Raw genomic sequence first — 113,255 nt, 5'->3', positions numbered from 1 at the left:
GAAGGCGTACGAAGATAGCTGCAACGAGGCGAATGTAGAGCTGCAATCGATCCTGTTCGTCGAATCCACGGAGAGCTGGCGCAAAGGGGGCGTTCAAGGAGACAGACTTAATGTGCTCTACGGGTGTTGATGTGCCGGACAACTTCCGCTACGCATCATGACTGCCGAGCTCGCGAGGGGATACACTGCAACTTGCGATGGATACAGGAGGCGGAGATGATCAATTCTGACCCCCAAAGCACTTTCCGAGGACTACCGCTTACACCAGAGCAGGACGCGGAAGTGCGGCACTATATCAAGGTCCGAACGCAGCACGGGTTGCCCTGGGATACGGCGGAACTGCGCGCGATGCTCAGAGATATGCTGCAGCCCCCAATTGACGACAACGGTGATGTTGATCCGGCTGAGGCTGAAATGAAAGGAGCCGCTGAACGTGCGACGGGATTGGTCGATGAGGAGATAGACCCCATCGAGGCGAATGAGGAGCAAAACGCGGCGATGGAGACGGAGTGGATGAAAGGACCCAGACGTTAGGACTCCGAGTACTCATGTTTGTCGATCGGGTCTCGTACGACGGCTCCATGTGCGCTGCGCTGCATATCTAAAGGATCCCTGATTATATTGACGGAATGAAGCAGATAAGGACGGATGCCGTGTACGCGCTACGTGGCTTACATTAGTGACAAGCAGACAGGCGAGGCAGTTCGACAGGGTTCTTGTTCCGCCAGGAAAATATCACTTGAAACCGTAGTTTGGTTGTCCGTCCCAGTTCGACCCTAAGCGGTCTGTCGTGATTCCGTTGGCTCGACGGCCGTTTCCTGGGTCAACCGGTCGTTCGTGTCTGGGTGCGCCAGCGCACCTCGACCAGGTCGGACTCTTGCCGCAAGGGCATTTCGGGTCGACGTTGTCGAATCTCGACGTATCTTGGTCTTTTGCGGCAACGTGAGCAGCGGCCGTTCGCGTTGACGCCGTACTCTATATTTGGATTGGCGATCCACCGCTTTCGGCGCCGGTGGTGGAACCGCGATCGCGCCGGCGAGTCGAGATAGGTCGAGTGATGAATTCAACCGAATCCTTAGTGATTTCGCTCAGTTCGCGGGCGAATTCGGGGTAGTGAGATTCGATATAGCCGGCCACGGATTTGTTGCCTACCCTCCAGCCGGCGGCTTGAGCGCGAATGCCAACGCAACGTTGAACTGATGTGGCTGACAGGACGTCTGTCGCCAGACTTCAAGACAATCGCCGACTTTCACCGTGACAATGGACCGGCCATTCGAAACGTATGCCGTCGCTTCGTAGAACTGTGCCGGGGACTGAAGCTGCTATACAGCGACATGGTCGCCATCGACTGCAGCAAGTTCAAGGCTGTGAACCGAAACCGGAAGTAGGAGGTCGACGATCTCGGCTTCGGAGGCGCCGCGATCTCGTGCTTCGGTAGTCGACCCCGAGCCACCGCGACGGCCGGTCCTGTAGTCAACCAAGCAATTGAATGACAATTCCGCGAAGCCCCCAGCAGTCTACCGGCGTCACGTCTTTCGTCGCCTTATCCGCCATCCGGGACTCTAACCCTTTTATCGAGGGTTTTTCTTGCAGCAATGGCAATCCGTGTCAGCAACAAATTTTAGCGTTTTATTAGCGCGCGCTTCGGCTGCGATCTACCATTGCAATGCTGGTAGACCCAACGTTTGGCTGATGGGGGATAGCATGAGTGAAGCCGACAACCACTCCATCGCCAAAGCGTTCTTCGCCTAGCGGACTCGAGGTTGTCATGGCTTACGCTCCAACCCTCACCGAATCTCAGCTCGAACGCGTGCGCGTGTTTACGAAGCCACGGCAGGTGGCTGCAGGCGACGTGCTCTATAACCCTAACGATGACACGCCTCCCGTATATGTAGTGCTTGAGGGCAAGATCAGGATCGTCTCGATGGCTGGCGGCGTCGAAGATACTGTTGCGCTTTATGAGCCCGGTCAGTTCTCGGGCGAGTTGCTGATGATCGCAGGCAGGCGTTCCATCTACCGGTGTCAGGCCGTCGAGGCATCACGCCTGCTGGAGTTGAGCGCGGAAAACCTGCGAACGCTGATCAGCAAGGACGCGGAGTTGAGCGAAATCTTCATGAGGACGTTCCTGGCCCGGCGTCTTTCCATGTCCAGCCACGGTCGTACCAATGTGCTCATGCTCGGCTCGCGCTATTCGGCGCAGACGCTTGCACTACGAGAATTTCTGACCCGTGACGGACACCCGTTCGCTTATGTGGACCTCGACACCGACCATGGTTCGCAGGAACTGCTCGACCGTTTCCATGTATCCAGCGATGACGTCCCTATCGTCATTTGCAACGGGGAACAGATACTCAGAAGCCCATCAACACGGGAACTTGCACACGCGCTGGGGTTCAACTCGAATATCGACACGTCGCAGGTGCGTGACATCGTGGTTGTCGGCGCGGGTCCAGCTGGGCTGGCCGCGGCGGTGTATGCGGCATCAGAAGGCCTCGACGTGCTCGTTATCGAACGCACAGCACCCGGCGGACAGGCCGGTTCCAGCTCTCGCATCGAAAACTACCTCGGTTTTCCGACTGGCCTTTCTGGTCAGGAGCTTGCGAACAGCGCGATCGCGCAATCGGAGAAGTTTGGCGCAAAGATCATGGTGGCGCGTACGGTCCAAAGCCTGAACTGCGACGAGCGGCCTTACCGGATTACACTTGATGATGGCCAACAGATAGCGGCGCGTTCGATCGTGCTTGCGACGGGCGCCACCTATAACCAGCCTGCGCTGCCCAACATCGATCGGTTTGCCGGTTGCGGCATTTACTACAATGCTACGTTCATGGAAGGCCAGCTGTGCCGCGGCGAAGCGGTGATCGTTATCGGGGGCGGGAACTCTGCCGGACAGGCGGCCGTGTTTCTCGCCCAGAACACGAAGGGCGTGCGGATGTTGGTCAGGTCAGCAGGGCTCGCGGCAACGATGTCGCGCTATCTGATCCGGCGCATCGAAGAAAATCCGCTCATTCAGATTCACTTTGACAGTGAGCTCGTCAACCTGGTCGGCGGCGACCATCTTGAGGAGGTGTCGTGGCGCGACAAGACCACGGGCGAGGTGACGACACAGGCCGTGCGACATGTCTTCGTCATGGCGGGTGCCTCACCGAAAACGGGGTGGCTTGCCGGTTGCCTGTCTCTCGATTCGCGTGGCTTCGTGTTGACAGGAACGGATCTGGACGATGTTCTGCCACCACGACCATGGCCACTTGCGAGGCGGCCTTACATGCTTGAAACCAGCCTTCCCGGTGTATTCGCGGTAGGCGATGCGCGATCAGGAAATGTCAAACGAGTCGCAGCCGCCGTTGGAGAGGGTTCGATCGTCGTCCACATGGTGCATCAGGTGCTAACCGACATGTAGGTTAACTGACGACCTTCCGTTTCGCCCAGGCTAAGGATCTCAAACACCTCGCTCCAGTGGATGTTCGCCTCGCTGACGATTTTGCGGGAACAGGGGGGCGCGTCCTGAACCCCTTGAATAATGGAAAATGCCTTCTGTGAGGATCAACCCGACAGAAGCGCGTTCGGCTAGTACCTTGCCATCAGCGCATTGGGCATGCGTTTTCACGGAAGTGACTATTCATGAGAAGAATTTATTTATCCGTCGGCGGAACCTGGAAGGTTACGGGCCGCATTGACGTCAAGGTCTAGTCCCGACGGGTCTACCCGTGGCACGGGGGCGCGCCACGGGCCCGCTTCGGTACGACTAGCGTTGCGCCGCGTCCTTCAGATAGATGCCCGTCGACAGCGCAGCCTTCACATTCCGAGTGACTTCGTCGGTGGACACTTCCTCAGCGCCTGCCTCGATAGCTTCGTACGCCTGACGCACAACGTCCGCAGGCGTGGCCTTCGGAACTTCGAACCCGCGCACCAGTTCCGTATCAATAAAACCGGCATGCAGGCCGACGACCTGCGTGTGCTGTTCGCGCAGCGATTGGCGCAGGCCGTTAGTTAACGCCCACGCGGCCGACTTCGACACGCCATAGGCGGACAGAATTGGCCTGTTTACCCAGCTCCCGACGGACAGCACGTTCAGGATTGCACCGCCGCCGTTGGAGGCAAGGCTCCCCGCGAGCGCTTGTGACATCGCCAGCATACCGACTACATTGGTTTCGAAGTGGTCGCGCAATGCGTCGAGTGCGCCATCGTCCGTCAAGCTACCGACGCGCGCGATGCCCGCATTGTTGATCAGCAGCGTGACGTCGCGTGCCGCGTCGGCGACCGCGGCCACGGACGCTGGATCGGTCACGTCAAGCTTCACCGGCACGACTCCCGGCAGCGTCACGCTGGCCGGGTCGCGTGCGCCTGCATACACCTTCCACGCCCCTCTTTCGAGGGCCTGTTTCGCGAACTCGAGGCCAAGCCCACGGTTTGCGCCTGTCACGAAAACGACGGCATCTTTGATCTTCATAGTCCTTCCTTTCATACGATGATTTGCATGCGCGTCGGCTCGCCGTGCGCGTGAGCTCTGGTGGAAACGAAGCTGCATCTGCGGGGCTCTGCCGTGCCTTCGCACGCAATAGCTAGTCACGTCATGCAGCCTGCGCATGATCGCTTTTGTCAGACGATCCGTGACTCTCACGACTCATCTACGACAATGGGCGCATGATATGACTATGAAAATCATATCGTCAACTACAAGCGAAAAATTCTCGATCGTTTCCTGAGAGTTGGCAGTTCGGGAGCGGTCCAGCTAGCAGACCTTCAAGGGAGTGCCGGGGCAAGGAGCGACAGCCTTCCGGCGCGCCGACAGCACCAGCGCGTCCGCGTTGACGCGCCGCTAACGACACCGGCTGCCACCGAGAGATAACTCGCCGGTGAGTGGATGGGCCCCTGTCCACCTGCAAAGCCCATCATCGGCCGACAACCGAGTCGGTGACACGATGACTTGTTGGTCTGTGCCTGCCAATGTTTAGTCGGGCGAAATCGTGCTGTCAGCTACCCGATTCTCGTTTGCCTATCGGTGACGCGCATGCGATTAAATCTTTTGCGATTGACATCACGGACATCTTTCTCCATTATGCGACGCAAGCGATTACATCGCATGCGATCTAAGACGCTTAACCCCCATTCACACAGGAACCATCATGACCAAGATCGATCAAGTCCTCTTCGCGGGCAACAGTCACGCCACGGTTAATCACGATCCTGACGTCCAGCGCGGCGAGCACGGCGTGCTCGACCTCAAGCTGTCGGCGCTCAACGGTGAAAACCGCGATTTCCTCGCCACCGAGCTGCATCCGCGAGCCGAACAGTTGTTCTCGGGCGCATGGTCGGCCTGCTACATCAGCGCGTTCAAGATCGCGGCGGGGATCAAGAAAGTCAAGTTGCCCAGCAACTACTCCCTGGATATCAAGGTCAGCATCGGGACGGTTGGCAGCGGCTTTTGCCTCGGTGCCCAGTTCACGATCCGCGCTCCGGGTCTGGCAACGGAAGATGTCGAGGCAGTCGCGAATCTCGCCCACCAGATCTGCCCATACTCGAAGGCCGTGCACGGCAACATCGAGGTCGGCCTGAACGTCGTTACGGCTTGATAAATAACGCGCATACGATTAAATCGCGAAAGATTTAAATGCGGTTGATACCCTCATACACACAGGAATCCATCATGGAAAAGATCGAAAAAGTCCTCGCCTCAGGCAACACTCACTCGACGGTCAACAGCGACCCCAATGTCCAGCCCGGCGAGTTCGGCGCCTATGACCTTACGCTGACCGCGCCCGGCCTTGAACCCGTCGAGCTCATCGGCATCGACCCCCACCCGCAAGCCGAGCAGCTGTTCGCCGGCGCCTGGTCGGCCTGCTACACCACGGTGTTCGGGATGGTGGCCCAGATGAAAAAGGTTACGTTGCCGCGCGACTACTCCGTGGACATCAAGGTGAACGTCGGCCAGACCGGTAGTGCATGGTTCCTCGGCGCCGAGTTCACCGTCCGCGTGCCGGGTCTGGCAACCGCAGTCGTCGAAGAGCTCGCGCACCTGGCCCATCAGATCTGCCCGTACTCGAAGTCGGTACGCGGCAACATTGAAATCGCCACGAACATCGTCACGCAGTAACCCGGCAGGGCACGTGTTTCCCGCTGAGACACGTGCCTGTCACTGAACATCTTTTAGGAATTCATTTCATGAAGACCAAGCTCATCGTTGCACTGCTCGTCGCCGTTTCGGCGTCCATCACCGCACCGGCGTTCGCCAGTGGCTATGGCCCGGCCCCGTTCTACCAGCCGTCAGTTGGCGCACCGGCTTCGCAAAGCGGTCAGAGCTTGCGAACCGTGGCCGCCGAACGCGAGAACACAACCAGTCCGGAAAGGGCGTATGGCGGTGCAATCTCCGGACAGTCGCAAGCGGGAAGCCGTGTCGCCGTGACGCCGCGCGATAGCTTGCTCGCACACCACTAGGTCGTGCAACTCTTCGCCGCTGGGCCGTCGCGCATTTTCGTTGCTTTTCCGCGCCGGCCGCAGCATTGGGCGGTTCATCGTTTATTCACTCAGGAAAACAGGCAATGTTCAGTCATGTAGCTGTCGGCACCAACGACCTTGAAAAGGCAAAGCGGTTCTACGATGCCGTGCTCGGCGCGCTCCGTTTTGGCGAAGGTCTTAACGATGATAACGCGCTGCGTCGGCGCTATGTTTACCGTACCGACACGGGGCTTTTCATTGTCACCCAGCCACTCAATGGTCAACCGGCAACTACTGCCAATGGTGGGACGATCGGCTTTACCTGCCGGTCGACAGAGGAGGTCGACCGGTGGCATGCCGCCGGGGTCGCCAATGGCGGAAAATCGGACGAGGCGCCGCCCGGGGTCCGTGAGTCAGGGGGCAGCAGCCTCTACCTCGCATATTTGCGCGATCCGGACGGCAACAAGCTCTGTGCTCTGCATCGTATGCCGGCCTGATACGTCTGTCAGCAATCACAATAGCGGCAATACAGGGCGATGTCGCGCGATCTCAACGATGCAGAATGGCAGGGCCCGGCAAAATGCCCAGAACACCGTGCTTCGCACGGCACCACTGTGATGTACACTATAGTACGATACAATCGCGTGCGATATATATCTGTGTGACATCAGCCTCCAGCCAAAGGGGATACACGTGAAATCCAGGGATCAACTGGCAGTCGAAGATCTAATGCTCTCCGACTACCTATGCTTCGCGGTTTACTCCGCGAACCTCGCTTTCGGCAAGGCATACAAACCGATACTCGAGGAACTCGGGCTTACCTACCCGCAATACATCACGATCATTGCGTTGTGGGAGGAAGACAACCAGACCGTCAGTGGTCTCGGTGCCAAGCTGTTTCTTGAATCCAACACGCTTACGCCGATGCTAAAGAAGCTCGAGGCGATGGGGTATCTGGAAAGGCAACGTGATCCCGGTGATGAGCGCCAGGTGCGAATCAGTCTCACGAAGAGCGGCCGACGCTTACGCGATAAAGCGATGAAGATGGACCCCGTGCAAACCGGGCTCGAGCCCGACGAGTTCGCAAAAATTCAGACGGCGGTCGTGACGCTGCGGAACAATCTTATCCGGTCAGTCCAGAGCGCCGAGTGAGCGCTTGACGGTCGCAATAGACGGGCCTCCATTTGCATTCAGCGGACTCGTTGGCGCCTCAAGCGGGAACATTTTGTCGGGTACGATATGGTTTGATGAAGCGCTCGAACTTGTCGACCTCTGCGGAATCGCGCCGTGACGCAACGAAGAACACGGGCGGGGTGCAGATTTCGACGCTGCTGTGGCGGAATCGAACGTGAATCCACCAGTCGGCCGGCCGAACTCGCGACTGCCCACCACAGTTATCAAGCGAACGCGCAGACTGCCCAGAAATGCATACGCCTTGGGTCAAGCGCTGATCAATGGCGGGAAATCACTCATCAGATAAAAGTGTGCCTCCGGCGGTAAACGTCAATGTTCAACTCAAACGCCCCATCAGGTGCACCTTCTACGTCGGCGACCACCGGCCACGCGATACTCGCGCTCAGCTAAGGGGAGGAAATACCAGGCAGCCGTGATGCCTCCACAAGGCTGCCGGTCAGCGCCATGTTGACAAAGCGCGCTACGCCGTAGAAATTTCGCGAAATGCCAGGGTGATGTGGCACAGTCGACTCGCTGCATCGACTGCGCTACCGGTCCGCGGGGCTGTAGAACGCGCCACGTTTAGATGTTTGAATTACCGGATTTCGGATGGGCGGAATCGATCGCATCACTCAAAGCGTAGCGCCGGCGCTCCGCGATCTTGCCAACCGGCTGCGATGCTGCATCGCCGTGCTCAAGCAGACGTTTGAACGAAAGTACCGCTGAACTCCAATGACTGAACCCGCGGGCTGGACGCGTCTGGCGCAGAATCCACGGGATTTGTGTCAGGCGAGCGTGTGGAATCAGTCGCGTACTGAGTCCGATTCATGCGGACTTGGCGGCCTTCACTACGCCCTCTCGTGCAGCGCGCTCCTGCGCGTAAGAAGGGCTCAATTCAGCCTTTAGGTCTTCGCGCCGCAACGGTTCACCGCACGCGTGGCAAACGGTGCCAATGCCGGCATCGTGGCCACAGGTGAGATGCGTATAGCGCACCGCGACGTCCTCGTCCGGCGACTTGTGCCACGTTTCGCCCCATTCGCGGAGCGCCAGGATGACTGGGTAGAACGCTCGCCCCATCTCCGTGAGTTCGTATTCGAAACGAGGGGGCTTTTTCATGTAGCGTTTCCGCTCGATCACGCCGTCTGCTTCGAGCCGTTTGAGCCGGGTCGAAAGCATCTGCGGTGTCGCCTGCGACTGCGCCAGCAGGCTGTCGAATCTTCGGTTGCCCATAAACAGCTCGCGCACGATCAGGACAGCCCAGCGGTCGCCGATAACGGCCTGAGAGCGCGCGACCGGACACAGCGTTTCGCACTTCTCGGACAATGCAGTCATTCAAGACCCCAAACGATCATAGATATGATATTCATATCTATGATAGCACGAGATCGTTCCGCAGCGCACGTGGCAGGAACTTATGTCTTCGCGACATTCGCGGATCACGGGTTCCTGTCACGGGATATGCAGGCTGGCCGTGCCGATCAGGCTTTGGAAAACTCGCCATCGGTGAGACGCCAGATCCCGCGCGGATTGTCATGCCGCAAGGCCTCCGGCAGCAGGTCGTCCGGGAATCCCTGGTAGCAGACCGGTCGCAGAAAGCGTTCAATCGCACTCATGCCAACCGAAGTAAAGCGGCTGTCCGACGTAGCGGGGAACGGACCACCGTGAATCGATGCATATGACGCCTCTTGCGGATGCGCAAATGCGTTGATGACGATGCGCCCCGTGCGGCGTTCGAGAAGGGGTAGCAGGTCGGCAGCAAGTGCATGATCAGTGGAATCGATATGCATCGTCGCCGAGAGCTGGCCGCGAAACTGCCTAGCGATGGCGGTCAGTTGCTCGACATCCTTCACTCGGACAAGTAGTGCAGCAGGACCGAAAACCTCTTCCGACAAAGACGGATTCTCCAACATGCGAATACCGTCGACCTCGAAGAGAACCGATTGACCGTCCCACGCACCCTCTGGTTCACCGCCCGCTGCGATGCGCTTCGCGCCTGCGTTGCTCTGACGCTCCACATTCTTCCGATATGCGGTGAAGATGCCCGGCGTCAGCATCGTGCGCGCTTGCATCGCCTCGACGCGGGAGATCATCGCCTCTTTCAGTTCGAGATAGCCGGGTCCATCGATCGCGAGCAGAATAGCGGGTTTCAGGCACGCCTGACCGACGGTAACGAGCATGCGTTCGGCGAAACCGTCGCCTATGGCGCCACCCCGGGCCGCGAGTGCCGCCGGCAGTACGAAAGTCGGATTGACGCTCGTCATTTCGGTGAAGACGGGTATTGGGTCCGGACGCTGTTGTGCCCGCCGAAATAATGCCATGCCGCCGCCTTCCGATCCTGTGAAGGTCACGCCCTTGATGAGCGGATGATCGACCAGCGCTTCACCGATTTCGTTCCCGCTTCCGCGGATCAGAGAAAACACGCCCTCGTGTAAGCCCGAATCTTTCACTGCCTGCTGGATAACCCGTCCCATGATTTCTGACGCGCCGGGATGCCCGTTGTGTGCTTTTAGAATCACGGTACAGCCCGCGGCCAGCGCAGACGCAGTGTCGCCGCCCGCCACAGAATAGGAAATCGGGAAATTGCTCGCTCCAAAGATTGCGACCGGCCCGACTCCGATTTTCTGCATCCGATGGTCCATCCGTGGACGCGGTTGACGTTCCGGCTGTGCCCGATCAATCGTTGCCTGACGGAAGCGGCCTTGCCGCACGACGGTCGCGAACTGGCGAAACTGGAGCGCAGACTTCGCTGCTTCCCCTTCGAGTTGAGCGAGCGGCAAGCCGGTTTCGAGTGACGCGCGTCGGGCGAGTTCTGGCGTGACGATGTCGACGCCATCGGCGATACGCTCAAGGAACTCGGCACGTTCGGGAAGGCTCGTGCGGCTGTAGCTATTGAATGCATCGTCGGCGAGTTGTGCAGCGCGATCAACGTCATCGATTCCGCCACATGCAAAGAGCGGTTCGATCTCGACATTCATCACTGGATTTAGCGCCTTCATGCTGCCGGCCGTGGCGGCGACTTCCTGCGCGCCAATTAGCAGCTTACCGGTGAGTTTCATGGTGTTCATCTCGATCATGCGGGAAGTGCGGCAACCAACTGGGCCGTCGTCAGGATTTCATGGGCAAAGGTCGGCCCGTTCAGCTCGTGTGCGGCGCGCATCATTTCCTTGGTGAAAGCGGCCGTTGCGTCTCGCACGAGCGTGACGTGATAGCCAAGCTCCATGGCGAAGCGGCTCGTGGACTCAATACACGTGTTTGCCAGCAGGCCAACCACGATCACGTGCGTGATGCCTTGCTGTTTGAGCTGAAAGTCGAGGTCCGTATTAGCAAAGCCACTTTGTCCCCAGTGCTCCTTGACGATGTTGTCGCCTTCCTGCGGCACGAAGTCGGGATGCCATTCGCCACCCCACGTACCCTCGGCGAAGGTGTGGCGCTGTTGCACGAGGCGTTGGGTCGGATTCGGATGATCCCAGTTTTCGTAATCGCCGGGTTGCCACCGGCGATGCGGGACGTAGACAACCTGAATATCAGCTTTCCGTGCGGCATCGACAGCGGCGCGCAGATTGTCGAGCAGCCGCACTTCTGTGGCAATGTCGCGAAGCATCGGAAAGAGCTTGCCGCCGTCCGAGAGAAAGTCGTTGTACGGGTCGACCAGCAACAAGCCGGTGCGTGCAGCAACATATGCATGGTTGGACATTTCAGGACTCCTTCAGAATTCAGAAAGATGTTCGAATACCCGGATTCACGTTCCTTAGTCCGAGCAAGGTTGCTTTTATCGGACGATTCGTGACCTTCACGTTTCCATGTGGGAACGCGAAGAATATAACTATGATAATCATATCGTCAAGTGCGGAGCGAGCTTCTTGACGATTCGTTGACGGCTGAGAGCTATGACGGCGCGGCTCTGCGAATTGGGGAAGACGGGCGGTAGAAGGGGGGAACATACCGCGATGAGCCCTCGTTCCTAGCCTAGACTCTAACAATGTAGACGAGACGGCGCGGGGCCCGAACAAAAGCCTCGAGTCAAGCGAACAGCTGACAGATGGGATGCCTATCAATGACACGCATGCGATGTAATCTTTTGCGATTGACATCGCAGGCATCTTTCGTCACCATGCGACGCAAGCGAATAAATCGCATGCGATCTACATAGATTAACCCCTCATTGACACAGGAACCATCATGACCGCGATCGATCAAGTCCTCTTCTCGGGTAACTCCAAGGCCACGGTCAATCACGACCCCGACGTCCAGCGCGGCGAGCACGGCGTGCTCGACCTCAAGCTGTCGGCGCTCAACGGTGAGAACCGCGATTTCCTCGCCACCGAGCTCCACCCGCGAGCCGAGCAGTTGTTCGCGGGCGCGTGGTCGGCCTGTTACATCAGCGCGTTCGAGCTTGCGGCCTCGATGAGGAAGGTCACGCTGCCCAACGACTATTCCGTGGACATCCAGGTCAGTGTCGGGACGGTCGGTAACGGTTTCTGCCTCGGTGCCCAGTTCACGATCCGCGCTCCGGGCCTGGCAACGGAAGTGGTCGAGGCGCTCGCGAACCGCGCCCATCAGATCTGCCCATACTCGAAGGCCGTGCACGGCAACATCGAGGTCGGCCTGAACGTCGTCACCGCGTGACCAAGACAGCGCATACGATTACATCGCGCAAGATTTAAATTTGCCTGAACCCCTTATATACACATCAATCCATCATGGAAAAGATTGAAAACGTCGTCGCAGCGGGCAACTCCCACGCCACTGTCAACCGCGACCCCAATGTCCAGCCTGGCGAGTTTGGCGCCTACGACCTCAAGCTGACAGCACCTGGCCTTGAAAACGTCGAGTTAATCGGCATCGACCCCCACCCGCAAGCCGAGCAGCTGTTTGCCGGCGCCTGGTCGGCCTGTTACACCACGGTGTTCGGCATTGCCGCGCAGTTGAAGAAGGTCACGCTGCCGCCCGACTATTCCGTGGACATCAAGGTGAACATTGGCCAGACCGGTAGCGCATGGTTCCTCGGCGCCGATTTCGACATCCGCGTTCCGGGTTTGGAGAAAGAGGTCGTTGAGAAAATCGCGCACCTGGCCCATCAGATCTGCCCGTACTCAAAGTCGGTACGCGGCAACATTGAAATCGCCACGAACATCGTCACGCATTAACCCGGCAGGGCACGTGTTTCCCGCGGAGACACGTGCCTGTCACTGAACATCGTTTAGGGAATTCCCATCGTGAAGACCAAGCTTGTCGCTGCTTGGCTTGCGTGTCGGAAGCGTCTGCGGACGTGAAAGCTGGCAGGGCACGAGATCACCCTGATCCCAAAAATGGTCTCTGAATCCACCTTTGGAGAAGCACCATGTCAGACGCTTCGCAGTTCGACATCGACCGCACCAATCCGGGCCGATGGACGGTCACCTTCAGCAATCCACCGATCAACATGTTTGTTCCTGACACGATCGTCGAATTCGGAGCGTTGTTGGCCGATCTCGAGGCCGATGCGTCCGTGAAGGTCGTCGTGTTCGAGTCAGCGAATCCCGATTTTTTCGTCGCCCATCTCGACGTAGCCAAGGCAGCAGAACGGCCAGAGGTGCTGGGCTTCTGGCGCGATTCCGTGCTGCGCCTGGCGTCGATGCCAGTGGTGAGCGTTGCCAAGATTCGAGGCCGCACGCGCGGCATTGGGAACGAGTTCGTGCTTGCGTGCGACATGCGTTTCGCCAGCCGGCAGAACGCGATCTTCGGCAATCCAGAGGTCGGCGTCGGCCTGGTCCCGGCCGGCGGCGCGATGGAATGGCTGCCGCGCCTGATGGGCCGCTCGCGGGCGCTCGAGTTTGTCCTCAGCGCCGATGACTTCGACGCCGACGTTGCCGAACGGTATGGCTGGATAAACCGTGCGCTGGACGATGCCGACCTCGACGCTTTTGTCGAAACGCTTGTCCTGCGTCTGGCCTCGTTCGACCGAGAGACGCTCGGCGCAGCGAAAACTCAGATCAATCGTTTTGGAATGCCGACTGCCGCCGAACTCCAGTCGAGCATCGACCTGTTCTTCCCTTCGCTGGCCTCGCCAGCTGGGCAGGCTCGTCGTGCCAAGCTTCGTGGCCTGGCATACGGAGTGCCGAGTGACTTTGAGATGAACTTCGGCAGGTACCTGCCTCAGCTAGGGCAGTCGGGAAACGGATAACTCGAAGGCGCCGCTCGGTGTGGCACCGAAGGGCTGAGTCTTCGCGTGCAGTTCGTGCGGCGCCCGCCGAAGCGGCGCGCCGTAGCGTGTTTGCACTCAGCGCTCTCCAAGCGCAGGCGGAGTCAAGAATCTTTTTCCCCGCATGGTCCAATAAACATCCGGAGAAGTGAATGGCTTTCAAGGAGTATTCCGAGCAACGACGACAGAAAGTCGCGGCTCAGGAGCAAGACGCAATACGGATCAACGAACTAGCCTACCGATACATCGACGAGATCTTCTCGTGTGAGGCGTTGGCATACGCAAGTTTCCGGAACTTTCGGCTTGAGCGCGACAAGGAATTTAATTTCCGGCTGAGCGCGCACGCGGCGATAGTAGCGGGGCTCTTCGAGCACGTACGGGTCGATGACCAGTTTGGAGGTCGGTGGACATTCTGGTTAGACCGCCGCACCACGAGTGGACTTGTGTTTCAAACAGCTAGATTCGCAATAGAGTTCGATCAAGAAGGCCGAATCCGGTATGGGACGCGAGAATACAGCGCAATCCAGGGGATCCATGGAAATCTCGTGACAGGTTGATCTCGAATGTAGTTGCCGCAATTCAAGACAGACTGGCGCATTCGACGGTGGTAAAAGGTCCGGGAGCCATCGCATTGCCACCGCAGATTGTTTGGTAAATAATCGTCGACGCGGACAGAGAGTATTCAGCTTTGAGTCGACTCTCGACAGTCAAATTTGGCGTTTCGTCACCGCCAAATTCACGCTGAGGAGCCTCGCAATGATTAAGCAGAAGATTTCCTTCGAGAACGACCAGGGTGAATCACTAGCCGGACTCCTTGAGCTTCCTGACGAGCCTGTGGCATACGCACTGTTCGCGCATTGCTTTACCTGCGGCAAGGACTTGAAGTCTGCGTCGAGGATTGCTAGAGCGCTGACTGAACAGTCGATTGCCGTACTTCGCTTCGACTTTACCGGGCTTGGTAACAGCGATGGCGATTTCTCCAACAGTAACTTTTCCTCCAATATTAGCGATTTGTTGGCGGCCGCGGCTTTCCTCAGGAGGGAGCATCAGGCCCCAAGCACACTGATCGGACATAGTCTGGGTGGTGCGGCAGTTTTGGCCTCTGCTTCCGAAATACCCGAATCAAAAGCGGTCGTTACGATCGGATCACCTGGTGACGCGGGGCATATCAAGCACTTGTTCAAAGACAGCATCGAATCGATCGAGAAACTCGGCACACTAACTGTTCAGCTTGCCGGCAGGGACTTTACAATCAAGCGGCAATTCCTCAAGGACATCGATGAACACCGGTTAGAAGAGAAGGTCGCGAAGTTGAAGAGAGCATTACTTGTCCTTCATTCTCCTCTGGACGACACCGTCACCATTGACCAGGCGCAAAAGATTTTCCTTGCGGCGAAGCATCCAAAGAGTTTCGTATCGTTGGATCGAGCTGACCATCTGCTAAGCGACAGCAAAGACGCAGAGTATGTAGCACGTTGTATTGCCACATGGGTGTCGCCATATCTCGAAAGCGGACCGGAATCAGCGATTTGAGGATTAGGCCAGACTGCTTGCCGAATGCGATTTTCGAATAGGGTTCGCGGATGCAAAGCGACGGAATGGGGTCGAGTTTTGACGAACTCGACGCAGCCCAGCAGCCCAGCCTTAAGCTTGCTTCGTAGCCGTTTAACTTCCCTCTTGAGCTTGGCGCCGACTATTTCGTCGGGAGCATCGAGCTACAGTTCTATTCCTTCCGCACGCATGTTGGCACATGCAGCGCTGTCAATTACGCCTTGTTAATGCTCAGATATTGAGGGCTGTGTTGGTCTCGGCTTCGAGACGGCTTTGGGCATAACCGGCTCCGGCAATACGTCGAATCTGCTTTAAGCGGTTGATGCTATCGGGCTGTTGCTGGAAAGTGGGGGGCCGCGGACTTACTTCAGCAGTACCGAGACGGCACTCCCCATCCAATTGCACGGAGTTACCGTCTATCGCCGTCTGTGCGAACGGCGGAAGGCGAAGCAAAGCCGACACCCGAATGTCCAGCCGAGGATGCCGGACATTGTCTCAAATTTGCCGAGACCGGAAGTAGCTGAGCGGCGGGCAGCTTCGACCTGCCACTCCGCTTCAGCGCCACGCCGTCGCCGGCCAGCACTGGTCGCCGCTCTTGTCCGCGCGTCCGCGAACGTGACAATCGCGCGGTGGGGGATGTAACGCCTAGGCTGTACCATGTTAGCGTATCGTTACGCCTGCAATTCGAGAGCAAGCAATTCATCAATTGTCTGGCGACGCCGGATGAGCCGAGGCACACCCCGGTCCACGAGCACTTCGGCCGCGAGTGGCCGGCTATTGTAGTTCGACGACATCGACGCACCATACGCGCCGGTGCTACCGAAGAACAGCAGGTCGCCGATCTGGGGTCGCGGCAACTGCCGGTGCGTAACGACTCCAGTGGTGTCCTGCGTGAACACGTCACCCGATTCGCAGAGCGGGCCCGCAATCGCGACGCTTGCAAGCGATCGGCTTTCGGGAGGCGTGCGGTCGCAAGCGTGAACAGTCACGACGTGATGGCTGCCATACATTGCCGGGCGCATAAGGTCGTTGAAACCTGCGTCAATCAGAACAAAGTCGTGGTCGGGCCGATGATTTATAGATTGTACCTGTGTCACGAGCGTGCCAGCCTCGGCGACCAGAAAACGACCGGGTTCGATCTCGATTCGCACCGGGTGTGCAAGATGCCGCTCGATCCGTTTGCGCGCCGCGTCCCACCGGCGGAAATAGTGATCAACATCAACGCTCGGCTCACTCTCGCGGGACGGTACTGAAAGACCACCACCTGCCGAGATCGCCTCGATGTCATGATCGAGCAATTCGACGATGTCGACCATCGCGTCGCATACCTTCGACAGATGTTCATAGTCCACGCCCGAGCCGATGTGCATATGGATGCCGACCAGCTTCAACCGATACTGACGCACCATTTCGATGGCGCGCGTGACGTCTTCAAACCAGATCCCATGCTTGCTCTGCGGTCCCCCGGTGTTGGTCTTGCGACTGTGCCCGTGCCCGAAGCCTGGGTTGACGCGCAGCCAGACACGGTGGCCGGCCGAATGTTGACCGATGCGTGCGAGCATGTCGAGAGAGCCTGCGTTGACCGTAATACCGGAAGCGAGCACCTTCTCAAGCGTTGGCATGTCGATCAGATCAGCCGTGAAAACAACGCCTTCGGGGTCGCCATTCGGCCGGAATCCTGCAGCGAGACTACGCTCTATCTCACCCAGTGACACTGCGTCGACGAGTACTCCCTCGTCACGCATGAGTTTCAGGATGTGAATGTTCGAGCATGCCTTTTGCGCATACCGGATCACGTCGAATTGCCGCAGGCGAGCGATGCGGTCGCGAATCGTATCGGCGTCGTATACCCAAAGTGGGGTGCGGTGGCGTTCGGCGAGCGCAGCAAGCTGGAGTGGGTCGAAAGACATGGCAGTCGAATAAGGCAAATGAATGAGTGGGCAACATGATGACGACGGTTAGGAGTCGGCTTGATCCTGAATGTTATTTATCTCGAAGCCATATTGAGGTGAGGATTCCATCGAAAGAATGAGCGGTGGGTTGTGTTCGCAGTCTTACTGCGCGTGCAGAAAGCGCAGCGCATTCTCCAGGTCGGCGATCAGATCCTCCTTTGCTTCGAGGCCGATATGCAGGCGGAACGCAAATCCATCGTACGGCCAGTTGCCGTCTGGTCGCTCATGGCGGGGATCGAACGGCATCACGAGGCTCTCGAATCCGCCCCAGGAGAAGCCCAGCCCGAACAGGTGAAGATTGTCGATAAACGAGCGGAATGTGTCGCGGGAAAACGTCGGCTTTAGCACTACACTGAACAGCCCCGAAGCGCCCTTGTAGTCACGCGCCCAGATCAGGTGTCCCGGCGTATCTGGCAGCGCGGGGTGCAGTACGCGCTCGACTTCCGGCCGGTTGGCCAGCCAGTTAGCGATATCCACGCCATGACGAAAATGCCGCTCCAGGCGAATTGCCATCGTGCGTAGACCCCGCAGGGCGAGGTAGGCGTCATCGGGTCCGGCGTGAAGTCCCGCGGCATACACATACTCGCGTATGGTCGCCCACGCCTCAGCGTTGGCAGTAATTACGCCCATTGTCGCGTCCGAGTGGCCCACTATGTACTTCGTTGCCGCGTGCACAGATACGTCGACGCCGTGCTCGAAAGGTTTGAAGAACAGTGGCGTCGCCCACGTGTTGTCCATCACAACCTTTGCGCCTCTCTTACGAGCCTGAGCGCAGATCGCCGGGACGTCCTGCACCTCAAAGGTCTGCGAGCCCGGTGACTCGAGAAAAACGAGAGTCGTATTGGGTCTGAACAGCGCGCCAATGCCGGATCCTGCCGTCGAGTCATAGTAGGTCACCGTGACGCCACAGCGTCGCAGGACAGTATCGGCAAAATGCCGTGTCGGCCCATACACGCTGTTGCAGATCAGTACGTGATCACCGGACTTGACGAATGCCATGATCGCGCTAGTACAGGCAGCGAGGCCCGATGAGACGAGCAATGAACGATATCCGCCTTCCAGTTGCGCCAGCATTTCCTGGAGTGCGAACGTCGTCGGCGTGCCTTTGCGCCCGTACCACAGCTCCTGACCTTCCGGGCTGGACATGGCTCTGGCTCTCGCCTCCATGTCTTTCATGTCGCGGAAAACGATAGTCGATGCACGGAAGACAGGCGGATTCACCACACCGCCGAACGTCTCCGGATCGTAGGCGCCGTGAAGTAAAACGGTTTCAGGATGCATGTTTATTCCTTGTCGAACCATTCTGGTGGCCGACTGTTATTCGTTAGATTTGCGAAAGCTTGAAATTCGCGGGGCAGCCCAGCGAAGGCTCGCACGCAGTCACGCCTTGTCGTAACCGTGTTGAGCACGTGCGGCGAGAGCGGCAGGTATCGCTCAGTCTGTTGCGCCACGTCTTTTCCTTGACGCCACCATGCGGTCATGCAGCGAGGTCACCACCTTGCTGCCTGTACGCACGAAAAGGAACGGAAACAGTGCGTGGACGAGCAGGGCAAGCGATGCGAGCAACATGGGAATGCTGAATGAGAACGACATTCTCATGTGCTGGAAGTACGTCTCGTCGACCGAGTTGGGATGCTCGCGAAAAAGTCGGAGCAGGGTGATCATGGATGAGGCCTCTTCGCTTGTCGTCCGGGAGGGGTGGCGGATGCGATTCCTGCTTCGGTGCGTCGCATCCAGCCTTCGAAGTCCGTTATCGTACGAAGGCGGAAGGAGAATATTTTTTTATTCTCCCTACCGTCTTCCCCTTAAATTGAAGGAAATAGTTCTCTATTGGATCAGGGTCGTGCGCGCTGGACCCGTTGAATGGTGAAGTTGCCACCGAAAACTGGATGTCTCGCTTCAATCCACGCCCGGACATCACGTGACGATGCATGTGCTCGAGCACCTGCCTGGCTGAAATCGCCCCCTCCGTGCGTCGTTCCCGCTGCGGTTGCCATCGCGGTTCTGGAGATCCTCCCATCCGCCATAGGGAGAATTTCGTTCTTCCTCTTAGGGGATAAACAGGACGGCATTTAAAAAAAAATTCTCTCGTGGCGCCCTTAGGATTGCTTCCACACAAGGCTAGCGCGGGGGAAGAGTTGATGCCCTGATTGCTACCCAGATCGCTGTACAAGTGTGAGCGCCACTGACCGAGGGTTTAACCTGAATTGGCAGATAGTTGACAAATCCGCTAAATTCGGCGCGCCTCAGTCATTGAACTTGCTCCGGTGCAGCATTGAGCGTATCTCGAGTGCCCGCACGGCCGTCGTGTCAATTGCCTGGCATCCCGGTCTGTCGTTGAATCTAAACAGGAGGGCGGTTTTGTAAATGAGCTGGAGAGGGTATTCCGCATTCGGCATACCAGGTATAACGAGTAACGTACATTCAATGAGGGGACTATGAACTTCAAAAGCCTTATCAGCCAGCTTTTGCGCGGTGCGGTCGTCGCGACTGCGTTCAGCTTCGCAGGTGCAAGCGCCCACGCCCAGGACCTGCTCGAAACAGTCAAATCGAACGGCGTGCTCCGCGTCGGCCTGGAGGGTACCTATCCGCCGTTCGATTACCGGAACGCGACCGGCGAACTCGAAGGCTTCGATGTGGATGTCGCAAAGGCGCTCGCAAGCAGACTAGGTGTCAAGGCGCAATTCATACCCACCGAGTGGAGCGGCATCCTCGCGGGCCTGCAAGCAGGAAAGTTTGACGTGATCGTCAACCAGGTCACCATTACCCCGCAGCGCAAACAGGCGCTCGATTTCAGCCAGCCGTACACGTTCTCTGCCGCCCAGTTGATCCAGCGGGCCAATGACAAACGCGATTTCACGTCCCTTGATGAATTCAAGGGGGACAAGAAGCTGGGAGTGACCCTTGGCACGAACTATGACCAGATGGCGAGGGCCGTGACAGGTATTAATGCGCAGACGTACCCCGGCGCGGCGGAAAAGCTGAGTGATCTCGCGTCGAATCGAATCGATGCGACGCTCGATGACCGGTTGATGCTGCCATACATCATCAAGACGTCGCATCTGCCGCTGCGTGCTGGCGCAGTGCTCAAGGGAGCCGACCAGGAAATGGGCATTCCGTTCCGAAAGGGTAATCCGGAATTCGAAAAGGCAATCAACGGTGCACTCAGCGCGATGAAGGATGATGGCACGCTGAAGAAGATCTCCATGCACTGGTTCGGCACTGATGTAACGCAACCGGTCTCGCAGTAGGCTCCTCTCCCATATGCCGCGCCGCTCCGCTTCCGAACTGGGTGGCGCGCACATTAGGCTATTCATCGCATGACACCAATTGATCTTGTCATTCACGCTCTGCCCGTCCTCTTGATGGGCGCGATGGTTACCTTGAAGTTCGCGCTGGCCGCTGCCGTCCTTGGCCTGTGCGTCGGTGTCATCGTCGCAATCATGGGTATCAGTGGACAACCGCTGGTTGCCGGCGTCGCCCGTGGATATGTCAGCCTCATGCGCGGCACGCCGCTACTCGTGCAGATTTTCCTCGTGTACTACGGGTTGCCCGGGCTGGGCATCTCTCTCGACCCGACAAGCGCCGGCATTCTTGCGTTGACGGCCAACGCTGGCGCCTACCTCTCCGAAAGTATGCGCGGTGCGATTCTCGGTATCGGGCGGGGACAGTGGAGTGCGGCACACAGCCTTGGCCTGAGTCACCTGCAGACACTGCGGTACGTCATTTGTCCTCAGGCCTTGAGGATCGCTGTGCCGAGCCTGGGCAACACGCTGATCAGCCTGATCAAGGACACGTCGCTGGTTTCAGTGATCACCGTGACTGAGATGCTGCGTGCCGCACAGGAAGTCATTGCGTCCACGTTTCAGCCATTACCGCTTTATTTGGCGGCGGCGGCTATTTACTGGCTGCTCAGTACGGCAATGTCGTGGGGGCAGCGTCACGTAGAAGCGCGGCTTGCGCAGGCGCACGTTCGCTGAGGAAGTCAGGCTGCCCGTGGATCATAAGGATATTTTGATGATTGCACTGAAAGATGTGTCGAAGTGGTACGGATCGTTTCAGGTTCTGACTGGCTGCACGACCGAAGTCAACAAGGGCGAAGTGGTTGTCGTATGCGGTCCGTCTGGCTCCGGCAAGTCGACGCTGATCAAGACAGTGAACGGCCTCGAGCCGTTCCAGCAAGGGGAGATCGTCGTTGGCGGTCAGTCAGTTGGGGACAAGCGTGCAAACCTGTCGAAGCTGCGCGCGAAGGTCGGCATGGTGTTCCAGCATTTCGAGCTGTTTCCACACCTGTCTATCACGCAAAACCTGACGCTCGCGCAGATCAAGGTTCTCGGCCGGGATCGCGAGACCGCGACCGCGAAGGGCCTGGCGCTCCTTGACCGGGTTGGGCTTCGGGCACACGCCGACAAGTATCCTGGGCAGTTGTCCGGTGGCCAGCAACAACGTGTTGCGATTGCTCGGGCACTGTCGATGGATCCGATTGCGATGCTGTTTGACGAGCCGACGTCCGCGCTGGACCCCGAGATGATCAACGAGGTGCTCGACGTGATGATCGAACTTGCGCGCGAAGGCATGACGATGATGTGCGTCACGCACGAAATGGGTTTCGCGAAGAAGGTGGCGCACCGTGTCCTGTTCATGGACAAGGGAATTATCGTCGAGGACGCTCACAAGGACGCCTTTTTCGAAGATCCGCAATCGGAGCGTGCGAAGGAATTTCTCAAACGCGTGCTACCCCACTGATCGCGTTCCTGCGGCCTCCGTTCGTGCACAAAGCGCCGCGAGTCTCGCGATGAGATCGACTGAACCGGGAGCGAGCCGATGACCCGGGCAGGAGCCAGTGCAATACCGAGGCCAAAAGGTGAGGGAGATCTCACCGATGAGCCTGTCCCCGAATTCGGAACCTAATCAGCGATTCTCGATTCGCTCTATTCCAGCCGGTCGAATCGTCTAGCTCGATCGCGCCGAATTCGGGAACAGGTTTGCGGCTCGCGACATCTATTTCCGCGAGTGCACGGTGACCAAGCGCTCAGCACGGCCGGCGCACCATCCGCTCGCGCATGGCATCGGTGAGCACGGCTTGTACAGGCGGTACCGGATGATCCGGCGCGGGCGGTGCATCGAGTGCCCGCAAGCCTTCGGTGACAAGCTCGCTTGCCAGCGCTTCGGCGGGCATGCGGGGTTCTCTCGCGAAGCTTTCGAGTTGCCGGTGAGCGCCGTTTGTGAGCCATGCGATCGTCGGGCACGCGGTCATTATCCGTTCTCTTGCGCAAAGGGGTGCGCGGGCCTTGCCGATGCCGCGCCATCGGCCCGCATCACGCCGGCCGGGAGCGTGCATCGAAGCCGGCCAGCAAGACCAGGGCACCGGCCGGACACGTGGCGAAAACCGGCCGTGCAAATCAATACGATCATCATCGAGACCACGGCCGGCGCGCGTTCACCGGTGCGCTTGCCTTGGTGCTCGCGGTGTCGCGCGTCGTGCGCGCACTCAGTGCGAGCCGCAACTTGGTAGAGAGCGACGCAAGCGAAGTGCACGTCGTGCGAAACACCAAGAGCGCCGGGTGCGTCGTGCGCTTGCCGTCGATTTCGATCACCACGCCTTCACGCGCCATTGTCGACGCGGCACCCTGATTCAGTGCGCTCGCTTCGCAAAACGCGCACAAGAGCGGCCGGTCGGCTTGCGTTAAGTAGCCAGGCGGCAAGCTCGAGAGCGTGTCACGCCATATCCTGCGCGCGTGACTCGCGCGCAGTGTCCCGCTCGTATCTTTTTCTCACGGTCGACTGCCCGACATGAACGGCCAGGAGGTGCAGCGTCGCCTGGGCATGACCGCCTCTATTGTGTTTGTTTCCGCTCACGGCAACATGCAGTCGGCGATTGCGGCAATGAAGGCGGGTGCAGTTGATTTTCTGGAGAAGCCGGTTGAGGTGACGTTCTGCCCGGTTCTATGGCGCGCGCACTTCGGGAGGCCGGAGAAGTGTTTGATCAGCGCAGGCGATGGGCAGAAATTCAGTTACGAATCGACCACCTTACTAGACGCGAACGGGAAGTCATGATGCTCGTCGCAACTGGACACTCCAATAAGGTCATTGCAGCGAGGCTTGGCGCGGCGGAAAAGGCAATCAAGATCCACCGGGCTAGAGTGATGGAGAAAATGCAGATGCGTACTGTGCCGGATCTCGTCTGTTGTCTGATTGAATTCGATTTGCTTGCTCCCAACGCAGACTTGCGAGGTACAACCGCCCCTCAATCAGTCTAGTTTGCCGTCGAGTCGACGCATATCGCCAGCGGTCACATCGACTCGACAAAGCTTCCTAACTTCCTAGGATTTGCCGTCGGTATAACTCTCTCGCGGCGGGTAAACGCCGCGAGGCGGCCGATCAGGATCGCGACGAACAAGCTGCCGGTGATCTGTTCAACCATGCACATGCCGCGCGCCGGGCGCGCGAGTGGCGTGATGGCGCCGAAGCCTGTGCTCGTGAGAACGGTTATGCTGAAGTAAAGCGCATCGGCATAAAGGAGCCGCCCCGACTGCCCGACGATCATGTACGGCCGTGGATAGAAGTATCCGATGCTTGCGTAGATGTACGCCCAGAGGACACCGATCAACAGATACGCCGCTGCGGCGCCAAACAACTTATCGGGCGTCATGATCCTCGGCTGGAATACGTAGCGGAGGAGATACGCAACGGTGATGAAATAGAGTACGGCACTGAATAGCCGGGATACCGCGAGGCTACGATCGTCGCCCACGCTGGCACAAGTCAACTGCGGATTCAACCGGTCGATGCAACACAATCGAAGCTGCGTGAGCCTCGATGTGTCGGGTACGGCCCCGCTTGGTGTTGCGGCGCCCGACGTGTGCCTGCTTTCACGGCTACTCCTTCTGCAGCCGGGCATGATGGTACTTAATCACATCCATGACCGCAGCCGTCATCACCGAAGTTGAGACTCCGAACATCAGGATGCCGTTGGCAGCTTCGATTGGCCCAAGCATGCGCCAGTGCTTGGACATGACAATGTCGCCGTAGCCCAGCATGATGAAATCGACCGCGGAATGGTACAGAGCAGTGGCGAAATCGGAAAACTCTCCTAAGAACATGAACAGCGCAGCCCAGATTGCCATTTGGGCGAAATTGCACAGCAAGGTCAGCATCATCACAGTTACCAATAGCAGGACGTCCACCCATAGCAAGTCCCGACTCCTAACGTTACCTCGGAAGCGCGCGTACCGGCGCAGGCAGACGGCGACCACAACGCCTTACAGGAGCAGGCACAGGACCATAGCCGGAGCGGCGGCCAGAATATTGTGTAGCATGATTGACTCCGTCTTCAGGGGGAGCGTCTGGTACATAAGGCGCCGCATCCGGAACGCGGAGATCGCAAGTTCAAAACTTGCTACCCCGACCAATCATAGGACACATTGCTTCAGCCGCACCAAGTCATGTGCCGCTCCAAATATCGGGCCTGTCGATCGGGCGCTTACCTGTGCGAAGCAGCCGCCTGAATGTCTGAGTGCCGGTACAGACGAACGACGGCTCATTGCCCGACTACCGCCTGACGCGGTCGGCCGTAGTCGACCCCTGAACTGCCCTTCGGCTGGGCGAAGATCCACCAACCGGTTCCAGGTACAACGGCCATTTGCTCCACCCCACCAGCCGGTTGATGCTCGGCCGAACCGGGCAATCGTGTAGGACTGCATGGCGCCTCCGCCGATGGTCACGACTACCCATCGAGCACACATGAGACGGCCGGGCAGTGTGCTGCACCGCGAAAACGAACAGGCTGAGCCTGTTTGGAGGGGCGTGTCATGCCAAAGCGCTTCACAGACCGCCCTGAGTGTGATCGAAACACTCGGGATCCGCGCCATCAGGCGCCGCTGCTTGAGGCAACGTACCCGCACCGGTCGCGTGTGCGGGGCAACACGTCCGCCTTAGACTTTCCCATTGTGTCGAGTCCGAAAATATCCTACGCTGACCGGACAGGTTGGCATCATCCATCCGTTCGACTTGAAGACAACGCAGACAATAAATGATCCTTGGTACACGTTTTCCCGTGATCGCGTTGCTTGCCGTCGCCGGCCTCACGTTGACGCCAGCCCTCGCACAAAGCGAGGATGGCGCCCGCATTGCCATGCAGATTTGTTCCGGTTGCCACGGTGTAGGCGGGCGTAGCGAATCGCCGATGTTTCCTAAGCTCAATGCACAGACACCCCAATACATTGAAGCCCAGTTGAAGGGATTCCGCGAGCACGCGCGTGGCGAAAACACCGCCCGCGATTACATGTGGGGCATGGCTGCGCTGTTGGATGACGCCGCGGTCAAATCGCTGGCCGACTATTTCTCGCACCAGCCGGCAACGCGAGGCGCGACTGGAGATACCGCCTTGACGGCCAAGGGGCAGGAGATCTTCGAGCACGGCGTGCCGGATAAGGGCGTGCCGGCTTGCGCGACATGCCATGGCGCCGAGGCTCAGGGATCTGGCACATTCCCGCGGCTGGCCGGGCAGCACAAGGAATATCTGTTGCATCAGATCGAAGTTTTCAAAAATGGCACGCGTGGCAATGCGCCCGTGATGAGCGCAGTGGCGCACACCTTGAATGACGAACAGGCCAAGGCCGTGGCCGTCTATCTGCAATCCAAATGAGGTTTCCCCGCTTTGCGGTTCGGTAGACTCCGAACAAGTTGCTCCGTCCGTCAGATGGTCTCAGTTAACGCGTCACTGGCAAGGCGCAGCAAGATTCATTCGCGGTCAAATGACTCACCTTCGCTGCCTATAGGTCATAAGGTTTCCTAGGCATGGGCGGGTATCAGGATCATCCACTGACGTCCCGATCATGAGCGTCCTTCCAGCGTTGAATATTGGCTGGGATAGGCCGCCCCATTAGCAAGCGTCTCGCGGCGAGATTATCGAACATGGACCACTTCGGATCGGGCATGTTCGTTATCCCAAGGTAGGCGGTATATAGATAAGGCCACGCCCCAATCTGGTATCGAAGGTCGCCTGTAATCGGAGATTGGTCCAGCAGATAGATGTACAGTTCGTCCACATCGTGTAGTTGCGCTGTCATATGGGCCAGCGACTTTGCTTCCGAGTCCGGATGCCGTCCGTCATAGCTTGACTGCAGAAGCTCGATGGTCTTCTCATAGGGCGCAAGCGAGACGTGCGGATAATGGGAGCACATGACCGTTATAAGACTCGGAAGGTCGTGTCCTTTTCCCTTCTTTGGCTTAAAGCTTGGGTCCATGAACAGGATGAACCCTTTGATTAGCTTCTCGACCGCTTGCTCTGCCATCACGAAGCCTGGGAAGAGACCATTCAGCAAGCAACACCTTGCCGCTGCATAGTCTTCGGCAGATTGCTTGAAGAAGTACCCCGTATTGCGGTCCCGGCCATGTGGATCAAAATTGCTTGCGGCCAATATCGTCACATAGCTGGGAGGGGTCGCCTCGCTCATGGTGCAGCCGGTGGTTGTGATCGGTGCGGACATTGTAGAGGAAGGGAAGGGAAGGGAAGGGAAAGGCAAGGCAAGGCAAGGCAAGGCAAGGCAAGGCAAGGCAAGGCAAGGCAGCGGGAATGCCCCGGCAGGGGGCTCTGCACACGGTTGAAACCTGCTCGCGGGGTCCGGTGATAACTCAGGTCATCCGAAGACGGCAGCCGTTGCTGCCGGAAACGGGGTTCCTGCGTCGCGCCAGCGAAGAGTTCATCGCGATCACGCCGGTTCCGACTCGGATTACCTTAAGATTTGCACATCTCGGGCACCGGTTCGAGACCGGCATGCTGCATCGCGGTCAGGGCTTCCCATTCGACGATCGCGCCAGCGAGCGAAAGTTCGGGCCAGCGACCGATGCGTATCTGTCGCACCCGGCCATCAACGGGTGACTTGTAGCGGTAAACCCAGGTACGTTGCCTTGCCGTCGCCCGGAGACGCAATCCCGGGCACGCCGACACGTGCAGGTACTGGCCCGATTCCATCAGCTCGATGTTGTTCGCGTCGAATCGCATGATGACTCCCCCTACAAACAACGCCCTGTCGTCGGATCGGTGAGCCGGCGGCGGACACCTCGCCGGAGACACCTTTATTGCGCGATTGGAAGGGCAGCGTCGAGCGTAATTCCCCCGGGACTGTAGTAGTAGAATTCCCCAATCTGAGGCGGCAGCGAACGTAAGCTCAGGATTGAGTACACGCCCAGCTTCGAGCCGGTCACGAGAGATGCCGACAGGCGACCGGTGGGGAGCGGGTGGGCCCGCCTATGCCCGGGGTGCACGAGCGCCTTGCAGCCGGGCCTACGGATGCCGGGCAAGTTCACGCATGCGAGCCAATGCTTTGGGGGTGCCGGGCAGCGGATCAGTCAGGCGCACGATGCGTGCCCTCGGCAAGTGCGCGAGCCGTTGCTCGGCATCGAAGGTCATTGTCCGTTCTCCTGCCGGCGACGCACGCGTGGACATGGATTGAAGAGTCTCCCGTGGCTGATTCCTCCATCAAATGGTGGAGGCCGGAGGATGAGGATTCCTGATCCTTTCGCCCTGGAGAATCACTCGCTGAACGGCTTTGCCGACGGGCGCCCGGCCCCCAGGGAGGCGAGCGACGTCGATCGACATGATTGCAAGCGTAGGTCCATTGATTGTGAAGGAGCGGACGTTCGAACGTCCGCGTGAAAGTCTGGACTAGTGGCCGAAGTTGGCCGATGATCGCGCGACGCAGTCGACGCACATCGAACCGTAAGCGCCACTCAATTCTCGTTCGCAAGAGTCCGTGGGGCGCAAAGCAGCTGCCCAGGTCCTGGAAAGTTGTCGTCCTGGCCATGCTGACAACGCAACATCGGCCAAACACTTGAATGCCCGACCGCTGCATAAAAGCGAGCGAGTGCCGCAGTGTCGGTCCGGGTTGCTAGTTCCCCCTCGGCGATCATCGCACGTATGGGACAGCCGCGTGAGGTCCATGACCTGCCGGATGGCGGCCGCTCGCTCATGTGGCCGATGCAGCCGATGGGCGCGACAAATGTGGTCGCGGTCGTCGATGCATCGGGCAAGATTGTGAGTGTCCGCCAGGTGCTGCACCTCAGCGAATCCGAACTGGCGCAGATCGGCAAATGGACGAGTGATGTAGCTTCATCCTTATTTCGGCATCCTACTCATAGCTTTTTGCGCTGGCCTCCACTTCGCCCGGTGGAGCGATCGGCCCAAACCATCGAGCGCTGGTGAATTTGTGATCAAACACGGGCGCGGTGTGCTGACGTCCAACCTGCGCGACTTCTAACTCTGCAGTCACTCGGGGCTCGACCTGATATTCGTATAGCTTTACAATTTCGAGTTCGCCGCTCATTTCCATCCAGTACCATCCAGGCGCTGTGGGCCGCGTCAGGCGCCATCGCATAGTAGCCCCCTTCTTTAACCAATTTTTTGAGTATTATGCCGCAGGTTGGAGGGTCTGTTCGGATAGCACAGCAACCCAGGGGACTCCGTGGAGCACGCGCGATTGGTCAACGCAAAGGTAACGCAACGATCGCGAGCAGCCGCTCGCGACGATTGCGTTCAGGCCATCCCGAGCAGCGTCGCGATATGGGCGCAGGCCGTCAAGCAAGCGAGCGCATCAATAGCCGCCGCCACTTCCGTTCGTGCTGCTGCTGCTCGCCCCCGACGAACTCGTGTCGTTATTGGACTGATCCGCGCTAAACGACAACGACGCAAAACCTAGCGCAACTATCGCGAATACCACCGATATCAGCCTGGGTGTTTTCATGATGTTCCCTCCTGCGCAGACCACGCCACGAGCGGTGCAGCCATTCATTGAATGAAGAATCGCACGGTCCGAGTGGTGGATGCCACTGCGGCCTTGCACGCTATGCCTGACCAATAAACGCTCACGATGTCTGCTTTATTCCAGCGCATTGAGCGTGTAAAACCCTCGTGCCCGCTGGCCCAATCGAATTCGCGTCTGGCGCAAGCTGTTTCTGGAAGGCTCGACGACAATGGCAAGCACCTGCGCCCGCACGGCGACTCGTGCAGCCGCAATCGGCGTGTCGCCATGCTTTGGGTGTTGGACGAAGTCAAGTGAGGATCCCGTCGCGCCGTTGGCGCCAACGCGCAAAGGTCGTCCAGGCGAGCAGAGGGCGCGCAAAGTGGCAAAGCACATGGACTGGCACCAAAGGCTTGATCGAAAACTCATCTTAACGGAGATATTCTTCCGGTCAACTTCCGCGAAAACTGGAGCGGGTGGATCGACCTGGAAACCCTCCACGGGCACCCGAAGGACTTGCCGTATTCTGCAAAGGTCTGGATCGGACCGCTGTGTGCCGCGGTCAACTTTGCAGCTGCATGAGTGCACCGTCCAGGTTCTGGCTGCAGATGTGAATCACATCTGCGCACAACACGGCACACCGCTTCGAACTTTCAGGCCTCAGGCGCCACCGGATCAGCCCTTGCTGCACCCTTTCCAGAGTCAGTCGAGGTATCGTCCACTAAAGGCCCAGGTGAGCATCACAACCAGCGCACTGAAGCTGCATATCCATTGCGTCACAACGGAACCGGTCCCCAGATCGGGACTGGAAATCAGCGTACTCTGGATCGCCTGGCCAAGAAGCGCACCTGGCTCCAGATGGCGCGTGCGTTCGATGCGCAGCCAGTTCATCGAGAGCAGAATGGCCGACCAGCCGGAAGTGACCAGGAGCCAGTCGAGCACTTTAAAATCGAACGGCCTGGCGGGATTCCTTGCGACATTCATGGCGACGTGCGAAATCGAGGCCGTCACAACAAGAACGGACAGGGCAACAAACCACGTCGGGTAGCGAAGCAGAACGGCATACAGAAAGCTGAACATCGTGACGAGCTGGAGCCATGCCAGGCGCAAGAGCGCGAGAGTCGCGCGCAGTTCGTCATAATCGTCATCACGCATTGACCACGTCCCGCTGAGTGGAGGCATGGCGCCGGGCGTACGCGCCTGGACGCCGCTGCTTCACTGAAATCCATTCCATGCTAACGCGCCCGGCAGGCCGCCAGGATGCCTCGCAGCAGATCGATGGGGGGCGGCGGACATCCGGGAATCGCTACATCGACCGGCAGGACCGACGAAACGGGCCCACACACGGCATAGCCACCAGCGAAAATGCCGCCTGTGCAGGCGCATTCACCCGCCGCAACAACGAGCTTGGGGGCTGGCGTCGCGTCGTATGCGGCGAGCACGGCGGCCTTCATGTTCAGCGTTACAGGCCCGGTCACGAGCAGCAGGTCAGCATGCCGCGGGCTCGCGACGAACCTGATACCCAGACCTTCGATGTTGTAGTAAGGATTGTTCAGCGCGTGGATCTCCAGTTCGCAGCCGTTACAGGAGCCCGCATCAATCTGCCGGATGCACAGCGCGCGCCCGAGGAGATCGAGTATTTCGCGACGAATCTGTCTCTCCTCGTGTCGCCATGCATCTTCTGCTGTCGGCGCGGGTTCGTCTGGAAAACCGGAGCGCGCGAATTGCCGGATAAGCTGCCACATCAGAGATCGTGCCCCGCGTAGTTCAGGTTGAACGACTTGTTGATCAGCGGGAAATCAGCAACGATGTTGCCGATGATCGCGTGCTCGAGTGCTGGCCAGGTCTGCCACGACGGATCGTGGCAGTGGCAGCGCGAAACGACATCGCCCGCGTCCACCTCGAGCGCGACGAACACGTCACCGCGCCATCCTTCCACCCAGCCTGTCCCGCGGGAAGGCACGGTTGACGGTTTCACGTCGATGGCAGTCGGTCCGGCCGGAAAGCTGGCGAGCAGCGCACGGATCAGACGCAGGGACTCGCCGATTTCGGTGAAACGCATAGCAACGCGTGCGGCGACGTCACCCCTGGGGTCGCTTGCCGCCTTGACTGCCACATTGTCATACGGAGCGGGTTGCAAGGCCGCGCGCACATCAAATGTGTGGCCGCTGGCGCGAGCCGCCATGCCGCGCACGCCGAAATGCCCGGCAACATCGGCAGTCAAGCGGCCCGCGCCGGCAAACCGGTCCTGCACTCCCGACTGGTCCTCGTAGATCTTGCGCATGACGTCGACTTCACGCTCGATGGCGTCGCACTGCCTGACCAACGCCGTTGCAGTCTCGGGGCGAATGTCAACTGCCGTGCCCCCCGGCACGATGCGGTCCATCAGATAGCGATGTCCGAAGGCGTGAGCGTTCATCCGTATCCAGTCCTCCTTGAGTCGTGACAACTGGGCGAGCCCGAAGGCAAACCCGGCGTCGTTGCCGAGCGCGCCGAGGTCGCCCAGATGATTGGCAACACGTTCCCTTTCCAGCAGGAGGGCGCGCAGGTACAGCGCCCGGTTCGACACTGCGACACCGCATGCCTGCTCAAACGCCATGCAGTACGCCCACGAAAACGCAACAGTCGAGTCGCCCGCAATCCTTGCCGCGACCCGGTGGCCACCTGAGGCCGGGGTTCGTTCGAACAGCCGCTCGACACCCCGATGCGCGTAGCCGAGGCGCTCTTCAAGGCGCAGCACCTTTTCCCCAACGACCGAGAACCGGAAATGCCCCGGCTCGATGATGCCAGCGTGGATCGGTCCGACCGCGATTTCGTGAACGCCGTCGCCCGCGACCTGCACGAACGGGTAGTCAGCCTCGCTCGACTCGAATCTTTCGACGCCCGATGCCTGTCTTTGCAACGGGAAATAGTCACTGGGCCAGTTCCCATGATTGAGCCACGGGCGGGTGTCCTGCGCACCGCGAGCCTGCAAGCCGGTGAGATCGAAAATCGCCCGCTGCATGCGTGTCGCGTACGGAAAAATGGCGGCAAGATCGGGGAAGTCGCCTCCGGGATGTGGACCACGCTCGACCGCCAGACGCACCCACAGTATCCCGTCCTCGCATTCGTACGCGGCGTTCGCCGAGAAAATCCCGTCGGGTGCTTCGCTGCCCCACATGGCAATGAGCCGGCTTCGCTGCGAGCGCGCCAGATGTGCGATTTCGAGCCACCGCGCTTCGTTGACGTCGATGATGACCGCTGGAATCTGTCCTGCAGCGTGCGACAGCCGGATAGCGCCTTCGATCTGTGCCATGTCAAGTCGCATGCTTCAGCCCCCCAGCATCGTTGCGGCCTGGCGATACCACGTTGCCAGGTACGGTGGCACATAGAGACCGAGCATCAGGCCGATGCCCAGATGCACGAATACCGGCAGCAGCGCGGGGCGATGCTCGAGCGGCTTTGCTATCGTCGCTCCACCGAACGCCATCCGCTGCACGCGCGCGAAGATTGCCGCAAATGCGACGGCAAGGCCGAGCAGCAGCAAGGGCGCCGTCCACGGTATCGTATTCATCGCGGTCGTCAGGATCAGGAACTCGCTCGCAAACACGCCGAACGGAGGCAGGCCGAGAATCGCGAGTGCGCCGAGCATCATTCCCCAGCCGACTATCGGGCTGACCTGCAGCAGCCCGCGAATACCCTCGATCGCCTGCGTGCCCGCCTTCTGTGCCGCATGGCCAACCGTGAAGAAGATCGCCGACTTGACCAGGGAATGGACTGTCATATGGAGCAGCCCGGCGAACGTCGCGATCGGGCCGCCCAGTCCGAACGCGAAGGTCATCAGTCCCATGTGCTCGATCGAGGACCAGGAGAACAGCCGCTTGACGTCTTTCTGGCGGAACAGCGAGAACGAGGCAACCAGCACCGACACGAGCCCGAATCCGACCAGCAACTGCCCCGGCAGGCCATTGCCCAGTGCGCCATCGGCAAGTACCTTGCAACGGAGCACCGCGTACAGCGCGACGTTCAGCAGTAGCCCTGAAAGCACTGCCGAAATCGGCGTCGGGCCTTCGGCATGGGCATCCGGCAACCAGCTATGCATCGGCACAAGTCCGACCTTGGTGCCGTAGCCGACGAGCAGGAACACGAAGGCGATCGATACGATGTTCGGCTCAAGGTGTGTCTTCGCGGCGGCCAGGCTCGTCCAGAGCAGCGCATCATCGCCGGTCAACTGCCGGCTCGCAGCGAGGTAAAGCAGGATCGTGCCGAATAATGCCTGCGCGATGCCGACGCCGCACAGGATGAAGTACTTCCATGCGGCCTCGAGGCTCGCGGCTGTCCGGTAAACGCTGACGAGCAGCACGGTTGCGAGCGTGGCGGCTTCCATCGCGACCCACAGCACGCCGAGATTGTTGGTCAGCAGCGCAAGCAGCATCGCGAACATGAAGATCTGGTACATGCTGTGATAGAGCCGCATGCGCTTTGGCGTCATCCGGCCGCGCGCCTCTTCGACCTGCATGTACGGCCGTGAAAACAGTGACGTCGTCCAGCCGACGAACGCGGTCAGCGCGACGAGGTACACGTTGAGCGGATCGACAAAAAATACCCGTCCGAACGCAAACGACGGCCCCTGTTCGACGGTGCGCGTGGCGAGCACGAGCGTCGCCGTGAACGTCGCGAAGCTGAATGCAACGTTCAGGTTGCGCGCGACATGGCTGGGCCGGGTGAGCGCCAGACATGCGGCGGCCACGAGCGGAAGCCCGAGCACGGCGAGTACGACGTGGGCGTCACTCATCCTTGAGTTTCTCGATGTGGTGGATGTCCAGGCTGTCGAACTGCTCCCGGATCTGGAACATGAATACGCCCAGAATCAGGAGACCAACCAGCACGTCCAGCCCGATGCCGAGCTCCACGATCATCGGCATACCATTGGTCGCGGCTGTTGCCGCAAAGAACAGCCCGTTCTCCATCGACAGGAAGCCGATCACCTGGGGAATCGCCTTCGCGCGCGTGATCATCATCATGAACGACAGCAGGACGCACGCGAGCGCGATCCCGAGTGTGCCGTGCGCAACCGAGGTCGCGAGCTGGCTGATTGGCGAGGCGACATTAAACGCGATGATCACCAGCACGATGCCAATCAGCATTGTCGTCGGAATATTGATGAGCGGTTCGACATCGGCCTGGACATCGAGCCTGCGCACAAGCCGGTACAGGATCCACGGAATCACGCCGACCTTTAGCGCGAGCGTCAGGCCGGCGGACACATACAGGTGCGCATCACCGGTCACAAATCCGAGGATCAGGTTTGCGAGCACGAGCGCGACACCCTGCAACGCATAAAGGTGGATCAGTGAGAGGATGCGGCGCTGGCTCAGCATTGCGAACGACAACGCAAGCAGGACAGCCGCGAGGAAGTTGATGAGTTGCGTCGCGTAGCCGTGCATTCATGCCCCCAACAAAATGTGCACGAGCATGCCGATTACCGCGAGCAGGAAGGCGGTGGCGAGAAATTCTGGAATCCTGAAGATCCGCATTTTCGCGTTGGCAGTTTCGACCACGGCAAGCGCCGCACCGCCCACCATCAGCTTGACGAAGAGCGCGGGCAGCGCGAGCAGCAGGGCAAACGGGTTGCCTGCCCCAGCGATGCCCCACGGTACGAACAGAGCCAGGCCGATGCACGAATACGCGAACAGCTTGAGGCTCGCTGCCCATTCCATCAGTGCGAGGTGCCGCCCGGAATATTCGAGGATCAGCGCCTCGTGGATCATCGTCAGCTCGAGGTGGGTGGCTGGGTTATCGACGGGCAGCCGCGCGTTCTCGGCCAGTGACACCAGCGTGAACGCAATGCCCGCGAAGGCCAGGCTCGGATAGATCGTGAGCTCACCCCGACCGAGTGTCGCGACGATGCTCGTGAGCAGTGTCGACTGGGTGATCAGCGAGGCCGAGAACAGCACCATCAGCAGCGCGGGTTCCGCGAGGAAGCCGATCAGCATCTCGCGGCGCGCGCCGAGCGTGCCGAACGCGGTGCCGATGTCCATCGCGGCGAGCGACAATGCAACTCGCGCGAGCGCAAACAGGCCGACGAGTGCGATCGCGTCTGCGGCGGGCGACAACGGCAGTTCAGTCGAGAGCGTGGGCACGATTGCACACGCAAGCGTCATCGCGGCCCAGACGACGTAGGGTGCGCCACGGAACACCGGGCTTGCGCTGTGCGCGACGACCGATTCCTTGTTGAACAGCTTGTGGAGCATCCGGTACGGCTGCCAGATGGATGGCGCACGCCGGTTCTGCAGCCATGCGCGGCACTGGTTGATCCAGCCCGTGAGCAGGGGTGCCCCGGCAAGCGCCACAACAATCTCGAGGGCCTGCGAGATCACGCCGGACAGGCTCACCATCGTCTCACCAGCATCAGGAGCAGGATCAGTACGGCGAAGCTGTAGGTCAGATACACGGCAATCTTGCCCGTCTGCAGCCGGCCGGCCCATTGCGCCGCGCGTTGCGTGAGTGCTGCGATACGGTCGTAGAAAACGGACCACGTGCGGTCGGTGACCGACACGCTGTAGAGCGGTTGCGCGTCGAACGGCGACGGCAATTGCCGCTCGACGCGCAGCAGCGGCGCGAAGATCTCCCGGATCGGTTGCCCGAACCCTTCGGCCGTGTCCTGCATTCGTGCTGTCGTGAACGGAAAGCCGCAGCTCCAGGGCGCGGCGCGACGCAGCCTGCCGTGGTAGAAGCGCCGCACCAGGACCCAGGCGAGGGCGCAGCAGGCAAGGAAGAAAAGCATGAACACGGCGGGCATGTAACTCGCCCTGGCAGCCGACACCGGCGCGAACAGCAGCCAGCCGTGATTGTTCGCGGCGATGCCGCTCCCGACAAGCGCATGCGTGACCGCGTCCAGTAGCTTGACGAACTGCACGGGCATCAGCCCGAGCAGCACACCGGCCATTGCGAACCAGCAGAACGCGAGTCGCTCCCATGCATTCGCATCGCGTGCGCGGGCCAGTTTCACTTCCCTCGGCTGCCCGAGGAACACGATGCCAAAGAACTTGACCATCGTGTAGCCGGCCAGAGCCGCCGACATCGCAACCAGCGCGGCCACGATCGGTACCGTCATGGCCAGCACGGAATTGGGCAAGCCTGGCGCGAACAGGAAACTTTGCAGCAGGAGCCACTCCGCGACGAAACCGCTCAGTGGCGGCAAGCCTGCACTGGCCGCGACGCCTACAAGCACGGCCCACGCGGTCCATGGCATGAAACGGATCAGGCCGCCCAGCCTGCCAAGATTGCGTTCCCCGGTGGCATGCAGCACAGCGCCCGTACCAAGGAACAGCAGACTCTTGAACGACGCGTGTGCTGCAATCTGGTAGAGCATCGCAGTCAGCGCCAGGGCCGACAGGCGCGGCATGCCGCATGCACGAAACAGCACCGCGAGTCCGAGCGCGGCGATCATCAGGCCAACGTTGTCGATCGACGAATACGCGAGCAGGCGCTTCATGTCGACCTGGATCGTGCTGAACACCACGCCGAGCAGCGTGGTGCCGACGCCGAGCACAAGCAGCAGCGCACCCCACCAGGCGATCTGCACGTGCAACAGGTCGAACACGGTGCGCAGCAAGCCGTACAGGCCGACTTTCAGCACGAATCCGCTCAGGAGGGCTGACACGGGCGAGGGCGCCGCTGGATGGGCATCGGGCAGCCAGACATGCAGCGGGAACACGCCCGCCTTGGCGCCGAATCCGGTCAGCGCAAACAGGAACGCGAGCGAAGCCCAGAATGCGTCGGGCGACTGCGCGCGCATGTTGGCGAATGTGTAGTCACCAGTGCGAGCCTGCAGAATCCCGAAGCATAGGAGCAGCGCGAGCGCACCGACGTGCGAAATCAGGAAATACAGATAGGCGGCGCGACGGATCTCGCCGATCCGGTGGTTGGTCATCACGAGAAACGTGGCGGACAGCGTCAGCGTTTCCCAGGCAACCATGAAGGCGTAGGCGTCATCCGCAACGAGCACAAGCGCGATACTCGCAAGGCACACGTGGTATTCAAAACAGATGAGCCCAGGCGCGGTTCCTTCGCCCTTGCGGAAATAGCCGGCGGAAAAGGCGCCGATCCCCGCGCTGACGACGCCGAGCACGAACAGGAAATAGCCGGAGAGCCGGTCAAGGCGCAGATGGAATGGAAGGCCGGGCAGGCCGATCGGCAGTACGAGCGTGGAAGGTTCGGCGAAGACGCCGGCAAGACCTGCCGCGCCCAGCAGCAAACCGGCCAGCGCGCCAAGCGGAAACAGACCGTGCGCGACAAGCCGCGTGCGATGCAGAACCCCAAGGCCCAGCGCGCCGACCGCGAGCCAGATAGCCACGACCAGCAGGACGAAATGCACGCCAGGCACAGGTGCCATCCGGAATGTCTCCAGTGTGCTCGGATTGGACGAGGGGCATGGACTGTGCCGGGCGTACCGGATCAGTCCTGTGCATGATATTACATCGAAAGTTTAATGTGGCTAGCAGGATATGATAATGCCGTTATCATATGAACCGCATGAATCCAGGAAATCGGGCATTCCTGACGAAGCGCAGCAGGATAACGGTCACAGGCGCGAAGAACGCCTCCTAGAGCGCGGGGTGGCAATCGGGCAGGCCGAACAGGAGGAGCCGCGCGACCTCTGCGAGTGACGGCAAGACGTACCGGCTTTGCAGGCTGCGCGTTGTCCCCGGTTGACGGGCACGGCCGAACACCGCCGCTCCGACAGGAAACGATGCAGGTCAGCCCATACCGGTAAGCAGAAGACGGGTGTGCCCGCTTCGTTGGCGGTCTGGCAGGCGCCGTCGGGTTCGGGAACGCGGGTTACGTGTCGATGATCCTGCCTGGTGCAGCGCTCGTCGCACAGGAGGTTGTACGTGTCGCCGGTGATGTGCTCACGGACTGCTGCAGGCAGGGAGCGCAGGCGTTAACCGGGAATGCGCTGGGGCGCACCCTCGCCACCTTGAGCAAGACAGGCAAGCGATTCTTCACGCAATGCCCTGTACACCTCAGAGGACACATTCCCTGCGGGTGTTGCCGGATCGTGCGGTGCCCAATGAAAATCAGGCAACCTGGATTGGAGTCTGTTTGCTCCCGGTCACCGTTGCTGCGTAAGTCGCTGGCGCGGCCATTGGATTTGAGGGCGAGTGTATTATAATCTGATTATCATACTTGCCTTTCCTGCTCCCGATGGAAACCAAAACTGCGCGCCTGACTATCCTGATTGATCCCGCCAAGAAGGAGGCATTGGAGAAGCTCTGTGCCGCGCAGGATCTGACGCCATCGCAGGTTGTCCGGCAATTGATCCGTGAATATCTCGATCGTCATGGTGTGACCTACAAGACGAAGAGCGCGCTCGGAAAGCGGGTCGGGCGCAATACTGACTGAAGCTGCGGGCAAGATCAGGTGCCATGCTCCCAGTGCGCGTGGCCGTTTTCGCGCCAGATCAGGCGCTTCGGGTCGAGGCTCATACCGCCCTTCAGGCGCCTGGCAGTGGAGGGCAGCCGCAGGTCGTCCGCCCACGCATGCGAGAAGGCGCGATCCAGCAGGACGCGCGAAGACGGCAGGCGGCCTCTGCCTTTCCAGGCGAAAGCGACGAAATTGCTGTCGTCCGCGCATCGGACCACCGTGTACGAGGAACCGAACACGGAGTTCAGCCGTTCGACGTACAGGTCCAGTGCCGGCTCGTCGTCGGTGAAATTGATCGCGAGAACGCCCGTCTTCGTCAACCGATCGCGGCACGCAGAAAAAAATGCAATATCCGTGCACTGGCTTGCGATCCCGCCCGACGCGTAGGCGTCAACCAGCATGACATCTGCGACAACGCTCTCGTTCCGGATGTAGTCCGCACCATCGGCGCACAGCACCCTGAAGCGTGCGTCGTCTGCTGGAATCCTGAACACGTCACGCAGCGCGATGACTTCAGGGTCGATCTCGACCGCGGTGATCTCCACTTCAGGCAGATGCCGGTAGCAGTACTTTGCCAGTGAGCCACCGCCTAGCCCGATCATGCAGATGTGCCGGGGAACCGGCTGCAGCAGCAGGAATCCCATCATCGTGCGCGTATAGCCGAGCGCGAGCCTGTCCGGCGCACGAAGCGACATGCAGCTCTGGGTGGCAAAGTGATCGAAGTGCAGGGACACTGCGTGCTGCGTTTCCAGCACGAATGGTCGTCTGTCATTCATCGGCGTAGCGGGTAACTCGACGAATGCGTCGCAGGATGTCTCGTCGCCGTCCATTCTCGATATATGCAGGTAGTCAAACGAGTGCGTGAAACGCTGTGGCGTTTCGCGCGGGTGCAGTGCCAGGTATCACGCCTTCTTCAGAAAGCAGGCTTTGAGCATGAAGCTGCCGGCATCGGTCCTGCAGTCGATCTCGTGATCGCCACCGACGATCCGGATATTTTTCACCCTGGTGCCCATCTTCAGCGTGATCGAAGAGCCCTTCACACGCAGATCCCGGGCGAGCACGACCGAATCACCGTCTGAGAGCACGTTGCCGTTTGCATCCCGAACAACGCTCGCTTCCGGTTCGCCGTCGGTATCGCTACGCACGGTCGCTGACCATTCGTGGCCACAGTCCGCGCACACATACAGTGCTCCGTCCGGGTACGTGTTCTCCATAGCGCATTGCGGGCATGCAGGGGCGGTGTTCATTGCAGCTTCCATTGAAACAGTTTCGGGGCAATCAGAAAGATTGGGGCGTACCTCGCCGGGGCGATCATCCGATTACGCACACGGCATTATAATGTAAGGCACATGAAATTGTTGTTGTATTATAATGCCTTTCGCCGCCCTTCAGCGAACTTGCGGGCGGATTCGCTGAGGATGCCGTCATGTTCGATCTGGAAGGGGCACTGCTGTTGCCTGACCGGCGCCTTATGCGCCTGCGGGAAATAGCGGGAAGCCGGGGGCTGGTTGCGGTGGGCGTCGGGCGCGGCGGCGAACGCGGGTTCCAGATGGTCCACCGGTTCCATGACGTCGGCGAGCAGCTCGCGGCGGCCGGTATTCACCTGGCCTTCATTTATCCGCGGGAATCGGCCCGGCACGTGCTGGATGCGATTTCGGTGGCCAGTGCGCGTTTCCGGTGTCATCCGCGCCTGCTCCTCGACATGGACGGCCGGTGTTTTGCGCAGGGCGTGTGGCCTCGATCGCTTGAAGCGGTGCACCTGAACCCTGAAATGAAGCGGCTCGCGGGCATCCGCATCGGCCTGCAGGACACCACGTGGGAAGGCGAACTGAGGGCATTTCTCACGGACTGCGAGATTGATACCTCGTGCTGAATCCAGGGATCGGTCCAGAGGGTTGGGGAAAATACATGGCAATGGTTGTCGATTTTCAAGCCGGTTCCGGGTGGAACCGCAATGGAGCGTCCGCTTTCCGGGATGTGCTCGTCAGCGTGGCGTGCCGATTCGAAAGCGATATCCTGGTGGTCGCGAATGGGCGCCGTGGCAACGCGAAGGATGGTATGGCAATCGACGCGTTGCGGGTGCGCGGCGGGACCGCCGCTCAGGTGCTGGTTGCGGGCCCTGATGAAGAAGCCGCACTTCACGCGCTCTTGCCGCTGCTACAGAAGGGATGAGCCGAATGCCTCGCTTCAGGTGGCCCCTCCCGCGATTTCGTGCCTTTCGCTCACGCGCTGCCGTGGATAGACCGGTCGTTGTGGAATCTGAGCAGTTCGTCTCGCTGTACTTTGACGGCCGCGAAATACAAAGCAGCATGCTGCGTGCGGCGCCATATGCGCTCGCGCTCGGCTATACGCGCACGATGATGGGATTTCTGCTACTGCAGCCGGCTCCCCGGCACATCTGCATGATCGGGCTAGGCGGTGGCTCACTGGCAAAGTACTGCTACCGTCATCTGCCCGATGCAAACATCACGGTAATCGAGATCAATCCGGAGGTGATTGCGCTACGCGACCGCTTTTGCATCCCACCCGACGACGAGCGGCTCTCGGTCGTTTGCGCGGACGCTGCGCTGTACCTGTCTGCAACTGCGCAAACCTTCGACGTGGTGCTGCTCGACGGTTTCAAGGAGGGCGGTGTGCCTGCGGAACTCTCCGACGCGGCCTTCTACGAAGCCTGCCATTCACGGTTGAACAGCGATGGCGTGATGGCTGCCAATCTGCCAGGGGAGGATCCGCGGCATAGGGAAAATCTCGCCAGAATTCGCGAGACGTTCGGGTCATCGGTCGCGCTCGCCCCTGCGGAAGACGGCGCCGGAAATGGCATTGTTTTCGCCTGGAAGAATGCTGCTCCGCTACCGCCGCTCGAGGCGCTGATGAAGCGGGCGGACCAGTATGCCGGGCAACACAGTGTTGATCTCGTGGAAGCAGCCGTACGCATCGTGATCGGTGCGAGGTACGACTGGACACGACAGGGTCCGTTGAACTCCGCCTGATTGTGCGGCGTCGTGCAATCCACAACGAGTACGAGTCAAATCTTTGGAGGTGCGATGATCGACAACGATACGCCAAATGAGCAAACCATTTCCAGGTCTGCAATCTGGGCGCTGGAACGGCTCGCAGAGGTTCGCTACGGGAGAGACGCGCCAGCGCTCGGCTGGTCGGTCACCCGGGAACTGATCAGTGCTGGCTACGTTGGCTACCCATCCGGTGCGCGCACCAGTATTTCGATTACGTCCGCCGGTCGGGCATTCCTGAAAAGCCGGAAATAGGGGCAAACATGACACAGCTTGACGCCGAAGATATCGTGAAGGAAATCGCCGCCGAGACGAATGCTCCCGTTGATGTTGTTTTGAAGATGTATGCGCAGACATGGGACGCATACAGTGATGGGGCGCGCGTCATGGATTACCTGGCTGTCCTGGTTGCACGTCGTGTCCGTGAAGATCTCCGATCTAACCGGAAACGTCAGCAGTGAAACCGCGGTGCGGGGTTCTGCATGATGGTAGGCGATTGAGGCTTTGCCGATCTCGACATGGACAACGCGGCCGCATGGTCCTCAATAATGTACGCAGGCATCGCCAGGAGGTGTTGCGAACTCCTGTTCGAGCCTGGCACCCCGGCGGGATGACAGAAGGCAAGCCCTATCCGACGGATGTATCAGATGGGGCATGGAGCTTCGCCGCTCCGTACCTGACCTTGATGAGTGAAGACGTACCGCAGCGCCGATGCGGACTGCGCGAAATGTTCAACGCGCTGTGCTGGATGGCGCGAACTCTCTTGGGTCACGCGCATATCGATCATGTCGTATCGCGTGCGATCACCGTCAGCTGCGTGGGCAATTACGAAAAGCGGGTCATCGTAGCCGCCGATGTGGTTGATGGCGACGAGCTAAAGCAGGTCTGGATGCAGCAGTTCAGATGCGGCGATAGTGAATGGCGGGTGAGTACCGCCAATGCGACCAGATTGCCATCGACCGACCACTGATGGAAGACGGGTGCCAGCCAGAAGTGCGGTGGAATCGAACGATTCGCTCGGGCAGATGATGAGCCTTCGCTAACCACTTCCTGACGGTCTCCGCGCTTTGAAGCCATAGCAAATGAGCGCCGCAAGCCACACGGCTGTCAGCGCTAATAGGGTGAACTTGAAGTGGGAATTGATGAGCAGATTCGCGACGGACATCAATCCGGTCGTGAAGCCGCCGCTCAGGCTGGCCACCAAAAAAGCGTAGGGTTCGCGTTCGGCAAATGCGCCTAGGGCCAGATGTACGAGTAGCAAGCCAGACCCCACGATGTAGCCACCGAGAACAGTGAAGACTAATCTCAACCAGGACATGAGCTTGGGCGTTGTTGCCAGCAAGCGCTCACTCGTCAACCCCATGTACTGAAGGTCTTCCGGCAGCAAGGGCGGCCGTATGAATATGAAATAGATACCCACGAAGATTGTTGCAGCGCCGACGGCCGCGAGAAGCCACGCGCAAAGAGGCAGATGCAATGCCCGGCGCTTTCTCGTCGCTGTATGCAACACTGGCCACCTCCCTCGCGCAGAATGGCATCAAGCGTTTGAGGCCGACAGCAGTGAGTATTCGCGAACCTCACTAGCTATCAACACGGGCGTTTGGCAAGCGGTACGCCACGGGCACCGCGCAGGTTGTGAGTACGGCAAGGCGAGCGAGAACCGCTCGAACCTGCCTGGCGCGACGGTCGCGCATTACGTCCGAGCGGTCCGTAGCCGCAACGCGTTACCGATGACAGAAACCGAACTCAACGCCATTGCGGCACTGGCAATAATCGGGCTGAGCACAATGCCAGTCCACGGATAGAGCACACCAGCCGCCACCGGAATCCCCACCGCGTTGTAAGCAAATGCGAAGAACAGGTTCTGGCGGATGTTTTTCATCGTAGCAACGCTTAATGTGCGGGCGCGCGCAATACCGCGCAGGTCGCCCTTCACGAGCACTACGCGTGCGCTGTTCATGGCGACATCCGTTCCGGTGCCCATTGCGATGCCGACATTGGCCTGCGCGAGTGCCGGTGCATCATTGACCCCATCTCCAGCCATAGCGACGATGTGGCCTTGAGCCTGAAGCTCCTGAACGTGCCTGTATTTGTCTTCAGGCAGAACGCCCGCCTTGACGCCATCAAGCACCAGAGCCTTTGCCACAGCGTTCGCAGTGACCGGGTTGTCGCCGGTGAGCATCACAATCCGGACGCCGGATGCTTTGAGCAGGCGCACCGCGTCGGGTGTGGTTGTCTTCACAGGGTCCGCCACACCGATGTAGCCAGCAAGCTCACCTTCCATCGCAACATACATGACCGTCTGGCCCGCCTCACGCAGCTTGTCCGTATCGAGTTCGACAGGCCGGCAGTCTATATTCATATCGTCCATCAGACGCGCGTTGCCGAGCGACACTGCGTGTCCATCAATTGTTCCGGTCACCCCTTTGCCAGGAACCGCCTCGAAGGCCTCTACCCGTCCCGTGATAGCGCCGACTTCTTTTGCGTGCGCGATGATGGCCTGAGCCAGGGGATGTTCACTGGCACCCTCGAGGCTCGCAGCATAGCCGAGCAATCTCGCTTCCTCCAGGCCGTGGACCGCGACCACTGTCTGTACACGCGGCTTGCCTTCCGTCAGGGTCCCCGTCTTGTCAACCACGACGGTATCCACCTTCTCCATTAATTCGAGTGCTTCCGCATCCTTAATGAGCACGCCTTCGTGCGCACCACGACCGACGCCAACAATGATGGACACCGGTGTGGCCAGGCCGAGCGCGCACGGGCAGGCAATGATAAGTACGCTGATGGCAACGACCAATGCGTTGCCCAGGGCGGGCGCGGGCCCGACCAGGGCCCAGACTACGAACGAAACTGCGGCAAGACCGATGACTGCCAATACGAACCAGCCTGAAACCTGGTCGGCGAGCTTCTGGATGGGGGCGCGCGAGCGTCCCGCCTCTGCCACCATCTGCACGATTCTGGCGAGCAGTGTATCGGAGCCGACCTTCTCGGCACGCATCAGGAACGTCCCGGTCTGGTTGACGGTAGCACCGGTCACTCTATCGCCCGCGACCTTCTCGGCGGGAATCGGCTCGCCGGTAATCATCGACTCGTCGACGCTCGACCGCCCCTCAACAACAATGCCGTCAACCGGTATTTTTGAACCGGGTTTGACACGAAGTGTGTCGCCGACGATGACGGCTTCGAGCGCCACAGTTTCTTCACTGCCGTCGGGCCGGATGCGTACCGCTGTGTGCGGTGCAAGCTGCAGCAGGTCACGGATTGCGCTCGACGTGCGCGAGCGCGCACGAAGCTCCAGTACCTGCCCGAGCAGCACGAGTGTCACGATGACTGCGGCCGCCTCGAAGTAAAGCGGTAACTCGCGTCCATGTCTGAAGGCCTGAGGTAGTACGTTGGGGAAGAACAACGCGAAGACGCTGAACGCATAGGCGGCAGCTACGCCCAGTCCGATGAGGCTGAACATGTTCAACCGCCACGTCACGAACGACTTCCAGCCCCGCTGCAAAAACGGCCAGCCGGCCCATAGTACGACAGGGGTCGCGAGCAAGGCCTGGACGCACTGTGACCACGACGCCTGCATCCAGTGCGGTATGGCCCACTCCCTAAACAGATGGTCAATTCCGGCGCCGATATCGACAGGCACAACCATCTGCCCCATCGTCATGAGCAGCAGCGGAATGGACAGGACGAGGCCAACCCAGAAGCGACGCGTCATCGACTCCAGCTCGACGTTACGTTCTTCGGTAGCACCCGGCGTCACTGGCTCGAGGGCCATTCCACAAATAGGACATGCGCCAGGAGCCGTCGCGCGTATTTGCGGGTGCATCGGGCAGGTGTAAATGACACCGGGAACCGGCCTGGAGACAGGCTTGTGCTGAGCGCTCGTGTACTTGCCCGGGGCCGCCCGAAAGGCCTCAAGACACTTGCTGCTGCAAAAGTAGTACGTCTGGTCGCGATGAATGTAGTGATGTGCCGAATCTGTCGTGACCTTCATTCCGCACACGGGGTCAACGGCTTCCGTTACGTTTTGCTGCCCAGCAGGGTGCCCGTGCACGTGCTCAACGGTTTCGTGGTTGTGGATATGCGAGTCATGCATCGTCGATGCTCCCGGCCGTGTTCAATGCACATGGACTGCGTCATCTCCCAATAGTCTGGGGATGAAGCGTGGTGTACCCGCAGCATAGTCTCTCCATGTCTGGCCGAACTGCTCTTCGGCTTCATGCTCCTCCGACACGGCAAGCCTCACATACATAAACGCAAGAACCGGGAACATCACTAGAGTCACCAGCGTCGGCCACTGCAGCAGGAACCCGAACATGATGACGATAAAAGCAATGTACTGCGGGTGTCGAATCCTGGCGTAAGCGCCGGAGGTTGCAAGCTTCCCCGCACGTTGTGCCGCATACAACACATACCACGCCTGCGCCAGCAGGTAAAGGCCGCCAAATATGAAGACGAGACTCAACAGATGGGGAAAAGCAAAATGCGGATTTCCATGCCGCCCCGTCATCATCCACCAGAGGTGTCCCGAGTCGTGCGCAAACAGGTCGGTTTGCGGGAATCGGGATTGGAGCCACCCGGAGAACAAATAAATGGTCAGCGGGAAGCCGTACATTTCCGCGAACAGAGCCACGATGAATGCGGAGAATGCACCGAACGTCCGCCAGTCTCGTTTCGTCGAGGGTTTGAAAAAACTGAACGCAAAGATGATGAAGACGAGGGAATTGACGAGAGCCAGTCCCCAAAGGCCATACCCACTACCTGTATGAATCATGGTCCTCTCCCGGTTTCGAAGGGTTGTTTCCGCCTGAATGCGAATGATGGCGATGACCATGCCCGTGATGCATGAACAGATGCATCAGGGGGCACACGAGCAGCAGTACGAAAGGGAGAACTCCGAGAATATGTTCTCGATGCTCGGAAAAAAGCAGATACAGCGCGATCAGGCCAAATACGGTCAGGGCAATCGCCGGGCGTGACCTCCAGAAAGGTCGCGCATCATGTGGGACCTCGTTCATCTAGCCTCTCCAGTGTCGAATGTGCTCGACTGGTGGGTATCCGGCAATGGCTGGTGTATGCAACGTCCGCATCGCCCCCGGTTCCGACAACTGCAAATTGCAAACTCACTGGGAGCCGACGGATGGCGGCTCCCCAATTCCTACCAAGGCTACTGCCAGACAGGCAGAGGCAATTGATACATGTCAAGACAGCGATGACACGAAATTAGGGTGCTATATGTGCCTGCCATTCAGCATATGACCCACTTTAGTAGTTCCCACCGTGACAGGGTCGATTGGCATGTCGAGAAGTGTGGTTGGACCTGTTGGCTCGCATAAATGGGGCTGATGGAACGACGAACCGGTCAACGCGAGCTGCCGTAACGCACGAAGAGGTGAGGGCATCTCCATAAAAAGAGCCTGGCCAGGAAGCCAGGCCTGAAAGGGATGGTTGCCGCATGAAAGTTTGCAGTTCCATAGACAACCACCCGCGTGGACCAACACGAACCTGAAGGAGTTACGTCGTCCCTGGCAACGGGCTTGCCGCCAGCACCGCAGCGACCGCGAGTGCACCGACAAGTACAACCGCTTCGATATGGAGCACCGCTCCAAAACGACGCAACAGCGCAGTGGGAGGCGTCCGCGATGGTGACTTGAGCATCGACAGGAGTTTCGGCATCTCGAAGAAGCGATTATGGCCACCGAGCGTGGCAGCGATGAGCACAAGCCCGAGCTTGAGCAAAAGCACTTGCCCGTACGTCGACGTCCATAGGTTGGCAGGGGCATTGATGCCTCTCCAGCCGTTGAAAAAGCCCGTGCTGAACAGAACAATCAACGCATATGTCGCTACATCGGAAAGCGATTGCACAAAAATTGCACTGGTCTGGCTCTCGCTTGCTGGCGCATCGAGCACTCGCGGCATCACCACGTAAGTCGTTACGAGAACGAGTCCCACCCATGTGCTTATGGCAAGAAGGTGCAGCCAGTCAGCCCAAACCGGGAGGCTGAACAGTCCGGCATCGACCGGATGTCCACCATTGCTGCGCGCGAGGGCCACACCCGCCACGGCTCCCCATATCGCAAAGCGATATCGCGTATGCTCTCCCGACCACAGAAGCGATAGCGCGACGATACAGAAGGTGAAGAAAGCCCCCACCACCCATGCGTGCCCAAAGCCGGTTTCCTCAATCATCGACCACACCGCAGGACCGGCATCTTGCAGCGCAGAGTCGCTCATCAGAGCGCAATGTGCCCAGAATGACAGCATGCTTGCAAGCAATGAAGCGATAGAGGCCGCCCGAAGTGTCGCGACGAGACGTCGACTAACGAGGTCCTGCCAGGTTGACTCACCGCGCGCGAGCCATTGACTGCAGAGCAGTGCGCCAACACTGACAGCAAATCCCATATTCTGGACGACCACCGACATCAGTCGGAGGATGCCGAGGCCTCCTTCGTTCATCATTTCACCTTGAACGTGTACGTGCCGTTGGTCTTGTGTGCATCGGCAGTCATTACGCCCCACTTGACCGTGTACGTTCCCGTTGCGAGCCTGGGTACGGCAACGGTCATGACGCGCGGATCAGACGTGTCGACCTTGGCTTTCTCCTTCGTGATCGGTGCTCCGCTCGCATCCGAAACATTCGCATAACTAAAGGTCGGCTCGAGTCTTTCGTTAAAGTTGAGTTGGAGCGATTCCGGTCCTACGTCGACCGTGCTGCCTGACGCAGGAACCGCGCTTTCCAGCTTCCCGTGCGCCAGGGCTGCAGGTGGCATGAGCGAAATCGCGATGGCCGCAGCTAAACCGGCCAACTGCCCGATGTTGAGAGTGTTCATGTTTTTGCCTGATCGAATAGTCAGTGCGGGAGTGCTATAGAAGGTGCTCCCGCGTACCCTGGTTATTGCTTCTGCAGCTTGACCACAGTGAGAGCGCCATTCACTTCTTCGGCTACGAAGTCAATCTTGTCGCCAACCTTTACCTGCGACAGCATTGCCGGGTCCTTGACCTTGAAGACCATCGTCATCGCCTCCATGCCAAGGTTCTCAAGGGGACCGTGCTTGATGGTCAACTTGCCGGCAGTCAGGTCGACTTTCCTGATTTCTCCGTGCGACATGCTTTCCTTCATATCGGTGGATTGCATGGTCGTACTCCCCATGCTCATGTTGCCCATGTCGCCACTCGCGTACGAGGATGCGGAAAAGGCGAGCGCAAGGCCCAGCGCAATGGAAGCGAATGCAGTTTTCATCATGTGTTCTCCAGGGTTGCGGGAATGAAACAATTGGTCGGGCTATCGCCGACCGGGTGTCATCTAGCCTTCCGGCAATTCGCCGGTGTATTCATAAGCTACGGTGCCTTTAGGATGCTTGAACCACCCGGGGTCACCGTAGTCATTTCGGCCGAGGTTCTGCCGCACTTTGACGACCGTGAACATGCCACCCATTTCCAGTGGGCCGAAAGGTCCGGTCCCGGTCATCATCGGCAGTGTGTTATCAGGCAACGGCATTTCCATCTCGCCCATCGCACCACCTGTGCTTCCCATCGCCATGTAGTCCGGCACCAGCTTGTTGATGCGCTTCGCAAGGTCTTTCTGCGGCACGCCGATGAGATTCGGCACCTGGTGACCCATCGCGTTCATCGTGTGATGCGACTTGTGACAATGGAACGCCCAGTCACCTGGCCGGTCTGCTGTGAACTCGATAGAGCGCATCTGGCCGACGGCAACGTCTGCTGTCACTTCAGGCCATCGTGCCGATGGTGGAACCCAGCCGCCATCAGTACCGACGACCTCGAAGCTGTACCCATGCAGGTGAATGGGATGATTGGTCATCGTCAGATTGCCGAAGCGGATACGGACGCGGTCTCCGGCTCGCACAGGTAGCGGGTCGATGCCCGGAAAGACCCGTGCATTCCACGTCCACATATTGAAGTCCGTCATTTCGTTGACGCGCGGCGTGAAGCTGCCCGGGTCGATGTCATAGGCGGACATCAGGAACACGAAATCGCGGTCCACCGGCATGGTGCCGCGGTCCTTAGGGTGCACGATGAACGTGCCCATCATCCCCATGGCCATCTGCACCATCTCGTCGGCATGCGGGTGATACATGAACGTGCCATGCTTCTCGAGCTGAAACTCATAGACGAAGGTCTTGCCAGGTGGGATATGCGGCTGCGTGAGACCACCCACACCATCCATACCGCAAGGCAGCAGCATCCCGTGCCAGTGCACCGTCGTGTGTTCCGGTAGTTTGTTGGTCACAAAGATGCGAACCTTGTCGCCTTCAACCGCTTCGATGGTTGGGCCAGGCGCCTGGCCGTTGTAGCCCCACAGGTTTGCCTTCATGCCGGGCGCCATTTCGCGGACCACTGGCTCCGCAATCAGGTGAAACTCCTTCCAGCCGTTCTTCATGCGCCATGGCAGCGTCCAGCCATTCAGCGTGGCTACGGGTGTGTAGGGTCGGCCGTTGGGTGGCACAAGCGGTGGCTGTGTGGTTGTTTTCGCCATCGTGGCCGCTTCCGGTAGCGAAGCTGCGCCCGCCTTGCTGACCAACGCCGCACCCAGTAGCGCGGCGCCCGAACCGCCGAGAAAATTTCGACGTGAAACCATGTTCATTGACCTTGTGAAATCGTCGGCGCCGCCGGTTGCATCGCGGGAGCAGGCAGCGGCGAATCCTGCGCCGTGGCCGGTGATGTGGGCGTCGCAGGAGCGGGCGTTGCGTCGCTGTGCCGTTCGACCGGCGCCTGCGACATCGCAAGCGGCGGAAGCCAGCCCCCAAGTGACTGTTGCAGGTCCGTCTCCGCAAGCCAGTAGTCTTGCAGTGCGTCGATGTATCCGTTGACAGCAGCGACCTGGTCGCGCGAATCGGCGAGCAGTTCGAATACGCTTGCGAGCATGCCGTTGTAGCGCAGCAGCATTTCGTCCGAGATGGTCTTGCGTACGGGCACGACCTCGTCGCGATAGTGCTTCGCGACGTCGTAGCTCGTCACGTAGGCGGAATACGATTCACGAACTTCCGAACGGGCATCAATCGCCGTCTGTGCGAGCCGGTTGGCGGATTGCATATAGATGGCTTCCGCACGCGCCACCTTTGCGCTGCCCCAGTCGAAGATGGGAATCTCGACACTGATTTCGTACCCGCGCTCATGTCCCTTGTCCGTCTCGAAGTTGTCGAGGTACCCAACTTCAAGCGCATTGATGAACCGGGTAGCCTTGGTGAGCCCAAGTGATGTGGCGACGCTTTGCGTTCGCAGCTTCGCCGCCTGAATGTCCAGGCGGTTCTGCATGGCAAAGCTCTCAAGGTCGTTCAGTTGCGGCCGGTCGTTTGGCAGGTCAGGCAGGCGCTCCGGCAGCTTGTACTGGACGCCTGAACCCCACAGACCCATCGTGCGCGTCAGCTTTTCGCGAGCTGCCACTGACTGCTGCCGTGCCCTTGCAAGTTGCGCGACCGACTCCGCATAGAAAGCCTGTTCGCGCGCATAGTCGAGCTTGCTGAAATTGCCCGACTGGCGCATGCGCAACGCGAGCTCCGCTCCGGCCTCTGCGGAGTCCTTGACCTGCGCGGCGTATAACGCTGCCTGCTCGGCCCCCACCGCTTTCACATAGGCCTTTCTAGCGTCGGCGGCCACCGCAAGCATCGCGTTGGCTGTCTCGAGCTTCGTTTGTTCAAACCGGCGGCTCTCGATGCGCGTCGCGACGGGCAGCGTGAGAACGCCCAACACGCTCATCGAAAACGTTCGGCTGATGCCGAAGCCATCGCTCCAGTGCGTCCGGCTGAAGGTGAAGCCCGGATTGGGGAGGCGGCCTGCCTGGACGAGGTCGGCTTCGGAAATGCCAAGTTCGCCGTATGACGCCTGCAGTCCACGGTTGTTCAGCAGCGCCACCTGGACAGCGTCGTCCATGCCGAGTGGCTTCGACAGCAGCTCCTGCGTACGCGTGAAGACAGCGTCGCGGTCCTCGTCGGTTTTCACGAAGATGGCGTCTTTGCCAAGCCGCCCGGATGCAGCCGACGATACGCTGTTGAACCCACCGTCCTTCGAGAAGGTTGTGCAGCCGGCGAGGAACATCATCGCGATGGCGATGCAGGTCACACGGCTTTGCATGAGGTGCCGCATCATTTCGCGTCGCCCCCATGTTCGCGGTTGCTACTCCGGCCGGAGGTCGCGCCTGATTGCTGACCATGCCGCATCCCCGCCACGCCGCGATCCGTGGTAACTGCACGGTTCAGTTCTTGCCAGCTCGGCGCTTCCACGTCCTGCCAGGACTTGTAGCCATCGAAGGCCGACGGCACGGCTATGACCGGCACGGACGCCCCTGCATCGATCGGTTCAGGAACTACTGTCGCGGCGCGCGCCAGCAAAGGCAACGCCGCGCATGCGCTCATGAGCGCCGCAGAAATTGTTCGCATGGATTGTTCTCGTCGAATGTCACCAGGCAGCCGGTATGGGCCACCAAGGCGCAATGAACGCCGCAGCTATGCACGCTGCGACTTTAGAGTTCAGACGAGAAGGATTCGAGGAGGCCGCTCAATGCCGGCTGTCAAAAATGACGCGGCAGCGGTAGAGGACGGTGGAAAGAGAGCTGTGCCTGCAAAGTCGGGGGACTGGGCCACCGACGGCGTGGTTGGCAACCCGGCGCCGGCGCAGCATGACACGCAGGTCGAGCATGAGTGCGCATGGTGGGTGCCGCCGAGACTGTGCTGATGCGCGCCGCCATCGACTACCTTCTGCCCGCCCGCCATCTCGTGATGATCCACGGCCGCTGGTTGCCCGGCGTCGGTAGCGAACACGACCACTTCGTCCGCACGTGCCGCCGCACACTGCATTGCAATAGCAGCGAACGACTGAACCGGAAGGCTCAGTGCGAGGAACAGGACGAGGAGTAGTTTGCGCCAATACGACATGGGACAAAAGTCTAGCACGACTGAAGGCGAGTCGTAATGTCGGCAGTGTGACGGTGTAGTTGTATCCGCAGACCACCGAGTCGTCGGCGGTGAAGCCAGGTTGCCGAGAAGGAGGACCGTGCGACGGACTATGCATATCGCAATAGTTGCGGTTTCCCTCAACTCTGGCGCGCTTGTTCTCTCCAAAGTGCGCGCGACGGATGACTGTTTTCGGACGATGCGACAGGCACTTGTCGACCTTCAAGAGACAGACGGGTTTCACGAATGCGGTCGTTCGGAAGAAATGTCTATCCGCCTTCAGGCTTCGTGAAAGTGGACGATGCCGTCCGTTTCAATCAACACAACGCGGCAGCCTGTTGCGACATGATCGAACGCCAAAGTCATCCGGTGCATCGCCGCGACGGCATTCGCAAGACTCAGTCCAAGGCCGTTACCAGGAGTATGCCGGCTGGCCTCGCCACGATAAAAGCGCTGTAACACCGCTTGATGCTCGGATTCAGGAATGCCTGGGCCATTGTCGCGAACGGACAAATGAACGCGACCTTCAATACGGACCAGGCTGACCATTACAGCTCCCCGTATCGGCGAAAATTTGATGGCATTTTCGATCAGATTTGCCAGCGCTTCGAACAATAGATTCGGATCGCCTTCCAGATTGAAATCACGACTGTCTTCGATTTCGCATCGATAATTCAGTTGCTTTTCCTCGGCCGATGCCTCGTAGTATTCGTACACATCCTTCACAATGGCGGCGAGATTGACCGGCATGAACGATTGACGGCGCACACCGCTTTCTATTTCCGAAATTCGAAGCAGGGCGTTAAAGGTGTGAAGCATGCCGGTCGCGTCGACGAGCGTGTCGTCCAGCGCCTGACGATAATCGTCGATCTTCTGACCGCGGCGTTGCACTCGTTCGAGTCCGGCAATCATCGACGTCAACGGCGTACGCAGGTCGTGCGCAATGGAATCGCAGACGCCTTTTACCTCAGTCATCAGGCGCTCGATTTCGTCGAGCATGCCATTGACCACGCGTACCAGACTCTCAAGCTCGTCGTGCCGTCGATGCGTCGGCAGACGTTGCGAGAGATCTCCGCCAACGATCTGCTTGATCGTCGCCGTGACCGCATCCAGTCGTCGAAGCGAACCGAGGCCGATTAATGCGGCGCCGATCAAGCCAATCGCGAGGGCGATAAGCACGCCTATGATCAGCACGTTGACGAGGCCGCTGTTGAAACTGTCCAACTCCAGCGCGTTCTGGCATCGCATGGCGATGTGATCGCCCGGGAGTTTCGCGGCAATACAACGCGCTGTCTGATTGTTCGGCCGATCGTACAAACTGATGGCGAATGGTTTTCCCATGTAAGGAATATCGGCAGGCAACGTCGTCAACGAGCCGGCGATATAGCGACCGTCGTTCTTGAACAGGCCGTTTGGCCGTTGCTGATCCGGATCGCTTTGACGAAGCACGTTGAAGAGTGCGGACAGCCGCTCCGGTGAACTGCGCTGCATGGCGGCGTATTCGCGACCTAACCAGTCATCCACACGCTTCGTTTCAAAGCCGGCGATCGAAAAATACAGATAGGCAAACAGCGGCACCGAAATGCCGCCGAAGATGCCGAGGAATATCACCGCGAGCCGAAAGCTCGTGGTACGTCGAAGATCAATCAGGCGCACGAAGGACATAACCGGAGCCACGAACGGTATGAATGATGGGAGCCGATCCCGTCGGGTCGAGTTTCTTTCTCAGGCGACTGATATGAACGTCGATCACATTTGTACGCTCGCCGACCCGGTAATTCCAGACCGCTTCGAACAGCATCGTGCGGCTGACCACTTGCCCTTCGCGACGGATCATAAACTCGAGAATCCGGTACTCGCGTGGCAACAGTTCGACTTCCTTTCCCGCATACACCACAGCACGGCTGACCAGATCGATGCTCAGCGAGCCGATGCGATACACCGCCTCATGGATAGAGGTATGCGCGCGGCGAACCAAAGAATCGAGCCGCGCAGTCAGTTCGACATATTCAAATGGCTTCACGAGATAGTCGTCGCCGCCCGCGCGTAATCCCCTCACGCGCTCGTCGACCGTCGATAATGCGCTGAGGATCAACACTGGCGTTGTCGACGCCGCTTCGCGAAGCGCGCTCAGCACTTCGAGACCTTCCATGCCGCCGGGCAGCATCCGGTCGAGAATGATCGCGTCCAGCGGACGCGAAGTCGCATGCGCGACGCCCTCCGCGCCGGTCGTCGCGGTTTCGACCATATATCCATGATCCTCCAGCGCGACCTTGATTTCGCGGAGTGTTTTCGCGTCGTCCTCGACGACGAGTACTGTTGGCATAGCGATAGTTCTTCCAAAATTCGGCAGGCAAGCCCGCAAAACACCCTTCAAACATTAAATAAAGTTCATTAAACGCGATTCATCTCATTGATTTCACGAAGGAATTGCCAAGTTCGAATTTTTAAAGTATAAATACGAACCATTCTCATTGTAACCGCGAGCACGCCTCCATGACCGTCAGCGCAGATGCTCGCTACCGAAACGCAGATCGCACTAGTGTGTGGCGTCATCGTGCGTTCGTACGTATGCCGTCAAGCGTGATGATTGGCATTCCTGCTGTGTTCGGGCGCGCCTATACGCCGAAAATCGCCCGGAATCTTCTGGCGTTGGCCGATAACTGGACCGTGCCCTGCGTGGTTCTTTTCGCCATGCCAGCTCCCGGCTAAGTCGCTACCAGTTCGGCCGACATTCGCCTTGGTGCATGCCTGGGACGACGTTTCCCGGTCTTGCCTGAATCAATTTTCGATGTCTCGCCCAGACCGAATGCTCGGCATTCGATGGGGCAGCTTTGCGCGTTACTTTCTCTTCTCTTCGTCATGAATCGATCTTCTCGGCAAATTCGTCGCGCCGTCGCGGTCCGGCAGCGCTCCACCTTGAAACGACGCCGATCCATTGCTGTTGCGCTGTCGGTGGTCGTCTATGGCGGTTTCGCCGATTGCCGCGCTTTTGCGGACGAACCGGTCCCGGCTTCCAGCGTGTCCGCGTCGGCGCCTGTCGCAGCGAGCGCGCCGGAAGAGGGCGCCACATTGGCGCCCATTTCGATCAAAACCACGAAGGAGCCGGCAGCAAGCCCCTTCGCAGCGAAAACCGTGCAGACGGGACAATATCGCGGACTCGACGCGCTCGACGTTCCCGCCACCGTGAGCGTCGTCACGAGCGATGTGCTGAGGGCACAGGCCGCGACTGGTCTGTACGACGCGCTGCGCAATGTCGCGGGCGTCACACGCCAGCAGTTGAGCGGCATTTCGTATGACCAGCTCTCAATTCGCGGCATTGCGCTCGACAACCGTCAAAGCTATTACCTCGACGGCGTGCTGCCTATTGACAACAACATCTGGATGCCGATGGAGGACAAGGACCGCGTCGAGGTGCTGAAGGGCGCGTCGGCGTTGTATTATGGCTTCGCGGTGCCGGCCGGGATTGTCAACATGGTGATGAAACGCGCGGGCGATACGCCGGTGACGTCGGCGTCGATACTGGTCGATTCGCACGGTTCGATGGGCGCGCACGTCGACATCGCACGCCGTTTCGGCGCGGACAACCAGTTCGGCATTCGTGTCAATGCGATGGCCGAGCATGTCGAGACGCCGATCGACGGCGACCGGGGTTATCGCGCGTTCCAGAGCGTCGCGCTCGACTGGAAGCCGACCAATCGGCTTACCCTCAAGTACGACCTGGAGCACATCGATCAACGCGTGGTGGAACAGGCCGGCATTACGCCGCTCACCGCTGTCAACGGCGTCATCACGCTGCCTTCGCTGCCCGACGCATCGAAATTGCTGGTGCCGAACGACAAGCCCACCACCTCGATCGCGATCGCGCAGATCCTCCGCGCCGACTACCTGATCAACGACAACTGGAGCGCGAACGTGTCGGTCGGTCAGTCGATCACGCAGCGCAATCGCTGGCTGTGGATTTTCCAGAAGTACAACGTCGACACAGGCACTGGCCAGTTGCAAGGCAGCAAGCAGAACGGTCAGTTCTACGAGAACAAGAACGTGCGCGCGGAAATCAACGGCCTCTTCGAGACGGGGCCTTTCACGCACGACGTCACGTTCGGCGTCAACGAGAACTGGTTGTTCCAGCCGGACTTCACGACCTACTATTACACGGCCACGCAGAACCTGTATGAGCCGATCAGTATTACGAGTTTGACGCCCGGTTCGTCGAAAGCGTTTTACGCGCAGCACATCAGTAACCAGGGCGCTTACCTTTTCGACCGCATCGGGTTGACGAAGAACCTCGATTTCACGGCTGGAGTGCGCTATTCGTCGTATCACGCGACGCAAGCGCATACGGTCACGCAGAATGTGAATCACACGTCGCCGTCGGCAAGCATCGTGTACAAGATCACACCGCGAACGAGCGTCTACGCGAGCTATATCGAAGGGCTGGAGTCGGCGGGCAGCGCACCTGCGACTGCGACGAACGCGTATCAGGTTCTACCAGCGGCGGTCAGCAAACAAGTGGAAGTTGGGCTGCGGCATCGCTTCAATAACGGCGCACTCGCGTCGATCGCCGCGTTCCAGATTCGTCAGCCGTCTGCGAGTACCGATGCCGACGGTGTCTACGCGTTGAACGGCGTGGGTCGCTATCGCGGCATCGAGTTCGCGTATCAGGGCGACATCACGCGCGATCTGTCGATCGTCACGACCGGCATGTGGCTCGACGCGACGCTCGTCGACAGCACCGATTCCACGACGCTCGGCAAACGCCCGGAAAATACGCCGCGCTATACCGGCAGCGTATTCTTGAATTATCGCGTACCGCATCTTTACGGCCTCTCGATTAATGGTGGCGCGTATTTCGTGGGTCAACGGCCGATCAACGACGCGAATCAGGCCTATATCCCTGGCTATACGCTGTTTTCGGCAGGCGCTCGCTACGAGACGAATCTGTTCGGCCGCAATGCGACGTTCCAGTTGAATGTTGAGAACGCGTTTAACAAGCACTATTGGGCATCGGCGGGATCGAGTCAACTGGGCATTGGGCTCGAGCGGACGATCTCGCTGACCTCGACATTAGATTTCTGAAAGGAGAACCATTGTGAATGTGAATCTGTCTTTGAGTTCGGTCGTCGCGGCGTCAGCTCGGACGCGACGCGTGTTCCTCCGGGTGGTCCCGCTGATCGCCGCATTGGCCGCATTCTGGGGAACGGGCACGGCTTGCGCGGCGTCGTCAAGTGCCACGGATGCGAACCGTGATGCGGTCATGGCCAACAAGAATGTGCTGTACGTTACGCGGCTTTCGCATCGCGACCGTGAAGAGGACGACAAGGTGATCGCGCATCTGGAGCAGCGGGGGATGGTCGTCAAACTGGTCGACGAGGATGTGCCCGTGTCGGCCGCGAATGGCGAGGACCTCGTCATCATCTCGTCGGTGGTCAGCGCGCGCGATATGGTCGGAACGCCGTTTCGTGATGTCCCAGTGCCGCTCTTAACGTGGGAATCCGATCTGTTCGATTCGTTGCGCTTCACGGGCCAGAAGAAGGGTGAGGACTTCGGCGAGGTTGCGAAGGAACATTACGTGAACGTCGTGAATGCGCCGAGTCCGCTCGCGGGCGGCGTGCCTGCCGGAAAGCGTTGGGTTTATCCCCGCGACGACGAAATGGGTTGGGGCAAGCCGGGCCCGGGCGCGACAATTGTTGCGACCATCGCTGGCGAACCGACGCATGCGGTAGTGTTCGCTTACGAGAGGGGCGCGACGATGGACTACGATTTCCTTGCGCCAGCGCGTCGCGTTGCGTTGTTTCTTGGCAACCGCTCGTTCGAAAAACTCAGCGCCGACGGAAGTGCGATTTTCGATGCAGCCGTGAACTGGGCAGTCAGTGAGCCAACTGGCACTCGTCACCGGTAAGCAGGTCATCATGCCGCGCAGTGCGGACTGCCTGGTGTTACGCCGGAAGGGCCGATACTGGGTTCGGATGCACGCCGTTTGCTGGTCATCGCTGGACTGAAAACAAGTGATGGAGAACGGCATCGCCATGGGCGCCTGCGCGTCTATCAATCGCAACACCTGAACGCCAGCTATGGCCGAATGCTGTCTTCGAGATGCCCAGCTGGATGACCGCACCATCTTGTCAGTTGACCTGATTCCGGACCGCGCCGCGGCTGCCTTCTGTCCGTCGGACGCAGTGCAGCCAAACTTGGAAATTCGACAGCGTGCAAGTGGACGCTGACATCTGCACTAACTTGAATGAGATGTCCAATGTTCTATGGATCTCTCAACTCGGCACGTCCAGCATGAGCCTCACGGAAGGTGATGCGCATACTGAGGGATCCCATTCACACTGATGGGTTTGCCACAGGATGCCAGTGCTGAACAGCGCGACTAGACACGAACCTAAAGCGGGCGGGAGATAGCAATTCGCGCTTTGATTGCTAATTGTCCTATCCTCACAAAATTGATAGGTTGCGCGAGCCGATTGCCCGTAGCATGCTGCTGCCTACCAGTTCTAGCGAGAAATGCAAAGGAGTCAGGGAGCAGGGGCTGCCATTGTGTTTTTTGAAGTTGTTATTCAGTCTTCGCATTGGTCGTCTTTACGACCGCACTGGTGCATTCGGCGCGCAGAAGGCTCTGCATGTTGCGAGCGGTCCTGCGGGTCACCATCACCTGAATATGTCGGAAGCCAAGGGGCAGTACGCTTAATACAAGCGGCAGATGTGGCGCTGCGCGGCAGCGGACCGTCCAGGCCAAATCCATCATTACAATGGCTTCTTTCGGAATCCACGGCGGTGGAAACCTACAAAGACGCGACTCGCGCGATCATGGCGGCCGCCGGTTACTATGCGCACAGTACTGGCGCTTCATTCCACGCTGACGTGCCGGCAGCAGCGCCCGTGTTGCTGCGGGAATTGATGTCCGAGTAAGCGGGGGGGCGAAGCTTTGAACCGCGCTGGGCTTGTTGCCGGTGGAGAACAGGAAGGGCAAGTGTACGTTGTACGAAAGCAGGGGGCCGGTGGTTCGGGAACAACGGGTGGGCGCGTCATGCGACGGGATGCCGGGATGGATCAAAGTGACGACGCCATCCCACGTGGAAACCATGCTTGTGGAGCGTGCGTCATGTCGGAAGTGTATAGCGATGCCTCTTCGCCAATCAGCAATAGCCGTTCGCCCATAGCAGAAAGCGCCGCCGATTTCGTTTCAAAGGACGTCGTGGCGCCGGAACTCCATGCATACTTCAAGCGGGTGCTTTCCATCATCGTCGACCCGCCTTTAGAAGGCTCGCTATTGCATGATTGCGCGTGGATTTGCGCGCTTCTTCAAAGCACGGATTACTTCGATCGATTCTATCGAGAGAAGGTGGACCCCCGGCTGGCAGATGCCTATGTCGTATTCAAGGAAAAATTCAAGGAGGATCCGTCATTGAAGAAGAAGGGCGGAGCCTTGCTTCAGGCGTTTCGGTTTCTCATGGAGAAAGAGGGCTTTGCGGCGTTAAAGGGCATCGTCTTCACGGGGGACGCGCCGCACATCCGTGAGATCACGCGTAATCATCTCCTTTTCAAGGACTCCACCGGCCCGACACACGGCGAGTTCACGCATTCCCTCCAATGGCTGACGATATGCTTCTGGAAAAAAGAGAATCTGCTTGTCAACCGTGTCGCGGATATTTACGCAATCCTGATGGATTACGTTATTCGCCGCATCAACCAAAACGGCGCGCCGGAAGTGGGTTTAACGAAAAGTGCAGAACTTTGGCCGGGCGAGCTTTTTTTTGGCGCGCCCGACACACGCTTGCCAGATAAGCCGAAAGTCCTCTGGGATTTCGTGGTGGACGCATTCGCCGCGTCGGATCGGAAAGGAACCAGGATGGGTTCAGAGATCACCTTGTCCAATCTCTATACCGACAGCTACCGCTGTCCGGCAAGGCTGCTGATCGCCATTCAATCCGGAACTTTGAACCATACGTTCATCGGGAAGTGGTGGGCAGGCAGGGTCATTAAATACGAAGGGTTTGAACCCAGGCTCAAACCGAAGCGCCCATGGTTTGATATTGATAATTACAGGCAGATGATCGCGGAGAAACAGAGGGCAAAGGGAAAAACGCCGTTTTATCCGGCAGAGTGGGCTGCCGAACCTTGGTGGGAGGAAAAGGTGGAAACGTTCTATCCGGAATGGGAGGACTATTGAAGCATGCCGTCGGCCGATTGAGATAGGGGTTTTCGAGAGGGCTGTTATCGCGAGCGCCGGCAGGCGAAAATCGGCCGACTCGACCGCACTCTGCGCTGGTTCCGGCTCTGGCGTGACGAGCTCCGTGCAGCGTGCGGCGAACGGAAGTCCACGCAGACCATCCACTCAATTCAAAGAAAAAGGGGCGGCAGGGATTTGTGATTATGCGCTGCAGAGCATAAGCGCTTACCTTGTTTACTCCCTGTATCCGGTTGGAACGAAGTTGAAGGTCGCTCCGGATACCTTCACGAAGCGGAAACTGCCGGCGGCACATTCGATTCAGGTTCAGCCACTTCACGATGAAGAAGAACGGCCAGGTACAGATCCAATCACCCCGGTGGCGTGCTCGACAATTCCGATTCGTGAACGGGAGTGTGCTGTGACACGCACGATACGAAAAGCTGAGCACGGAAACAAAAAAGCTGCTCGAGGTGTGGTGATATTTGGTATGGACACACTCCGCTGGTGCTTCTGGCACGCCCAGCTTAAAAAAGGTCCAAAGCCGGATGCAGGGCATCCCGACCATTTGTTGTGTGATCATTCCTGGAAACACAGGGTGTTGCTGAAAGTCTCGCACAACTCGACTACCGGACTCGAGAGCTTGTTCGATATGTCGGCGCGAGCGCTGATTCGACGATCATCCTCAAGCCAGTTGGCGCTCACCTTTGCGACCGGAATACGGGCGTCACCCGATGAAAGGCGTGTCTATTCCCTGTGCTGCATGACTCGACCGAAGTAGCATCTCGTTCGACCCGATCGCTTGCTGGGAGGCGGACGTCGAAATGCAGGCGTGTTTTGCGCACTTGGAAAAATAAAACTTGTCACCGAGGCTGGCGACATCCCGTTTATCAAGAGCCTGCCGGAACTCGAACGGACGGCGCTGCCGAGGAAACTATGTCAAGCTTTTCTGGCCGTGCGCGCGATGGATGATCCCGAGCCGGGGGCTCCTTCTAACGCGGCGGCACCGTCGGCATTGCGCGCCGACCCGGGCGTGGACCGCCACGTCCGGACTAACTCGCGACGAGCAGAGCATGACGGGCGCGTTTCGTGACTTTTGCCGCCGAGTTGTCGTCCTTGATACGGTGGAGACCGCCGACGCATTCATGATCGCAGCGCACAAACTTGCCCTCTGCTCTCCCGCTTGCGCTCGGTAAGTCCGGCGGCGCGAACCTCCGCCCGATCAACTCAACGATGCCAGCAAGATCGACAGCTTGCGGATATGCGCCATGAACGCTTCGGTCATTTCGCGGTTATGGCCGTCGCTCAGATGCGGCGCTTCGGCCAGTTCGACCTGGCCATGGAACTCGTCGAAAACTTTGCGACGCTCGTCGGGCGGAAGTATGCGAATGAGGGACACCATCAGTAGTTCCTGCGCATGGATGATACCGAGCACGGATTGTTCGTTCATTTCGACCTCCGTCGGAACGCGGCGATGCTAGCGGCTGAACAGCAAGACAAAATGGGGAGTTGACGGCAGCACCAGGTCGATGTTGTCTTCGATCCTCCTTCTTACCCGTCCATACTAGTGCAAGGATCGAGCCATCTGCACCTATATCGGGCGAAGCGCAGGGAGGCATACGGGTGCGGATGGAATCTCACACCAGACCGGCCCGGGCCGCCGCCCACACCGTATCGAGGGGATTGTCGCGGCTCTCGTACGGTTTTCTCAGAAAGGGCACCTTGGTATCGAAACGGGACTCGTTCCGCAGTCGCGGGACCAACTCGGCGCACGAGTCGAAGAACCGCGAATAGGAAGCGGAATCCTTGGTGGCTTCACGAACCGGGCCGGCCAGTGCAAGGTATGTGTCGCATCTTGACGGGTCACCATTCTGACCTGGCCACAGATAGGTCTGGAGAGGGATGGCTTTCCCTTCGTCCTCTAGAGCTCGACACTGGTCCCCGATTAAAACGGGGTCGCATTCACGCATAATCGCCGGGATAAGTGACACGGAAGACGGGCGGGATGCCGCGGTGTCGAAAACACAAAGGGCCTGGGTTCCACAACAGCTTGAGTGCCAACCGGCAGACAACGGCCCTCATGTCAATTCCCGGCCGCCAACCCCTGCCCGGCAAGGCTTCCGCACGTTCTGATCATTCAACGACCTCCTCAAAACCACGAAGTATCATATTTCGTGGACACGAGTATAATAAGGCGTGACCTTTCCCGTACCCCGGAGACATCATGCGACGTGTTTCTTTTGATGTCGCCCAGGCCAGCGCCGCCGTCAAGGCCGGTGGTGTCCTGTCCGCGATCCTGCGCGCCGAAAAGGGCGCTTTTTATATCGAGCTGGAAACGCGCGAATCGGGCGTGGCCGAACTCGTGACCTCGAACGGCCGCGAACGGCGCGAATTCCGCGATCCGGGCCAGGCCCTGAAGGTCGTGCGCGATCTCGGCGTAGCGACCGGCCGCTTCGCGCTCGAGGAGTGGGACACGCGCGCCCCGAAGGCCCCGGCCTGGACGCGTCCGGACCAGAGCGCGCACATGAGGCGGCGCAACCAGCTGGCCGACGACGCGGCCGAGTTCGAGGCCGACGTGCTGCAGGCGATGGCCGAGGTCGACAGCCCCGACACGTCGTTTGTCCCGCACGATGAGGTGATGGCGCAGCTCGATGCGAAGCTTGCCGCGACCGCGAAGAAGGCCGCGCGCAAGGGTCGCGCATGATCGTCGAGTGGCTGCCGCGTGCAGTGGAACAGCTGCTGTCGATCATCGACTATGTGAGCGAGGATAGCCCGGCGGCTGCCGTCGAGCTCGGACAGTCCATCCGTGAAAAAACCACCACGCTCGCCACGTACCCGAACCGCTACCGGGCGGGCCGCGTCAGGGGGACCCGTGAAATGGTCGTGATGCCTAACTATGTTGTCGTGTACCGCGTTGCCGGCGAACGCGTGCAGATCCTTCGTGTTCGCCACGCGCGGCAACGCCGCTAGGGCCACAACCCTTGCTGTGCGACGGCACGCGGGGCAGGCCCACACAGCGGGGCCGCGTAAACTACTTCGCCTGTGTCCCAGGTTGTAGCTAGCGTCGCGTCCCGAAGACTCCCGCGGCGGTGATGGCGGGAATGGCGAGGACCGACCGGGTAGAACCCGGTCAGTCTTCGACCGGATCTGGAACGATCCGGGCCGGTGTGGCACGCAGACGTCTGGGCGGAGTCGAAGCGTGAATGCCCATCTGTGAGTTCACTTGGATGACAGTTGGGCTGTAATGTCGAGATTCGCATGGCGACCAACCTGACGCCTCGGACATGCCGGGCGAGTCGGTCAGCGAGACACATGCGGCGCCAGCAGGCAATGGACGTCCGAAGAGGGGAGAGCCTCTGCGCGAACGCGAACGAAATATACGACATCCAATTGCTATTTCTCGAGCCGTAGAGGGCTTAAGGGAGGGTATCAGGGAGGAGCGGCCATCCCGTACCGTCGATCGACGACAGGACATCGGCCATAGCCGACGATCAGTGCTCGTGAGACGTGGGACGGCTCTATGTCCAATTGCGGCCATTCGCGCACCGGCGTCGACGAATGGCTGCTCTCATCGCTGTCGGATGAGTCTTCTCGACCCATTGCGGGCGTTCGAGCCCGCGTGACCACAGCGACGCCATTCGAGGTACTTGTCCGGCACAAAGCCCAGGATCTCTACAACATGGCTTGGGCTTTCTTCGATCGCTTTTAGTTCGTCGCGGTCGAAGGTCACGAACTGCCCCTGTGAGAATTCGTATCCCTTAACCATGTCGGCCCGCTCGACTTTCTGACCCGTCGATTTTGATACGTACTGCTGCTCGAGTCGTGAGCCGTCGGGTGCCAGAAGATTGAATTTGACGTCCGATGAGGTTTCGGTGGCCGAATAAAGTTTTACGGGAATTTGAACCAGGCCGAAGCTGAGTGCCAGTGATGCAATCGAGCGCATGACTGTCTCCTTGCTGGCCGGCATAAGTACTGTGAGTACGACCGGCGCATGTGCGCGAAACGTGCCGTCATTATGAAACGATTCCGCGGTGCAGGCTCGGCTGGCGCACGCCGCTCGCCCTGCGAGCAGGGCTCATTCCCGCTCGCGCAGCACCGAGCAACGCTCCCTATAATGCGGAGGTTGCCCGTACGCCGACGCCAGGGAATAAAGAACATGGTCGACCTTCGGAAAGTCTGGAACGTCGTGTCAATCATCATAGGATTCACCCTTCCGTGCCTGCTGGGCGCTTACGAGGCGAGCCTGCGAACCATGGCGGGTGAGCCCGACTTGCGATTTTTCCCACCATCGCTAGCCTCCGCAGGTCTCGCGCTCTTGCTCCCCTGCTTTCCGATCGACAGCCGGCCCGAGCCGGGAACCTCCCGCGAGGCGCTTCTCGCCGCCAGGCTTTACAACTGGAATGCCTGCGTCCTGATTGCGGCCGGGCTCTGGTTTGCCGTCGGTGCGCTTCTCTGGGTCGTGGTCCTGTCGTTTCCGATAAAGGGGGCGTATCCGGTCTGGTGGCCAGAGTGGAGCCTCGGGCAGCGACTAGGGGCTGCCGGCACCCAGAGCCTGATTTACTACGTGCTCGCCGTTGTGCTGGTGATTTGCAAACTGGCGGCGGCATGAACGCTTTCCTTACCTTCATCCAGGGCGATCCGGCAGTGGTCGTCCTTCCCGCATTGGGCTTTGCCATCTCCCTGGCGATGGTGCGCTTCAAGCGTCGTTACGTAGGCGGCGACGCAAAAGCCGACCGTGAGGCCTCACGGGAGTGGGTCTTCATCGTCGGGCGGCGAGAGGCGACATACAACCGAAACTGGTCCGCTGGGGACGAAATCACCGATGAGCTCGCTGCTGTCCTGAGCCTGCTCCACGGCCTGCGCGACAGATTGCTTTCGCTCGCCAAGGATTCTGAACTTGAGTCAAGCATTGCAATCTTCTTGAATTTGCGCACTCGCTTGGATCGAGTGAAAGCGAGGTGGTACGCGCTAATGCAGGCTGTGGATCGCGAAAATGATCCGGCGGAGTGGGACGCTGCTCAGGTGGATTACGCCGTAGCGCAGGAGGCGGTCCTTCATTTGCTCGACGAAGTCGCAGTGCGCGATGACAAGCGTATCGACGCAGACGTTTCCGCGGCAGTTCAGGCGATTGAAAACCTTGAGGCGCGTGTCAAGAGCTTGGCGTTCGGGCGATTACTTTAGCGACAACCACGGCAGTGCCTCGCGCCAAAGCACTGCCGAAGACAGCAGACAGGCGGCGCTTGGCTCCGGTCATGGCGCCGAATACGAGTGTGTCGTGAAGAAAGCGATCTCGCGGAATTGGCGCTTCGTGTGTCGCTGTGAGCCTTGGAGGGCGCTCGGGACGCGTGATCCTCGAATCGGTTCTGTCTGACTTCAGAGGGCATCGGCGACGCTCCGTCGCATACAAACTGCTTACATGGTGTATATAGTTGATACATCAACCTTTGTTGGAGATCTTTCGTGGTGCGCAAACTTGCGGCGGGGATTATCGCCGCGCTGACTCTGGTGACCGCCACCGGTGCCCCCGCACAAAGCGTCGATGTCCAGTACGGCAATCTCGTCTATCGCAATGCCTCAGGCGAGTCCGACGTGCTCACGGAGACGGGGGCCGACGGGAGCCCTGCGATTTCCCCGAGCGGTACTCTGGTCGCCTTCACGCGCCAGCGCCCTGGCGATCAGGCAGATCCGAATGATCCTAACAGGGGCGCGCTCAGCGACGTGTACATCATTCGCGTCTCCGACCACGCGCTCAGGAAGATTGTTACAGCAGCCCATTCGTCGCAACCGGAGAACGAAGTATCTGGCATTCACTCACTGACGTTTTCTCCGGATGGCACGACGGTATATTTCAGCACCGCAGCGTGGACGACATCCGGAGCGATCCACGCCGTTCCGGTTCAAGGCGGTCGCGAACGGTTTGTTACCAGCGGCAACGGCTTCGTGGTTGTCCAGCGTGGCAAATTCGCGGGCTACCTTGTGACGAGCCAGCACCAGTACATGGAAGCCAATGGATCATGGAATCCATACGTCCTTGTGAGCCCGGAAGGCAAGGAGATCAAGGTGCTAGGCGAGTTCGGCTTCGACAAAACCAGAGCGGAGATGGCGGCGCTTCAAAGCGTGGAGGGAACGAGTGCTACGCCTGCAGCGGCAGCTTCGGCCAGTGCTACGAGTCCTGGTTACGCTGAGAAGGTCCAGCGCCGCATTCGCCCAAATATCGTCTGGTCCGGGGAAACGCAGGGCCTCGAAACGGTGCTGGCGGTACGTAGTGCGCCGAGTGGCACGTTGTTGAGCGTCTCGATCACCCGTAGCAGTGGCAGCGCACAATGGGATACTGCCGCGCTGCGCGCGGTCCAACGCTCGGATCCTGTCCCGCTCGACGTTGACGGCAAGGCGCCAGCGTTCTTCACGATCACCCTTCGCCCGGTCGGATAAGGCCCGAAGGCGCGAACGCGCCCTAGGTTGCCGCGATTCACAATCAATGTCCTCGCTAGAAGGCGGGCCCGGGCGCCACTGCGGATCAGCGACCGGTTCAACGGGCCCGTCTTTCGCCTGTTGCGCTGCTTGCGCCGCCTGCGCCTTTGCCTTTTCTATGGCGTCTTGCGTTGTTGCGCGTTGTACGCGCCAACCGCCGCGGCAATGCTCTGCGACGGCGCGGGCGAAGTTGGGGATCGTCCGGGCACCTTAAACCCGACATAAACGAGACTCGACACCCCCATCAGGTACAACGCCTGCTCGCTCAGAGGGACGTTGCAGTCATGCGTGGCGCCCACCTGAATAAAGAAATATGCTCCGTAGACCAGCGTGAAGAGCACCATCTGGAGGCGATGGAGGCTGTTTCCGTTTTCGTCTACGAGGAGGTCTCTGAGAAATTGCGTATGTGTAGCGGTCCGCCTGTTTCGCTCGATCACCACCGCGGGCTTGGTCATGGTCGCCCTGTACCGGGACCGTTGCTCCTTTAGCGTCTGCAGTTGCTGCCGCGCGAGTGCGCCAGTGACACCGCCAGCGGAGCCCGCCGCGACCGGTAGGGTCGTCGCGATCTGCCTGTTCAGGCCGACAATGGCTCTCGCGCTCGCCCGAAAAGTTGCCGCAGCGGTTTGCACCATTGAGTCCTTCTGGGCATCCACAGCCGCCGAAACAATGCCTGTCGCGCCGCTGATTCCCAACAGCGCCGCCAAGTTGCCATTGATGTTGCCTTTAAAGGTCGCGGCCGTGCCGGCCTTCACTACGTAGAACGATTCCCACGCATAGATGCCAAGCACCCAGAACAGGGCGCCGACAACCAGCACCGTCCAGAAGGCCATCTGGACTCGCGCAAGGCTGTAGGACGTCGTCTGTCGATCCGGGTTGTCCGGAGTGGGGCCATCGCGCAGGATTGGAAAACTTCGGTCGAGGATGATGACAAGGGCCCCGCAGGCGAGAACCAGCAATAAGTACGGGAGCATGATTGCTATATTCACGGCTTTTCTCCTCAGTGAAGCGTAGAGGGCGCGCCTGGTGCGCGGTCCGGTTTCACGATCGCGTGGGTCAAGAGACTGCGACCCCGCGGAATGTGCCTACGGCCTCTGCAGCGCCCAGGATGATCTGCGAGGTTGCGGCTGAGTCGGCAATCTGCACTCGAAGACTTGTGAGGAGGCCATCAAGTACGGTGATCGAATCGGGGTCCATTTGTGGCACCGTCGCGGGCGCTCCGTAGGACAGGTAGAGGTTGTGAAGAGCCTCTTCATAGTCTGTGACCGCAGTGAACGCATTCGGGTCATCAATTGGTCTAAGCGCAATTGCATCCGCCGCATCGCTGAGGGCACTTATCTGCCTCATGATCTCGGTCTTCATGTCGGTAGCAGTGATGACGTCGCTCATGATTTCGCTCCTGGTTTCGCGGGTTGAGCCGCGGCCCCGCCTGATGCTGCTCCACCGGCCGCAGCGCCGCTAGCCGCAACGGCACTGGCTCCGGTGGTCGGTGAAGCGGAGGGGGCGTTCAAACTGGTGCCCACGCTCTGACCATAGGCCACCAGGAATTCAAGGTTTTCCTTTCGACCGGGCTTTTTCGAAAGGGCTGACAGACTTGTTGCGACGGCGGCAAGCTTGTCGGTCGGCAGCGGCGCCGGCGACGGCTGCACGGGTGCCGCTGTAAGCTCGGCGGACAGGGACGCCGTCCCCTGACTCTGCAACGTCGAATAGACCGCTCCGGGCGTTGTGCAGGCCAGGAGTGCCATCACGTTCTCCGCCTGCCCGGCAGTAGCAAGGTCTCGAGATGTCTCGGCCACGCGTTCACCGTTGATGGATGCCAGACCTTTCTGGTAGTCCGTCAAGTCGGCCTGCAGGGTGGTCAGGTCGACCTGGAACGCCGTGATGTACTTTGCCGTGACCCCCGCCGAGTCTGCCAACCGGTCACAGGCGCAACCCGCGATCGCCACACAGACGGCGGCGAGGTAAGGCGCCCCAACACGGCGCTTGCGATTTGCCGGAATCATGATCGCCATCTCCAGGTGTCACTTCGCGGCGATCGCGATGATGCCGAAGGCCTGCAGGAACGCTGCAATCGTCGATGGCTGCACGCCACCTTGACCGTACGCGCCGATCTCATTAATCACGACTTCGATAACCGTGGCCCGCGCATTCGCGACCTGCTGCGCTCCCTGAAGCTTCTGGCTAAAAGCGACGTTCGCCGCCTTGACGAGATCCACACGCGCCACGGTCAACCCGTTCGAAAAACTCTGGTTCACTGCCACCAGAGCTTTGGCAATCGCCTCCTGGTACTGGGGTGTGCACCCTACCGAGCGATCCGTGAGCGCGCGCCCGAACCCGGCTTTCAGGCAAGCTTCGCTGGGAGGCGGCTTGCTTGTTTGCGCATCGATAAGCCGCGAATGGGCATATTGGAGATACCCCAGCTCGAGCACAAGGTGGTCCCGTTCGTCGAGGCGTAGCGCCGCCTGTTGTTTGATCAAAGCGATCTGGTTTTCAGCGACATTGCCCACAGCATTCTGATAGGCGAGCGCCACGGAAGTCACGCCAGCGTCCGGTGGATCGTTGAGCGCCGCGAGTCCCGCTGAGATATTCCCAATCGCGGCAGTAACCTGGCTTGCTACCGGGTCCGGCTTGTCACCGGTGCAGGATTTCCCCGCCTCCGCTGCAATGACATCGCAGAGGCTCGTCTTCCTGAATTTCACATTTGCCAGGGCCGTGCCCGGCTGCTTGATTCCAAATGCGCCAGCCAATTGATCGGCGGTATTTAGCGTGTCGCCGAGATCGCGGAGCGCATCAGTCAGGCTGGGCATGGAAGCAGCGATCGGCGCGGACGCTACCCATTCAGACGCTGCGGAAGCCGCGGCAGCCAGTACTGCCTTCTTCTTCGCGTCCAAGGCGTCCGCCTGCGCCTTTTCGGCTGCTGCTGCTGCAGACGCTTGCGCATCGAGCACCGCGGCAGCACTCGCCGCTACAGCTATCTCGCCGTGGTAACGTGCAGATCCATTGTCTAGTTTTGATATGGTGCTCTTCTTACTGGCCACATTGTCACACGCCATGCCAAGCTGGGTAGCGATGTCAAGGATATCGCCGGTCAATCCTGCCGGTGGCGTAAACGGGCAAGCCGTCGATCCTTTGCCCCCACCCGCGGTGTACGCCGCGGCAAGTCTGGCGGCTTCCATCTGGAATATCAAAAGATCGGCCGTGAACACCTTTAGATATCCGGACTTCGTCAGCACATCCACCGTTACGTCTGACGCAGCCGCCGCTGATACCTCTGATGCCCCTGTGAGACCTATCACCCTGTCTGAGATGTACTGCTCCAAGACATCTATCGAGGTTTTGGGGCCGGCCTGCTGGAGCAGGAGCGGCGCAAGTAGGGCGTCGCGCGCGGCGTTCTCGCTTGCAATCACGTTTTGCACAGTAGCCGAATCGAGTGCATTCTGCGCGGCCACCGAGGACGCGAGGGCGTCCTTAATGTCGGCCGCCTTGTAGGTGCTGACGACGTTATCGGTCTTCTTTTGCAAGGCGTCGTCATGCAGGTAGGTCCCGCAGCCCCCAAAAAACGCACACACCATTACCGCCAGACGTAGCCGGGCGCGCGGCCAATGCACAGCCGCCAAACTCATCACGGATCTGATGTGGTGCATGTTCACAATCTCTCAGGCGGCGACCTTCCGCTCTTACGTTGCGAATGCAGTGTTCGCCAAACTTGCGTTTTGACGCGCAAAAACAAGCGGCAAATGACCATGCGAGTGGCGAGCGCAACTAATTGGGATACTAGTGGCTGACGTCAAGGGAATGGTGTGCACGCTACTAACGCGGCGTATGCGCGTTGGCGCACACTTCTGGAGGCAGTGGGTGTTTTCCCCGACGTAAATCAGAGTGAACGTTAGGTGTACGTAATGTTGTGATGGATAGAATGTAGGCTATCACGTGCTTCCAGAGGTGCCGCACACAGATTACGCGACGACGGCTACCGGGCTGGAGTGATGTGCGCCGTGCCGTCGGCAAGCGTGTCCGGCGGCGCGTTGACAAGGGCGATTCCGCAGTGCGGCATCCTCAATATGGTAAGCGCGATGCTCGATCGCTCCTTGCCCGGAAAGCAATCTATGGTCAGCCTGATTTTTGCAAGCGAGTCGGTGTTGACGTAAATTGGACGTGCGCAAATCTATCCGGGGTCACAGTGGAAACAGGTTCCGCCCCATGATGAGAGCCGCACCGGGCAAACCTCATAAACGCCGCAGCATCCAGGTGCTGTTTCAACCCCGAAACAGTTGCTCGCTTTTCTCGCGGACTAGATGACACAGTGGATCGTGCTGGGTTGTACCGAGTCGACCTTTGAGACACACACGTGCAACCTCAAAAAGAAGTGAACCAGGAATCTGGGAAAACACCATGAGTAAGCACCGTTTGGAACTTCTTCTGACTGCTGCCAGCGTTTGGTTGATCCTCGCGGCATGCGGTGGCGGTAACTCGAGCAGCGACAGCTCCAACAGCTCTTCGGGCTCCTCGACATCACCCAGCGGCGCAACTGCGGGCGATCGAACCGCGGCAACCTATTCGAGCGGCTCTCTTCTGTTGCTGTGCTGCGCTTCTTTCGTGTAGGTGGATACCGCCCTTTTGCGATAATCCCCTGCGCCGCCGGTTCTGCCCGCCAGCCTCCAGCCTGTCGTTGGCAAACGTCCGCCGTCATGTGTGCGCTCACGCACGTATCGAGTCACTTTGGTTTGAGGTTCTCTTGCGATGCGGCCTATGCGCGCTACCGTAAGAGAAATGTCGGCTTAAACGTGACGCGGAGCCCCTATGGATAACCCCATCCCCGAAGGCGAGGTCGCCAGCGGAGCCGCCGGGTCACCCGCGGACAGGCACACGCGTGCGAGCCGAAAAGCCGTGCCGCCCACGGCTGCGTCCACACCGACGCCTGCTGAGCAGGCCCGCGCGCGCCGGCACAAGCAGGTCCACACATCGATCGTGGTCGTCTTCGGTGGCATCGTGCCGGTCCTCCTGATCGTTCTGGCCATCTTGGGCCTCAGGGATCTGCAGACCACCTTCGCGCCGGGCAAAGACAATGTCGTGCAAACGCTGACGAGCGTCCAGAAGGTGGTCAGCGACAGCAAGGACGTCAATGCCTACGCGCTCGCCTCGTTCATGTTCGCGGAGCACTCAAATTTCGGCGTGGTGCACGACAAACAGCGCATGAAGGTGGTGGTGATCCAGATTGGCTTCGCGGTGGCGTCCATCGGCATCATGTTCATCCTGCTTGGTGTGAATGATGGCGGGGCGCAGGTCGCAGCGAAGTCCACCGTGGGGAAGGTTGACTTCAAGACGGCGTCCACGGGCCTCGTGACATTCCTGATCGGCGCGGGCATGGCCTATGGTGCGGGCATCATTCCCAACGAGTACACAACGGTCGGGGTGCCGCGCTACGGAGCCATGGGCGAGCAGCCCCAATCCGACCTTCGCGCCGACCTTGTACAGGCAGCTACGGTGTGCGCGAAGGACCCGGTAGCCACCCGGGGCGCATGCCTTGTCGACGCGCTCGCCGCGGCAGCGGCCGGTGAGAAGGAAAAGCCATGAAGTTCCTGCACGCTGTCGCCATCATCGCCTTGAGCGTTCCCGCCGCCCTGCTGGCGGCGACGGCCGACGACGCCTCGCTATTCCACTGCAACGACGGCACAGCACAAAAAGACGCGACCGGGACCTGGCGCTGTCCGGATGGCAGCCTCGCTCATCCAACATTCGGGGCGTTGCGACATTACTCCACGATGGTCGCCATCTCTACCGGCTATCCGCCGCAGCTTAGCGTTGGTGAAGGCACGAGCGGCCACAATCTCATCCGCACGCCGTCGGTCGAGGACATCACGAGATCGATCACGGGGACACTGAGGCCTTACTAATCCGTCGCGCGATTCGCGGCCGCGCCGCCGGCTCCAGACCTCCCGGGAAGAGCGCCGTGCCGCGACACGCCTTTTGAACTGTCGTCTTGCCCGCCAGCCACGCGCCGTCATCGCTAGACACCCGTGATGTCATCAGAAGGTCGCGCGCCCCGTCCGGCTCGCGCGTGCCCCTCATCGCTAGAAGCACGTGAAGTCCGCCACCCGCTTGATACGCCCAACCCCGTCCAGTCGGCGCACGAACGTGCCGCGGGCCACGCGCGCGTCAAACCACATCATGAGGTGGAGGCGCCGCGAAACGTGATAGTGGGCCAGGGCGGGTGACGGGTTTCTGGCGATGGTCAATCGTTGGCCGGGTTGGCACGGGTGGCTAGCGATGGTATTCCTCGGGCGTCGCGCGGCTCAATGGCACGGCACGCCTGGCGCGTACGGCAGAAGATGGCCGGACCGACCCGATTGCTCGCTTGTACGGCTGGTGCTTTCATGACGTAACGGCATCTCGCCCGGGGTGGCCGGACACGGCGCCGTGCTAGCGCTCCGCTGGAAAGCCCGCGATACCGATCGAATGGAGTGCCATCGCCGATGGCCGTGCTGACGGGTTGTCGCGTCGGCGATCGAAGGCCTAGCTTCTGCTTTGTTGCGCAACTAACGGTCCCCGTCGCCAGGTTCCCATGACCGCCGGTTCCCGGCGTCATCCTTCAGCCGGCAGGGCTGTCGTTTGCCTCACGGTGTTCGGGGGCGTCTGGCGCGTCGAGGTCCGCCGTGCCTCCGGCATTTTTCCGAGGAAGCGGGGCTTTTCGCGGGTTAGACCGCAAAGGAGCGTCACGTGTCTCTTCTCTCGTAACGGAACACTAAAACTGCCGTATTACGAGGAAGAGAAGTATGGAAGCCAAGCACGCCAATGTCCTGACCTCTGCACAATTTCGTCATCTCCTGCGCGTTACAGAAGCGACAAGCCGTTTTCCCAAACGTGACACGTTGATTCTCCTGCTCGACGTGACATGCGGTATGCGTGTAACAGAAATTGCACGCGTCGAGGCGCATCATGTGCTCTCGCGATTGGGCACGCGGCAGAAGGAAATTACTTTGCCCGGACGGGTGACAAATGGTTGTCGCCCGCGCTGCGTGTTCCTTTCTCATCCAAGGACGATCAAGGCTATCGATCGTTATGTTGAGTGGAGATACAGCCGTGGTCATGGCGTGGGCTTGGATCGGAGCGAATACCGCGGCTTGATGCCCTGCACACGCCTGATCCAAACACAGAAAGGAAGCTCATTCGAACTCAGTGTGAAGTGCAGAGTGAGCTTCGCAGGCGAGGTAATGGAGTATTTTTCCGCTGACAGCTTGCAGAACTACATCACGAGCCTGTATCGAGCGGCAGGTCTTGGTAGGGGAGATAGCAGCCACAGTGGCCGAAGAACGTTTGCTATCCGCCTCGTAGCGCAAGGGCACTTGCTTGAAACCTTGCAGATCCTCCTAGGCCATTCGCATCTCGATCACGTTGCTCCATTCTTGGATGTATCGCAGCGAGAGCTACATGAAGCCGTCGCCGCGCTCAACCTATCCTCGTGAATGCGTTTTGCATAATTTTGACCGGGTTCGTCGTTTGGATCTACAGACTCGTGCGCAGGTGCCGATAAAGAAGGGTTGAGCGAGGCAACAGATTTCGGAGATTGCCAGCGGTACTTTTTGTATTGACCAATCGCGGAAAGAGGAAAAAAGCAAGGAGACGACGAGAATGGATCGGGTGACTTTATCGCAGTTGCGTCAATCTATTGACGACCTGGAACGCTTATCAGTGACTCTTCCCCAAAAGAGCGAGGGAGTCATATTCCTCGCTCGGATCATTCATCAGTTGCAGATCCTTCAGGACACGGCCATTGCGGGGGATGCCCGCGAAACTGTATTTGTGTGCTCAGAGCAGATTGCGTCGATCGGGCGCTCGCGTGAGACGTTCGTTCGTGTTGCTGGCCTCGACCTGTTTGCCCAGACCGTTGAGAATCTGACGGCGCTACAGAAGGAGGCGCACGTTTTCGCCGCCATTCAGCCGCAAAATCACGGACCTGGCAAGATGATTCACGGGTAATCAACGTGCCTGCAACGGACGACGAGAGGAAAATGAAGGCATCGGTTGTTGGTGCGGTTATGCTCGCGTCAGTCTTGACTGCAGTTCCCGCGCTGGCTGAGCAACCGGTAGAGTCAGGGCAGAAACGATCACACGCGGCAGCTTGGTGGTCTCGTGGCGTGGTCCTCGAACGAAGGGCCACTGACGGCAGTTGGGCTGTTCGATGGTTTGACGATCTGACAGTGCGCGGGGCATCGAAGGCCTACGCGGGAAATGAGAAGGATGAGCCTCTCGTCGAGATTGCTGCGCTTCGCTCCGAAGATGACGCCATTGCCTCGCGTGCGATCACTGTCAGCTGCTTGGGCCATTACGAAAAGCGGGTCATCGTAGCCGCTGATGTGGTTGATGGGGACGAGCTAGAGCAGATCTGGATACAGCAGTTCAGATGCGGTGATAGTGAATGGCGAGTGAGAACCGCCAATGCGGCCAGATTGCCGTCAACCGACCACTGATAATGGAAAACGGGATAAAAATTCCCTTGACAGATCGCATCGATCGGGCGATCGCGTGATATTTTTGTGCGTGTTGGTGGTCTCGGCCTGTATGAGCAAACTCTTGGGATTGTCATGGTACTTCAGAAGGAGGCGCATGCCTTCACCGCCACTCAACCCCAACACCGCAGCCCTAGCAAAATGATTCACGGGTAACTGGGACTGGCAGATCGAAGATCTGAGGGCTATATGAACGTCCACCAAGGCCGGTAGGAAAATAAGAGGAAGAATAAAGCATGTTGCATCCAATACTTGAAAACGTTAAAAGCGAACTGGGGCTACTCGCGAAGGCGATTGAAAGTTCCACAAGCGAGAAGAGACCACCGAACATCATTCATAACCAATTCGGCGCGGCCGGTATCGACCGTGACGAGCTGGCAGAGCGGGCTGCGGAGCTCGCGGACTGGATAGGATCGGCAGGGGGGGATCAAATCGGTGTCAACGAGGTTCGCCTGTCGCAATATCCTGAACGCCTAACGTTCCTGCGAAATAACGTAGCCCATCTTTGGAACGGGAATGGCGCAACCGCTGTTCCGGCATATTGGCTAACGCTTGATAGTCTGGACCGCGCACTGCGTCCGGTACTGTTTCCAAAGGCTGACGATGCCGCTCAAGCGGGACATGAACTGCGCGAGCTTAGAACTAAAGTCCGCTCGTTCAAGGCCAAAGTGGATGCTCTGGAGCCTCAGGCGAGCGGACTTCAGCATATGGCGGATGAAATCGTGCGCGCGCACGAGGCAGCTGAGCAATTGCCGACCGACCTGCAAGAGTTGCGCGAAGCGCGTGATGAGATTCAGTCGCTGCGGCATGGCTCAGAAAAGGATCATCGCACGGTACGCGAAATTCTTGATCGCTCAACCAGCGCAGATGCGCAACTTGCCGACAGCGCTTCGAATGCCAAGAGGATCATCGATAAGTGCGAAAGCGCGTTGCGGGCGTCGACGAACGTCGGCCTTGCTGGTGCATTTCAGCAACAGGCTGACTCACTAAAGTGGTCGATGTATCCGTGGGTCGCCGGCCTTGTTGTGGCGCTAGCACTTGGTGCCTACTTCGGCGGGCAGCAACTCCATCAGTTGACCGAGGCAATCCAGACGTCGACGTCGGCAATAACGATCTGGGCGAGGCTGGTTGTGTCTCTAGTCTCGGTGGCGGCGCCAGTCTGGTTTGCTTGGTTGGCGACGAAACAGATCGGTCAGCGGTTTCGTCTTGCGGAGGACTACGCTTACAAGGCTTCGATCTCGAAAGCATACGAAGGATACCGCCGTGAAGCGGTCGATCTCGACGAAAATTTTCAGAAACGATTGTTCGCCTCGGCACTGGACCGGTTGGACGAGCAACCGCTGCGCTTTGTCGAGCACGAAACGCATGGAAGCCCATGGCACGAGCTGCTGTCATCTGATATTTTCAAGGAAGCTATTCGAATCGCCCCAGAACTCGTCGGACGTTTTACAACTATTGCCCAAGACACGGTCGATTCGGCTAAGGCTCTGAAAGCAACGAGGCGTGCAAAGAATTCGACACAAACACGGGTAAACGCAGAGCAAGACGTTGAATAGGAAAGCGCGCTACGAGGTCTAGGCCAGGTACCAAAGGGATATGGAGTCGATTGCCGAACGCCTTGAACTCGTGGCTGAGAGCTACGACGGAGATCAGCAGCTTGTGCCGAACGTCATCGCTGACTATGCGCTGGAACATGAACGTGCAATCGTCTCCGTGGGACCTGTGCGAACCTGATTACGCCCGCATCGCAGTGCGTGACGGGTTTCTCCGGCTTGCCCTTGTCGCTGCAGAGAAATCGCTGGTAGTCCGCCAGCGGCTACGCGCCGAGTACGAGTGCGGGCTGAACTACGGATGCACCCAATTGATCACGGAAAACAGTTGGCGCAAACGCGCCCCGAGACCGGCCGGAAGCCGGAAATAGGCAAGTAACGATGTACAAGACTATCACGCCCGCGACGAATTGGTTTTTCGTGCATAAAGGGGTGCCCGCGTCGGCGCCGCCCGTCGTCTGGCATCTGGCCGCGTGGGGCCAAAAGGAAAACGGCGAGGTGATTGGCCTTATAGGTGCATTCGGCCCCGATCAAGTGAAGGACGGTAAGACACCGCATCTTGTTTCGGTGCCGCCCGTGCCGGGCGCATACCTCCATCGTGACCAACTGTCGAGCGATGAAGTGTCGCAATTGAATAAGCGCTAAGAGTGGTCCGCTTGTGGGGGCGTTGTAGGGCTTCACAACCCCCCGTCATGATGGTTAGGCAACGCCAGCGACTCGCAGTATGTGGCCTACGGGGACGACTGTGGACTTAACGACATCTGCGGTTATCAAAAAGCAGATTCATAGTCAGGAGAGAATTCGTGATCTACCAATGTACTTCGTGCAGAAGAAAATCATTTGAAACTAAATGTCCATGGTGCATAAATGCTCCGGTCCAAGCATCGGGGCAGTCAGCACCTGCGGCGCTCCAAGTCCCGCTTGATCCCTCCTTCTATCCCGAATTCCACTGCCTGCCAGCAGTGCGCGCGGTGCCGCGGGACGGTGGCGACTGGCGCGAGAGCGCCGGGGACGACGCCGCCTGTCTTTGACGGCGGGGATCAGCCGTTCAGTTGCGACTCGACGTTGAGGACGATCTGTGCGAGCGGGTTGTTGTCTGCGGACTGGGGCGCGAACTTGATCTGGGCGAACGTGACAACAGCGAAAGCGACGACGACGAGGGCAGCAGATGCGGCGATGCGGGGAATGTATTTCACTGGGACTCCTTTCGGGGTGTAGGCAGAAACTGGCGAATCTGACAGGGGGCCGAATCACTTCGGCGCAATGACTGTCGACAACGGGCAAGGCCGCACACGGGGTCCGATCGCGCCTGGCGATCTGAACCGCACTGCAAAAAGGGGGGCGACCCAAACCCAGCCACTATAAAGGTTTTACCCGTGTGTGCAGTGCGACACCCGGTCGCCAGTGGGTGCTTAATTCTTGAACAGCGTTTCGTGATTGAAAGGTCTATGTAGGCCGTAACGAGCAGTGCGACACGGTGCTTTAGACCACCATCACCAATGTGTTAAAGATAGGCTTAACATGGGACACGCACGCCACCAATGGCGCGCAGGAGATTCCATGGACCGTTACATTGTGCTGGCCGTGATTCTGCTAGTCCCTTCGATCGCGTTTGCGTCCGTGCTTTATACGGGCACGCACAAACGCCATTTAAGGCCAGTGGTGAGACTTTGCCGCTGGTTCAGGCGGCACCGGAAATCGGACGACCACCAGCCCGCCTAAGGCTGGCGCTGGCGTCCGTGCGTCGCGCTTCGCGCGCGCGTTCGCCGGGGCGATCTAACGCGACCGAAATGCTTTCCGGACCTTGTGCTTGCAAACGCAGTCCGGTTTTACCGCTGCGCAAAAGCATAAAACTCTATCCGTCTTATCGGTGTTACGCCCTTCGCCCACGGGGTATTGAAATGGCCGGTCCTGTCGTTGGCACGCATCTGTCCGCCAACCCATCGATGTCGGGAGTCGCTTATCGATCGATTTTCGCCATGTCGACGTCGTTGTTTTTCATGTTCGGGTTCATCACGAGCCTGAACGACATTCTTGTCCCACATCTCATGGCGGTCTTCGATCTGAACTACGCACAATCGAAGCTTGTGCAGTCGATCTGGTTTCTCGGTTAGCGGTGAAGCCTCCAACCGCATTGGAGCACCCCGCGGTTTCCCCCATCGAGCTTATTCGACGCCTGCCAACATGCGCACAGGCATGCACGTTCCTGCGGCCCATGGCAGGCATCAAATAAACCTAAACGACTGGTTGCGTCCCATTGTCTGCCGCCGGTCAATCCAGGTGCACGGGATGCAGGGCGTTCGCATTGGTTAATGCGAACGCTTCAGGGAGATTGAGTCTACCCACTCGCCTTTAGCTAGGCGAGATTCTTGAGCACCTCCGGATCCCAGTCCCTCAACTGATCGATACGCCCGTCACGAACCTTGTTGGCCCAGTCCGGATCGACCAGCATGCCGCGGCCCACGGCCACCAGATCGAAATCGCCGCGATCGACAAGCTCGAGCAGATGATCCAGTGCGGCGACGCTGCTGCCTTCGCCCATTAGCGTATCGATATGTTCGCCCGTCATGCCGACCGACCCCACCGTGATGGTCGGCTTGCCGCAGACTTGCTTCGTCCACGCTGCGAGGTTGCGATCGGAGCCGAACTCGGTGTCCCAGAAGCGGCGCGTCGAGCAGTGGAACACATCGACGCCGGCGTCCACCATGAGGCGAGCGAACATCTCGAGCGCCTCAGGCGTTTCGAAGTTCCGTGCCTTGAAATCCTGCACTTTCCACTGCGAGATGCGCAGCGAGATCGCAAAATCGGGCCCGGTCATGCGGCGGATCTCGGCAACGACATTGGCCACGAGCCGCGCGCGATTGGCGGGCGATCCACCCCATTCGTCGGTGCGACGGTTGGTTCCGGGCCAAAGGAACTGGTCGAGCAGATAGCCGTGTGCCGCATGAAGCTCGATGCCGTCGAAGCCGGTCATCTTCGCGTTGATGGCCGCCTTGCCATAGGCTTCGACGATGGCCTCCAGATCGGCCGGGACAGCGGGTTCGCCGTCGAGCGTGGTCGGCTTGCCGATGCCGCCGAAGAGGCCCGAGGGTCCCACGCGCCGCGGCGGACGATACCCGGCGCCTTTCTCTGCGTATAGCCCGTCGACGGTATGCTGCTTCATCTGCCCGACATGCCACAGCTGGGCAATGATGGGCGTGGCTTCTGCGTGTACGGCGTCGACGACCTTCTCCCATCCGGCCAGCGCCGGCGCGCCGTACATCTTCGGTACGTCCGCTTCATTGGCTGCGGCATCGTGGGGAATCCACGCGCCTTCGGTGATGATGAGCCCCGCGCCACCCGCAGCGCGCTTGCGATAGTACGCGGCATTCGCTTCGCCGGGCACGCCGCCTGGGGCCATCGTGCGCGTCATCGGCGACATGACGACGCGATTTCTGAGCCGCAGCGAACCCGCGTGCACGGGTTCGAAAAGCTTCGCCGTGCGCGCGGCGGGAATCGCTTCGATGGGCGCGGTAGAACCAGGCGTGTAACGGATGTTTTGCATGGCGATGTGTCGTTCTGAGGTTGAGTGTACTGATCCCGACTACTTCGGCTTCCTTATGATTGAATCGATGCTTCATGCCGGGCAACGATCTCGGCTTCGTCTCTGAGCGCCTTTTGCGCAGAGTCACGCGCGTGAACACGTGCCACGTAGGTCATCAAATGTTCCAGATGGTCGAGCTTCACGCCGGAGCGCTCGTGCCACATCGTGGCCCAGACGTAGGCGTCCGCAACGGTGAACTGCTCGCCGGTCAAATACGCGCGGCCGTCGGCCAGGCGCTGGTTCAGCACGCCATACGCGCTCTGGAGCTTGTTTGTGTGGAAGGCGATGCCTTCGGGCGTCATCAGTTTGCGCATGAGCGGAATGTGCTTTTGCGCGATCTCGGTGGCGAGAAACGTCAGCAACTGATCCATATAGACGCGCTCCATCGTGCCGTGACGCGCAATCAAACCGGAAGCCGGATGCTGGTCGGCGAGATACGACACAATCGAGACCGTTTCCGTGAGGATGTCGTCGTTGTCGTTTTCGAGCGCCAGTGTGGGAACGTACAGCAGCGGGTTGACATCGGCGAACGCCGAGCCGTTCGAGGTGGACTTGCCGAACACGTCGAAGTGCACGAGTTCCGGGGCGAGGCCGAGTTCGTTCGCGATGGTTTGCACGGCTAACGAGCAGGTTGCTTTGGCGATGTAGAGCTTCATGATTGCGGTCCTTGAGCGAGGGTGGGGCGGGGAGTCTGCGTAGAAGTCGTGGCGCCATTGCCGGCGCCGTTGCAGCGAAGTATGGGCGGATTCACAGGCGCGATAAACGCCGCGCGCAGCGCCAGTCAGTCGCTGCAGCGGCGACAATCCGCAATCCATTTTGAGCGTGGCATTGTCGCGACTCAGGAGACGGAGTGAACACTGCCGCGCGGTTTATCGGCTTGCACGCATTCCGGAAAATGACGAGCCCACACCACGGCGGCGTGCGCAACGCGCAACTGCGTTCGCGCCAATTCCGCCTTCACTGGATATCTCTCGATCATGTCTGTCTCTTCGTCAACCAGGGCGGGGCACCACGCACTGCCTGTCCTCGCGGCCGTATGCCTCGCCGCTCTCGTGCTGCCGCTTTCGTTCTCGGGCGGAGCGGTTGCGACGCCGGCCATTGGCCGCGATCTCGGCGGCGACGCCGCCTCGCTAACTTGGATCACCAATGCGTTCATGCTGACCTTCGGCAGTCTGCTGATGGCGGCCGGCGCGCTGGCCGACCAGTTCGGCCGCAAGAAACTCTTCGTTATCGGTTTGGGTGGGTTCATTCTCACGTCGGCGGCGATGAGCTTTGCGCCCTCGGTCGTTTGTCTCGATCTGCTGCGTGCCGCACAGGGCGTGTTCGCAGCCGCGTCGCTTTCGAGCGGTGCGGCCTCGCTCGCCCAGGAATTCGAAGGGCACGCGCGCACGCGCGCGTTCAGCATGCTCGGCACGAGCTTTGGCATCGGCCTCGCGTTCGGGCCGCTGATGGCGGGCGTGCTGATTGACCGGTTCGGCTGGCGCTCGATCTTCGCGGTCATCGCGGCGATCGGCGTGGTGGCGTTCGCATTTGGCGTGCCGCGCATGCGGGAAACGCGCGACCAGGGCGCGACGGGCCTCGACTACCCAGGCACGATTACGTTCACTGCGACGCTCGCGCTGTTCACGTTCGGCGTGATTCAGGCGCCGGAAAGCGGGTGGAGCAGTCCGCTTGTCGTCGGGTTGCTGATGGCTTCGGCAGCATTGCTCGTGGCCTTCGTCATCGTGGAGAGCCGCGTTGCGCGGCCGATGCTGGAACTGAGCCTCTTTCGCTACGCACGCTTCGTCGGCGTGCAGATGCTGCCCGTGGGCACGTGCTATTGCTACATCGTGCTGATCGTGATGCTGCCGTTGCGGTTCATCGGCGCGCAAGGCCTCAGCGAGATCGACGCGGGTTTGCTGATGATCGCGCTTTCGGCGCCGATGCTCGTGGTGCCGGTGCTGGTCGCGTCGTTCACTCGCTGGGTTTCGGCGGGCGTATTGTCGGGAATCGGCTTCCTCGTGGCGGCGGCGGGACTCTACTGGCTGAGTCTCGTCGATTTCGGCTCGTCAGGCACGGCGCTGATCGCACCGATGATCGTCATCGGCGCGGGCGCGGGCATGCCGTGGGGCTTGATGGACGGTCTGTCCGTGAGCGTCGTGCCGAAGGAGCGCGCGGGCATGGCGGCGGGCATCTTCAGCACGACACGCGTAGCGGGCGAGGGCATTGCGCTGGCGATCGCCACGGCGGTGCTGGCTGCACTGGTCCATACGAGCCTCGCGCACATCTTGACGGATACGGGTGCGCAAGGCGCGGCGCGTGTCGCCGAGGCGGCGCATCGCATGACGGCCGGAGACATGGCGCACGCCGCGGCGATGCTGCCCGAAGTCAGCCGCCACACGCTTTCGCTGAGCTACGCGGCCGCCTTCACGAGCCTCCTGCACGTCCTGATCGTCATCACCTTGTTATCGGCGGTCGCAACGTTTGCATTCCTCAGCCGGATGCCGGATCAGGGTGGCGAGCCTGACGGTCTAGCAGTGAAAAACGGCTCGACCGAAAAGCGTCTGAGCGAATCGGCGAACGCCTGAAGGAACTGATAAAGTGCGCGAATTCACGGACTCTGGTCGAGACGGTCGTCATATGAGCGAGCGCCAGGATGCACCTATCAACGAAATCGCCGTGTTCGTAGCGGTTGCGCAAAGCGGCAGTTTCACGCGTGCAGCCGAGGATATCGGCAGCAGCAAGTCGAACGTCGGCAAGGCGGTGCAACGGCTGGAGGCGCGCCTTGGCACGAAGCTCTTTCAACGCACGACGCGTGCGGTGCGGCTGACCGAGGACGGTGAAACGTATCTGCAGGCCGCGCAACTCGCACTCGACGGCCTGCGCGAAGCCGAACAGCAACTTGCTTCGCGTCGCTCGGAGCCGGCGGGCCGTGTGAAGATCGACCTGCCCGCCGGCTTCGGGCGGCTGCTGCTGCCCAGCTTTCGCGCGCTGCGCGAGAAGCATCCGAAAGTCACGCTCGAAGTGGCGCTCACGGACCGCATGTCCGATCCGATCGGCGAAGGGTGGGACGTGGTGGTGCGCATCGGCGCGCTCCCCGAGGACAGCGAACTCACGGTGCGCAAGTTGTGCGACCTGCGGCTGGGCCTTTACGCGTCGCCCGAGTATCTCGCGCAGCGTGGTGACGTACACGACATCGGCGATCTCGCCGCGCACGACGCGATCGTGTTTCGCGGACCGAGCGGGCGCTTGCGTCCGTGGACGCTGCAAGATGGCGCCACGCAGCGCGATTACGCGCCGCAACCGGTTCTCGTGCTCGCCGATGGGCAGGCGCTCGTCGAGGCGACGGTGGCCGGATTCGGCGTCGCGCAGATCCTCGACAGGGTCGCGTTTCCTTATGTCAAGGCAGGGCGCCTGGTTCATCTTCTGGCCGCCGCCGATGTGGACGGGCCGCCCGTACACGCCATCATTTCTTTAGGTCAGAAGATGGCGGCCAAAACGCGAGCGGTCGTCAATCACCTTGCCGAGACGTTGCAGTGTAGGGTCGATTGATCGCCGCAGCGTCGCGCAAAAAACCCGTCCGATGTTCTGGACGGGCTTTTTGTCTGGCATCGCGCTTTCGCCGTTAGCGCTGCGCGACCACTTGCTTAGGCCTCGCGGGCGTTGTCGCGCCGAGCGCGGGCGTGGACATCGGAGCGTGCGGCGCTTCTCCCCAGCCACCACCCAGCGCGCGTATCAGGTTGACGGTGGCCGCGGCCTGCACGCCCTGAAGCTGGACCGCAGCGCGCCTGGCCTGCAGCACGGTGCGTTGCGCGTCGATCACGTCGAGATAGCTCACCGCGCCCTCCGTATATTGCTTGCGCGCCAGGTCCGCTGCACGCTGCGAGGCTTTGACCGCGTTGTCTTGCGTACGCGTTTGCGTTTCCAGAATCCGCATGTCGGAGAGATTGTCCTCGACTTCCTGGAACGCGACGAGCACCTGCTGGCGATACTTCGCGACATCCTCGTCGTAGACGGCGCGCGCCTTTGCGAGATCGCCCTTGCGACGTCCACCGTCGAATAGCGGAACCGTGAGCGCGGTTCCCGCCAGCGGGCCGAGCAGGAAGGCCCGGCTACTCCATTTGAAGAGATCGCCGAGCGTTGCCGATTCGAAGCCGCCCGTTCCCGTCAAATTGAGCGACGGGAAAAACGCGGCCTTCGCCACGCCGATGCGCGCGTTGGCGGCGGCCATCGCGCGTTCGGCGGCGGCGATGTCGGGGCGCCGTTCGAGCAGCGAGGAAGGCAGACCCGGCGGAATGCGCAGATCGACAGGCGCAAGCGGGTTCGCGGCCATCGAGAAGTCGGCGGGGGTCTGGCCGAGCAAAACGGCGAGTCCGTGCTCGGAAGCCGCACGTAGGCGCTGCACGGTCATCGCATCGGACTGCGCCGCGGCGAGTTCGGCTTGGGCGCGTTGCAGATCGAGTTCGGCGATATCGCCTTCGGCATAGCGCCGCTGCACGAGTTGCAAGGCGTGCTCGCGCAAGGCCACGCCTTGCGCGTATACCGCCGCTTCGGCGTCGAGTTCGCGCAGTGCGAAGTAGTTTTGCGCCACGTCCGCCTGCAACGTCAGCAAAACTGAGCGATAGAGCGCTTCGCTTTGCTGTGCGTCGGCGTGGGCGGCGTCGACGCTCGATGCCACGCGGCCGAACAGATCCACCTCGTAGGAAGCGCTTACTTGCGCGCGCCAGAAGGTTTGTTGCGGCACGCTGGTGCCGTCCGGCTCGAACTGCGACGCTGCCGACACCCGCTGGCGCGTCGGGCCAAAGCCCGCATCGAGTGTGGGGAACAGGCCCGCGCGGGCGGTCTGGTTCAGGGCGCGCGCTTCCCTCACGCGCGCGGCGGCTGCCTGCAGGTTCTGGTTCGCATCGAGCGCTTGCTGTTCGAGCGTGTCGAGTGTGGCGTCGCCGAAGACTTTCCACCATTCGCCGCGCGCGACATCTTCCGAGGGTTGCGCCGTCTTCCATGTCCCCAGCGTTTCGGTGGCGAGCGCCGCTTGCGGCGCTTCCTTGAACGTGCCGGCAACGCCAGGTGCCGCGGGCACGTCGTAGTGCGGGGCCAGTGAGCAGCCCGCGAGCGCGAGCAGCGTGCCCAGCAAGAGCGAGCCGCTGAAGCCGTATTTCCAGAATCGGTTACGCATGATGAGGTTCCTTATTCGTGAGTCGCGGATTCGCGAATGGCGCGGGTCTCTGCGGACCTGGCGCGTTCGTTGTCGTGGCCAGCCTCGTGCTCGCCGGGTTCGTGAAGGTGCGTGTGGCGGCCGTGCTTGTCCTTGAGTGGCTTGCCGCCTGCGAGCTTGCGCAGCATCACGTAGAACACGGGCGTGAGCAGCAGGCCGAAGAACGTCACGCCCAACATGCCGAAGAACACGGCAATGCCCATGGCGCGACGCATTTCCGAGCCGGCGCCAGTCGAAACAACGAGCGGAATGACGCCCATGATGAAAGCGATCGACGTCATGAGGATCGGGCGCAGGCGCAGGCGGCTCGCTTCGATTGCGGCGCGCACGATCGAGCGCCCTTGCATCTCCAGTTCGCGCGCGAATTCCACGATCAGAATGGCGTTCTTCGCGGAGAGACCGACGAGCACCATCAGCCCGATCTGCGTGAAGATGTTGTTGTCGCCGCGCGTGAGCCAGACGCCGAACAGCGCCGAAAGAATGCTCATCGGCACGATCAGCAGGATGGCGAGCGGCAGCGTGAGGCTTTCGTACATGGCCGCGAGCACGAGGAACACGAGCAGCACGCTGATGGGAAACACCCACAACGCGGCGTTGCCCGTGAGGATCTGCTGGTACGTGAGATCGGTCCATTCGAACTTGATGCCGTGCGGCAAGGTCTGCGCGGCAATGCGCTCGACCGCCGCCATCGCCTGACCCGACGAATAGCCGGGCGCGGGTCCGCCGTTGATGTCGGCGGCGAGGTAGCCGTTGTAGCGCACTACCATTTCGGGGCCATACGTTGGCGTGACCTTCACGACCGAGGAGAGCGGCACCATCTCGCCTTTGTCGTTGCGCGTCTTCAAATCGAGGATGCTTTGCGCTGTCGCGCGAAACGGGGCGTCGGCCTGCGCGCGCACCTGGTAGACACGGCCGAACTTGTTGAAGTCGTTCACGTAGAGCGAACCGAGATAGATCTGCATCGTGTCGAAAACGTCCGTCACCGAGATACCCAGTTGCTTCGCTTTCTCGCGATCCAGTTGCACGTTCAGTTGCGGCACGTTGATCTGATAGCTCGAAAACGCAGGTCCGAGCTCGGGCGTTTTTGCGGCCGCCGCGAGGAACGCCTGGGTGGCCTGGTTGAGCGCTTCATAGCCCAGCGCGCCGCGGTCCTCGATCTGCAGCTTGAAGCCGCCGATCGTGCCGAGCCCCTGAACCGGCGGAGGGGGGAAGGTTGCGATCGCGGCGTCCTTGATGCGGGCGTACTGCGCGTTCAGCCCGCCGACGATATCGGCCGCTTTTTCGCCCTTACCGCGTTCTTTCGAGGGATTGGTGACCGAGAACACGAGGCCGCTGCTCGAAGAGTTCATGAGGCCCGTCACGGACAAGCCCGGGAACTCTGTGGTGTGCTTCACGCCGGGCTGGCGGCGCGCGATCTCGCCCATTTCGTCGACGACTTTCGCGGTGCGATCGAGTGACGCGCCGGCGGGCAATTGCAGGATGCTGACGAAGTAGTCCTTGTCCTGTGCCGGCACGAAGCCGCCTGGCACGATCTTGCCGAGCAGCAGCGTGCCGCCGAGCAGCACGCCGTAGACGACCATCATCGCGAGCTTGCGGTTGACAATGCCGCTCACGCCCTTGCCATAGGCTTCAGAGCCGCGCTGGAACACCTTGTTGAAGACGTTGAAGAAAGGCCCGAAAACGCGGTCCATGGCACGCGTCAAACCGTCTTTCGGCGCGCGATGGTCCTTGAGGAGCAGCGCGGAAAGCGCGGGCGAAAGCGTGAGCGAGTTGAACGCGGAGATCACCGTCGAGATGGCGATGGTCATCGCGAACTGTTTGTAGAACTGGCCGGTCAAGCCCGACATGAACGCAAGCGGCACGAACACCGCGACGAGCGTCAGCGCGATGGCGATGATCGGGCCGCTCACTTCGCGCATCGCTTCGTATGATGCTTCGAGTGGAGTCAGCCCCGCCGCGATATTGCGCTCGACGTTTTCGACCACCACGATCGCGTCGTCGACGACAATGCCGATCGCGAGCACCATGCCGAACAGCGAAAGTGCGTTGATCGTGAAGCCGAACGCCAGCATCAGCGAGAACGTGCCCACAATCGATACTGGCACGGCAAGCAGCGGGATCAGCGAGGCGCGCCAGCTTTGCAGGAACACAATCACGACGATGACGACCAGCACGATGGCTTCGAACAGGGTGTGCACCACGGCGTCGATGCTCTCGCGCACGAACTGCGTCGGGTCGTAGACGATCTCGGCTTTCACGCCTTCTGGCATGTCCTTTTGCATTTCGGCGGTGAGCTTGCGGATGTCATCGGAAATCTGCAGCGAATTCGCGTTGGGCTGCTGAAAGATGATGATCTGCACCGCCTTTTTTCCGTCGATGCCCGCACGCAGCGCATAGTCCGATGCACCCATTTCCACGCGCGCGACGTCGCCCAGATGCGTGAGCGCGCCATCGGCGGAAGTCTTCAGGATGATGTTGCGGAACTCCTCTTCGCTTTTGAGCCGGCCTTGCGCGTTCACGCTCAATTGCAGCGGTATATTCGTGCTCATCGGCGCGCCGCCGACGATACCGGCCGCCACCTGCACGTTCTGCTCACGAATCGCCTTCACGACGTCGGCGGCGGTAAGGTTCTGGCGCGCGACCTTGGCGGGATCGAGCCACACGCGCATCGAATAATCGCCGGAACCCCACAGCACCACCTCGCCCACGCCCGGAACCTGCGCGAAGCGGTCCTTGATGTTGATGAGCGCGTAGTTGCGCAGGTACGTGAGGTCGTAGCGGTCGTTCGGCGAAACGAGGTTCACGCCCATGGTGAGCGTGGGCGACGACTTGACGGTCGTGACGCCCAGGCGCTGCACGTCTTCGGGAAGCCGCGGCATGGCTTGCGATACGCGGTTCTGCACGAGCTGCTGGGCCTTGTCCGGGTCGGTGCCGAGCTTGAAGGTCACGGTCGTCGTCATGTTGCCGTCGCTGTTTGCCTGCGACTGCATGTAGAGCATGTTCTCGACGCCGTTGATCTGTTCCTCGATGGGCGCGGCAACGGTCTCCGCGATCACCTTGGGATTGGCGCCCGGATACTGCGCGCGGACGACGACCGAAGGCGGCACGACTTTCGGATATTCGGCGGTCGGCAATTGCGTCAAGGCGATGATGCCCGCGAGGAGAATCACCACCGACAGCACGGCCGCGAAAATCGGCCGGTCGATGAAGAACTTCGAAATGTTCATGAGGGACTCCCGGCAGGGTTAGCTCGCCGATTTCACCGCGCCGGCCATGTCGACCAGGTGCGGGGCAACGGTGTCGTTGGGACGCGCGCGCATGAGGCCGTTCACGACGATGCGCTCGCCTGGTTTCAGGCCCGCGCTGACCACGCGCAGGTTGTCGTGCAGGGCACCGAGCTTGACTTCGCGGTACTGGACCTTGTTCGAGGCGTCGACGACGAGCACGTACTTGCGGGCCTGATCCGTGGCGACGGCAGCGTCATCGATGAGGATCGCGGGATGGGGCTCGCCACCGCCCACGCGAACGCGCGCATAGAGACCGGGAACGAGCGCGCCGTCGCGGTTGTCGAGCGTCGCGCGTACGCGAATCGTTGCCGACGTTGTATCGAGCCGGTTGTCGACCGACGTGATGACGCCATTGCGCGAATAGCCGTCTTCGTTCGCGAGGCCGACCGCGACCGGCACCTTCGCATTGCGGTCGCGGCCGAGGTACTGGAGATACGTTTGCTCGTCGACGTCGAACGACGCGTAAATCGGAGAAACCGAGACGAGCGTGGTCAGTACGGGCGCGTTGGCGCCCGCCGTCACCACGTTGCCCACGGTGAGTTCTGCGCGCGATGCGCGGCCGCTGACGGGCGCGGCCACGTTCGTATAGCCGAGGCTCACCTGTGCGGCTTCGAGCGCGGCCTGAGCGGCTTTGACGGCGGCGGCCGCTTCGCGCATCGCGTTCTGCTTCTCGTCGTAGTCGCGCTTCGCGACGGCATCATCGGCGAGCAGACGATTGGCGCGCGCCGCATCGGTTGCGGTGTACGTTGCGCGCGCCTGTGCGGCGGCGAGTTGCGCGAGCGCGCGGTCGACTTCGGCCTGGTAGGGGCGCGGGTCGATCGTGAAGAGCGGGTCGCCCTGCTTGACTGGCGCGCCGTCCTTGAAGTGCACGGCGACGATCGCGCCCGACACGAGCGGCTTGACGTCCACGCGGTCGATGGCTTCGAGCCGCCCCGAATAGCCCTGCCAGTCGGTGATGGTTTGCGACAGCACGGTCGCGACGTCGACCTCGGTCGCCGTTGGCGGCGCGTCGGCTGCGTGGGCGGTGACAACCGGGCTTGCCGGGTCGCCGTGGAAGTAGCCAAAACCCGCGACGGCGCTTATCACGGCCAGAGAGCCAAGCGCGGCGCCGAGCCGCTTGCGATGCGCGTACATAGTTTGAATTCCTAAGTAATTAAAAATGACCTTGAGGGAAATCTTTGAATGAGGCCCTGGTTCATGCCCGTCGATCTTCGAAGCTCAACGCTGGGTGGCGAGCGTTGACGGGAGTATGGGCGTCGCGATTCGTGGAATAAAGTAGGGGCGCGTAGTCGCTTTGTCTCTCCGGAAGCGACAATCGCTATGTGCCGATTTTGTGCCGGTTATGTGCCGATTATCAGCTCGCCATGGCCGGCCGCCGGAGCGCGGCGGCACCTTCGTATGCGCCCGAAGCGGTCACCGGCGTCGTAACTGGAGGTTGCGTAGCCTGTTTGCGAAGCAGGTGACAGGCGTCGAATTGCTGTTCGATCCACTCGACGAAGACGCGCACGTGCGGCGAGAGATGGCGGCTCTGCGGATAGACGGCCCAGATCGGCAAGGGCCATGGGCGCCAACGCTCCAGTACTTCGACGAGATCGCCGGCACGCAGATGCCTTGACGCGAGGAAGTGAGGAAGCTGGATCAGTCCGAGCCCCTGCAATCCGCATTGGAGATAGGCGTCTGCATCGTTGACGGCGAGCTTCGACTGCACGGGCACGCGTACCGGTTTGCTTTCCAGCACGAAATCCATCTCGACGATGCGCCCGGTCCGGCCCGACACGTAGTTGACGGCGGCGTGCGCTTGCAGATCGGCCAATGTCTGCGGCTTGCCGTGTTGCGCAACATAAGCGGGGCTTGCGACGGTCACGAATCCGGTTGCGCCAATGCGTTTCGCAACGAGCGCCGAGTCGGGCAAGTAACCCATGCGGATCGCACAGTCCACGCCTTCCTGCACGAGATCGGCGGGTTTGTCGCTCACGCCGAGCATCAGGTCGATGTCGGGATACCGCGCGTGAAATTCGTGCAGTGCGGGAACGACGACGAGTCGGCTGAGCGAGCCCGGGATGTCGACCTTCAGCTTGCCGCGCGGCGAAATCAGCGTGGAAAAGGAGGCCTCCGAGTCTTCGACTTCCGCGAGAATCCGCACGCAGCGTTCGTAGTAGGCCGCGCCGTCGGGCGTCACGCGAACGCGCCGGGTCGTGCGATTGAGCAAGCGGACCTTCAGCCAGGACTCAAGCTGCTGAATATAAGTGGTGACGGAGGAGCGCGGCATCTGTAGCGAATCGGCCGCGGCGGAAAAGCTGTTGCACTCCACCACGCGGGTGAAGACGCGCATCGCCTGAAATTTGTCCATGGTTTATCGTCATGCTTCGAAAAGCGGCTTACTTTTCGTTCAAACAAACCTGGCGTTCGGAAGGCGATTCGGTCGTACCCGGAACCTCGTCCGGCATCGCTGCGAGGATCGACTCGACATACGCATCGGTGAGTTGCCAGGTTGCGAGCGTGGCCTCGAGACGGAAGAGATATTCGGCATTGGTGCCGAATTTTCCCGAGGCGCTGCCGATGAGGGGCGCCACGGTGTTCACGGTCGAGTCCGCCCGGAACTGTGTGCTGGACTCGTCCGCGACGAATACGATTGCTGGCGTTGCGGCGCCGTTGGCGAGTTGCACCGGCGCCCATATCGGCCGGTATGAGCCCAACACCATTTCGCGAATCCAGACGCGCCGCAGATCCTCGTCGAGCGTGGCTGTCTGCAGTTGAAATGCGAGGCCGTGGGTCGTGCCGTCGCGGCGCAGCGCGAGCATTCGGCCTGGTTTCGCGCTAGTCGCGCGGCCGATCGTCATGTCGAGACAAAAGCTGCGCTGCCATCCGGCGAGCGTCGCGACCCGGCGTGCTTCGAATTCGATCATCGGATTCCACATCAGCGAACCGTAGGCGAATATCCACACGCGTTCTACGTGAGATGGTTTCGCTCGCAGCGTGTGTTGTAGCGACGCGTCGATCTGCTCCAGCGTCCACAGCCCGGCTATCGATTCGAAATGCTGGAAGTAGCTGCCTGAGTCGATTGCGTCTTTGGTAAGCATGTCCGTCGCCTGATGAGTGTGCCTTGCGGCAGGCGGCGGTACGTCGAGACCACGGCCTTCCCTGTGAATGAGCGACAGTATGGCCGGTGCGGCTGAACCGATAAACGACCTGAGGAGAGACGCTTTGTCCGCCCCGGCGCGACAATTCTGCTGGTTTGGCGAGTGGACCTTGGTGTGAGTGAGCCTGGCCATCATGGACTGACAACGCCTGTCCAAACGGGAATGCTGCGTGGCAGTTCCAGGCCCGGGGCGGACGACCACGTTTCATCTCTGAAGGAAAACTTAGCGGGGGAGAGCGGACGCTCGACTTTAGCGGTTGAAGTTCCGTTCCTGGCCGAACCCGGGGGTAGAAGGCGACGATCCGAGGCGCCGTCAACTTGAACTTCCGTTGACATCCCTTTCAATCATTCCGGCTGGTGAAGTCTGGTTGGCTGTGCACGAGCCTACACCGGCCGCTCAGCTACTATGCGATCCGCGGCGATGGAGGCCGAGGGCCGATCGGGTGACCATATGTCAGTTGTTGAATTTGGCGTGCAGGCCGCGTGCGTGACATGCCGTCGCAACTGTCATGGGGATCGATGCGTAGAGAGCACGACAGTGCAGACGCAGGCGCCGTGAATGCGCCACCGCGCGCTCATACGAGGTCAAGCCTCGCGCCCATTTCCACTACGCGATTAGGCGGCACCGCCAGATGTGTGGTCGCATCTAGTTCGTTTTTGCGCAGCAGAATGAACAGACTCAACAGCAAACGCCGCCCGATGTTCAGCTCCGGACGTACGGTGAGCGTCTCTCGCCCAAGGTAAAACGAGGTGGTCATGGCGTCATACGTGTCCCGTCCGGCTCTCTGGAAAGCTTGCTTGAGCAGGTCTGGCGCGTCGAGCGACTCCATATAGCCGTAGCGACCCACAATGCGAACGAAGCCCTGGTCGAAGCATTTCACGTCAAACCGTTCTTCCTGGGGAACGCGCGGAATTTCCTCGGTCAGCAAGGTGAGTAGAACCACCTGCTGGTGGAGTACCTGAGTGTGCTTCAGGTGATGCAGCAGGGTCGTAGGCACCGAGTCGCCGGCTGCCATCAGAAACACAGCCGTACCGGAAACCCTGTATGGCGCGTCATTCGAGAGACTCGAAATAAAGGCCTTGAGCGGCAAACCCGAATCCCCCCGTGAACGGCGCATGGCCCGCAGCCCGACCAGCCAGGAACGCGCAGAACGCGAACTACCTGCGGATCTACATGGCGCATCTGCGCCAGAAGCTCGAAGGGGACCCGGCCCGCCCCGAGCATATTGTTACGGAGAGCGGAGTGGGGTATTGCCTGGTCGGCGTCGGGTGAACCGCGGAACGCCGGGCGAACACGCTGCACGTATCCGTCCATATTGACGACATTTTTATACGTTGCGTTTGAAGTTTTACGTCATCCAGGTGATGTCCGTGTTTCAATGAAACTGAAGTGCTACGACTCGTAGTGACTGGAGATTGGTGTGCTGAAACTGCTTATTCCTGTGCTGGGTGCCAGAGGGGCAACCGAAGCGGCGCGTCACGGCGCGTTCCTGTTCGCCGAACGATGCGTGTCCGAGGTTGAGATCATCGAAGTGCTCGATGACGTGGCGCAAGGTCGTGCCGTCGCGTTTCATTCGCCGTCGGAACTGCACAGACGGGAGAAGCAGGCAGCGCTCGACGCGCTCATGCAGACGCGGGCGATTCTGGATGATGCTGGCGTCCCGTATACATGGAAACGCGTGTTTGGGCCACCGGAGCGGACAATCGCGCAATACGCAGCGAAAGGGCACGCGGATATCGTGGTGCTCGACGCAAGTCACCTTGGTTTCTTTCACAGGTGGACAGTCCTCGCCAGGCTTTGGCGCCTGACTTCAACACCCGTCACGATGCTCCACTGACATCTGCACCACGCTCTTGCAGCGTTAAACGATTCGCAGTCTGCGCAGCAGTGTTGTCATCGTCGTGCCTTGGACGAAAATGGAAAAGGCGACCACGGCAAAGGACACCGTCACGATCTCCTCGCGACGAGGCACTCCGGCTGGCGATCCCATCGCGAGGGCCAAAGCCAGCGCACCTCGCATTCCGCCCCAGAACAGCACGTGTTGATGCCGCGCTTCGATGCGCAGGGATGAGCGCGAGAAAAGCATGCAACACGGGTAAACAGCCACAGCACGGGCTAACATCACGACTACCACGGCGATGCCGATCGATACCCACACCGTTTCGTACGTCCTCTGGGCCTGCTGAATTCCAATGAAGAGGAAGATGAATGAGTTCGCGGCAAATACCGCGTATTCAAGCACATTCTCGACGGCCTCCCGGCCCCTCTTCGTCATTGGATTGACCGCGTTGCGCGTCCCCATCACGAGGCCCGCAACCAGCGTCGCGAGCACCCCGGACAGGTGAAGGTTCTCGGCAAGCAGAAACGAGCCATAGGACGCGATCATTGCAAACGCTATCTCGACGAGGTGATCATCGGTGCGGTGTAGCAGCGACAGCACCACGTTGCCAATCAGCAGGCCGCAAAACAGCGAACCGAGGAGGACTACGCCGGAGATCCTCAGCACGTCGAGCGGGTGAACTTGCGCGCCCCCAACAAATGCCAGCACAACCCGAAAGCCTGCGGCTGCGGTCCCATCATTGAAGAGGCTTTCCGCCTCCATCAGATGCCTGAAGCGGCCGGCCACTCCGGCTTCCCTGAATGTTGCAAGAACAGAGACCGGATCGGTGGCGGCGATCAGCATGCCGAACAGCAGGCCGGAAATCCATTCCCAGTGCAAAAGGTAACGCATACCGATTGCCGTCACGCCGGCCGACACGAGAACTCCGACGATAGCTAACGTCTGCACCACGGCGAAGTCTCTGCGAATTTCGCCCCAGCGCATGTGAAACGCCGCTTCGAAAATGAGTGGTGGCAGCAGAACGTTGTAGATGAAATCCTCGTTGAGGGGGATATCGGGAAATCTGGAAGATGCCAGGAAAGAGAGGGCAATTCCAGCGACAACCAGCCCAACGCTATACGGCATGTGTAAGCGCCGCACAAGCATGGCCACCAAAGCCGAAACGAGCAACAGCACTTCAAAGAGGCCGACATTGAAGTCCATCCGGACTGCTCCGGTCAAGGAAAAGCAGTGAGCTTCGCGGCGGCTGGATCGATCTCGCCGGCGCATGCGGTTGCTGTGCGGGTCCCGCAATGTGTTCGCAACGCTGTTATCAGATCATACGTAGGTCCAGGCCGCGCTTGCTACTTGCGCAGGCGGCGACGACACATTGTGCCCCTTGTGTTCAACTTAAGGGCATGTGGATCGCCGTCGGCACGGGTTGCGATCGGTGTTCATCGTGCAGGGGAGTCGTCGCGCTCTGCCTCGATCGCCATGGCTGACGGAATGCCCGTTCGTTGTCGAAGAGCACCCGTCTGTACGTCTGAGGGGGGCGCCAATGCCTCTCAATGGCCCGCGAGGCGCCGCGCGCCTTTGCTCCTGAGCCAACCGAACGGCGCTCACCAGGCTGAGACACGTGTCGCACGGGCGGGATGATGATAACGGGGGCGGGCCTGTCAGCTAGTCTGAACGGCGTTTTAACAGGCGAACCGAGCCGTGTGAAAAGAGGTAGCATGAAGGCGTTATCGAGTGCCAGGCTCATTCGCGCCTGAGCGTGTAACGTCTCCCTGGTAAGGCGGTCTTGCCATGATCCTGTATCACACCGAGCCCGATTCCCCGGTCGTCGAAATTTCCGTCGAAGGAAAGATCACCGACCACAATCTGCGCGAAGCCATAGAGCATCTGCGTGGCGATCTCGAAATGAACGGCAAGACCCGCGTGCTCGAACGCATCGAGCATTTCACCGGTATCGAGCCGAAGGCGCTGTGGACCGATATAACACTTGGCGTTTCCGTGGCCCGCAAGGTCACGCGCGCCGCCGTGGTGGCAGATGCGGGTTGGATCCGCGCTTCGATGCATCTGGCGCGCTTCTTTACGAAGGCGGAAGTCAAGGCGTTCCATGTCAACGAGTTGGAGCAGGCGCGCATCTGGATCAACACCTGAGCGCTGCCTGGCGATTCTCGCAGCAGTCCGGCTGCCCGTCAGAGCCCGTGCGCCTCTAATCGACGGCGGATTCAACCGGTCGATGCAACGATTTGGTTAAATCGCTCAGCCGGCGTGTCGAAGTTTAGTGTTTTTCGGGGACGTTCGTTGAGCCGCTCTGTCCACGGCACGTCGGTTGCTGGAAGCAAACGCAAGTCGCGGAGCAGGCATCTGATACGCAGGACAAGAGGAGGCTAGTGAGTGCAGCCCGAGACGGTGGAACTGATCGCAGCAGCCCTGCAACGAGCGGCACGCAGCCGCACGTTGATCTCCTATCCCCGATTCCACCGGTTTTTCGAGCCCGAGGATTCCCTCCCGAGCCGATATGCAGCGCTCGCCGAAGCCTTGCGGCATCTGGGTGACTGGCCTTGCGTTGATTACGGTGCGCTGATCGCGCGCGACAACGGCCTGCCCGGTGATGACTTCTTCGACCGCATTCGCAGAAACCGTCCCGATGACTATGCAGCTGGGGGACCAACACCTCTCGCCAGTCGCTCAAACGCAAGCGCAAACTTGTCGCCAGCGAGCGCGAGCGCGTCTATGAGCACGTGCAATCGGCTTCGCGGGTCGACAGCTCGACAGGAAGCATGTGGCGCAGCCGTCTACCATTTGTCCATGTGGCGGCCGGCACCAGCGGCACCACGGACCGGATGCACGCCATCACAGGCAAAAAATACCCGCGCGAGCGCGGGCGGCAGGTAAGGAGACCGAGGGCACCGGAGACACCCTCTTCGGCAACTCTAGCGCGCGCCGCGTCGGCGCACACCTATCCTTTCGGACAGGGCGAACGCGCCCCGGGATGGCCCGGTGTATTCTCGGTCCCAAAAGCCACGAGGGACATTGCCATCCATGACTGAGCGCACCGGCTTTCGGATCATCGAACACCCGCCGCGAGATGGCAGCGAGCATCTGCGCGCCGTCCATGAGGTCCGCTACGACGAGCACGGGCGGCCCGTCAGCTTCGTCGGTATCCCGGTCGAGATTGCATGGCTGGTTCATGACGGCGACGAAGCGGGCGTCGCCCTACTTGAGCGGGTGCGCCAAGCGTTCAATCTCCCGGTCCTCAAGGTTTCTGACTTCCCACGTACCCCACCGAACGAAAAAAAGCCCGCCTGATCGCGAGCCGAATACCACCGCGGATGTTTTGCCGCAGCCGCGCGATTCGTTTCCGAACACCATTTTTTAGGTAGCCAGGGCTAAATCATGTTCGATGTCGCGGAGGAATGGACTCGTTACGCGGTTGAATGGCTCCGGCTTCTGGTGGAGGGCTTGGGCGCGGGAGTCATTTTCGTTGGCCTTCTGGTCTCCCTGCGTGAGCTTGCCGCCCAGTGGCTGGAAAAGCGACTGGACGATTTCAACGCCGTTCGTCTTACCTTTGCCCGGTACCTGGCCACGGCCCTGGAGTTCCAACTCGCCGCCGATATCCTGTCCACCACTGTTTCGCCCTCCTGGGACCAGTTAGGGAAGCTCGCCGTGGTGGCCGTGATCCGGACAGCCCTCAACTATTTTCTGGGCCGGGAAATCCGCGATGGGCGCGAGCAACCCCGTTGGAATGCATGAAGTTCGGAGTAGAACAAAGCATCTGCTTCTCGAAGTACATCCGACATTCACTCAGTTCATAAATTGGCGGCGCGAGTTTCCGGAACTGGCCCGACTGTACTCATTCACAGAAACTGCTCGAAAGCTGCCCTCAGGCGTCTTATCGACCGATGGGTGCGGAATCGAAGAACTGGTGCACTCGACCAGGAGCGGGCTCTCGACAACCAACGAGAATCGTTGACGTTCCCGATCCTGATTCGCCATGCGCGAGGAGCGTATGGAGGGAACGCCTTCGACACCGTTCGACCGGTCCGCTCCGGTTCAAGAGGCGGCGTGGCCGGCGTTTGAGCTTGCATCTCCAGCCGTCGAAGCTCTCTGACGTCACACACCTATTCGTTCACCAATGCCGTTTGGCGCGCGAGAAGCGCGTGTGCGAGCCGGCCCAGGCGGCGGACTCCGTCTTCCATGCGGTCGTCCCAGGCATGCCCGGCGCTCAGGCGCAGGCAGTTGCGAAAGCGCCGGCTCGCAGAAAAGACGTCGCCGGGTGCGAAGCAAATTCCTTGCTCGAGCGCCTCGTCGAAGAGCGCACGCGAATCGAAGCGTCTCGGCAACTCGAGCCACAGTACAAATCCACCTGCAGGCCGGCTGACTTTCGTGTCAGATGGGAAGCTTTCCTCGATCGCTCGAGTCATGCGCGCAAGGTTTTCTTCGAAGATTCTGCGGATGCCGCGAAGGTGCGAATCGTAGGCGCCACTCTCGAGGAAGTCCGCGAGCGCGACCTGGGGCAAGACCGGGCTGCAGAGACTGAACGCGAGCTTGCGCTCCATGACTTGCTGCGTGTAGGCGCCCGCCGCAATCCACCCGACCCGGTATCCGGGCGCAAGCGATTTCGAGAATGAGCTGCAGTAGATCGTATTGGCTCCGCCGTCGAGCGCGATAAACGGCTTCGGCCGCTCGCGACCGAAGTAGATGTCGCCGTAGACGTCGTCTTCGATGAGCGGGACGGCATGTCGAGAGAGCACGGTGAGGAGCGCACGTTTGTCCGCCTCGGCCATCGTTGCGCCGAGCGGATTGTTGAAGCTCGATGACAGCAAACAGGCCGCCACGGGTTCTGTATCGAGCAGGCGTGCGAGCGCACTGACATCGATGCCGCGCGTCGGGTGAGTCGGCAGCTCGAAAGCCTTCAGGCCGAGCATTTCAATGGTGTAAAGGAATCCGAAGTAAGTTGGCGACTCAATCGCGATCGTGTCCCCGCGACTGGCGACAGCCGAAAGCGCGAGCGCGAGCGCCTCGGTGCAGCCGCAAGTCACAAGCACGTCGTCGGGGGAGAGTGCGTGCCCGACGCGCATCGCGCGCTTTGCGATCTCGCGGCGCAGACGCGGCTCGCCGTGCGGCGAGCAATAGGTGTTGTAGCGCGTACCGTGCTGCCGCGCGGCGCGAGCGAGCGAGAGGTCGAGCCGCTTCGATTGCAGCAGAGCGGTGTCGGGGACGGCGCAGCCAAGCGGAACGAGCGTCGAGTTCGATGCGTGCTCGAGCAGCGTTGCAACGGCTCCGCTGATCGAAACGGTCGACGCCCTGGCACGCGGCCGCGACGCCGACGGCAATGCGAGGGCGCCGCGGCGCGCGGCCGCGACGTAGAAGCCCGACTGAGGACGCGCGACAAGTAAACCACGATCTTCGAGCAGACGATACGCCTGCAGTGCCGTCGAGATGCTGATGTGATGTTGCTCGCTGACCGCACGCACGGAGGGCAGGCGCATGCCAGGCGCCAGTGCGCCATTGTCGATCATGCCGACGATAAGCTCGGCCAACTGCTCGTAACGATAAGGCGTATGCGTGTCCACGGGAGCACTCGTGACCTGGGAACTCCCATTATCTAGCCGCGCCTTCCGGTTCGCCAAGCAAAACTGTGATGGTCCAACTCGCAGAAAATTGTGGCTGTTGTGGTCGGCTGCGCGGCGCTACGATGCGCCTATTCCAGTTGCGACCGAAGGAGCCCCGATGTCTGCCCCCAATAGTTCCCTGCGACCGGGCCTGAACGCGGCCGAGACCCTGCGGGGATGCTCGCCCGCAACAACCCCAAACGAATCGGCAAACTCAGAGTGGCGCGGCCGATTTCCCTACAACGAGATCATCTCCCTGCTCGATGTGAATCGACCGCTTAACCTTGCGGAGAGCACGTCGCAGGATCTGACGGTGGGCGAACTCCTGGATCTGGCAGGACCCGATCGCATCCGGGAACTGAAACTCGGCTACTCCAGGTCCGCAGGGGCAATCGAACTCCGTGAAGCCATTGCAGACGTCTGCAAGGTCCCGGCGGAGCAGATCATCACGACGCAGGGCACCGCGCTCGCGCTCTTCCTTCTCGCGTTCGAAGTCTGCCGGCCGGGTGACGAAGCCGTGCTCGCGACACCGTGCTTTCCGCCGAGTCGCGACAGCCTGCTCGGTGTCGGCGTCAACGTCCGCGAGGTTCGCCTGTCGTTCGAGAGTGGCTATCGGCTGGACCTGGAGCAGATCGAGGCGAACCTGTCGACAAAGACGCGCCTCGTCAGCATCGCTTCACCACAGAATCCGAGCGGCGTTCAGGTGACGCGCGCGGATATCGAGAAGCTTCTTGCCGCGATGGAAAAGCATGCCCCGGAAGCGATACTTTTCATCGACGAAACCTACCGCGAAGCCACCTATGGCGAACGTGCCGCGCTCGACAGTTTTGCCGCGTTCGATCCGCGCATCGTCACCGGTGCATCGGTCTCCAAGGCGCTCGGTGCGCCGGGTTTGCGGACTGGCTGGCTCACGGTCGCAGACGCCGATCTTCGCGCACGTCTGACCGTCGCCAAGATGAATACCGTTATCTCGGGTTCGGTACTCGATGAGACGCTCGCCGCGGTGCTGCTGCGCCACCGGGACGGTGTACTCGCGCCGCGACGTCGGCTGCTTGCCGGCGCACTCGAGGAACTGGCGGCCTGGTGCGCGGGCGAACACAAACGTATCGAGTGGGTGCGGCCGGATGCCGGTGCGTTGTGCTGCCTGCGTCTGCGGTCCGACGTATTCGACGATGGGGCCGTCGCGCGGTTCTGGGACGGTTTACCCGACTACGACCTCCAGCTTGCATCGGGCGCATGGTTTGGTGAAAGCAGTCGGGTGTTCCGGCTTGGTTTTGGTTACCTGCCGCCCGAGCGCCTGGGCTGCGCACTGTCTGCGCTCTCGTCGGCGCTGGACTCGGTTGCAGCGTGACAACCCGGGGACGTTGCAATGAAGCTGGTTCGATTTGGGCAGTCCGGCGAGGAGCGGCCGGGAATTCTCGATGCCACTGGTCTGGTTACGCAATGCCAATCTGGCACTGGGTGATCGGCACTTTCACCCCTTAATACGCGGAGTGGAGCCATGAAGGTCAGAGTCGCCTATATCGAAGAACCTCCTTTTTACGGGACCGGTAAAGACGGGGTTCCGACAGGTGCAGACATTGAACTGGCCGAAGTCGTGCTTCGGGCGATCGGTGTCTCGGCCATCGAATATCAGCTGACCTCGTTCGGCGAGTTTCTGTCCGGTGTGCAGGAAGGTCGCTGGGACATGAACGTCCCCATTTTTGCGACTGCCGAGCGTGCGCAGCATGTCGCGTTCAGCGTACCCGTCTGGACACTGGGCGATGGATTCATCGTGCACCGCGGCAATCCGAAAGCGCTGACCAGCTATGCGGCGGTGGCTGCACGAAGCGACGCGCGGCTGGGGTTGATTCCCGGGCAAATACAGTTCGACGCGGCCAAATCGGCGGGTGTGAGCAATAGCCAGATCGTAACCTTCACCGATCAGCCGGACGCGATCGCCGCTTTGCTTGCAGGAACGATCGACGCGTTCGCGGCTACGGCAGTGGGGAACCGCGCTGCGGCCAGCACCAACCAGGAACTCGAAGCGGTTGCACACGCGGCAAACAAGGTTGGCAGCTCACCTGTTGGCGCTTTCTCGTTCAGCAAGAGCAATCACAGTCTTCTGCGGGCTGTGAATGACGAACTGCGCAGGTATCTTGGGTCGGCCGATCACCGCGCCCGCATGGAGAAATACGGCATCACTCACACCGAAATCGACGGTGTGGTGACGGGCAGTCATTCATAGCGGTTATCCGCTGCATTTCTGCGCGCGCCTGCCTCGCGAAGGCGGCGAGCAAGTTGAACAGAGGCCAGCATGAAGCGAGCTTACAAGGTAGTAGACGTCTTCACATCGCGCCCCCTTCGCGGTAATCCAGTGGCCGTGATACTCGATGCGCAAGGGTTGAGTACCGATGAGATGCAGGCCATCGCCGGGTGGACGAATCTCTCGGAAACGACCTTTGTGCTCCCGCCTACGACAGATGCGGCGGACTATCGGCTACGTATCTTTACGCCGCGCAGCGAGCTTCCCTTCGCAGGGCATCCGACATTGGGGAGTGCTCACGCCGTACTCGAAGCGAACCGTGTTGCGCTTCGTGCGGGCGGCCGTCTGGTGCAGCAATGCGACGCTGGTCTGGTTGAACTGACGGTGGAGGAGCAGGGCGGCGATCGCATTCTCACGTTCGCGCTTCCTTCTTCGAAGTTGCGGCCGCTGCTAACGCATGACATTGCAGAGCTGGAAGACATTCTTGGCTGCAAGGTGTCAGTGCAAAGCGACCCGGCCATCGTCGACGTCGGCCCCGTCTGGGTGATCGCGCGGTTGGACGATGCAAACGCGGTGCTAGATCTGCGGCCCGATTTCACGCGATTGGCTCAATTCGAGCGTCTTCTCGGCGCCACGGGCGTAACGGTGTTCGGCGCACACGTGGATGGCGACCCGGCAATAGAAGTGCGTACGTTTGCGCCATCCTGCGGCGTTGAAGAAGATCCTGTCTGCGGGAGCGGCAACGCTAGCGTGGCTGCGTTCCTGTGGGCGCGTGGTCTGTTACCGCCCGGTGGGACGGACTATGTCGCGACCCAGGGCCGTTGCGTCGGCCGGGACGGGCGCGTCGACGTGAGTGTGGATGCGAGCGGCAAGGTGCGTGTCGGCGGCGCTTGCGTGACGTGCATGGAAGGTTCGCTGATGTTCTAAGGAACCCGGCGTGCCGGCACCGCGAAGCGGTGCCGGACGTCATTGTTGCAGACAGCAAAAAATACGGCCGGAGGCCCTTTGACGTGAACGTTCCCGCATTCCACACAGACTCATCGTTTGGCTTTATTCCCGTGACCAATCCGTTCGATGGTGTCGAAGTCGGGATCGTCGCGAACATTCCACCGGAAGGTGCGCAGTTGCTGATTGAGGCTGCCAGGGAGGGCGCGCGTGTTTGCAGGAACCTGTCCCGCCATGAACGCGCCCGCGTGCTCGAGAACTGCGCGTTGCTGGTGGAGCGTGACAAGGACGCTTTTGCCGATCTCATTGTCGCCGAAGCCGGCAAGACGATCCGTCAGGCGAAGAAGGAAGTACTTCGCTGCATCAACACGCTCAAGTTGTCTGCTGACGAAGCGCGTCGCAGTGCGGGTGAAGTCGTGCCGTTCGACGCGTACGCGGGATCGGAGAACCGCCAGGGATGGTTCACCCGCGAACCTCTCGGCATCATCGTGGCCATTACGCCCTATAACGATCCGCTCAACCTGGCAGCACACAAGCTGGGGCCGGCGATTGCCGGCGGCAACGGCGTCGTGATCAAACCATCCGAGCTGACACCTCTTTCAACGATCAAGCTCGTCAACTATCTGATGGCCGCGGGCATGCCGTCGAACGTTGTGTCGGTTGCGACGGGGCGCGCAGCACTTGGGGAGGCACTCGTCTCCTCCAGGGACGTGAGAATGGTCTCCTTTACCGGCGGCTTTTCGACGGGCGAGAAAATCGCCAGATCCGCCGGGTTGAAAAAGCTGGCAATGGATCTGGGAGGCAATGCACCCGTTATCGTTCTGGCTGACTGCGACCTCGATGACGCTGTGAATGCGTGTGTTTCAGGAGCGTATTGGGCTGCGGGCCAGAACTGTATCGGCACCCAGCGGATCCTGATCGAGTCTTCCATTTACGAGGCGTTCAAGGAGCGGTTCGTTGCCGCCACTGAAGCTCTGAAGGCAGGGGACCCCACACAGCGCGACACCGACGTCGGGCCCATGATCACGACACAGGCGGCCTTGCGGACGAAAGGCATCGTGGATGCGGCGATCGGGCAGGGCGCGAAATTGCTGTGCGGTAATACCTGTGCCGGCGCGGTCTACGCGCCGACTGTGCTGGAAGACGTCAGCTTCGCATGCGAACTCTGGACACAGGAGATCTTCAGTCCGGTTGTCGTGCTTCAGCGCATCGATACGCTGGAAGAGGCGCTCACGCTTGCCAACGGTCCCGAGTACAGCCTCCATGCGGGCATCTTCACGAGTAACCTGCACGCTGCACTTAGGGCGGCTAACAGCCTCGAGGCGGGTGGCGTCATGATCAACGACTCGTCGGACTACCGGTTTGACGCCATGCCGTTCGGGGGTTTCAAGTACGGCAGCCTCGGCCGGGAAGGCGTGCGTTTCGCGTACGAAGAGATGACCCAGCCGAAGGTTGTTTGCATCCGGAGAACGGTCTAGTCGATCCATGCAGCTGGATTGAAAAGTGATTGAGGAACGTAGCCCATGACAACCAGAGACACACAGCGACGCCCCGACAAGGACGACCCGGCGAGCCTGGCCTTCGACAGCCAGGCAGTCCATGGCGGCAATCTCACCGACACCACCGCAGGGGCAATCCGGACGCCTATTGTCATGGCGAATTCGTACCGATTGTCCGATGACCCGACCTCACTCGACTGGTCGGATGCGCAAACGCTGTTTTATACACGCAACCGGAGCTATAACCAGCTTTGTCTCGAACGCAAGCTGGCAGCGATGGAGCGCGGTGAAGATGCGGTTGTCTTTAGCACGGGTGTCGCGGCGTTACATGCGATCTTCTTCACGTTTCTGAAGAGTGGCGATCATGTCGTAGTCAGCGACGTGACGTATGAGGCTGTCTGGCGTCTTTTCAGCGAACTGCTTCCGGAACGTTACGGGATTGAAGCGACCTTTGTTGACATCAGCGACATCGGGGCAGTGCGTAAAGCCGTTCGCCCAAACACGAAGCTGATCCATGCCGAGACCATTGCCAACCCGACCACGAAAGTGGCGGACGTCGGAGCGGTTGCGGCAATCGCGCGTGAGGCCGGCGCCATGCTGTCGATCGACGCCACGTTCACGCCGCCGCCCATGTTTCGGGGACTCGAGCACGGCGTCGATTTCGTTGTTCACTCGCTGACGAAGTACATCAATGGACATGGCGATGCGATGGGTGGCGCCGTCATCGGACGCGCAGAGCTGATCGGCCGGTTGAAGAGCGATGCCCTCGTCGATGTGGGTGGATCGATTTCGCCTTTCAATGCGTGGCTGATCACACGCGGCTCGGTGACTTTGCCGTTGCGGCTGGCAAGGCATATGTCCACCGCGCAGAGGGTCGCGGAAGTCCTCGAACGGGATCCGCGCGTGGCCTTTGTCACGTTCCCCGGATTGCCCTCTCATCCACAGCATGAACTTGCTTCGCGCCAGTTTGGCGGGACGGGGTATGGCGCAGTCATGGCGTTCGCCGTCAAAGGAGAGCCTGAGGTGCAAAATCGCTTCGTGGCCAACTTACGCCTCATTACCTCTGCCGTATCGCTGGGTCATGATGAGTCGCTGATCGTCCACGTCGGCAAAGCAGGGCGTGGCGGCTCGGAGCACTATCCAGCCGAATTTCGCACATACGGTCACCTGCGACTGTCGATTGGTCTTGAAGACCCTGCCGATCTGATCGCGGACATCGAGGCCGCGCTCGACGAAACCTTCGCCTGATAGATCTGGCATTGCTGTACGTCTCATCATGATCCAGCCACAGTCACTCCGGTATTTTGCCGAGGTCGCCCGCACCGGATCATTACGGCAGGCGTCGGAAGCATTCTTTGTCGCGCCGAGTGCGATCAGTAAGCAGATCAGCAACCTTGAGAAAGAACTGGGTGCCACGCTATTCGACAGGTCGCCGCGCGGCGCAATACTTACCGCCGCCGGCCAGCTGTTACTCGACTACGTGACCGCCAACACACGAAACGTCGAAAAGCTGCGTGCCGCCATGGACGACCTGAGTTCGTTGCGCCATGGTGTGGTTCGGGTTGCCCTGGTCGAGGCCGCCGTGCAGAGCTTCATACCAGCTCTGATCACGGAGTTTTCGGGGGCGCACCCCGGCATCGCCGTACATCTGGACGTCTGCGGCACCGCGCAGATCGTCGACGCGCTCGTTGGTCAGCGCGCCGAAATCGGAATGGCTTTTAACGTCCTCAATCGCGACGATATCAAGCTTCACGGGCGCTCGGTCCAGCCGCTGCAGATGATTTGCGGGCCGGAGCATCGGCTGGCCGGCAAAACATCCGTGTCGATGTCCGAACTGGCTGACGCGAGGATTGCGTTGCCGACGCGGACATTCGGTATCCGCTATCTGATCGAACGGGCTGCGGAGCGAGCGAAAGTCGAGCTTCACGTTGCGTTTGAAGCGAATTCGCTGCAGGCCATCAAGAACATCGTCGGGCAATCAGACACAGTGAGCTTCATGCCACCGCTTACTCTGGTGCAAGAAATAGACCGCAGATGGTTGCGGGCGATACCACTGGACGATCCCGATTCGCGGTCGGCGACAATTGACGTAATTACCTCGCGCGGGCGACAGCTGTCCGTCGCCGCGCAGCGTTTTCTCGAGCTCCTGCTTCGGCGCCTCAGGGCATCTGGTTGACTCCATGGGTACGATGCGGTGTTCTGTTTTCGTGAGCACTGCCTTGCCTCCGAACGCCTTCCTCAGAAAATCGACTTCGCGTCTAATGCGGACATTGTGCGGTCCCAAACCTGGGCGCCGCAGACTGAGTGAGGAAAGCGATGAACGTGGGATTGATCGGATGTGGTGCCATTGGCAGCCTGGTCTATGATCTGCTGAGTCGGGATACCACTGGCGTATACGTGAAGGCGGTCTTTGAGCGGCCCGAATCACACGATGCGGCTCGCAAGGCGACCGGAGCCGACGTACGGATCGTCGGTTGCATTAAGGACTTCCTCGACAGCGAGCTCGATCTTGTCGTCGAATGCGCTGGCCACGTCGCGTTGCGCGATCTGGGGCCATCCGTTCTTTCAGCGGGTCACGATCTACTGATTGCCTCGGTAGGCGCATTGGCGGACCCCTCGCTCGAATCGTCACTGGTCGACGCAGCAACAACCGGGCGGTCCCGTTTGCGGATCCCCTCCGGCGCATTGGGTGGACTTGATGCACTGGCCACGGCGAGACTCGCCGGTCTGCGCGACGTGAGATATGAATCACACAAGGCGCCGAACGCCTGGCTCGGTACGCCGGCCGAGGAATGGGTCGGGCTGGATGAGATCGATTGCCCGACCATCGTCTACGAGGGCACGGCCCGGGAGGCGGCACGCCTCTTTCCGAAGAACGCCAACGTGGCAGCAGCAGTAGCGTTGGCCGGCATTGGCTTCGAGAAGACCCGAGTCGTCCTTCATGCCGACCCTCAGGCAACCGGCAATACTCACCGTATCAAGGCCGAAGGCGAATTCGGTCACATCGACATTTCTGTCACCGGTAGAACGCTCCCTGGCAATCCCAAAACGTCGATGCTGGCGCCATACAGCCTCGTGCGCGCGATTGCGAATCTCAACCAGACCCTGGTAGTGGCCTAGCCGGCGAATCATTTGCGACAGAATTTTGCGTCGCCTGGCTTTTTGAACTAAGGATTGCTTATGAATATCGTTGCCAATGCAGAATCCATGAAATCTGATGTTGTGCGCAGCCCCTACGATCGCACGGTAGTCGGCCATATGCCGGTTGCTGATGCCGCAGCGGTCGAGAGATCCATCGTGCGCGCCCAAGCCGCGTTTGAAGTCATGCGCAATATGCCCAGGTTTGTACGCGCGGATATTCTGCAACGCGCAGCGGATTTGATCGACGCCCGTCGCGATGAGTTTATTCGGACCATTGCGGCGGAATCGGGGAAACCTCGATACGATGCGCGAGGCGAAGTATCGCGCGGCATCTTCAATCTGCGCAACGCGGCAGCCGAAGCGCGGCGTAGTCACGGTGAGGAAGTCCCGCTCGATACGGACGCGAGCGTCTTCGAGTATCAGACGACCGATTCGAGCGGCAAGCCCACAACATTGACCAGTCTTGATCTCGACCGGCTGACCGGAATGCGTCGCCGCGTAGGTATCGCAAGACGATTTCCCATCGGGCTCGTTCTCGCAATCTCGCCTTTCAACTTTCCACTCAATCTTGTGCTGCACAAGGTGGCTCCGGCGATCGCGGTGGGAAACGCCGTGCTCTTGAAGCCGGCGCCGCAGACGCCGCTGACCAGCCTTCTGCTTCAACAGGTCATGCGCGATGCCGGTTTGCCCGAAGGTGCTCTGGAGGTATGTCATTGCAGCATTCCACTTGCGGAATCGATGGTGCGTGACGAGCGCTTCGCGATGGTGACATTCACGGGAAGCGCCAAAGTTGGCTGGCATATTAAGTCAATCGCGGGGCACAAGAAGGTGGCACTCGAGCTTGGCGGCAACGGGGCCGTGATCGTAGCGGAAGACGCTGATTTGGATCTCGCTGCGGCCCGCTGTGTTCGGGGCGGGATGGTGTTCGGCGGCCAGTATTGCATCGGTGTGCAGCGCATTCTCGTGCACGAAAACGTGCGGGCGCCATTCGAGGCCAAACTGCTGGAGCGGGTGCGCGCGTGCCGGGTCGGGGATCCCATGCAGGAAGGTATCGACGTCGGCCCGGTGATCGACGAGAGGTCGGCCGTGCGCATCCAGAGCTGGATAGACGCGGCACAGGCGGAGGGGGCTAGCCTGCTGGCCGGCGGTCCTCGCGTCGGGGCAGTTGTGCAGCCGACGGTACTGACGGGCACGAGGCCAGGAATGATGGTGGAGGACGAGGAAATCTTTGGACCTGTACTTACGCTCAACAGCTATCGAACCTTCGATGAAGCCCTGGATCGCGCGAACGATTCACGATATGGCCTGCAGGGCGGCTTGTTCACGCGAGATCTGCAGCGCGCCTTCCTCGCACTGGAGAAATGGGATGTCGGTGGATTGATGATTAACGATGTGCCGATCTACCGCATTGACAACATGCCGTTCGGCGGCTGGAAGGAGTCGGGCACAGGGCGTGAGGGCACGCGGTACGCGATGGACGAGATGTCGGAAATCAAGCTGCTCGTGATCAATTATTCATGACGCGTGATCGCGCGTTTCGCAGGTCGAGCGCGAAACGCGCCTCCCCCATCCTATTTGAGGATTCGACATGTCGACGTCTTCCCTGAATGCTCCGACTGGTGAATTCGAGGTCGGAACCCAGGTCGTACACAGCCTCTACCGGAAGCTCACGTGGCGGTTTGCGCCGTTTCTGTGCCTGTGCTTCTTCGCTGCGTTTCTGGACCGTGTGAATGTGGGCATTGCCAAGCTGCAGATGCTCGATTCCCTCGGGTTCAGCAACACGGCCTATGGGCTCGGTGCCGGCCTGTTCTTCGTGGGCTACATCCTCTTCGAGGTACCGAGCAACCTGATCCTCGAGAAGGTGGGTGCGCGGTTTTGGATCGCCCGAATCATGGTCACGTGGGGTCTCCTGTCCGGGGCGACAATGTTCGTGAAGACGCCCGGGCAATTCTATGTCGTGCGCTTCCTGCTGGGTGTTGCGGAGGCCGGCTTTCTCCCCGGTGTCCTGCTCTATCTCACGCATTGGTTTCCTGATGCGCGAAGAGGCCGGATCGTCGCATTGTTCATGGTCGGTCTGCCGATGGCGAGTCTGTTTGGTGCGCCACTATCGGGCTGGATCCTGGCGTCCCTTGACGGTGCGCACGGTCTGCAAGGTTGGCAATGGCTTTTCATGCTTGAGGCTGTGCCTTCCGTCCTGCTGGGTGTGCTCGTGTACTTGTTCCTGCCTCGGACACATCAGAGCGCGAGCTTTCTTACTGCTGCCGAGCTTACACAACTGGAGCAGGATATCCGAACCGATCGCGAGGAAAAGAAAGGACACCGTCTGGGTCAGGCTTTCAGCGATCCGAAGGTATGGGCGGTGGGTTACCTCGATCTTTGTGTGCTCCTTTGCTTCTATTCGATCAGTTTCTGGATGCCCACCATGCTGCACGAAGCAGGTGTCAGGAGTTCAAGCGAGATCGGCTTGCTGATGGCGCTCCCCAATGCGCTGGCTGTTGTCCTGGTACTGGCAAACGGGATCAGTTCCGACCGGTTCCGGGAGCGTCGATGGCATATCGCAGTGCCGTTTCTATGTTCGGCGTTTGGTCTGATAGCCAGCGCGTATTTCCCGGGAAATGTGGCTGCGATAGTTATTCTTCTCACAGTGGCGAACGCAGGAGCCGCGGCGGCCATGCCGGTGATATGGGCCCTTCCGTCTACCTTTCTTCAAGGCACCGCAGCGGCAGCCGGCATTGCGTTCGCGTGCTCGATCGCAAACCTTGGAGGCTTTGCGAGTACATATTTCCTTGGCTGGCTGAAGGACCTGACCCATAGCATGGGTACGGGCGTGGTCACATTCGGCGTCAGCCTGCTCCTTGGATGCGCGGTGGCATTGGCGATGCCGAAGCGAACGGTCAATCGGTGAGCACATTGCTCGAGCTTGTTCGAGCTCGATCCTATTGGCGTCGCGATACAAACGATGGGGGCGCCCTTCTGCACTGCACGGCATACGTCGAGAAGGGCCGACGTGGGTGAAGGCACGCAGAAGGCAACTCGTCGCCTGGGCACCCGGCGGTACTGCGAAGCTTTCGGCGGCGTTCGCACGCGTGCGGGATTTCCAGCTCCAAGACGAGCCCGCGCCGCAGTGCAGCCGATGTCTGGGAGAGGATTGCATGAGGCTATTTGGAGGGTCTGTGATCCGGACGCCCGCTGCGTTGCTAAGCGACAAACTCCCAGAGGAGGGCAGATAGCTTCGGCGCGAATGCGAACGAAATATATGTCCACCTGTCGCTATTTCTCGAGCGGTGATAGGTATCGGGGAGGAACGGAGATCCCGCGACGTCAATCGATGACAGATCATCGGAGGTCGCTTGACGTTGAGATGCCTCCGGAAAGCTTCGAGCAGGGTCGTTAGTGCGTGCTGCGCGCACGGCGGCAATCAACAATTAGGACTGAGTTCCGGGGCTGTAAAAGTAAAAGCCGTCGCTAGTGCTGTTTTGTTCGGCATGGCGTAGGTGACCGCATGCCCTGGCGGAAGGACCACGCCCGCCGGTCCAGGGAATCCGGTTTTCGCCCGGTCAGGCCAGGCGCCACGTTCGACAATGCACAGGCGCCGAACCTGCAGCATGCCGGATTTGCCGCACCGTGCGGTTGAGGTTTACGCGGCCACTTTCGTGGCGCCCGTATAAGAAATCGCCTCGCCCTCATTCATCAACGTCGTGCCAGTCTGGAAAAAGAGCAGCTCGCTGCCCCACCAGAAGTACGCGTAAGCGCGGCGCGTGCGGCCATTGTCCTGCGTGACCGCGAATTCGTAGGCGCTGCCGTTCAGCGTGCCATGCCGCACCTTCGTCCACTGGATCATGGGCTGACTCTTCATGATCCGGTAGTGCCAGGCCTGCACCCGTTTGCCGCTTCGCTTCACCATCCCGTGCCGGTCCTTCTCGTAGCCGACAAATTCGTTCAGATGCTTCGAGTCGCCCATTTGCTTTTGATCCGTTTCCGAGTTCGCGCGCTGACCGGGATGCCGCTCATAGGTGCGCCCCAACTCAGCAAGATAGTTTAATGCTGCTTGGAAAAGCGGCCCGGTGGCGGTCGTGCGGCAGCGGCGCGCATCGGCATTCCGGGTCCCTCGCAAGCCGCACTGTGGGGCTCGATGAGGCGTTCCTGCTCGACGGAAGAGAAGTGTTCATTTCGTGCAGCATTGGTATCGCGCTCTATCCGATCGACAGTGCGGATGCGAAGGATTTGCTCAGATACGCTGACTCGGCAATGTACCAGGCGAAGCGCTCAGGCAGGCGCGGCTTTCGCTTTTACACGAAGGAAATGACGATCGAGGCCACCGCGCGTCTGTTGCTGGAGTCGGAGTTGCGACGCGCGATCGATCAAGGTGAACTCGAATTGCACTACCAGCCTCAGGTTTTGCTCCAGGGTGCGGAGGTCATCGGGTCGGAAGCGCTGTTGAGATGGAAGCGTCCTGGCGAGGGGTTCATGCGCCCTGGGCAGTTCGTACCGCTAGCGGAAGAAACCGGCCTGATCGTCGATCTCGGGCGATGGGTGCTTCGCGAGGCCTGTCTCGCGGCCGCCGAATGGAATGCCGAGGGTGGTGTGCGGCACAAAGTGTCGATCAATCTGTCGGCCAGACAGTTTCAGTCGGGCGATCTGGTGCTGGTGATTAAAGACATCCTCGAGGAAACAGGCTGCCGACCGCAGTGGCTCGAGTTCGAGATTACCGAAAGTCTCCTGCTGGCGGAGAACGACTCGGTCATGAGTGCGCTGCTGGCATTCGAGGACATGGGACTATCGATCGCCATCGACGACTTTGGGACTGGCTATTCCGCGCTCAGCTATTTGACCCGATTTCCCATTGATACGCTCAAGATCGATCGTACGTTCATTCAGAGGTCACGTCCGACCGGCGTCATGCGGAGCTCGTGAAGGCGATCCTCTCTATCGCACGTTGCCTTGGGCAGCGGGTCGTTGCTGAAGGCGTCGAGACGATCGAGCAGGCTGCGTTCCTCGATGCGCACGGTTGCGAGGTCGCACAAGGTTTTCTCTACAGCAAGCCGCTGCCGAAGACTGAGATTGCGTCGCTTCCCCGTTATCTCAGCGTCGCGTACAACCGCAACTCATAGCGGCGCTCGGAATCGACATTGCCGCAATGTGACGCCGGAGTCTTCATTGGATAATAAATGCGCGTTTCGTTGCGTTTCTGATCTATTCTCGAATGGATGGCAAGGTCGAAACGTTGTGCACCAATCCGATTTTTCAGTGTTCATCAGGTGTCCCGATGGTGAATCCAGATGGTGCACCGCTAGCCATCGCATGCCCAATGCTCGCTAATCGATGAAGGAGAGCGTCGTTAGCAAACAGGCTGTGTCAATTGGCGAGATCGCAACGAAAAATAAGGGCAGACGCTATGGGCAGCGCCCAGTGCAGGCGCGTGCAGTGTACGGGAATGTTCGAACCTGGTAGCGTACTGCGGGACAACACCCATGGAGCAAGTGATGGCAATCAAACCGCAATGGCGATCGCTGTTAGCTCTGAGCCTCCTGCCTCTGTCAATGCTGGGCAATGTCGCGCACGCACAGACCATCCCCATTGTCACGGGGCAGCAGTGGATGGCGTCCTCGGAAGATCAAAAGAAAGCGTATCTCGTCGGCATCGCCAATCTGCTCGAGATCGAGCGTGCCTACGCCGGCAATAGTGCGAGCAGCAGCGATATCTCGCTGCGTTTCGGCA

At 60.0% G+C, this 113,255-nt stretch carries 109 protein-coding genes and 7 pseudogenes (1 of these 116 cut by a window edge); 62 read left to right on the top strand and 54 right to left on the bottom strand.

Going from position 1 to position 113,255, the window contains the following annotated elements; all coding sequences use genetic code 11:
- Positions 1-216: 216 nt before the first annotated feature.
- The 3 genes and pseudogenes from U5A65_RS26695 to U5A65_RS26685 all read left to right on the top strand — a co-directional run bounded on the left by U5A65_RS26695 (position 217) and on the right by U5A65_RS26685 (position 3,400).
- Complete coding sequence (locus U5A65_RS26695; protein WP_321916607.1) at positions 217-534, top strand: hypothetical protein; 318 nt, start codon at positions 217-219, stop codon at positions 532-534.
- Positions 535-1,148: 614 nt separating this feature from the next.
- Positions 1,149-1,373, top strand: a pseudogene (locus U5A65_RS26690) (transposase); the annotation flags it as partial.
- 395 nt (positions 1,374-1,768) lie between these two features.
- Positions 1,769-3,400, top strand: a complete 1,632-nt coding sequence (locus U5A65_RS26685; RefSeq protein WP_321948377.1) for an FAD-dependent oxidoreductase — start codon at positions 1,769-1,771, stop codon at positions 3,398-3,400.
- Between the two features lie 345 nt (positions 3,401-3,745).
- Here U5A65_RS26685 and U5A65_RS26680 read toward each other — a convergent pair whose 3' ends face one another.
- Complete coding sequence (locus U5A65_RS26680) at positions 3,746-4,450, bottom strand: SDR family oxidoreductase (RefSeq protein WP_321948376.1); 705 nt, start codon at positions 4,448-4,450, stop codon at positions 3,746-3,748.
- A gap of 676 nt (positions 4,451-5,126) precedes the next feature.
- Here U5A65_RS26680 and U5A65_RS26675 point away from each other — a divergent pair.
- The 5 genes from U5A65_RS26675 (at position 5,127) to U5A65_RS26655 (ending at position 7,587) form a co-directional block, all read left to right on the top strand.
- Positions 5,127-5,573 carry an OsmC family protein gene (locus U5A65_RS26675; RefSeq protein WP_321948375.1) on the top strand — a complete coding sequence of 149 codons (447 nt, stop codon included), beginning with the start codon at positions 5,127-5,129 and terminating at the stop codon, positions 5,571-5,573.
- Positions 5,574-5,647: 74 nt separating this feature from the next.
- The gene (locus U5A65_RS26670; protein ID WP_321948374.1) at positions 5,648-6,094 is read left to right on the top strand and encodes an OsmC family protein; all 447 of its coding nucleotides are present in this window, start codon (positions 5,648-5,650) and stop codon (positions 6,092-6,094) included.
- 68 nt (positions 6,095-6,162) lie between these two features.
- Positions 6,163-6,435, top strand: a complete 273-nt coding sequence (locus U5A65_RS26665) for a hypothetical protein (protein WP_321948373.1) — start codon at positions 6,163-6,165, stop codon at positions 6,433-6,435.
- A 104-nt stretch (positions 6,436-6,539) separates the two neighbouring features.
- Entirely contained in the window at positions 6,540-6,932 is a 393-nt protein-coding gene (locus U5A65_RS26660) for a VOC family protein (RefSeq protein ID WP_321948372.1), read from the top strand.
- A 232-nt stretch (positions 6,933-7,164) separates the two neighbouring features.
- Positions 7,165-7,587, top strand: coding sequence for a MarR family transcriptional regulator (locus U5A65_RS26655; RefSeq protein ID WP_321948371.1), 423 nt, complete (start codon positions 7,165-7,167; stop codon positions 7,585-7,587).
- Between the two features lie 846 nt (positions 7,588-8,433).
- Here U5A65_RS26655 and U5A65_RS26650 read toward each other — a convergent pair.
- The 3 genes from U5A65_RS26650 to U5A65_RS26640 form a co-directional block, all read right to left on the bottom strand.
- Positions 8,434-8,940, bottom strand: coding sequence for a helix-turn-helix domain-containing protein (locus U5A65_RS26650; RefSeq protein ID WP_321948370.1), 507 nt, complete (start codon positions 8,938-8,940; stop codon positions 8,434-8,436).
- A gap of 146 nt (positions 8,941-9,086) precedes the next feature.
- Complete coding sequence (locus U5A65_RS26645; protein ID WP_321948473.1) at positions 9,087-10,664, bottom strand: aldehyde dehydrogenase (NADP(+)); 1,578 nt, start codon at positions 10,662-10,664, stop codon at positions 9,087-9,089.
- Positions 10,665-10,678: 14 nt separating this feature from the next.
- The gene (locus U5A65_RS26640; RefSeq protein WP_321948369.1) at positions 10,679-11,302 is read right to left on the bottom strand and encodes an isochorismatase family cysteine hydrolase; all 624 of its coding nucleotides are present in this window, start codon (positions 11,300-11,302) and stop codon (positions 10,679-10,681) included.
- A 485-nt stretch (positions 11,303-11,787) separates the two neighbouring features.
- On the opposite strand from U5A65_RS26640, the gene U5A65_RS26635 reads away from it, so the two are divergent.
- The 4 genes from U5A65_RS26635 (at position 11,788) to U5A65_RS26620 (ending at position 15,322) form a co-directional block, all read left to right on the top strand.
- Positions 11,788-12,234, top strand: a complete 447-nt coding sequence (locus U5A65_RS26635) for an Ohr family peroxiredoxin (protein ID WP_321948368.1) — start codon at positions 11,788-11,790, stop codon at positions 12,232-12,234.
- Between the two features lie 74 nt (positions 12,235-12,308).
- Positions 12,309-12,755, top strand: a complete 447-nt coding sequence (locus U5A65_RS26630; protein WP_321948367.1) for an OsmC family protein — start codon at positions 12,309-12,311, stop codon at positions 12,753-12,755.
- Between the two features lie 194 nt (positions 12,756-12,949).
- Positions 12,950-13,771: an enoyl-CoA hydratase/isomerase family protein gene (locus U5A65_RS26625; RefSeq protein ID WP_321948366.1), complete on the top strand. Its 822-nt coding sequence runs from the start codon at positions 12,950-12,952 to the stop codon at positions 13,769-13,771.
- A gap of 774 nt (positions 13,772-14,545) precedes the next feature.
- On the top strand, positions 14,546-15,322 hold the full coding sequence (locus U5A65_RS26620) for an alpha/beta hydrolase (protein ID WP_321948365.1): 777 nt from the start codon (positions 14,546-14,548) through the stop codon (positions 15,320-15,322).
- A 689-nt stretch (positions 15,323-16,011) separates the two neighbouring features.
- On the opposite strand, the gene lysA is transcribed toward U5A65_RS26620, so the two are convergent.
- The 3 genes from lysA to U5A65_RS26605 all read right to left on the bottom strand — a co-directional run bounded on the left by lysA (position 16,012) and on the right by U5A65_RS26605 (position 18,957).
- Positions 16,012-17,250, bottom strand: a complete 1,239-nt coding sequence (gene lysA / locus U5A65_RS26615; RefSeq protein ID WP_321948364.1) for a diaminopimelate decarboxylase — start codon at positions 17,248-17,250, stop codon at positions 16,012-16,014.
- A gap of 144 nt (positions 17,251-17,394) precedes the next feature.
- Positions 17,395-18,573, bottom strand: a complete 1,179-nt coding sequence (metC, locus tag U5A65_RS26610; RefSeq protein ID WP_321948363.1) for a cystathionine beta-lyase — start codon at positions 18,571-18,573, stop codon at positions 17,395-17,397.
- A gap of 153 nt (positions 18,574-18,726) precedes the next feature.
- Positions 18,727-18,957: a DUF6356 family protein gene (locus U5A65_RS26605; protein ID WP_321948362.1), complete on the bottom strand. Its 231-nt coding sequence runs from the start codon at positions 18,955-18,957 to the stop codon at positions 18,727-18,729.
- Between the two features lie 773 nt (positions 18,958-19,730).
- Here U5A65_RS26605 and U5A65_RS26600 point away from each other — a divergent pair.
- The 3 genes from U5A65_RS26600 to U5A65_RS26590 all read left to right on the top strand — a co-directional run bounded on the left by U5A65_RS26600 (position 19,731) and on the right by U5A65_RS26590 (position 22,038).
- Positions 19,731-20,543, top strand: coding sequence for a transporter substrate-binding domain-containing protein (locus U5A65_RS26600; protein WP_321948361.1), 813 nt, complete (start codon positions 19,731-19,733; stop codon positions 20,541-20,543).
- Between the two features lie 69 nt (positions 20,544-20,612).
- The gene (locus tag U5A65_RS26595; protein ID WP_321948360.1) at positions 20,613-21,272 is read left to right on the top strand and encodes an amino acid ABC transporter permease; all 660 of its coding nucleotides are present in this window, start codon (positions 20,613-20,615) and stop codon (positions 21,270-21,272) included.
- Positions 21,273-21,309: 37 nt separating this feature from the next.
- Positions 21,310-22,038, top strand: a complete 729-nt coding sequence (locus U5A65_RS26590) for an amino acid ABC transporter ATP-binding protein (protein WP_321948359.1) — start codon at positions 21,310-21,312, stop codon at positions 22,036-22,038.
- 286 nt (positions 22,039-22,324) lie between these two features.
- Here U5A65_RS26590 and U5A65_RS26585 read toward each other — a convergent pair whose 3' ends face one another.
- Together U5A65_RS26585 and U5A65_RS40995 are read right to left on the bottom strand one after the other, a co-directional pair.
- On the bottom strand, positions 22,325-22,549 hold the full coding sequence (locus tag U5A65_RS26585) for a hypothetical protein (protein WP_321948358.1): 225 nt from the start codon (positions 22,547-22,549) through the stop codon (positions 22,325-22,327).
- 157 nt (positions 22,550-22,706) lie between these two features.
- Positions 22,707-22,997: a P27 family phage terminase small subunit gene (locus U5A65_RS40995; protein WP_415765652.1), complete on the bottom strand. Its 291-nt coding sequence runs from the start codon at positions 22,995-22,997 to the stop codon at positions 22,707-22,709.
- Positions 22,998-23,085: 88 nt separating this feature from the next.
- On the opposite strand from U5A65_RS40995, the gene U5A65_RS26575 reads away from it, so the two are divergent.
- A complete protein-coding gene (locus U5A65_RS26575; RefSeq protein ID WP_321948356.1) occupies positions 23,086-23,349 on the top strand; it encodes a hypothetical protein in 264 nt (87 codons plus the stop codon).
- Positions 23,241-23,552, top strand: a complete 312-nt coding sequence (locus U5A65_RS40990; RefSeq protein ID WP_415765650.1) for a response regulator transcription factor — start codon at positions 23,241-23,243, stop codon at positions 23,550-23,552. The genes U5A65_RS26575 and U5A65_RS40990 overlap by 109 nt, the downstream gene beginning before the upstream one ends.
- A 32-nt stretch (positions 23,553-23,584) precedes the next feature.
- On the opposite strand, the gene U5A65_RS26570 is transcribed toward U5A65_RS40990, so the two are convergent.
- Positions 23,585-23,944, bottom strand: a complete 360-nt coding sequence (locus tag U5A65_RS26570; protein ID WP_321948355.1) for a potassium channel family protein — start codon at positions 23,942-23,944, stop codon at positions 23,585-23,587.
- A 226-nt stretch (positions 23,945-24,170) separates the two neighbouring features.
- Positions 24,171-24,611 (bottom strand): annotated as a pseudogene (locus U5A65_RS26565) (ion channel).
- A 713-nt stretch (positions 24,612-25,324) separates the two neighbouring features.
- On the opposite strand from U5A65_RS26565, the gene U5A65_RS26560 reads away from it, so the two are divergent.
- Positions 25,325-25,939: a c-type cytochrome gene (locus U5A65_RS26560; RefSeq protein ID WP_321948354.1), complete on the top strand. Its 615-nt coding sequence runs from the start codon at positions 25,325-25,327 to the stop codon at positions 25,937-25,939.
- Between the two features lie 169 nt (positions 25,940-26,108).
- Here the strand turns inward: U5A65_RS26560 and U5A65_RS26555 are convergent, their stop codons facing one another.
- The 3 genes from U5A65_RS26555 to U5A65_RS26545 all read right to left on the bottom strand — a co-directional run bounded on the left by U5A65_RS26555 (position 26,109) and on the right by U5A65_RS26545 (position 27,706).
- Positions 26,109-26,750: a hypothetical protein gene (locus U5A65_RS26555; RefSeq protein ID WP_321948353.1), complete on the bottom strand. Its 642-nt coding sequence runs from the start codon at positions 26,748-26,750 to the stop codon at positions 26,109-26,111.
- Positions 26,751-27,031: 281 nt separating this feature from the next.
- On the bottom strand, positions 27,032-27,298 hold the full coding sequence (locus tag U5A65_RS26550) for an Arm DNA-binding domain-containing protein (protein WP_321948352.1): 267 nt from the start codon (positions 27,296-27,298) through the stop codon (positions 27,032-27,034).
- A 282-nt stretch (positions 27,299-27,580) separates the two neighbouring features.
- A complete protein-coding gene (locus U5A65_RS26545) occupies positions 27,581-27,706 on the bottom strand; it encodes a hypothetical protein (RefSeq protein ID WP_321948351.1) in 126 nt (41 codons plus the stop codon).
- Positions 27,707-28,213: 507 nt separating this feature from the next.
- Between U5A65_RS26545 and U5A65_RS26540 the strand changes: the two genes are divergently transcribed.
- Complete coding sequence (locus U5A65_RS26540) at positions 28,214-28,498, top strand: hypothetical protein (protein WP_415765647.1); 285 nt, start codon at positions 28,214-28,216, stop codon at positions 28,496-28,498.
- 388 nt (positions 28,499-28,886) lie between these two features.
- Here U5A65_RS26540 and U5A65_RS26535 read toward each other — a convergent pair whose 3' ends face one another.
- The 8 genes from U5A65_RS26535 to hyfB form a co-directional block, all read right to left on the bottom strand.
- Positions 28,887-29,036 carry a hypothetical protein gene (locus U5A65_RS26535; RefSeq protein ID WP_321948350.1) on the bottom strand — a complete coding sequence of 50 codons (150 nt, stop codon included), beginning with the start codon at positions 29,034-29,036 and terminating at the stop codon, positions 28,887-28,889.
- Positions 29,037-29,735: 699 nt separating this feature from the next.
- Positions 29,736-30,188 (bottom strand): hypothetical protein, encoded by a 453-nt coding sequence (locus tag U5A65_RS26530; RefSeq protein ID WP_321948349.1) that lies wholly within the window; start codon positions 30,186-30,188, stop codon positions 29,736-29,738.
- A gap of 80 nt (positions 30,189-30,268) precedes the next feature.
- Entirely contained in the window at positions 30,269-30,778 is a 510-nt protein-coding gene (locus tag U5A65_RS26525; RefSeq protein ID WP_321948348.1) for a formate hydrogenlyase, read from the bottom strand.
- Positions 30,778-32,340, bottom strand: coding sequence for an NADH-quinone oxidoreductase subunit C (locus tag U5A65_RS26520; RefSeq protein ID WP_321948347.1), 1,563 nt, complete (start codon positions 32,338-32,340; stop codon positions 30,778-30,780). The genes U5A65_RS26525 and U5A65_RS26520 overlap by 1 nt, the downstream gene beginning before the upstream one ends.
- 3 nt (positions 32,341-32,343) lie before the next feature.
- Positions 32,344-33,807: a hydrogenase 4 subunit F gene (locus U5A65_RS26515; RefSeq protein WP_321948346.1), complete on the bottom strand. Its 1,464-nt coding sequence runs from the start codon at positions 33,805-33,807 to the stop codon at positions 32,344-32,346.
- Positions 33,800-34,459 (bottom strand): formate hydrogenlyase, encoded by a 660-nt coding sequence (locus U5A65_RS26510; protein WP_321948345.1) that lies wholly within the window; start codon positions 34,457-34,459, stop codon positions 33,800-33,802. The genes U5A65_RS26515 and U5A65_RS26510 overlap by 8 nt, the downstream gene beginning before the upstream one ends.
- Positions 34,460-35,410 (bottom strand): respiratory chain complex I subunit 1 family protein, encoded by a 951-nt coding sequence (locus U5A65_RS26505; protein WP_321948344.1) that lies wholly within the window; start codon positions 35,408-35,410, stop codon positions 34,460-34,462.
- Positions 35,404-37,410 (bottom strand): hydrogenase 4 subunit B, encoded by a 2,007-nt coding sequence (gene hyfB, locus U5A65_RS26500; RefSeq protein ID WP_321948343.1) that lies wholly within the window; start codon positions 37,408-37,410, stop codon positions 35,404-35,406. The genes U5A65_RS26505 and hyfB overlap by 7 nt, the downstream gene beginning before the upstream one ends.
- Before the next feature lie 812 nt (positions 37,411-38,222).
- Here hyfB and U5A65_RS26495 point away from each other — a divergent pair.
- Positions 38,223-38,420, top strand: coding sequence for a ribbon-helix-helix protein, CopG family (locus U5A65_RS26495; RefSeq protein WP_321948342.1), 198 nt, complete (start codon positions 38,223-38,225; stop codon positions 38,418-38,420).
- 14 nt (positions 38,421-38,434) lie between these two features.
- Here the strand turns inward: U5A65_RS26495 and U5A65_RS26490 are convergent, their stop codons facing one another.
- A complete protein-coding gene (locus U5A65_RS26490) occupies positions 38,435-39,271 on the bottom strand; it encodes a spermidine synthase (protein ID WP_321948341.1) in 837 nt (278 codons plus the stop codon).
- A gap of 72 nt (positions 39,272-39,343) precedes the next feature.
- Positions 39,344-39,688, bottom strand: coding sequence for a zinc ribbon domain-containing protein YjdM (locus tag U5A65_RS26485; protein ID WP_321939356.1), 345 nt, complete (start codon positions 39,686-39,688; stop codon positions 39,344-39,346).
- A gap of 179 nt (positions 39,689-39,867) precedes the next feature.
- Here U5A65_RS26485 and U5A65_RS26480 point away from each other — a divergent pair, with 179 nt between their 5' ends.
- The 6 genes and pseudogenes from U5A65_RS26480 to U5A65_RS26455 form a co-directional block, all read left to right on the top strand.
- Positions 39,868-40,314 carry a hypothetical protein gene (locus U5A65_RS26480; RefSeq protein ID WP_321948340.1) on the top strand — a complete coding sequence of 149 codons (447 nt, stop codon included), beginning with the start codon at positions 39,868-39,870 and terminating at the stop codon, positions 40,312-40,314.
- A 35-nt stretch (positions 40,315-40,349) separates the two neighbouring features.
- Positions 40,350-40,613 carry an HPr family phosphocarrier protein gene (locus U5A65_RS26475; protein WP_321939352.1) on the top strand — a complete coding sequence of 88 codons (264 nt, stop codon included), beginning with the start codon at positions 40,350-40,352 and terminating at the stop codon, positions 40,611-40,613.
- A 5-nt stretch (positions 40,614-40,618) separates the two neighbouring features.
- Positions 40,619-41,431, top strand: a complete 813-nt coding sequence (locus tag U5A65_RS26470) for a fused MFS/spermidine synthase (RefSeq protein ID WP_321948339.1) — start codon at positions 40,619-40,621, stop codon at positions 41,429-41,431.
- A gap of 54 nt (positions 41,432-41,485) precedes the next feature.
- The gene (locus tag U5A65_RS26465; protein WP_321948338.1) at positions 41,486-41,707 is read left to right on the top strand and encodes a hypothetical protein; all 222 of its coding nucleotides are present in this window, start codon (positions 41,486-41,488) and stop codon (positions 41,705-41,707) included.
- Between the two features lie 8 nt (positions 41,708-41,715).
- Positions 41,716-41,913, top strand: coding sequence for a DUF3562 domain-containing protein (locus U5A65_RS26460; protein WP_321948337.1), 198 nt, complete (start codon positions 41,716-41,718; stop codon positions 41,911-41,913).
- Positions 41,914-42,062: 149 nt separating this feature from the next.
- A pseudogene (locus U5A65_RS26455) lies at positions 42,063-42,209 on the top strand (transposase); the annotation flags it as partial.
- A gap of 282 nt (positions 42,210-42,491) precedes the next feature.
- Here the strand turns inward: U5A65_RS26455 and U5A65_RS26450 are convergent.
- From U5A65_RS26450 to U5A65_RS26405, 10 genes are all read right to left on the bottom strand, one after another.
- Positions 42,492-42,962: a hypothetical protein gene (locus U5A65_RS26450; RefSeq protein ID WP_321948336.1), complete on the bottom strand. Its 471-nt coding sequence runs from the start codon at positions 42,960-42,962 to the stop codon at positions 42,492-42,494.
- 183 nt (positions 42,963-43,145) lie between these two features.
- Positions 43,146-45,548 (bottom strand): heavy metal translocating P-type ATPase, encoded by a 2,403-nt coding sequence (locus U5A65_RS26445; RefSeq protein WP_321948335.1) that lies wholly within the window; start codon positions 45,546-45,548, stop codon positions 43,146-43,148.
- Between the two features lie 21 nt (positions 45,549-45,569).
- Positions 45,570-46,226: an isoprenylcysteine carboxylmethyltransferase family protein gene (locus U5A65_RS26440; protein WP_321948334.1), complete on the bottom strand. Its 657-nt coding sequence runs from the start codon at positions 46,224-46,226 to the stop codon at positions 45,570-45,572.
- Positions 46,210-46,470 carry a DUF2933 domain-containing protein gene (locus U5A65_RS26435; protein ID WP_321948333.1) on the bottom strand — a complete coding sequence of 87 codons (261 nt, stop codon included), beginning with the start codon at positions 46,468-46,470 and terminating at the stop codon, positions 46,210-46,212. Before U5A65_RS26435 ends, U5A65_RS26440 begins: the two co-directional genes overlap by 17 nt.
- Positions 46,471-46,966: 496 nt before the next feature.
- On the bottom strand, positions 46,967-47,908 hold the full coding sequence (locus U5A65_RS26430; protein WP_321940137.1) for a CopD family protein: 942 nt from the start codon (positions 47,906-47,908) through the stop codon (positions 46,967-46,969).
- The gene (gene copC / locus U5A65_RS26425) at positions 47,908-48,282 is read right to left on the bottom strand and encodes a copper homeostasis periplasmic binding protein CopC (protein WP_321940100.1); all 375 of its coding nucleotides are present in this window, start codon (positions 48,280-48,282) and stop codon (positions 47,908-47,910) included. The genes U5A65_RS26430 and copC overlap by 1 nt, the downstream gene beginning before the upstream one ends.
- A 62-nt stretch (positions 48,283-48,344) precedes the next feature.
- Positions 48,345-48,692, bottom strand: coding sequence for a copper-binding protein (locus tag U5A65_RS26420; RefSeq protein ID WP_321948472.1), 348 nt, complete (start codon positions 48,690-48,692; stop codon positions 48,345-48,347).
- 63 nt (positions 48,693-48,755) lie between these two features.
- A complete protein-coding gene (locus U5A65_RS26415; RefSeq protein WP_321948332.1) occupies positions 48,756-50,051 on the bottom strand; it encodes a copper oxidase in 1,296 nt (431 codons plus the stop codon).
- A 2-nt stretch (positions 50,052-50,053) separates the two neighbouring features.
- The gene (locus U5A65_RS26410; protein ID WP_321948331.1) at positions 50,054-51,559 is read right to left on the bottom strand and encodes a TolC family protein; all 1,506 of its coding nucleotides are present in this window, start codon (positions 51,557-51,559) and stop codon (positions 50,054-50,056) included.
- The gene (locus U5A65_RS26405) at positions 51,556-51,849 is read right to left on the bottom strand and encodes a hypothetical protein (RefSeq protein WP_321948330.1); all 294 of its coding nucleotides are present in this window, start codon (positions 51,847-51,849) and stop codon (positions 51,556-51,558) included. Before U5A65_RS26405 ends, U5A65_RS26410 begins: the two co-directional genes overlap by 4 nt.
- Positions 51,850-52,116: 267 nt before the next feature.
- Between U5A65_RS26405 and U5A65_RS26400 the strand changes: the two genes are divergently transcribed.
- Complete coding sequence (locus U5A65_RS26400) at positions 52,117-52,326, top strand: hypothetical protein (RefSeq protein ID WP_321948329.1); 210 nt, start codon at positions 52,117-52,119, stop codon at positions 52,324-52,326.
- Positions 52,327-52,641: 315 nt separating this feature from the next.
- Here U5A65_RS26400 and U5A65_RS26395 read toward each other — a convergent pair whose 3' ends face one another.
- The gene (locus tag U5A65_RS26395; RefSeq protein WP_321948328.1) at positions 52,642-54,027 is read right to left on the bottom strand and encodes a sensor histidine kinase; all 1,386 of its coding nucleotides are present in this window, start codon (positions 54,025-54,027) and stop codon (positions 52,642-52,644) included.
- Positions 54,005-54,688: a response regulator transcription factor gene (locus U5A65_RS26390; protein WP_321948327.1), complete on the bottom strand. Its 684-nt coding sequence runs from the start codon at positions 54,686-54,688 to the stop codon at positions 54,005-54,007. Before U5A65_RS26390 ends, U5A65_RS26395 begins: the two co-directional genes overlap by 23 nt.
- A gap of 593 nt (positions 54,689-55,281) precedes the next feature.
- On the opposite strand from U5A65_RS26390, the gene U5A65_RS26385 reads away from it, so the two are divergent.
- From U5A65_RS26385 to U5A65_RS26370, 4 genes and pseudogenes are all read left to right on the top strand, one after another.
- Positions 55,282-57,441 (top strand): TonB-dependent siderophore receptor, encoded by a 2,160-nt coding sequence (locus U5A65_RS26385; RefSeq protein ID WP_321948326.1) that lies wholly within the window; start codon positions 55,282-55,284, stop codon positions 57,439-57,441.
- A 13-nt stretch (positions 57,442-57,454) separates the two neighbouring features.
- Positions 57,455-58,264: a hypothetical protein gene (locus U5A65_RS26380; protein ID WP_321948325.1), complete on the top strand. Its 810-nt coding sequence runs from the start codon at positions 57,455-57,457 to the stop codon at positions 58,262-58,264.
- Positions 58,265-59,470: 1,206 nt separating this feature from the next.
- Positions 59,471-60,538 (top strand): LirA/MavJ family T4SS effector, encoded by a 1,068-nt coding sequence (locus U5A65_RS26375; protein ID WP_321948324.1) that lies wholly within the window; start codon positions 59,471-59,473, stop codon positions 60,536-60,538.
- A gap of 454 nt (positions 60,539-60,992) precedes the next feature.
- A pseudogene (locus U5A65_RS26370) lies at positions 60,993-61,216 on the top strand (ISKra4 family transposase); the annotation flags it as partial.
- Positions 61,217-61,757: 541 nt separating this feature from the next.
- Here U5A65_RS26370 and U5A65_RS26365 read toward each other — a convergent pair.
- Positions 61,758-61,985 carry a hypothetical protein gene (locus tag U5A65_RS26365; protein WP_321917039.1) on the bottom strand — a complete coding sequence of 76 codons (228 nt, stop codon included), beginning with the start codon at positions 61,983-61,985 and terminating at the stop codon, positions 61,758-61,760.
- 774 nt (positions 61,986-62,759) lie between these two features.
- Between U5A65_RS26365 and U5A65_RS26360 the strand changes: the two genes are divergently transcribed.
- Together U5A65_RS26360 and U5A65_RS26355 are read left to right on the top strand one after the other, a co-directional pair.
- Positions 62,760-63,239 (top strand): hypothetical protein, encoded by a 480-nt coding sequence (locus U5A65_RS26360; RefSeq protein ID WP_321948323.1) that lies wholly within the window; start codon positions 62,760-62,762, stop codon positions 63,237-63,239.
- Positions 63,236-63,505, top strand: a complete 270-nt coding sequence (locus tag U5A65_RS26355) for a type II toxin-antitoxin system RelE/ParE family toxin (protein ID WP_321948320.1) — start codon at positions 63,236-63,238, stop codon at positions 63,503-63,505. Before U5A65_RS26360 ends, U5A65_RS26355 begins: the two co-directional genes overlap by 4 nt.
- Positions 63,506-64,172: 667 nt before the next feature.
- On the opposite strand, the pseudogene U5A65_RS26350 reads toward U5A65_RS26355, so the two are convergent.
- Positions 64,173-64,478 (bottom strand): annotated as a pseudogene (locus U5A65_RS26350) (Ku protein); the annotation flags it as partial.
- A 213-nt stretch (positions 64,479-64,691) separates the two neighbouring features.
- On the opposite strand from U5A65_RS26350, the gene U5A65_RS26345 reads away from it, so the two are divergent.
- The 3 genes from U5A65_RS26345 to U5A65_RS26335 all read left to right on the top strand — a co-directional run bounded on the left by U5A65_RS26345 (position 64,692) and on the right by U5A65_RS26335 (position 66,967).
- Positions 64,692-65,144, top strand: coding sequence for a hypothetical protein (locus U5A65_RS26345; protein WP_321948318.1), 453 nt, complete (start codon positions 64,692-64,694; stop codon positions 65,142-65,144).
- Positions 65,141-65,716, top strand: a complete 576-nt coding sequence (locus tag U5A65_RS26340) for a hypothetical protein (RefSeq protein ID WP_321948316.1) — start codon at positions 65,141-65,143, stop codon at positions 65,714-65,716. The genes U5A65_RS26345 and U5A65_RS26340 overlap by 4 nt, the downstream gene beginning before the upstream one ends.
- 279 nt (positions 65,717-65,995) lie before the next feature.
- Entirely contained in the window at positions 65,996-66,967 is a 972-nt protein-coding gene (locus U5A65_RS26335; RefSeq protein WP_321948314.1) for a TonB family protein, read from the top strand.
- A gap of 155 nt (positions 66,968-67,122) precedes the next feature.
- On the opposite strand, the gene U5A65_RS26330 is transcribed toward U5A65_RS26335, so the two are convergent.
- The 4 genes from U5A65_RS26330 to U5A65_RS26315 form a co-directional block, all read right to left on the bottom strand.
- Positions 67,123-67,992 (bottom strand): hypothetical protein, encoded by an 870-nt coding sequence (locus U5A65_RS26330; protein ID WP_321948312.1) that lies wholly within the window; start codon positions 67,990-67,992, stop codon positions 67,123-67,125.
- A 67-nt stretch (positions 67,993-68,059) separates the two neighbouring features.
- Positions 68,060-68,392, bottom strand: a complete 333-nt coding sequence (locus tag U5A65_RS26325; protein WP_321948310.1) for a hypothetical protein — start codon at positions 68,390-68,392, stop codon at positions 68,060-68,062.
- Positions 68,389-69,015 (bottom strand): hypothetical protein, encoded by a 627-nt coding sequence (locus tag U5A65_RS26320; protein ID WP_321948308.1) that lies wholly within the window; start codon positions 69,013-69,015, stop codon positions 68,389-68,391. Before U5A65_RS26320 ends, U5A65_RS26325 begins: the two co-directional genes overlap by 4 nt.
- Positions 69,016-69,024: 9 nt before the next feature.
- The gene (locus U5A65_RS26315; protein WP_321948306.1) at positions 69,025-70,647 is read right to left on the bottom strand and encodes a hypothetical protein; all 1,623 of its coding nucleotides are present in this window, start codon (positions 70,645-70,647) and stop codon (positions 69,025-69,027) included.
- Between the two features lie 1,156 nt (positions 70,648-71,803).
- On the opposite strand from U5A65_RS26315, the gene U5A65_RS26310 reads away from it, so the two are divergent.
- The 7 genes from U5A65_RS26310 (at position 71,804) to U5A65_RS26280 (ending at position 77,705) form a co-directional block, all read left to right on the top strand.
- The gene (locus tag U5A65_RS26310) at positions 71,804-72,577 is read left to right on the top strand and encodes a hypothetical protein (protein WP_321948304.1); all 774 of its coding nucleotides are present in this window, start codon (positions 71,804-71,806) and stop codon (positions 72,575-72,577) included.
- Positions 72,574-72,897, top strand: coding sequence for a hypothetical protein (locus U5A65_RS26305; RefSeq protein ID WP_321948302.1), 324 nt, complete (start codon positions 72,574-72,576; stop codon positions 72,895-72,897). Before U5A65_RS26310 ends, U5A65_RS26305 begins: the two co-directional genes overlap by 4 nt.
- Positions 72,898-73,776: 879 nt before the next feature.
- Positions 73,777-74,466 carry a site-specific integrase gene (locus U5A65_RS26300; RefSeq protein ID WP_321948300.1) on the top strand — a complete coding sequence of 230 codons (690 nt, stop codon included), beginning with the start codon at positions 73,777-73,779 and terminating at the stop codon, positions 74,464-74,466.
- Between the two features lie 166 nt (positions 74,467-74,632).
- Complete coding sequence (locus U5A65_RS26295) at positions 74,633-74,980, top strand: hypothetical protein (protein ID WP_321948298.1); 348 nt, start codon at positions 74,633-74,635, stop codon at positions 74,978-74,980.
- Between the two features lie 32 nt (positions 74,981-75,012).
- Entirely contained in the window at positions 75,013-75,471 is a 459-nt protein-coding gene (locus U5A65_RS26290; RefSeq protein WP_321948296.1) for a hypothetical protein, read from the top strand.
- Between the two features lie 275 nt (positions 75,472-75,746).
- Complete coding sequence (locus tag U5A65_RS26285) at positions 75,747-77,066, top strand: hypothetical protein (RefSeq protein WP_321948293.1); 1,320 nt, start codon at positions 75,747-75,749, stop codon at positions 77,064-77,066.
- Between the two features lie 375 nt (positions 77,067-77,441).
- Entirely contained in the window at positions 77,442-77,705 is a 264-nt protein-coding gene (locus tag U5A65_RS26280; RefSeq protein ID WP_321948291.1) for a hypothetical protein, read from the top strand.
- Between the two features lie 395 nt (positions 77,706-78,100).
- Here the strand turns inward: U5A65_RS26280 and U5A65_RS26275 are convergent, their stop codons facing one another.
- Positions 78,101-78,256: a hypothetical protein gene (locus U5A65_RS26275; protein WP_154671546.1), complete on the bottom strand. Its 156-nt coding sequence runs from the start codon at positions 78,254-78,256 to the stop codon at positions 78,101-78,103.
- 783 nt (positions 78,257-79,039) lie between these two features.
- Between U5A65_RS26275 and U5A65_RS26270 the strand changes: the two genes are divergently transcribed.
- Entirely contained in the window at positions 79,040-79,174 is a 135-nt protein-coding gene (locus U5A65_RS26270; protein ID WP_321948286.1) for a hypothetical protein, read from the top strand.
- A 242-nt stretch (positions 79,175-79,416) separates the two neighbouring features.
- Here the strand turns inward: U5A65_RS26270 and U5A65_RS26265 are convergent, their stop codons facing one another.
- Both U5A65_RS26265 and U5A65_RS26260 read right to left on the bottom strand, forming a co-directional pair.
- Positions 79,417-80,604, bottom strand: a complete 1,188-nt coding sequence (locus U5A65_RS26265) for an NADH:flavin oxidoreductase (RefSeq protein ID WP_321948284.1) — start codon at positions 80,602-80,604, stop codon at positions 79,417-79,419.
- A 53-nt stretch (positions 80,605-80,657) separates the two neighbouring features.
- Positions 80,658-81,299, bottom strand: a complete 642-nt coding sequence (locus tag U5A65_RS26260) for a glutathione S-transferase family protein (RefSeq protein ID WP_321948283.1) — start codon at positions 81,297-81,299, stop codon at positions 80,658-80,660.
- Between the two features lie 321 nt (positions 81,300-81,620).
- Between U5A65_RS26260 and U5A65_RS26255 the strand changes: the two genes are divergently transcribed.
- Positions 81,621-83,210 carry an MFS transporter gene (locus tag U5A65_RS26255; protein WP_321948281.1) on the top strand — a complete coding sequence of 530 codons (1,590 nt, stop codon included), beginning with the start codon at positions 81,621-81,623 and terminating at the stop codon, positions 83,208-83,210.
- 52 nt (positions 83,211-83,262) lie between these two features.
- On the top strand, positions 83,263-84,174 hold the full coding sequence (locus U5A65_RS26250) for a LysR family transcriptional regulator (RefSeq protein ID WP_321948278.1): 912 nt from the start codon (positions 83,263-83,265) through the stop codon (positions 84,172-84,174).
- A 73-nt stretch (positions 84,175-84,247) separates the two neighbouring features.
- Here the strand turns inward: U5A65_RS26250 and U5A65_RS26245 are convergent, their stop codons facing one another.
- From U5A65_RS26245 to U5A65_RS26220, 6 genes are all read right to left on the bottom strand, one after another.
- Positions 84,248-85,798 (bottom strand): efflux transporter outer membrane subunit, encoded by a 1,551-nt coding sequence (locus tag U5A65_RS26245; RefSeq protein WP_321948276.1) that lies wholly within the window; start codon positions 85,796-85,798, stop codon positions 84,248-84,250.
- Positions 85,799-85,809: 11 nt separating this feature from the next.
- Positions 85,810-89,064 (bottom strand): multidrug efflux RND transporter permease subunit, encoded by a 3,255-nt coding sequence (locus tag U5A65_RS26240; protein ID WP_321948274.1) that lies wholly within the window; start codon positions 89,062-89,064, stop codon positions 85,810-85,812.
- A gap of 18 nt (positions 89,065-89,082) precedes the next feature.
- On the bottom strand, positions 89,083-90,258 hold the full coding sequence (locus U5A65_RS26235) for an efflux RND transporter periplasmic adaptor subunit (RefSeq protein ID WP_321948273.1): 1,176 nt from the start codon (positions 90,256-90,258) through the stop codon (positions 89,083-89,085).
- Between the two features lie 220 nt (positions 90,259-90,478).
- Positions 90,479-91,474, bottom strand: coding sequence for a LysR family transcriptional regulator (locus U5A65_RS26230; protein WP_321948271.1), 996 nt, complete (start codon positions 91,472-91,474; stop codon positions 90,479-90,481).
- A gap of 28 nt (positions 91,475-91,502) precedes the next feature.
- The gene (locus U5A65_RS26225) at positions 91,503-92,204 is read right to left on the bottom strand and encodes a gamma-glutamylcyclotransferase (protein WP_321948269.1); all 702 of its coding nucleotides are present in this window, start codon (positions 92,202-92,204) and stop codon (positions 91,503-91,505) included.
- A 634-nt stretch (positions 92,205-92,838) separates the two neighbouring features.
- Positions 92,839-93,354 (bottom strand): KUP/HAK/KT family potassium transporter, encoded by a 516-nt coding sequence (locus tag U5A65_RS26220; protein WP_321948267.1) that lies wholly within the window; start codon positions 93,352-93,354, stop codon positions 92,839-92,841.
- Positions 93,355-93,419: 65 nt separating this feature from the next.
- On the opposite strand from U5A65_RS26220, the pseudogene U5A65_RS26215 reads away from it, so the two are divergent.
- Positions 93,420-93,536 (top strand): annotated as a pseudogene (locus U5A65_RS26215) (winged helix-turn-helix domain-containing protein); the annotation flags it as partial.
- 148 nt (positions 93,537-93,684) lie between these two features.
- The gene (locus tag U5A65_RS26210; protein ID WP_321948265.1) at positions 93,685-94,101 is read left to right on the top strand and encodes a universal stress protein; all 417 of its coding nucleotides are present in this window, start codon (positions 93,685-93,687) and stop codon (positions 94,099-94,101) included.
- 24 nt (positions 94,102-94,125) lie between these two features.
- Here U5A65_RS26210 and U5A65_RS26205 read toward each other — a convergent pair whose 3' ends face one another.
- A complete protein-coding gene (locus tag U5A65_RS26205; protein ID WP_321948263.1) occupies positions 94,126-95,307 on the bottom strand; it encodes a sodium:proton antiporter in 1,182 nt (393 codons plus the stop codon).
- Positions 95,308-95,889: 582 nt separating this feature from the next.
- Between U5A65_RS26205 and U5A65_RS26200 the strand changes: the two genes are divergently transcribed.
- From U5A65_RS26200 to U5A65_RS26190, 3 genes are all read left to right on the top strand, one after another.
- A complete protein-coding gene (locus U5A65_RS26200; RefSeq protein ID WP_321948261.1) occupies positions 95,890-96,246 on the top strand; it encodes an STAS/SEC14 domain-containing protein in 357 nt (118 codons plus the stop codon).
- 888 nt (positions 96,247-97,134) lie between these two features.
- A complete protein-coding gene (locus U5A65_RS26195; protein WP_321948259.1) occupies positions 97,135-97,401 on the top strand; it encodes a hypothetical protein in 267 nt (88 codons plus the stop codon).
- 87 nt (positions 97,402-97,488) lie between these two features.
- Positions 97,489-97,845 (top strand): DUF1622 domain-containing protein, encoded by a 357-nt coding sequence (locus U5A65_RS26190; protein ID WP_321948257.1) that lies wholly within the window; start codon positions 97,489-97,491, stop codon positions 97,843-97,845.
- 368 nt (positions 97,846-98,213) lie between these two features.
- On the opposite strand, the gene U5A65_RS26185 is transcribed toward U5A65_RS26190, so the two are convergent.
- Positions 98,214-99,668, bottom strand: a complete 1,455-nt coding sequence (locus U5A65_RS26185; protein WP_321948255.1) for a PLP-dependent aminotransferase family protein — start codon at positions 99,666-99,668, stop codon at positions 98,214-98,216.
- A gap of 157 nt (positions 99,669-99,825) precedes the next feature.
- Here U5A65_RS26185 and U5A65_RS26180 point away from each other — a divergent pair, with 157 nt between their 5' ends.
- From U5A65_RS26180 to U5A65_RS26140, 9 genes are all read left to right on the top strand, one after another.
- On the top strand, positions 99,826-101,058 hold the full coding sequence (locus tag U5A65_RS26180; protein WP_321948253.1) for a pyridoxal phosphate-dependent aminotransferase: 1,233 nt from the start codon (positions 99,826-99,828) through the stop codon (positions 101,056-101,058).
- 150 nt (positions 101,059-101,208) lie between these two features.
- Positions 101,209-101,934, top strand: a complete 726-nt coding sequence (locus U5A65_RS26175; protein ID WP_321948252.1) for a transporter substrate-binding domain-containing protein — start codon at positions 101,209-101,211, stop codon at positions 101,932-101,934.
- Between the two features lie 69 nt (positions 101,935-102,003).
- Complete coding sequence (locus U5A65_RS26170) at positions 102,004-102,879, top strand: PhzF family phenazine biosynthesis protein (protein ID WP_321948251.1); 876 nt, start codon at positions 102,004-102,006, stop codon at positions 102,877-102,879.
- An 83-nt stretch (positions 102,880-102,962) separates the two neighbouring features.
- The gene (locus U5A65_RS26165) at positions 102,963-104,375 is read left to right on the top strand and encodes an aldehyde dehydrogenase family protein (protein WP_321948250.1); all 1,413 of its coding nucleotides are present in this window, start codon (positions 102,963-102,965) and stop codon (positions 104,373-104,375) included.
- Positions 104,376-104,420: 45 nt separating this feature from the next.
- On the top strand, positions 104,421-105,644 hold the full coding sequence (locus U5A65_RS26160) for an aminotransferase class I/II-fold pyridoxal phosphate-dependent enzyme (protein WP_321948248.1): 1,224 nt from the start codon (positions 104,421-104,423) through the stop codon (positions 105,642-105,644).
- A gap of 28 nt (positions 105,645-105,672) precedes the next feature.
- Positions 105,673-106,572 (top strand): LysR family transcriptional regulator, encoded by a 900-nt coding sequence (locus U5A65_RS26155; RefSeq protein WP_321948247.1) that lies wholly within the window; start codon positions 105,673-105,675, stop codon positions 106,570-106,572.
- A 140-nt stretch (positions 106,573-106,712) separates the two neighbouring features.
- The gene (locus U5A65_RS26150) at positions 106,713-107,516 is read left to right on the top strand and encodes an aspartate dehydrogenase (RefSeq protein ID WP_321948245.1); all 804 of its coding nucleotides are present in this window, start codon (positions 106,713-106,715) and stop codon (positions 107,514-107,516) included.
- 60 nt (positions 107,517-107,576) lie between these two features.
- Positions 107,577-109,058 (top strand): aldehyde dehydrogenase family protein, encoded by a 1,482-nt coding sequence (locus U5A65_RS26145; RefSeq protein WP_321948243.1) that lies wholly within the window; start codon positions 107,577-107,579, stop codon positions 109,056-109,058.
- Between the two features lie 67 nt (positions 109,059-109,125).
- Complete coding sequence (locus tag U5A65_RS26140) at positions 109,126-110,442, top strand: MFS transporter (RefSeq protein WP_321948241.1); 1,317 nt, start codon at positions 109,126-109,128, stop codon at positions 110,440-110,442.
- A gap of 732 nt (positions 110,443-111,174) precedes the next feature.
- Here U5A65_RS26140 and U5A65_RS26135 read toward each other — a convergent pair.
- On the bottom strand, positions 111,175-111,498 hold the full coding sequence (locus tag U5A65_RS26135; RefSeq protein ID WP_321948239.1) for a hypothetical protein: 324 nt from the start codon (positions 111,496-111,498) through the stop codon (positions 111,175-111,177).
- An 80-nt stretch (positions 111,499-111,578) separates the two neighbouring features.
- On the opposite strand from U5A65_RS26135, the pseudogene U5A65_RS26130 reads away from it, so the two are divergent.
- Positions 111,579-112,648, top strand: a pseudogene (locus U5A65_RS26130) (putative bifunctional diguanylate cyclase/phosphodiesterase).
- Between the two features lie 372 nt (positions 112,649-113,020).
- Positions 113,021-113,255, top strand: partial view of a hypothetical protein gene (locus U5A65_RS26120; RefSeq protein ID WP_321948233.1) — the 5' portion only. Its footprint extends 143 nt past the window's final position; 235 of the gene's 378 nt are visible here — the first part of the coding sequence; it begins with the start codon at positions 113,021-113,023; its stop codon lies beyond the right edge, outside the window.

The organism is Paraburkholderia sp. J10-1 (genome assembly GCF_905220165.1).
Taxonomy (GTDB): Bacteria; Pseudomonadota; Gammaproteobacteria; order Burkholderiales; family Burkholderiaceae; genus Paraburkholderia.
This window is presented reverse-complemented; position numbering and strand designations above follow the sequence as displayed.

Coding starts and splice junctions, on each gene's coding strand:
- U5A65_RS26440 (WP_321948334.1), bottom strand. CDS start 46,226: ATGATTCATACAGGTAGTGGGTATGGCCTTTGGGGACTGGCTCTCGTC.
- U5A65_RS26365 (WP_321917039.1), bottom strand. CDS start 61,985: ATGAACGAACAATCCGTGCTCGGTATCATCCATGCGCAGGAACTACTG.
- U5A65_RS26530 (WP_321948349.1), bottom strand. CDS start 30,188: ATGCGTGATGACGATTATGACGAACTGCGCGCGACTCTCGCGCTCTTG.
- U5A65_RS26170 (WP_321948251.1), top strand. CDS start 102,004: ATGAAGCGAGCTTACAAGGTAGTAGACGTCTTCACATCGCGCCCCCTT.
- U5A65_RS26510 (WP_321948345.1), bottom strand. CDS start 34,459: ATGCACGGCTACGCGACGCAACTCATCAACTTCCTCGCGGCTGTCCTG.
- U5A65_RS26250 (WP_321948278.1), top strand. CDS start 83,263: ATGAGCGAGCGCCAGGATGCACCTATCAACGAAATCGCCGTGTTCGTA.
- U5A65_RS26495 (WP_321948342.1), top strand. CDS start 38,223: ATGGAAACCAAAACTGCGCGCCTGACTATCCTGATTGATCCCGCCAAG.
- U5A65_RS26230 (WP_321948271.1), bottom strand. CDS start 91,474: ATGGACAAATTTCAGGCGATGCGCGTCTTCACCCGCGTGGTGGAGTGC.
- U5A65_RS26545 (WP_321948351.1), bottom strand. CDS start 27,706: ATGACCTTCGATGCCGAGCAACGGCTCGCGCACTTGCCGAGGGCACGC.
- U5A65_RS26175 (WP_321948252.1), top strand. CDS start 101,209: ATGAAGGTCAGAGTCGCCTATATCGAAGAACCTCCTTTTTACGGGACC.
- U5A65_RS26625 (WP_321948366.1), top strand. CDS start 12,950: ATGTCAGACGCTTCGCAGTTCGACATCGACCGCACCAATCCGGGCCGA.
- U5A65_RS26490 (WP_321948341.1), bottom strand. CDS start 39,271: ATGGACGGCGACGAGACATCCTGCGACGCATTCGTCGAGTTACCCGCT.
- U5A65_RS26670 (WP_321948374.1), top strand. CDS start 5,648: ATGGAAAAGATCGAAAAAGTCCTCGCCTCAGGCAACACTCACTCGACG.
- U5A65_RS26575 (WP_321948356.1), top strand. CDS start 23,086: ATGAACGGCCAGGAGGTGCAGCGTCGCCTGGGCATGACCGCCTCTATT.
- U5A65_RS26585 (WP_321948358.1), bottom strand. CDS start 22,549: ATGACCGCGTGCCCGACGATCGCATGGCTCACAAACGGCGCTCACCGG.
- U5A65_RS26640 (WP_321948369.1), bottom strand. CDS start 11,302: ATGTCCAACCATGCATATGTTGCTGCACGCACCGGCTTGTTGCTGGTC.
- U5A65_RS26505 (WP_321948344.1), bottom strand. CDS start 35,410: ATGGTGAGCCTGTCCGGCGTGATCTCGCAGGCCCTCGAGATTGTTGTG.
- U5A65_RS26290 (WP_321948296.1), top strand. CDS start 75,013: ATGAAGGCATCGGTTGTTGGTGCGGTTATGCTCGCGTCAGTCTTGACT.
- U5A65_RS26430 (WP_321940137.1), bottom strand. CDS start 47,908: ATGAACGAAGGAGGCCTCGGCATCCTCCGACTGATGTCGGTGGTCGTC.
- U5A65_RS26345 (WP_321948318.1), top strand. CDS start 64,692: ATGGTCGACCTTCGGAAAGTCTGGAACGTCGTGTCAATCATCATAGGA.
- U5A65_RS26560 (WP_321948354.1), top strand. CDS start 25,325: ATGATCCTTGGTACACGTTTTCCCGTGATCGCGTTGCTTGCCGTCGCC.
- U5A65_RS26475 (WP_321939352.1), top strand. CDS start 40,350: ATGGCAATGGTTGTCGATTTTCAAGCCGGTTCCGGGTGGAACCGCAAT.
- U5A65_RS26655 (WP_321948371.1), top strand. CDS start 7,165: ATGCTCTCCGACTACCTATGCTTCGCGGTTTACTCCGCGAACCTCGCT.
- U5A65_RS26660 (WP_321948372.1), top strand. CDS start 6,540: ATGTTCAGTCATGTAGCTGTCGGCACCAACGACCTTGAAAAGGCAAAG.
- U5A65_RS26420 (WP_321948472.1), bottom strand. CDS start 48,692: ATGAAAACTGCATTCGCTTCCATTGCGCTGGGCCTTGCGCTCGCCTTT.
- U5A65_RS26340 (WP_321948316.1), top strand. CDS start 65,141: ATGAACGCTTTCCTTACCTTCATCCAGGGCGATCCGGCAGTGGTCGTC.
- U5A65_RS26600 (WP_321948361.1), top strand. CDS start 19,731: ATGAACTTCAAAAGCCTTATCAGCCAGCTTTTGCGCGGTGCGGTCGTC.
- U5A65_RS26225 (WP_321948269.1), bottom strand. CDS start 92,204: ATGCTTACCAAAGACGCAATCGACTCAGGCAGCTACTTCCAGCATTTC.
- U5A65_RS26255 (WP_321948281.1), top strand. CDS start 81,621: ATGTCTGTCTCTTCGTCAACCAGGGCGGGGCACCACGCACTGCCTGTC.
- lysA (WP_321948364.1), bottom strand. CDS start 17,250: ATGTCTTTCGACCCACTCCAGCTTGCTGCGCTCGCCGAACGCCACCGC.
- U5A65_RS26445 (WP_321948335.1), bottom strand. CDS start 45,548: ATGCATGACTCGCATATCCACAACCACGAAACCGTTGAGCACGTGCAC.
- U5A65_RS26605 (WP_321948362.1), bottom strand. CDS start 18,957: ATGATCACCCTGCTCCGACTTTTTCGCGAGCATCCCAACTCGGTCGAC.
- U5A65_RS26300 (WP_321948300.1), top strand. CDS start 73,777: ATGGAAGCCAAGCACGCCAATGTCCTGACCTCTGCACAATTTCGTCAT.
- U5A65_RS26635 (WP_321948368.1), top strand. CDS start 11,788: ATGACCGCGATCGATCAAGTCCTCTTCTCGGGTAACTCCAAGGCCACG.
- U5A65_RS26205 (WP_321948263.1), bottom strand. CDS start 95,307: ATGGACTTCAATGTCGGCCTCTTTGAAGTGCTGTTGCTCGTTTCGGCT.
- U5A65_RS26590 (WP_321948359.1), top strand. CDS start 21,310: ATGATTGCACTGAAAGATGTGTCGAAGTGGTACGGATCGTTTCAGGTT.
- U5A65_RS26555 (WP_321948353.1), bottom strand. CDS start 26,750: ATGAGCGAGGCGACCCCTCCCAGCTATGTGACGATATTGGCCGCAAGC.
- U5A65_RS26285 (WP_321948293.1), top strand. CDS start 75,747: ATGTTGCATCCAATACTTGAAAACGTTAAAAGCGAACTGGGGCTACTC.
- U5A65_RS26595 (WP_321948360.1), top strand. CDS start 20,613: ATGACACCAATTGATCTTGTCATTCACGCTCTGCCCGTCCTCTTGATG.
- U5A65_RS26355 (WP_321948320.1), top strand. CDS start 63,236: ATGATCGTCGAGTGGCTGCCGCGTGCAGTGGAACAGCTGCTGTCGATC.
- U5A65_RS26390 (WP_321948327.1), bottom strand. CDS start 54,688: ATGCCAACAGTACTCGTCGTCGAGGACGACGCGAAAACACTCCGCGAA.
- U5A65_RS26310 (WP_321948304.1), top strand. CDS start 71,804: ATGGATAACCCCATCCCCGAAGGCGAGGTCGCCAGCGGAGCCGCCGGG.
- U5A65_RS26435 (WP_321948333.1), bottom strand. CDS start 46,470: ATGAACGAGGTCCCACATGATGCGCGACCTTTCTGGAGGTCACGCCCG.
- U5A65_RS26315 (WP_321948306.1), bottom strand. CDS start 70,647: ATGCACCACATCAGATCCGTGATGAGTTTGGCGGCTGTGCATTGGCCG.
- U5A65_RS26675 (WP_321948375.1), top strand. CDS start 5,127: ATGACCAAGATCGATCAAGTCCTCTTCGCGGGCAACAGTCACGCCACG.
- U5A65_RS26375 (WP_321948324.1), top strand. CDS start 59,471: ATGTCGGAAGTGTATAGCGATGCCTCTTCGCCAATCAGCAATAGCCGT.
- U5A65_RS26415 (WP_321948332.1), bottom strand. CDS start 50,051: ATGGTTTCACGTCGAAATTTTCTCGGCGGTTCGGGCGCCGCGCTACTG.
- U5A65_RS26680 (WP_321948376.1), bottom strand. CDS start 4,450: ATGAAGATCAAAGATGCCGTCGTTTTCGTGACAGGCGCAAACCGTGGG.
- U5A65_RS26685 (WP_321948377.1), top strand. CDS start 1,769: ATGGCTTACGCTCCAACCCTCACCGAATCTCAGCTCGAACGCGTGCGC.
- U5A65_RS26480 (WP_321948340.1), top strand. CDS start 39,868: ATGTTCGATCTGGAAGGGGCACTGCTGTTGCCTGACCGGCGCCTTATG.
- U5A65_RS26695 (WP_321916607.1), top strand. CDS start 217: ATGATCAATTCTGACCCCCAAAGCACTTTCCGAGGACTACCGCTTACA.
- hyfB (WP_321948343.1), bottom strand. CDS start 37,410: ATGGCACCTGTGCCTGGCGTGCATTTCGTCCTGCTGGTCGTGGCTATC.
- U5A65_RS26650 (WP_321948370.1), bottom strand. CDS start 8,940: ATGACTGCATTGTCCGAGAAGTGCGAAACGCTGTGTCCGGTCGCGCGC.
- U5A65_RS26280 (WP_321948291.1), top strand. CDS start 77,442: ATGTACAAGACTATCACGCCCGCGACGAATTGGTTTTTCGTGCATAAA.
- U5A65_RS26140 (WP_321948241.1), top strand. CDS start 109,126: ATGTCGACGTCTTCCCTGAATGCTCCGACTGGTGAATTCGAGGTCGGA.
- U5A65_RS26325 (WP_321948310.1), bottom strand. CDS start 68,392: ATGAGCGACGTCATCACTGCTACCGACATGAAGACCGAGATCATGAGG.
- U5A65_RS26620 (WP_321948365.1), top strand. CDS start 14,546: ATGATTAAGCAGAAGATTTCCTTCGAGAACGACCAGGGTGAATCACTA.
- U5A65_RS26665 (WP_321948373.1), top strand. CDS start 6,163: ATGAAGACCAAGCTCATCGTTGCACTGCTCGTCGCCGTTTCGGCGTCC.
- U5A65_RS26465 (WP_321948338.1), top strand. CDS start 41,486: ATGATCGACAACGATACGCCAAATGAGCAAACCATTTCCAGGTCTGCA.
- U5A65_RS26520 (WP_321948347.1), bottom strand. CDS start 32,340: ATGCGACTTGACATGGCACAGATCGAAGGCGCTATCCGGCTGTCGCAC.
- U5A65_RS26295 (WP_321948298.1), top strand. CDS start 74,633: ATGGATCGGGTGACTTTATCGCAGTTGCGTCAATCTATTGACGACCTG.
- U5A65_RS26470 (WP_321948339.1), top strand. CDS start 40,619: ATGCCTCGCTTCAGGTGGCCCCTCCCGCGATTTCGTGCCTTTCGCTCA.
- U5A65_RS40990 (WP_415765650.1), top strand. CDS start 23,241: ATGGCGCGCGCACTTCGGGAGGCCGGAGAAGTGTTTGATCAGCGCAGG.
- U5A65_RS26360 (WP_321948323.1), top strand. CDS start 62,760: ATGCGACGTGTTTCTTTTGATGTCGCCCAGGCCAGCGCCGCCGTCAAG.
- U5A65_RS26180 (WP_321948253.1), top strand. CDS start 99,826: ATGTCTGCCCCCAATAGTTCCCTGCGACCGGGCCTGAACGCGGCCGAG.
- U5A65_RS26320 (WP_321948308.1), bottom strand. CDS start 69,015: ATGGCGATCATGATTCCGGCAAATCGCAAGCGCCGTGTTGGGGCGCCT.
- U5A65_RS26570 (WP_321948355.1), bottom strand. CDS start 23,944: ATGACGCCCGATAAGTTGTTTGGCGCCGCAGCGGCGTATCTGTTGATC.
- U5A65_RS26135 (WP_321948239.1), bottom strand. CDS start 111,498: ATGGGCGACTCGAAGCATCTGAACGAATTTGTCGGCTACGAGAAGGAC.
- U5A65_RS26150 (WP_321948245.1), top strand. CDS start 106,713: ATGAACGTGGGATTGATCGGATGTGGTGCCATTGGCAGCCTGGTCTAT.
- U5A65_RS26515 (WP_321948346.1), bottom strand. CDS start 33,807: ATGAGTGACGCCCACGTCGTACTCGCCGTGCTCGGGCTTCCGCTCGTG.
- U5A65_RS26405 (WP_321948330.1), bottom strand. CDS start 51,849: ATGCGAACAATTTCTGCGGCGCTCATGAGCGCATGCGCGGCGTTGCCT.
- U5A65_RS26240 (WP_321948274.1), bottom strand. CDS start 89,064: ATGAACATTTCGAAGTTCTTCATCGACCGGCCGATTTTCGCGGCCGTG.
- U5A65_RS26155 (WP_321948247.1), top strand. CDS start 105,673: ATGATCCAGCCACAGTCACTCCGGTATTTTGCCGAGGTCGCCCGCACC.
- U5A65_RS26270 (WP_321948286.1), top strand. CDS start 79,040: ATGTCGACGTCGTTGTTTTTCATGTTCGGGTTCATCACGAGCCTGAAC.
- U5A65_RS26630 (WP_321948367.1), top strand. CDS start 12,309: ATGGAAAAGATTGAAAACGTCGTCGCAGCGGGCAACTCCCACGCCACT.
- U5A65_RS26265 (WP_321948284.1), bottom strand. CDS start 80,604: ATGCAAAACATCCGTTACACGCCTGGTTCTACCGCGCCCATCGAAGCG.
- U5A65_RS26395 (WP_321948328.1), bottom strand. CDS start 54,027: ATGTCCTTCGTGCGCCTGATTGATCTTCGACGTACCACGAGCTTTCGG.
- metC (WP_321948363.1), bottom strand. CDS start 18,573: ATGCATCCTGAAACCGTTTTACTTCACGGCGCCTACGATCCGGAGACG.
- U5A65_RS26200 (WP_321948261.1), top strand. CDS start 95,890: ATGATCCTGTATCACACCGAGCCCGATTCCCCGGTCGTCGAAATTTCC.
- U5A65_RS26145 (WP_321948243.1), top strand. CDS start 107,577: ATGAATATCGTTGCCAATGCAGAATCCATGAAATCTGATGTTGTGCGC.
- U5A65_RS26260 (WP_321948283.1), bottom strand. CDS start 81,299: ATGAAGCTCTACATCGCCAAAGCAACCTGCTCGTTAGCCGTGCAAACC.
- U5A65_RS26190 (WP_321948257.1), top strand. CDS start 97,489: ATGTTCGATGTCGCGGAGGAATGGACTCGTTACGCGGTTGAATGGCTC.
- U5A65_RS26485 (WP_321939356.1), bottom strand. CDS start 39,688: ATGAACACCGCCCCTGCATGCCCGCAATGCGCTATGGAGAACACGTAC.
- U5A65_RS26195 (WP_321948259.1), top strand. CDS start 97,135: ATGACTGAGCGCACCGGCTTTCGGATCATCGAACACCCGCCGCGAGAT.
- U5A65_RS26535 (WP_321948350.1), bottom strand. CDS start 29,036: ATGAAAACACCCAGGCTGATATCGGTGGTATTCGCGATAGTTGCGCTA.
- U5A65_RS26645 (WP_321948473.1), bottom strand. CDS start 10,664: ATGAAACTCACCGGTAAGCTGCTAATTGGCGCGCAGGAAGTCGCCGCC.
- U5A65_RS26540 (WP_415765647.1), top strand. CDS start 28,214: ATGGGACAGCCGCGTGAGGTCCATGACCTGCCGGATGGCGGCCGCTCG.
- U5A65_RS26525 (WP_321948348.1), bottom strand. CDS start 30,778: ATGTGGCAGCTTATCCGGCAATTCGCGCGCTCCGGTTTTCCAGACGAA.
- U5A65_RS26235 (WP_321948273.1), bottom strand. CDS start 90,258: ATGTACGCGCATCGCAAGCGGCTCGGCGCCGCGCTTGGCTCTCTGGCC.
- U5A65_RS26160 (WP_321948248.1), top strand. CDS start 104,421: ATGACAACCAGAGACACACAGCGACGCCCCGACAAGGACGACCCGGCG.
- U5A65_RS26245 (WP_321948276.1), bottom strand. CDS start 85,798: ATGCGTAACCGATTCTGGAAATACGGCTTCAGCGGCTCGCTCTTGCTG.
- U5A65_RS26550 (WP_321948352.1), bottom strand. CDS start 27,298: ATGCGATTCGACGCGAACAACATCGAGCTGATGGAATCGGGCCAGTAC.
- copC (WP_321940100.1), bottom strand. CDS start 48,282: ATGAACACTCTCAACATCGGGCAGTTGGCCGGTTTAGCTGCGGCCATC.
- U5A65_RS26400 (WP_321948329.1), top strand. CDS start 52,117: ATGGTGGGTGCCGCCGAGACTGTGCTGATGCGCGCCGCCATCGACTAC.
- U5A65_RS26305 (WP_321948302.1), top strand. CDS start 72,574: ATGAAGTTCCTGCACGCTGTCGCCATCATCGCCTTGAGCGTTCCCGCC.
- U5A65_RS26410 (WP_321948331.1), bottom strand. CDS start 51,559: ATGATGCGGCACCTCATGCAAAGCCGTGTGACCTGCATCGCCATCGCG.
- U5A65_RS26460 (WP_321948337.1), top strand. CDS start 41,716: ATGACACAGCTTGACGCCGAAGATATCGTGAAGGAAATCGCCGCCGAG.